Annotated in this window: 107 protein-coding genes and 2 pseudogenes (1 of these 109 cut by a window edge); 51 read left to right on the top strand and 58 right to left on the bottom strand. The window is 68.5% G+C overall.

Going from position 1 to position 113,957, the window contains the following annotated elements; translation table 11 throughout:
* The 3 genes in view from ACIPC1_RS34615 to ACIPC1_RS34605 are tightly spaced (at most 28 nt apart) and all read right to left on the bottom strand, a layout consistent with a single transcriptional unit that may run on beyond the window.
* A protein-coding gene (locus ACIPC1_RS34615; RefSeq protein ID WP_402524393.1) for a WbqC family protein crosses the window boundary here: on the bottom strand, positions 1-661 show its 5' portion. It extends 77 nt beyond the left edge of the window; only the first 661 of its 738 coding nucleotides appear in the window; the start codon lies at positions 659-661; the stop codon falls past the left edge of the window.
* A 28-nt stretch (positions 662-689) separates the two neighbouring features.
* On the bottom strand, positions 690-1,379 hold the full coding sequence (locus tag ACIPC1_RS34610) for a YdcF family protein (RefSeq protein ID WP_402524390.1): 690 nt from the start codon (positions 1,377-1,379) through the stop codon (positions 690-692).
* A complete protein-coding gene (locus tag ACIPC1_RS34605; protein ID WP_402524387.1) occupies positions 1,376-2,419 on the bottom strand; it encodes a helix-turn-helix domain-containing protein in 1,044 nt (347 codons plus the stop codon). Before ACIPC1_RS34605 ends, ACIPC1_RS34610 begins: the two co-directional genes overlap by 4 nt.
* A 119-nt stretch (positions 2,420-2,538) precedes the next feature.
* Between ACIPC1_RS34605 and ACIPC1_RS34600 the strand changes: the two genes are divergently transcribed.
* The 4 genes from ACIPC1_RS34600 (at position 2,539) to ACIPC1_RS34585 (ending at position 4,922) form a co-directional block, all read left to right on the top strand.
* Complete coding sequence (locus ACIPC1_RS34600; protein WP_402524384.1) at positions 2,539-2,955, top strand: hypothetical protein; 417 nt, start codon at positions 2,539-2,541, stop codon at positions 2,953-2,955.
* Entirely contained in the window at positions 2,952-3,383 is a 432-nt protein-coding gene (locus ACIPC1_RS34595; RefSeq protein ID WP_402524381.1) for a hypothetical protein, read from the top strand. Before ACIPC1_RS34600 ends, ACIPC1_RS34595 begins: the two co-directional genes overlap by 4 nt.
* 67 nt (positions 3,384-3,450) lie before the next feature.
* A complete protein-coding gene (locus tag ACIPC1_RS34590; protein WP_402524378.1) occupies positions 3,451-4,572 on the top strand; it encodes a hypothetical protein in 1,122 nt (373 codons plus the stop codon).
* Positions 4,569-4,922: an ASCH domain-containing protein gene (locus ACIPC1_RS34585; RefSeq protein ID WP_402524375.1), complete on the top strand. Its 354-nt coding sequence runs from the start codon at positions 4,569-4,571 to the stop codon at positions 4,920-4,922. The genes ACIPC1_RS34590 and ACIPC1_RS34585 overlap by 4 nt, the downstream gene beginning before the upstream one ends.
* Positions 4,923-5,498: 576 nt before the next feature.
* Here ACIPC1_RS34585 and ACIPC1_RS34580 read toward each other — a convergent pair.
* The 6 genes from ACIPC1_RS34580 to ACIPC1_RS34555 form a co-directional block, all read right to left on the bottom strand.
* Positions 5,499-7,388 carry an ATP-dependent nuclease gene (locus ACIPC1_RS34580; protein ID WP_402524372.1) on the bottom strand — a complete coding sequence of 630 codons (1,890 nt, stop codon included), beginning with the start codon at positions 7,386-7,388 and terminating at the stop codon, positions 5,499-5,501.
* 492 nt (positions 7,389-7,880) lie between these two features.
* Entirely contained in the window at positions 7,881-8,420 is a 540-nt protein-coding gene (locus ACIPC1_RS34575; protein WP_402524369.1) for a hypothetical protein, read from the bottom strand.
* A gap of 89 nt (positions 8,421-8,509) precedes the next feature.
* Complete coding sequence (locus tag ACIPC1_RS34570) at positions 8,510-10,486, bottom strand: hypothetical protein (protein ID WP_402524366.1); 1,977 nt, start codon at positions 10,484-10,486, stop codon at positions 8,510-8,512.
* Positions 10,483-11,646, bottom strand: coding sequence for a purine phosphorylase (locus tag ACIPC1_RS34565; RefSeq protein ID WP_402524364.1), 1,164 nt, complete (start codon positions 11,644-11,646; stop codon positions 10,483-10,485). The genes ACIPC1_RS34570 and ACIPC1_RS34565 overlap by 4 nt, the downstream gene beginning before the upstream one ends.
* Positions 11,647-12,390, bottom strand: coding sequence for an NrtR DNA-binding winged helix domain-containing protein (locus ACIPC1_RS34560; protein WP_402524361.1), 744 nt, complete (start codon positions 12,388-12,390; stop codon positions 11,647-11,649).
* Between the two features lie 557 nt (positions 12,391-12,947).
* Positions 12,948-13,853 carry a hypothetical protein gene (locus ACIPC1_RS34555; protein WP_402524359.1) on the bottom strand — a complete coding sequence of 302 codons (906 nt, stop codon included), beginning with the start codon at positions 13,851-13,853 and terminating at the stop codon, positions 12,948-12,950.
* Between the two features lie 251 nt (positions 13,854-14,104).
* Between ACIPC1_RS34555 and ACIPC1_RS34550 the strand changes: the two genes are divergently transcribed.
* From ACIPC1_RS34550 to ACIPC1_RS34530, 5 genes and pseudogenes are all read left to right on the top strand, one after another.
* Positions 14,105-14,581: a hypothetical protein gene (locus ACIPC1_RS34550; protein ID WP_402524356.1), complete on the top strand. Its 477-nt coding sequence runs from the start codon at positions 14,105-14,107 to the stop codon at positions 14,579-14,581.
* A 185-nt stretch (positions 14,582-14,766) separates the two neighbouring features.
* On the top strand, positions 14,767-15,285 hold the full coding sequence (locus tag ACIPC1_RS34545; RefSeq protein ID WP_402524354.1) for a TIR domain-containing protein: 519 nt from the start codon (positions 14,767-14,769) through the stop codon (positions 15,283-15,285).
* A 3-nt stretch (positions 15,286-15,288) separates the two neighbouring features.
* The gene (locus tag ACIPC1_RS34540; protein WP_402524352.1) at positions 15,289-16,161 is read left to right on the top strand and encodes a macro domain-containing protein; all 873 of its coding nucleotides are present in this window, start codon (positions 15,289-15,291) and stop codon (positions 16,159-16,161) included.
* Between the two features lie 75 nt (positions 16,162-16,236).
* Positions 16,237-16,449, top strand: coding sequence for a KTSC domain-containing protein (locus ACIPC1_RS34535; protein ID WP_402524350.1), 213 nt, complete (start codon positions 16,237-16,239; stop codon positions 16,447-16,449).
* A gap of 631 nt (positions 16,450-17,080) precedes the next feature.
* Positions 17,081-17,566 (top strand): annotated as a pseudogene (locus ACIPC1_RS34530) (aldo/keto reductase); the annotation flags it as partial.
* 374 nt (positions 17,567-17,940) lie between these two features.
* Here ACIPC1_RS34530 and ACIPC1_RS34525 read toward each other — a convergent pair.
* Positions 17,941-18,454: pseudogene (locus tag ACIPC1_RS34525) on the bottom strand (tyrosine-type recombinase/integrase); the annotation flags it as partial.
* Between ACIPC1_RS34525 and ACIPC1_RS34520 the strand changes: the two are divergent.
* Positions 18,431-18,769, top strand: a complete 339-nt coding sequence (locus ACIPC1_RS34520; protein WP_402524348.1) for an NUDIX domain-containing protein — start codon at positions 18,431-18,433, stop codon at positions 18,767-18,769. The pseudogene ACIPC1_RS34525 and the gene ACIPC1_RS34520 overlap by 24 nt on opposite strands.
* Positions 18,770-18,788: 19 nt before the next feature.
* On the opposite strand, the gene ACIPC1_RS34515 is transcribed toward ACIPC1_RS34520, so the two are convergent.
* Together ACIPC1_RS34515 and ACIPC1_RS34510 are read right to left on the bottom strand one after the other, a co-directional pair.
* A complete protein-coding gene (locus ACIPC1_RS34515) occupies positions 18,789-19,439 on the bottom strand; it encodes a peroxiredoxin-like family protein (protein ID WP_402524346.1) in 651 nt (216 codons plus the stop codon).
* A gap of 144 nt (positions 19,440-19,583) precedes the next feature.
* Positions 19,584-19,730: a hypothetical protein gene (locus ACIPC1_RS34510; protein ID WP_402524343.1), complete on the bottom strand. Its 147-nt coding sequence runs from the start codon at positions 19,728-19,730 to the stop codon at positions 19,584-19,586.
* Between the two features lie 165 nt (positions 19,731-19,895).
* Between ACIPC1_RS34510 and ACIPC1_RS34505 the strand changes: the two genes are divergently transcribed.
* Positions 19,896-20,495 carry a TetR/AcrR family transcriptional regulator gene (locus ACIPC1_RS34505; RefSeq protein ID WP_402524341.1) on the top strand — a complete coding sequence of 200 codons (600 nt, stop codon included), beginning with the start codon at positions 19,896-19,898 and terminating at the stop codon, positions 20,493-20,495.
* 19 nt (positions 20,496-20,514) lie between these two features.
* Here ACIPC1_RS34505 and mctP read toward each other — a convergent pair whose 3' ends face one another.
* The 5 genes from mctP to ACIPC1_RS34480 form a co-directional block, all read right to left on the bottom strand.
* Positions 20,515-22,131, bottom strand: a complete 1,617-nt coding sequence (gene mctP, locus ACIPC1_RS34500) for a monocarboxylate uptake permease MctP (protein ID WP_402524339.1) — start codon at positions 22,129-22,131, stop codon at positions 20,515-20,517.
* An 87-nt stretch (positions 22,132-22,218) separates the two neighbouring features.
* The gene (locus tag ACIPC1_RS34495; protein WP_402524337.1) at positions 22,219-23,589 is read right to left on the bottom strand and encodes a cation:proton antiporter; all 1,371 of its coding nucleotides are present in this window, start codon (positions 23,587-23,589) and stop codon (positions 22,219-22,221) included.
* Between the two features lie 17 nt (positions 23,590-23,606).
* Positions 23,607-25,250, bottom strand: a complete 1,644-nt coding sequence (locus ACIPC1_RS34490; protein ID WP_402524335.1) for a histidine phosphatase family protein — start codon at positions 25,248-25,250, stop codon at positions 23,607-23,609.
* A complete protein-coding gene (locus tag ACIPC1_RS34485; protein WP_402524716.1) occupies positions 25,250-27,241 on the bottom strand; it encodes an FAD/NAD(P)-binding protein in 1,992 nt (663 codons plus the stop codon). Before ACIPC1_RS34485 ends, ACIPC1_RS34490 begins: the two co-directional genes overlap by 1 nt.
* A gap of 35 nt (positions 27,242-27,276) precedes the next feature.
* Entirely contained in the window at positions 27,277-27,687 is a 411-nt protein-coding gene (locus tag ACIPC1_RS34480) for an OsmC family protein (protein WP_402524332.1), read from the bottom strand.
* Between the two features lie 294 nt (positions 27,688-27,981).
* Here ACIPC1_RS34480 and ACIPC1_RS34475 point away from each other — a divergent pair, with 294 nt between their 5' ends.
* From ACIPC1_RS34475 to ACIPC1_RS34440, 8 genes are all read left to right on the top strand, one after another.
* On the top strand, positions 27,982-29,439 hold the full coding sequence (locus ACIPC1_RS34475) for an NB-ARC domain-containing protein (protein WP_402524330.1): 1,458 nt from the start codon (positions 27,982-27,984) through the stop codon (positions 29,437-29,439).
* A gap of 71 nt (positions 29,440-29,510) precedes the next feature.
* Positions 29,511-30,197, top strand: a complete 687-nt coding sequence (locus ACIPC1_RS34470; protein ID WP_402524327.1) for a haloacid dehalogenase type II — start codon at positions 29,511-29,513, stop codon at positions 30,195-30,197.
* A gap of 79 nt (positions 30,198-30,276) precedes the next feature.
* On the top strand, positions 30,277-30,729 hold the full coding sequence (locus tag ACIPC1_RS34465; protein WP_402524325.1) for a hypothetical protein: 453 nt from the start codon (positions 30,277-30,279) through the stop codon (positions 30,727-30,729).
* A gap of 405 nt (positions 30,730-31,134) precedes the next feature.
* The gene (locus ACIPC1_RS34460) at positions 31,135-31,920 is read left to right on the top strand and encodes a hypothetical protein (RefSeq protein ID WP_402524323.1); all 786 of its coding nucleotides are present in this window, start codon (positions 31,135-31,137) and stop codon (positions 31,918-31,920) included.
* A 1,014-nt stretch (positions 31,921-32,934) separates the two neighbouring features.
* The gene (locus tag ACIPC1_RS34455) at positions 32,935-35,733 is read left to right on the top strand and encodes an RICIN domain-containing protein (RefSeq protein WP_402524321.1); all 2,799 of its coding nucleotides are present in this window, start codon (positions 32,935-32,937) and stop codon (positions 35,731-35,733) included.
* Between the two features lie 464 nt (positions 35,734-36,197).
* Positions 36,198-36,626, top strand: a complete 429-nt coding sequence (locus tag ACIPC1_RS34450; protein ID WP_402524319.1) for a hypothetical protein — start codon at positions 36,198-36,200, stop codon at positions 36,624-36,626.
* On the top strand, positions 36,613-37,026 hold the full coding sequence (locus ACIPC1_RS34445; RefSeq protein ID WP_402524317.1) for a hypothetical protein: 414 nt from the start codon (positions 36,613-36,615) through the stop codon (positions 37,024-37,026). The genes ACIPC1_RS34450 and ACIPC1_RS34445 overlap by 14 nt, the downstream gene beginning before the upstream one ends.
* Entirely contained in the window at positions 37,023-37,259 is a 237-nt protein-coding gene (locus ACIPC1_RS34440; RefSeq protein WP_402524315.1) for a hypothetical protein, read from the top strand. Before ACIPC1_RS34445 ends, ACIPC1_RS34440 begins: the two co-directional genes overlap by 4 nt.
* 358 nt (positions 37,260-37,617) lie before the next feature.
* Here the strand turns inward: ACIPC1_RS34440 and ACIPC1_RS34435 are convergent, their stop codons facing one another.
* The 8 genes from ACIPC1_RS34435 to ACIPC1_RS34400 all read right to left on the bottom strand — a co-directional run bounded on the left by ACIPC1_RS34435 (position 37,618) and on the right by ACIPC1_RS34400 (position 44,183).
* The gene (locus ACIPC1_RS34435; RefSeq protein WP_402524313.1) at positions 37,618-37,986 is read right to left on the bottom strand and encodes a hypothetical protein; all 369 of its coding nucleotides are present in this window, start codon (positions 37,984-37,986) and stop codon (positions 37,618-37,620) included.
* 115 nt (positions 37,987-38,101) lie between these two features.
* The gene (locus ACIPC1_RS34430) at positions 38,102-38,335 is read right to left on the bottom strand and encodes a hypothetical protein (protein WP_402524311.1); all 234 of its coding nucleotides are present in this window, start codon (positions 38,333-38,335) and stop codon (positions 38,102-38,104) included.
* 572 nt (positions 38,336-38,907) lie between these two features.
* Positions 38,908-39,801, bottom strand: a complete 894-nt coding sequence (locus ACIPC1_RS34425; RefSeq protein WP_402524308.1) for an ABC transporter ATP-binding protein — start codon at positions 39,799-39,801, stop codon at positions 38,908-38,910.
* 14 nt (positions 39,802-39,815) lie between these two features.
* Complete coding sequence (locus ACIPC1_RS34420) at positions 39,816-40,781, bottom strand: FecCD family ABC transporter permease (RefSeq protein WP_402524306.1); 966 nt, start codon at positions 40,779-40,781, stop codon at positions 39,816-39,818.
* A 56-nt stretch (positions 40,782-40,837) separates the two neighbouring features.
* Positions 40,838-41,875: an ABC transporter substrate-binding protein gene (locus ACIPC1_RS34415; RefSeq protein WP_402524304.1), complete on the bottom strand. Its 1,038-nt coding sequence runs from the start codon at positions 41,873-41,875 to the stop codon at positions 40,838-40,840.
* Between the two features lie 178 nt (positions 41,876-42,053).
* Entirely contained in the window at positions 42,054-43,115 is a 1,062-nt protein-coding gene (locus ACIPC1_RS34410) for a threonine aldolase family protein (RefSeq protein WP_402524302.1), read from the bottom strand.
* A gap of 55 nt (positions 43,116-43,170) precedes the next feature.
* The gene (locus tag ACIPC1_RS34405; RefSeq protein WP_402524299.1) at positions 43,171-43,746 is read right to left on the bottom strand and encodes a helix-turn-helix domain-containing protein; all 576 of its coding nucleotides are present in this window, start codon (positions 43,744-43,746) and stop codon (positions 43,171-43,173) included.
* Positions 43,746-44,183 carry a hypothetical protein gene (locus tag ACIPC1_RS34400; protein ID WP_402524296.1) on the bottom strand — a complete coding sequence of 146 codons (438 nt, stop codon included), beginning with the start codon at positions 44,181-44,183 and terminating at the stop codon, positions 43,746-43,748. Before ACIPC1_RS34400 ends, ACIPC1_RS34405 begins: the two co-directional genes overlap by 1 nt.
* Positions 44,184-44,710: 527 nt before the next feature.
* Here ACIPC1_RS34400 and ACIPC1_RS34395 point away from each other — a divergent pair.
* From ACIPC1_RS34395 to ACIPC1_RS34385, 3 genes are read left to right on the top strand one after another with little or no spacing between them, the layout of a single operon-like run.
* Complete coding sequence (locus ACIPC1_RS34395) at positions 44,711-45,952, top strand: permease (protein WP_402524294.1); 1,242 nt, start codon at positions 44,711-44,713, stop codon at positions 45,950-45,952.
* A 9-nt stretch (positions 45,953-45,961) separates the two neighbouring features.
* Positions 45,962-46,654 (top strand): maleylpyruvate isomerase family mycothiol-dependent enzyme, encoded by a 693-nt coding sequence (locus ACIPC1_RS34390; RefSeq protein WP_402524291.1) that lies wholly within the window; start codon positions 45,962-45,964, stop codon positions 46,652-46,654.
* A 50-nt stretch (positions 46,655-46,704) separates the two neighbouring features.
* A complete protein-coding gene (locus ACIPC1_RS34385; RefSeq protein ID WP_402524289.1) occupies positions 46,705-47,241 on the top strand; it encodes an NUDIX domain-containing protein in 537 nt (178 codons plus the stop codon).
* Here ACIPC1_RS34385 and ACIPC1_RS34380 read toward each other — a convergent pair.
* A complete protein-coding gene (locus ACIPC1_RS34380; protein WP_402524286.1) occupies positions 47,238-47,690 on the bottom strand; it encodes an ATP-binding protein in 453 nt (150 codons plus the stop codon). The genes ACIPC1_RS34385 and ACIPC1_RS34380 overlap by 4 nt on opposite strands.
* Before the next feature lie 183 nt (positions 47,691-47,873).
* On the opposite strand from ACIPC1_RS34380, the gene ACIPC1_RS34375 reads away from it, so the two are divergent.
* The 3 genes from ACIPC1_RS34375 (at position 47,874) to ACIPC1_RS34365 (ending at position 50,057) form a co-directional block, all read left to right on the top strand.
* Positions 47,874-48,788 (top strand): Scr1 family TA system antitoxin-like transcriptional regulator, encoded by a 915-nt coding sequence (locus tag ACIPC1_RS34375; RefSeq protein ID WP_402524714.1) that lies wholly within the window; start codon positions 47,874-47,876, stop codon positions 48,786-48,788.
* Positions 48,745-48,879: a DUF397 domain-containing protein gene (locus ACIPC1_RS34370; RefSeq protein WP_402524284.1), complete on the top strand. Its 135-nt coding sequence runs from the start codon at positions 48,745-48,747 to the stop codon at positions 48,877-48,879. Before ACIPC1_RS34375 ends, ACIPC1_RS34370 begins: the two co-directional genes overlap by 44 nt.
* Positions 48,880-49,166: 287 nt before the next feature.
* A complete protein-coding gene (locus ACIPC1_RS34365) occupies positions 49,167-50,057 on the top strand; it encodes a hypothetical protein (protein ID WP_402524281.1) in 891 nt (296 codons plus the stop codon).
* 332 nt (positions 50,058-50,389) lie between these two features.
* Here ACIPC1_RS34365 and ACIPC1_RS34360 read toward each other — a convergent pair whose 3' ends face one another.
* Positions 50,390-50,944, bottom strand: a complete 555-nt coding sequence (locus tag ACIPC1_RS34360; RefSeq protein WP_402524278.1) for an HPP family protein — start codon at positions 50,942-50,944, stop codon at positions 50,390-50,392.
* A gap of 405 nt (positions 50,945-51,349) precedes the next feature.
* Complete coding sequence (locus ACIPC1_RS34355; protein ID WP_402524276.1) at positions 51,350-52,750, bottom strand: acyltransferase; 1,401 nt, start codon at positions 52,748-52,750, stop codon at positions 51,350-51,352.
* 306 nt (positions 52,751-53,056) lie between these two features.
* On the opposite strand from ACIPC1_RS34355, the gene ACIPC1_RS34350 reads away from it, so the two are divergent.
* Complete coding sequence (locus tag ACIPC1_RS34350) at positions 53,057-53,473, top strand: SAV_915 family protein (protein WP_402524274.1); 417 nt, start codon at positions 53,057-53,059, stop codon at positions 53,471-53,473.
* Positions 53,474-53,532: 59 nt separating this feature from the next.
* Here the strand turns inward: ACIPC1_RS34350 and ACIPC1_RS34345 are convergent, their stop codons facing one another.
* The 6 genes from ACIPC1_RS34345 to ACIPC1_RS34320 all read right to left on the bottom strand — a co-directional run bounded on the left by ACIPC1_RS34345 (position 53,533) and on the right by ACIPC1_RS34320 (position 58,223).
* The gene (locus tag ACIPC1_RS34345) at positions 53,533-55,353 is read right to left on the bottom strand and encodes an APC family permease (protein WP_402524272.1); all 1,821 of its coding nucleotides are present in this window, start codon (positions 55,351-55,353) and stop codon (positions 53,533-53,535) included.
* A 35-nt stretch (positions 55,354-55,388) separates the two neighbouring features.
* On the bottom strand, positions 55,389-55,547 hold the full coding sequence (locus ACIPC1_RS34340) for a hypothetical protein (RefSeq protein WP_402524269.1): 159 nt from the start codon (positions 55,545-55,547) through the stop codon (positions 55,389-55,391).
* A 160-nt stretch (positions 55,548-55,707) separates the two neighbouring features.
* Positions 55,708-56,244, bottom strand: coding sequence for a DUF2231 domain-containing protein (locus tag ACIPC1_RS34335; protein ID WP_402524266.1), 537 nt, complete (start codon positions 56,242-56,244; stop codon positions 55,708-55,710).
* Between the two features lie 261 nt (positions 56,245-56,505).
* Complete coding sequence (locus ACIPC1_RS34330; RefSeq protein ID WP_402524264.1) at positions 56,506-57,222, bottom strand: cation transporter; 717 nt, start codon at positions 57,220-57,222, stop codon at positions 56,506-56,508.
* A complete protein-coding gene (locus ACIPC1_RS34325; protein WP_402524711.1) occupies positions 57,222-57,557 on the bottom strand; it encodes an ArsR/SmtB family transcription factor in 336 nt (111 codons plus the stop codon). The genes ACIPC1_RS34330 and ACIPC1_RS34325 overlap by 1 nt, the downstream gene beginning before the upstream one ends.
* 135 nt (positions 57,558-57,692) lie before the next feature.
* Entirely contained in the window at positions 57,693-58,223 is a 531-nt protein-coding gene (locus ACIPC1_RS34320; RefSeq protein WP_402524262.1) for a MarR family transcriptional regulator, read from the bottom strand.
* 108 nt (positions 58,224-58,331) lie between these two features.
* On the opposite strand from ACIPC1_RS34320, the gene ACIPC1_RS34315 reads away from it, so the two are divergent.
* The gene (locus ACIPC1_RS34315) at positions 58,332-58,721 is read left to right on the top strand and encodes an HGxxPAAW family protein (protein ID WP_402524709.1); all 390 of its coding nucleotides are present in this window, start codon (positions 58,332-58,334) and stop codon (positions 58,719-58,721) included.
* Here the strand turns inward: ACIPC1_RS34315 and ACIPC1_RS34310 are convergent.
* Positions 58,635-59,165, bottom strand: a complete 531-nt coding sequence (locus tag ACIPC1_RS34310) for a GNAT family N-acetyltransferase (RefSeq protein ID WP_402524259.1) — start codon at positions 59,163-59,165, stop codon at positions 58,635-58,637. The genes ACIPC1_RS34315 and ACIPC1_RS34310 overlap by 87 nt on opposite strands.
* A 332-nt stretch (positions 59,166-59,497) precedes the next feature.
* Between ACIPC1_RS34310 and ACIPC1_RS34305 the strand changes: the two genes are divergently transcribed.
* The 4 genes from ACIPC1_RS34305 (at position 59,498) to ACIPC1_RS34290 (ending at position 64,425) form a co-directional block, all read left to right on the top strand.
* Entirely contained in the window at positions 59,498-60,292 is a 795-nt protein-coding gene (locus ACIPC1_RS34305; protein WP_402524257.1) for a response regulator transcription factor, read from the top strand.
* Between the two features lie 8 nt (positions 60,293-60,300).
* Positions 60,301-61,857 (top strand): sensor histidine kinase, encoded by a 1,557-nt coding sequence (locus ACIPC1_RS34300; protein WP_402524254.1) that lies wholly within the window; start codon positions 60,301-60,303, stop codon positions 61,855-61,857.
* A 74-nt stretch (positions 61,858-61,931) separates the two neighbouring features.
* The gene (locus ACIPC1_RS34295) at positions 61,932-63,272 is read left to right on the top strand and encodes an acyltransferase family protein (RefSeq protein WP_402524251.1); all 1,341 of its coding nucleotides are present in this window, start codon (positions 61,932-61,934) and stop codon (positions 63,270-63,272) included.
* 52 nt (positions 63,273-63,324) lie between these two features.
* Positions 63,325-64,425 (top strand): protein kinase family protein, encoded by a 1,101-nt coding sequence (locus tag ACIPC1_RS34290; protein ID WP_402524248.1) that lies wholly within the window; start codon positions 63,325-63,327, stop codon positions 64,423-64,425.
* A 67-nt stretch (positions 64,426-64,492) separates the two neighbouring features.
* On the opposite strand, the gene ACIPC1_RS34285 is transcribed toward ACIPC1_RS34290, so the two are convergent.
* The 6 genes from ACIPC1_RS34285 to ACIPC1_RS34260 all read right to left on the bottom strand — a co-directional run bounded on the left by ACIPC1_RS34285 (position 64,493) and on the right by ACIPC1_RS34260 (position 70,648).
* Entirely contained in the window at positions 64,493-65,176 is a 684-nt protein-coding gene (locus tag ACIPC1_RS34285; protein WP_402524246.1) for a response regulator, read from the bottom strand.
* 118 nt (positions 65,177-65,294) lie between these two features.
* On the bottom strand, positions 65,295-66,005 hold the full coding sequence (locus ACIPC1_RS34280; protein ID WP_402524244.1) for a potassium-transporting ATPase subunit C: 711 nt from the start codon (positions 66,003-66,005) through the stop codon (positions 65,295-65,297).
* 7 nt (positions 66,006-66,012) lie between these two features.
* The gene (kdpB, locus tag ACIPC1_RS34275) at positions 66,013-68,109 is read right to left on the bottom strand and encodes a potassium-transporting ATPase subunit KdpB (protein WP_402524242.1); all 2,097 of its coding nucleotides are present in this window, start codon (positions 68,107-68,109) and stop codon (positions 66,013-66,015) included.
* 62 nt (positions 68,110-68,171) lie between these two features.
* On the bottom strand, positions 68,172-69,836 hold the full coding sequence (gene kdpA / locus ACIPC1_RS34270) for a potassium-transporting ATPase subunit KdpA (protein ID WP_402524240.1): 1,665 nt from the start codon (positions 69,834-69,836) through the stop codon (positions 68,172-68,174).
* Between the two features lie 8 nt (positions 69,837-69,844).
* Entirely contained in the window at positions 69,845-69,934 is a 90-nt protein-coding gene (gene kdpF / locus ACIPC1_RS34265) for a K(+)-transporting ATPase subunit F (protein ID WP_266456782.1), read from the bottom strand.
* A gap of 348 nt (positions 69,935-70,282) precedes the next feature.
* Positions 70,283-70,648: a hypothetical protein gene (locus ACIPC1_RS34260; RefSeq protein WP_402524237.1), complete on the bottom strand. Its 366-nt coding sequence runs from the start codon at positions 70,646-70,648 to the stop codon at positions 70,283-70,285.
* A gap of 409 nt (positions 70,649-71,057) precedes the next feature.
* Between ACIPC1_RS34260 and ACIPC1_RS34255 the strand changes: the two genes are divergently transcribed.
* Positions 71,058-71,549, top strand: coding sequence for a peptidylprolyl isomerase (locus ACIPC1_RS34255; RefSeq protein ID WP_402524707.1), 492 nt, complete (start codon positions 71,058-71,060; stop codon positions 71,547-71,549).
* A gap of 859 nt (positions 71,550-72,408) precedes the next feature.
* Positions 72,409-74,361 carry an amino acid transporter gene (locus ACIPC1_RS34250; RefSeq protein WP_402524234.1) on the top strand — a complete coding sequence of 651 codons (1,953 nt, stop codon included), beginning with the start codon at positions 72,409-72,411 and terminating at the stop codon, positions 74,359-74,361.
* Between the two features lie 17 nt (positions 74,362-74,378).
* On the opposite strand, the gene ACIPC1_RS34245 is transcribed toward ACIPC1_RS34250, so the two are convergent.
* The 4 genes from ACIPC1_RS34245 to ACIPC1_RS34230 all read right to left on the bottom strand — a co-directional run bounded on the left by ACIPC1_RS34245 (position 74,379) and on the right by ACIPC1_RS34230 (position 78,532).
* A complete protein-coding gene (locus ACIPC1_RS34245; RefSeq protein WP_402524232.1) occupies positions 74,379-75,893 on the bottom strand; it encodes an ATP-binding protein in 1,515 nt (504 codons plus the stop codon).
* 1 nt (position 75,894) lies between these two features.
* On the bottom strand, positions 75,895-76,635 hold the full coding sequence (locus ACIPC1_RS34240) for a response regulator transcription factor (protein ID WP_402524230.1): 741 nt from the start codon (positions 76,633-76,635) through the stop codon (positions 75,895-75,897).
* A gap of 173 nt (positions 76,636-76,808) precedes the next feature.
* The gene (locus ACIPC1_RS34235; protein ID WP_402524227.1) at positions 76,809-77,447 is read right to left on the bottom strand and encodes an FMN reductase; all 639 of its coding nucleotides are present in this window, start codon (positions 77,445-77,447) and stop codon (positions 76,809-76,811) included.
* Positions 77,444-78,532 carry an LLM class flavin-dependent oxidoreductase gene (locus tag ACIPC1_RS34230; RefSeq protein WP_402524224.1) on the bottom strand — a complete coding sequence of 363 codons (1,089 nt, stop codon included), beginning with the start codon at positions 78,530-78,532 and terminating at the stop codon, positions 77,444-77,446. The genes ACIPC1_RS34235 and ACIPC1_RS34230 overlap by 4 nt, the downstream gene beginning before the upstream one ends.
* A gap of 115 nt (positions 78,533-78,647) precedes the next feature.
* Between ACIPC1_RS34230 and ACIPC1_RS34225 the strand changes: the two genes are divergently transcribed.
* Positions 78,648-79,457 carry a DUF6597 domain-containing transcriptional factor gene (locus ACIPC1_RS34225; protein WP_402524221.1) on the top strand — a complete coding sequence of 270 codons (810 nt, stop codon included), beginning with the start codon at positions 78,648-78,650 and terminating at the stop codon, positions 79,455-79,457.
* Positions 79,458-79,479: 22 nt separating this feature from the next.
* On the opposite strand, the gene ACIPC1_RS34220 is transcribed toward ACIPC1_RS34225, so the two are convergent.
* Positions 79,480-80,370: a zinc-binding dehydrogenase gene (locus ACIPC1_RS34220; RefSeq protein ID WP_402524219.1), complete on the bottom strand. Its 891-nt coding sequence runs from the start codon at positions 80,368-80,370 to the stop codon at positions 79,480-79,482.
* Positions 80,371-80,507: 137 nt separating this feature from the next.
* Between ACIPC1_RS34220 and ACIPC1_RS34215 the strand changes: the two genes are divergently transcribed.
* Complete coding sequence (locus ACIPC1_RS34215; RefSeq protein WP_402524216.1) at positions 80,508-80,909, top strand: winged helix-turn-helix transcriptional regulator; 402 nt, start codon at positions 80,508-80,510, stop codon at positions 80,907-80,909.
* 283 nt (positions 80,910-81,192) lie between these two features.
* Here ACIPC1_RS34215 and ACIPC1_RS34210 read toward each other — a convergent pair whose 3' ends face one another.
* A complete protein-coding gene (locus ACIPC1_RS34210) occupies positions 81,193-81,672 on the bottom strand; it encodes a hypothetical protein (protein ID WP_402524705.1) in 480 nt (159 codons plus the stop codon).
* Positions 81,673-81,822: 150 nt separating this feature from the next.
* Here ACIPC1_RS34210 and ACIPC1_RS34205 point away from each other — a divergent pair, with 150 nt between their 5' ends.
* The 3 genes from ACIPC1_RS34205 (at position 81,823) to ACIPC1_RS34195 (ending at position 83,240) form a co-directional block, all read left to right on the top strand.
* On the top strand, positions 81,823-82,158 hold the full coding sequence (locus ACIPC1_RS34205; protein WP_402524213.1) for a YnfA family protein: 336 nt from the start codon (positions 81,823-81,825) through the stop codon (positions 82,156-82,158).
* 144 nt (positions 82,159-82,302) lie between these two features.
* Complete coding sequence (locus tag ACIPC1_RS34200) at positions 82,303-83,070, top strand: SDR family NAD(P)-dependent oxidoreductase (RefSeq protein WP_402524211.1); 768 nt, start codon at positions 82,303-82,305, stop codon at positions 83,068-83,070.
* Positions 83,067-83,240 (top strand): hypothetical protein, encoded by a 174-nt coding sequence (locus ACIPC1_RS34195; RefSeq protein ID WP_402524209.1) that lies wholly within the window; start codon positions 83,067-83,069, stop codon positions 83,238-83,240. The genes ACIPC1_RS34200 and ACIPC1_RS34195 overlap by 4 nt, the downstream gene beginning before the upstream one ends.
* A gap of 194 nt (positions 83,241-83,434) precedes the next feature.
* On the opposite strand, the gene ACIPC1_RS34190 is transcribed toward ACIPC1_RS34195, so the two are convergent.
* Positions 83,435-84,628, bottom strand: a complete 1,194-nt coding sequence (locus tag ACIPC1_RS34190; RefSeq protein WP_402524207.1) for an RtcB family protein — start codon at positions 84,626-84,628, stop codon at positions 83,435-83,437.
* Between the two features lie 202 nt (positions 84,629-84,830).
* Between ACIPC1_RS34190 and ACIPC1_RS34185 the strand changes: the two genes are divergently transcribed.
* From ACIPC1_RS34185 to ACIPC1_RS34175, 3 genes are all read left to right on the top strand, one after another.
* Entirely contained in the window at positions 84,831-85,676 is an 846-nt protein-coding gene (locus ACIPC1_RS34185) for a DUF3558 domain-containing protein (protein WP_402524205.1), read from the top strand.
* A 328-nt stretch (positions 85,677-86,004) separates the two neighbouring features.
* Positions 86,005-86,685 carry a DUF3558 domain-containing protein gene (locus ACIPC1_RS34180; protein ID WP_402524202.1) on the top strand — a complete coding sequence of 227 codons (681 nt, stop codon included), beginning with the start codon at positions 86,005-86,007 and terminating at the stop codon, positions 86,683-86,685.
* A 170-nt stretch (positions 86,686-86,855) separates the two neighbouring features.
* Positions 86,856-88,235 carry a DUF2637 domain-containing protein gene (locus ACIPC1_RS34175; RefSeq protein ID WP_402524200.1) on the top strand — a complete coding sequence of 460 codons (1,380 nt, stop codon included), beginning with the start codon at positions 86,856-86,858 and terminating at the stop codon, positions 88,233-88,235.
* 116 nt (positions 88,236-88,351) lie between these two features.
* On the opposite strand, the gene lysS is transcribed toward ACIPC1_RS34175, so the two are convergent.
* A complete protein-coding gene (gene lysS, locus ACIPC1_RS34170) occupies positions 88,352-90,091 on the bottom strand; it encodes a lysine--tRNA ligase (protein ID WP_402524198.1) in 1,740 nt (579 codons plus the stop codon).
* A 318-nt stretch (positions 90,092-90,409) separates the two neighbouring features.
* Between lysS and argS the strand changes: the two genes are divergently transcribed.
* Both argS and ACIPC1_RS34160 read left to right on the top strand, forming a co-directional pair.
* Positions 90,410-92,179, top strand: a complete 1,770-nt coding sequence (gene argS / locus ACIPC1_RS34165; RefSeq protein WP_402524196.1) for an arginine--tRNA ligase — start codon at positions 90,410-90,412, stop codon at positions 92,177-92,179.
* Positions 92,180-92,327: 148 nt separating this feature from the next.
* Positions 92,328-93,209, top strand: a complete 882-nt coding sequence (locus ACIPC1_RS34160; RefSeq protein WP_402524194.1) for a DUF4253 domain-containing protein — start codon at positions 92,328-92,330, stop codon at positions 93,207-93,209.
* 54 nt (positions 93,210-93,263) lie between these two features.
* On the opposite strand, the gene ACIPC1_RS34155 is transcribed toward ACIPC1_RS34160, so the two are convergent.
* Positions 93,264-94,658 carry a helix-turn-helix domain-containing protein gene (locus ACIPC1_RS34155; RefSeq protein WP_402524192.1) on the bottom strand — a complete coding sequence of 465 codons (1,395 nt, stop codon included), beginning with the start codon at positions 94,656-94,658 and terminating at the stop codon, positions 93,264-93,266.
* A 215-nt stretch (positions 94,659-94,873) separates the two neighbouring features.
* Here ACIPC1_RS34155 and ACIPC1_RS34150 point away from each other — a divergent pair, with 215 nt between their 5' ends.
* Positions 94,874-95,581 carry a DUF4232 domain-containing protein gene (locus tag ACIPC1_RS34150; protein WP_402524191.1) on the top strand — a complete coding sequence of 236 codons (708 nt, stop codon included), beginning with the start codon at positions 94,874-94,876 and terminating at the stop codon, positions 95,579-95,581.
* Between the two features lie 24 nt (positions 95,582-95,605).
* Here ACIPC1_RS34150 and ACIPC1_RS34145 read toward each other — a convergent pair whose 3' ends face one another.
* Entirely contained in the window at positions 95,606-96,820 is a 1,215-nt protein-coding gene (locus tag ACIPC1_RS34145; RefSeq protein ID WP_402524188.1) for a PLP-dependent aminotransferase family protein, read from the bottom strand.
* A 173-nt stretch (positions 96,821-96,993) separates the two neighbouring features.
* Complete coding sequence (locus ACIPC1_RS34140) at positions 96,994-97,437, bottom strand: ATP-binding protein (RefSeq protein ID WP_402524186.1); 444 nt, start codon at positions 97,435-97,437, stop codon at positions 96,994-96,996.
* 112 nt (positions 97,438-97,549) lie between these two features.
* Between ACIPC1_RS34140 and ACIPC1_RS34135 the strand changes: the two genes are divergently transcribed.
* From ACIPC1_RS34135 to ACIPC1_RS34125, 3 genes are all read left to right on the top strand, one after another.
* A complete protein-coding gene (locus ACIPC1_RS34135) occupies positions 97,550-98,377 on the top strand; it encodes a DUF5753 domain-containing protein (protein ID WP_402524183.1) in 828 nt (275 codons plus the stop codon).
* Positions 98,374-98,616, top strand: a complete 243-nt coding sequence (locus ACIPC1_RS34130; protein ID WP_402524181.1) for a DUF397 domain-containing protein — start codon at positions 98,374-98,376, stop codon at positions 98,614-98,616. The genes ACIPC1_RS34135 and ACIPC1_RS34130 overlap by 4 nt, the downstream gene beginning before the upstream one ends.
* Before the next feature lie 84 nt (positions 98,617-98,700).
* Entirely contained in the window at positions 98,701-100,593 is a 1,893-nt protein-coding gene (locus ACIPC1_RS34125; protein ID WP_402524178.1) for an acyl-CoA dehydrogenase, read from the top strand.
* 126 nt (positions 100,594-100,719) lie between these two features.
* Here ACIPC1_RS34125 and hemB read toward each other — a convergent pair whose 3' ends face one another.
* Positions 100,720-101,712: a porphobilinogen synthase gene (gene hemB / locus ACIPC1_RS34120; protein ID WP_402524175.1), complete on the bottom strand. Its 993-nt coding sequence runs from the start codon at positions 101,710-101,712 to the stop codon at positions 100,720-100,722.
* Positions 101,713-102,347: 635 nt separating this feature from the next.
* On the opposite strand from hemB, the gene ACIPC1_RS34115 reads away from it, so the two are divergent.
* Positions 102,348-103,757, top strand: a complete 1,410-nt coding sequence (locus ACIPC1_RS34115; RefSeq protein WP_402524173.1) for an FAD-binding oxidoreductase — start codon at positions 102,348-102,350, stop codon at positions 103,755-103,757.
* Between the two features lie 41 nt (positions 103,758-103,798).
* On the opposite strand, the gene ACIPC1_RS34110 is transcribed toward ACIPC1_RS34115, so the two are convergent.
* From ACIPC1_RS34110 to ACIPC1_RS34090, 5 genes are all read right to left on the bottom strand, one after another.
* Positions 103,799-105,541, bottom strand: a complete 1,743-nt coding sequence (locus ACIPC1_RS34110) for a uroporphyrinogen-III synthase (RefSeq protein WP_402524171.1) — start codon at positions 105,539-105,541, stop codon at positions 103,799-103,801.
* Positions 105,538-106,497 carry a hydroxymethylbilane synthase gene (gene hemC / locus ACIPC1_RS34105; protein ID WP_384374788.1) on the bottom strand — a complete coding sequence of 320 codons (960 nt, stop codon included), beginning with the start codon at positions 106,495-106,497 and terminating at the stop codon, positions 105,538-105,540. The genes ACIPC1_RS34110 and hemC overlap by 4 nt, the downstream gene beginning before the upstream one ends.
* The gene (locus tag ACIPC1_RS34100) at positions 106,494-108,359 is read right to left on the bottom strand and encodes a glutamyl-tRNA reductase (RefSeq protein ID WP_402524169.1); all 1,866 of its coding nucleotides are present in this window, start codon (positions 108,357-108,359) and stop codon (positions 106,494-106,496) included. The genes hemC and ACIPC1_RS34100 overlap by 4 nt, the downstream gene beginning before the upstream one ends.
* Complete coding sequence (locus ACIPC1_RS34095) at positions 108,356-109,114, bottom strand: redox-sensing transcriptional repressor Rex (protein ID WP_402524167.1); 759 nt, start codon at positions 109,112-109,114, stop codon at positions 108,356-108,358. Before ACIPC1_RS34095 ends, ACIPC1_RS34100 begins: the two co-directional genes overlap by 4 nt.
* Before the next feature lie 323 nt (positions 109,115-109,437).
* Entirely contained in the window at positions 109,438-109,767 is a 330-nt protein-coding gene (locus ACIPC1_RS34090) for a glutaredoxin family protein (protein WP_402524165.1), read from the bottom strand.
* A 124-nt stretch (positions 109,768-109,891) separates the two neighbouring features.
* Here ACIPC1_RS34090 and ACIPC1_RS34085 point away from each other — a divergent pair, with 124 nt between their 5' ends.
* The 3 genes from ACIPC1_RS34085 to ACIPC1_RS34075 all read left to right on the top strand — a co-directional run bounded on the left by ACIPC1_RS34085 (position 109,892) and on the right by ACIPC1_RS34075 (position 113,831).
* Positions 109,892-110,836: an HAD family hydrolase gene (locus ACIPC1_RS34085; protein WP_402524163.1), complete on the top strand. Its 945-nt coding sequence runs from the start codon at positions 109,892-109,894 to the stop codon at positions 110,834-110,836.
* Between the two features lie 727 nt (positions 110,837-111,563).
* Positions 111,564-112,334: an ECF subfamily RNA polymerase sigma factor, BldN family gene (locus ACIPC1_RS34080; RefSeq protein ID WP_384374803.1), complete on the top strand. Its 771-nt coding sequence runs from the start codon at positions 111,564-111,566 to the stop codon at positions 112,332-112,334.
* A gap of 264 nt (positions 112,335-112,598) precedes the next feature.
* Positions 112,599-113,831: a DUF5667 domain-containing protein gene (locus ACIPC1_RS34075; RefSeq protein WP_402524161.1), complete on the top strand. Its 1,233-nt coding sequence runs from the start codon at positions 112,599-112,601 to the stop codon at positions 113,829-113,831.
* Positions 113,832-113,957 lie beyond the last annotated feature (126 nt).

The raw sequence follows: 113,957 nt of genomic DNA, 5'->3' as shown, positions 1-113,957 counted from the left end.
GGCCGGTCGCGCTCAATGCCCAGAGGCTGCTGACCCGTCGGGCCCGCTGCCAGAGCCGATCGCCTGCATCCACAGGGGTGCGGAAAGGCACAACGGTGATGCCATGGGCGGCGAACGGCTGGTAGTCGAGGTAGCGCAGGCCGCCGGTGCCACACAGGTAGTAGTTGCTGCCGGTGGCCACGGCAAGGTCGGCCAGTCGCTCGGACCGGCTCTGGCGGGTCCGGATGGCACTGCTTTCCAGCACTTCACCATTCCAGCCGAGAGCGGTGAGCAGGGCGAGGGTCGATGTCCTCGCGAGGTCCGCCACACGGTCCGTGTTCTCGAACCGATCGAGGACCACGTCCAGGACCTCACTCACCGCAGGCCAGTAGCGGCTACGACCGTAGTACTGGCGAATGAGCAGGCTGACCGTTCGGCGAGACCGGCGCGGCTGGACGAGCAACGCCTGGTTGACGAGCGTCGGGCGTCCGTTGGGCAGGTGCGTGGGGAGCGTGAGCCACTGCTGCCTGCCCGGGTCGTCGAGAGCTGCGAGCCGGGTGCGCTGCTGGTAGTCCCGGCGCGCGAACTGAACATCGTCGAGGACGATCCACCGGTCGGCGGCGAACAGCTTGGCCAGCGTGGACAGCCGAGGAAACAGGTTCGGCTGGTGGATCGCGCACACCCCGCCGCTCGCCCCGAGTCGACGTGTGTCAGCTGTTGATGAGTCGGCTGTCGAAGCCGGCGCCCAGGAGGCGCTCGTAAGCGTCACGCACATCCCCCGGTACGTTCTGCTCGACGGCGAAGCCGAGCTTCGGGTACTCGATCACCCGTTGCAGGTCCCCGACGAGCATGTCGACGACGAGCTTTTCGTCGCCGATGGACTTGATGTAGTCGTCCAACTCCAGCGGCTCGGAGGCGCAGACCACCTCGGCCTCGGGCCACAGCTTGCGGCAGGTCGCGTACGAGCGGCGTTCCATGTACGGCTTGGAGATCAGCAGCAACGACTCCACCTCCACGCCCACCTCCGCCAGCAACTCCCGGGAGAAGGTGATGTTCTGGCCGGTGTTCGCCGCCTTCGACTCGACCATGATCGCCTCGTCCGGCACGCCCAGACTCAGCGCGTGCTCGCGGTAGTGGACGGCCTCGCCGCGCGGGAAGCGGGCGCGGGTGGTGGGGCTGTTTCCGCCGCTGAACACGACGACGGGGAAGAGGCCGGCGCGGTAGAGGTCGGCGGCTGTGGCGGCCACGCCCAGGTCGTGGCTGCCCAGGCCGATTGCCGCCGAGCAGGGCCGCTCCTCATGTCCCATCTGGTGGTAGTTCCAGATCAACGTCGCGTCGTGGAACTGCTCGTCGGTGATCTGACGCTGTTGGTGCTCCGGCACTGGCACTCCCTGACTCATCCCTGCTGGCCCTTTCGGATGCCCTCGATGCTGCGCAACTGGTGGCTCAGCCCAAACTGCTGGGCCACCTGTGCCGCCTGATCGAGGACGGACAGCCCATCATTCCGGGTCGCCGCATCCGACAGAAGGATGTGCCCGTACGCGGTGTCCAGCCGCACGCGCTGCATCGGGGAGTCGACCGTGCCGGTGGTGCGCGCGATGTCGATGTAGTGCAGGGCCTGCTTCAGGTCGCCGGCGCCGCGGTGGGCCAGGGCGAGCTTCTGGTGTGCCACGGACCAGTCCTCCGGCTCGCCGAGTTCCTCGAACTCGCGGGTGGCAGCAGCCATGACGTTGGTGGCGTACTCGTTGTTGCCCTCCTTGCTCAGAGCCGTGCCGATCCACAACCGGGCCCGGGCTCGGTCTCGTCGGCTGAGCCGCTGGTCGGCGGCGAGTTGCTCGTACCATCGGGCGGAGGCATCCAGCTGACCTGACATCTCCTGCACGACAGCGAGGGACAGCTCGATCTGGGCGACCCGGCGCGGGATGGCCAGCTCGGAGAACATGTCGCGCGCAGTCAGGTAGGACTGCCGGGCGGACAGCGGGCCGAGGATCGCGCCCTGGTCTCGTTGCACATCACCGAGCAGGACAAGCGAACGCCCATACAGATAAAGGCCCTTGTCATCCAGGCCGTGCGCGTCACGGCTCGCCAGCCAGCGGTTCAACAAGGTCGCGGCGAAGGGGAAGTCCTGGCGGCTGACGCAGACTACGGCGCGCTCGATGTCCTCGGTCCAGGTCTCGTAGTCCGCCGGCCTAGCGCTCTTCCGCTCGGGGAACAGCACCGCCTCGAACCGGGCATGGGCGGCAGCATCGGCACGAGCAAGCGCGGTGTCGAGGATCGCCTGGGTATCGGGCCGGGGCTGGGTTTCGACTCCCAGGCTCTCCCACTTGGCCACCGTACGCAGCGCGACACCCAGGTGCTCGGCGAAGGCCCGCATGCTCATTCGCAGAGCAACGCGCAGAGCGCTCGCTTCCCGGCCCGTCCACTGCTGCACGCTGACCACGGATTACCTCCCTCCGTCACGTATGGAAGCACTCTCGGTGACGACGTGGGGCGGGAAGTGCAACGGAAGTACAACAGCAGGTCATTTCAAGGCCCTTCACGCCGACCGACGCTGTGGACATGGACGATGAACTCATCACGGAACGCCGACGCGTCGCCTTCCCTCAGGTCTTCGGCTACCTGCGACACGTCACCGGCGGCCTGGTCCGCCATGCGGCGCTCGTCGACTGCCTCACCGATTACTGCCGTCGGCACGAACTGGCCCTCTGCGGCGTCTTCACCGACCGCGACGCCACGGTGGCCATCCGCTCCCCCGCCTTTGTCGGGCTGGTCGACACCCTCGAACTACCCGACACCTACGGCGCCGTGGTCCCCGCCCTCAGCCACCTCGGCCCCAGGAGCATCGGCAACGAACGGAAGCGACAGATAACAGCAACGGGCACCCGTCTGATCGTGGTCCGCTCCCTCAAGCCGATCACGGAGTCCGCACCTTCCCGCAGCACGAGCCCCAACCTCCAGCCGCAGGGGGACACATGATGTCCGTGCGCGACGCGCTGCGCAGCGCGCCCATGGTCAGCGACGTTCCCGGACTGCGTCTGCTGAAGGTCGGCAACGGCTGGGACCTCGTGCGCACCTCTGCCGAGACCGGCCTCCTGGCCCTGACCCACCTCCGCGGCACCGGTGCGTCGATCGGCCCGGTGCTCTACGACGGGCCCAACGAGCGCCTCTACTACGCCATCGCAACCGGCACCGCCGACTGCTGGGACGGCCTGCCGGTACGGCATCTCTCCACCAACTCCTGGCTCGTCGCGCCCGGCGTGGAGCGGCTCGACGACTGGTTCGGCGGCTGGTGCGAGCTACCGGACGACGACACCCTCACCGACTCAGAAGCCCTCCGCACCGCGCTCCAACACCCGTACGTCGCCTGTGCCCAAGAAGAAGCGCGCACTGACGCCGGTCTCTAGTGCCAGGGACGCCCCGTCAGACCCGGCAACACCTACTTCCCTCCGACCTGACCACAAGGGGACATCCATGACGCCCCACCTCGTCTCACCGAACACCGTCCTCGCCAACGCCCTTCTCCGCGCCGAGGACGTCCTGACGCCACGCATCCTGGCCGCTCCGCCCGAGCGGATCGTGCTCGTCGTCGGCACCCAGATCAACGGCGCCCCGCACATCGGCACCTCGCTCGTACAGTCGCTCGCCTTCGCCATGGCGGCCCGCCTGCGTGACCGCTTCGGCATCCCCACCGAGGTGCTCTTCAGCGCCCTCGACAACGCTCCGTACGAACTGGCTACAGACCCGGCCAGCGGCCACCGCTACCAACGCGCCTACGCCCAGGCCCTCGGCGACCAGGCTCTGACCGACCTCGTCGCCGCCCTGTACCAACCCCTGTTCACGGCTCTCTCCCGGCGGCTGGGCATCCCACACCGCGTCGAGACCTACACCCACCAGCAAGCCGGCGAACACTTCCGCCGCACCTGGCTGCGGCTACTGCCCCGGCTCGACGCCGCCCGCTGGTGGCTCGCCCCCTCCACCGGCACCCCACACGTGCGCATCCCCTGTCCGCACCCCGGCTGCGGCTGGTCCGAGAAACACGCGGAGCGCACGCGGGTACATCTCACCGACCGAGAAACGGCCACCGTCGCTGCCGTCTGCCTCCACCACGGCCCCTACCAGGTCACAATCACGCTCACCGCTGGCGCCTATCTCCACTTGGCCACCCTCTACCGCAACCTCGTCAAGGAACTCGCCCACACCAGCACGCGGGCGGGTGGAACCCTGCACGTCATGGTCAAGGGCGGCGACTGGGTCTTCGGCTCCCTCCTCGTCGACGAAGCCCTCCAAGCCGTCGGTCTGACCCGCGCCCAACTCCCCGCCCGCCTGTTCTGCCCGCAGATCGTCACCGACACCGGCGCGAAACTCTCCAAGTCCCTCATCCGCGAGGGCCACGTCCCCTTGCCCGAGGGCGCCGACGACTGGATGCTCGACACCCGACGATGGCCTGGCACCGGCTCCGAATATGCCGATCAACTGCTGGCTACCGCCGAAACGCTGCTGTCCGACCCCCGGCACTTCTTCCGCTCGTACTCCGCAGCCGAGATCGGCCGCCTGATCACCGCACCAGCCCCCAGGAGCCTTCCCTCCCCATGAGCAACACCATCCCGCGCGTCCGCGAACTCAACCTCTACCGCCAGTACTTCGACCTCGTCGCCGCCGGCACCAAGACCATCGAGGTACGGGTCAAATACCCACACCTCGCCGACCTGGCGGCCGGTGACGTCATCCGGTTCCGCATCAAGGGCACGGACGAGACCTGCGAGGTCGAGGTCAGGCGCGTGACTGAGTACCCCGACTTCGGCACCCTGCTCGACGGCGAAGGCCCCTCGAACGTCAACCCCACGGCCACCCGCGACGAGCAGCTCGCCAACATCCGGGCCATCTACCCACCGGATAAGGAAGCCCTCGGCGCCCTGGCCATCCAGATGGAGGTCCGCAGTTGACCCCACACCCGAGGTTCATGCAGTAAGGCCGCCGCTACTACGCGCACGCTGTTCGCTGCGGCAGGTGCCGTCCTCGGCTAGCCCACACTCGTCACCTCCATCGGCACCGAGTTCATCCCCGTGAGCCGGCCGCCCATGACAGAACCATTCGCATGGACCAGGACCACGCTGACGATGGTGCGCTTGTTCCCAGTCCTGTTGGTCGTCTGGCCACCGCGCTCCGCAACGGCTCACGTCATCAGGTAGAGAACTCACGAGTGGCTCGCGCGATTATTCCGTTTTAGCGTGAAATACATCGCTTCGATTGCAAGGGTGATGTCAGTGCCGTAGGGAAGAATCCCCTGTGGGGAGGGAAACTCATGACTGACGAGCACAACGCATCTGACCAGCACATACCTGCGCCGGGTGGCTGCCGTTGGTGCGGGCTTGAGGCACGGGAGCATGCCCAGCGATGGAAGCCGCCAGTGGGCTGGCACAAGTGGGAACCGCCGACGTCCGAGCAGCGCAAGGAGCGCATGCTGGCACGGCGGCGGCGCCGTCGTGGCACCGACGAGACCAGGCCGACGCTGCGCAGCGTTACCCTGCGGCCAGCTTTCTGAGCTCACCGAAGACCTCCCGCAGCTGCGCGGGTACTTGATCAGGGCTGGTGAGCGTGCTCACCAGCCCGAACATCATGTCGGGCTTGCCGCTGGGTCCGTTCGGACTGCAGGTCCGGAGCATGTTCAGCACTTCCTTGCTGAACTTCTTGCCGGGGCGTTGAACGGTGAAGTCGGTCGCGGTCCACGGTTCGCCCTTCGGCCAGAGGTCGTTGGCGACCGCAGCCCACAGGTCGTCCGGGAACAGCTCTTCCAGCTCGTTGAAGGAGTCCGGTTCGCCCACAAAGCGGACAACATCGTCGACGGCATTGCCGAAGAACTGCTGGAGGCGGGCCTCCTTGAAGAGCCCCTTGGGCAGGGTACGGCTGTCGGCGTCCACCATGAGCATCACGGTTCGGCCGTGCTCGACCAAGTAGTGGGCGAGGTGCAGCGCCCCCTCGTTGTTGAAGCACGCCCACAGTGCGATGCCGGCCGACTGCAGGGACTGCTCCTCGGACAGTCGGAACAGAGTGGGAATCACCCGCTGTTCGGTGTCGCCCTCGACAGCCAGGAAGCAACGCTCGTGCAGGAGCACGGAGTTACGCAGGCCCACCGCAGCAGCGATCCGCCCCAGGTGGCCGTCGATCTCGTTATGAGTGTCGGCGCCCAACCGCTCTACCAGTGTCCGGCCGTCCTCCAGCCGCAGATGCACGACGTCGGCGATGTCCACACCGTCGATCAGGTTCATGGAGTGGGTGGCGACGATGACGTTCACATGGGGCAGCGCACTCTGGTCACGGATGAGCTGCATGATCTTGCGCTGATGGCCGTAGTCGAGATGTGTGTCCGGCTCGTCGTAGATCACGATCGTCTGTACCGGCGGCGGGGCGTCTTCGACAACCTCGGGCTCGGCGGAAGGATCGACGTCGCCGAGCTCCTCGCGTGTGAGGAGCCGACTGTTCCACTCCCAGATGGCAAGGGAGATACGGCGCGCGCTGCCCAGTCCGGAACGTGACAGGCCGACAGCTTCACCCTTCGTACGGGCAATCCGAAGGGGTGCGCCCCGAAGGCCGTGGGAGAAGGAGACCTCGGGCTCGACGTACACCTCGGTGAGGTCGTCGCAGCGGCTCTGAATGTGCTCGCACAGAGACTGCGCGTCGTCCTGGAGCCGCTCCCTGATCCCGTCCTCGATCGACTGCAGGCGACCCTGAAGAGTGGGATCTGCCATATGAGCCTGATAGCGCCCCATCAGCGCCGTCCTGACGGCACCATCCGGGTCGGCCGACTTCCCGTCGAACGGCATCAGCCGGGGCAGGCGTCGCTCCATCTCCTTCGGAGCCGGCACCCAGTCCGACGTCGTCGAGGCGTGCGCCATACCGTACTTGCGCAGCTCAGGCTCGATATCGAGACGTTTGATGGAGGCCAGCTCTGGAAGCAATTCCTTGGCCAGGGCCCGGACCTCGGCGAGAGACAACCGGGAAGGATCGCGCAGTCGTTCATCATCGGCAAGCGGCGCCCAGCACTCCAGCACGGGAGTCTCGTCGGCTGCAGCGCGTCGGCGTACACGCAGCTTCTTCACGGGGAGCACGAACGTCTCCTGCTCCCAAGGGTCGAGCGTGAACAGTCCCTCCACCCAGGTGGTCGAGCACCGGGAGAAAGGTGTCGCCCCAATTTCCTCCGCGGACGAGCCGAGCTCGTACGTGCGGTCGTCCTCGGCCAACTGCTCCTTGCCCACGAGGAAAGTCAGCGCGGCAAGTACTGCGCTCTTACCGCCGTCGTTCTGGCCGGCGAGGATGGTCGGCGTACTGATCGGGATCGCGCGGACGTCCTTGAGGGACCGGAATCCACACACGGTGAAGCTGTGCAGGTGCACCGTTCTCTGCCGCTCCATTCCCTGGCGTCTGGGGACGGCCGCAATCTGACGCGGTGCCTCACCTCAGACATTGACCTGGGCACCAGACGACCCAGGCGCATCATCATATGTCCGTGGAGATGGCTTATTGATGCCGTGAACAGATCTGACCGAATCGAACCGATCTAGATGGATCCTGTTCGATTTTTTCCCAGCCGACCCTGTCCGCCGGACACGTTGTCGAGTGCCCGACCGCAAGCTGGATGGGGTCTGGTACACAATCGGGTGCCGCCTGACCCCTATCGAATTCGAGATCGTCATGACCACGCCGGCCCTCCAGGCCGCGTGACCGAACCTGTCACCCAAACCTGCAGTAGGCCCTACTCCGTTGGCTCACCCGAAGCGCAACAACGGGTCGGTGCGTAGCCCGGTCCGGGCTACACACCGTGCAGCCCAGCGCCGCGGAGGCGGTTACCCGGCCGTGCGGGTCGGGACGGCCAATTCAACGTGAAACGGAGCGCCAGAGCAGTACTACCGCTCCGCATAGCGCAGGAACTGCCAGCCCAGTACGGCCAAGGCAAGTGTCTGCGCGAGGGAGACGATCACGAGTAGAGGCTGGGCGGCGGAAGAGCACCAGAATGCGGTTACGCAGATCATCGGCAAGGCCAAGTAAGTGAACAGATCCACAGCAGCCTGTAGTCGCTTGCGCGTGGTGCGACTCTCATCGTCACGGTGATAGATCTCCCAGCCGAACACTGCGCCATGGGCGCCGCTGAGCTCGGCAAGCCGCGGCCCCAACTGGTCGCGGATATAGCAGCCGACGGCCGAGATTTTCTCGTCGTTAACCAGATAGGTCCAGCCCAGGACCAGGCAGATCACGGGGACGGCGAGCAGCAGCTGATCCTGCCTGCTCTGGACGGCGATCGCCAGGACTGCGGTGGACGCGGCGAGCGTGAAGTAGAGCAGGTTGTCACGGAATCCTATCCGGGTTTTCTGCTCCTCCTTTATGCGGTCGTATTCGGCCAACAGCAGTCTGCTCTCGGTGACGTCTTCTGTGGCAGTCACGGCCATTCCTAAGCTCGGATCCCGGCTGAGCTGATGAGTGGGCGGGCAGGGCTCCGGCGCTCCGGCCCCCTGCCCGTCCTGAAGGCCCGGAAGGCTCAGTCGGCAGCCCGGAAAGACGGCAGGTTGTTGGGATTGTTTCGTTCGATCCAAACTTTTCCGTCCGCCGCGATTCCTTCAAGGAGACGGAAGGTGTGGATGAAACCAGCCGAATTGAGGTTGATTTCCGCGATTTCTTGAGAATTTTCGTCCGGAGCCAGTTGATGGGTGTCGGCGTCTTTGACACGAATGTTCCTGGCCGGCCCGTTGGTGAGGACGAGCTCCAGGTCGTAGCCGATATGGGCACGTTCCGTGACCTGCACGGAGGACAACGCGTCGAACCGATAGTTGCTTCGCTGTTCGTTCCCACGTTTTGCGTCAGCAAAATCGAATTCCGTGCTGATTTCACGAACGCCCTCCTGTGTGACCAGGAAAAGACGGAAACTGTAGCGCGAGTATCGCCAAGGACCGCCCTTCACACGCCCTCGCTTGTAGGGACGTGCAGGTGTCATCAGGATGGTGTGGGTGATCAGATCGCGCCAGGTGAGCTGATAGTGGCGGAGTGCTTCGTCGACGAACAGCGTCTTGTCACAGGTGAGCCAGGTCTCCATTTCCAGCTCACTGGGCCGTGTGGCGTCCAGGAACGACTTCCAGTTCTGGTACGCGATTTGCCGCGCGGTCAGCCGCTCTTCATATTCCTGGGTTTTCTCGACCAGTCGGTGCTCTTCACTCCGGACCGCCAGCCACGAGGACGCAGCCGCGCGTCCGGACCAGACCGCACCGCCCAAGGCCAGGATGGCCAGCGGCAGCTGCGACCCGCTGGCACCTGAGGCCACTGTTCCGAGCAGGGCCAGAGTCGTGATGCCGAGAGGGATGAGGGCGACCACGCACAGCGCCTTCGCCAGCGCGTAGTTCTGGTGGCGCTGATCGAACAGTGTCCCTTTATTGTGGCGGTCTCGGGCATCCTCAGCGAGATAGCGGATCAGCCAGTTGACCCGGTCCACGCTGACTCGGCTCTCGCGGTAGAGGAGCGCGATCTCGGCGACGAGCCTGTTGCGAATGTGGACGGTATGACCGAGCCATTCGTGCGGGGCGAATCCGTGAGGCGCGCGGGTACTGAAGTAGTGGTCGAACGAATGACGGACGCGGTTGGTGAACCCGTCGCCGGTAGAGGCAGGATCGCCCGTGTGCGGGACGTGGGACTCATGGTTCTCGGCCTTCAGCTGATGTTCCTGGTACCACCATCGACGACCGAAGTGAGCTGCGGTCAGGCCCGCACCGAGCGCCACCAGTAACTCGATGACAGCCGCAGCCGGATCCGCGACGAGCGCCAAGATCCAGAGGAATGCGGTGACGACGACGAACAGGCCGACTCGGACTGGGAGAGCTGCCTGGGCAGCAGCAGCGGTGCTCGGACGGGGCAGCAGGGCCCGTGGCCCGATGGGGTCGGGTTCGAAATAAGCCCAGACCCGTTGGACCCGACCGTTGCCGAAGCGAGCCGTCTCGGCCCCCTCCCGGTTCTCGACCCACAGGCTGTCCTTCAGCCCTCCGGTGAGTACGAGGTCGAAGTGGCGGAGAATCGCGTCACGCTGGCGAGGTGACAGGGCTCGCAACCGCTCCAGTACGCGTCCTGTTTCGCCGTCCGCGGTGCTGAGCATCGCCAGCAGTTCGAAAGCGACGCGCAGAGCGTCTTTCCACTCTCCCTCGGCGTAGGTCCGTAGCCCGGAGGCATGGTGCAGCCGCTGAAGTTCTTCAGTGTTGAGGTCGTGGTAGGCGCGTGCACTGAGCATGGCAAGCACCCAATAGAAACGGACCTCCGCGTTGTCGTGTCCGTGGGCGATCGCGTCACTGATCATGTCGCGAGCACGACTGGGGACGCCATCCTCCAGGAACCGCACACCGACCTTGTACTTTTCCTGAGGCGATGCATCCGGATTGACGAAATAGACGTTGGAGTTGTGTACGGTCTCAGCCTGAATTCCGACTGTGGAGTCGTATGCGGCCGAATTGTGCGTGACACTACTGCCGTCGTTCATGACAAGTTACCCGCCGCAACAACCAGTGGTGCCAGCCTGGCCACCAACTCGGGAATCTCTGCGTTCAGACCGCGTAACCTCTTGAGTGCCATGGTCGCCCTCTTGAATGATTCGGGAGTTTCCTCCCTTGCCGCCCGGCGGGCAGAGCCCAGCTCGGCCAGTGCCTCTCGGTAGGTGTCGTCGTCGAGGGCGCCCTCGACGTGGTGACGCTTCAGGTGCTCACGGAAACCGTCCAGTTCCGCCACCAGGTCCGCCGGCCTGGTCACCTTCGGGTCCGCGTTCAAGTAGACGCTGCTCTCCTTGACTGAGCCGGCCATGATGCCAACGGTGCTGTTATGGGCGGTGTTGCTGACGTGCTCATTGAGTCCGTCGGCCGTATGGGCCCTGTCTGCCTGGGACATTGCGATCTGCTCCTGTTCTCCCACCAGCTCCACGGCCAGCCGTGTGGCGAATGCCGCCGCGTTCGCCGCAGCCCGTGGTTGCCAGTTACGGTCCTCCGCGCTGCTCTTCGTACCGTCCGCTCGGTCGCTGATTCCACGGATGATGGCCACCGGTGCCCCGTTGAGATGACCGGCCTGCGCCACACCGGCAGCCTCCATCTCGATCGCGAGCGCGTCGTTGTAGTGCTGCCGGATCCACCGCGCCTGGGCCGAGATCTTCGAGTTCTGTACGACCTCGCCAGCGGCGATCGCACCGAATCGCACCTGCGGCGCGCGCTCATGACCAGGCGTGTCGTCAGCCCAGTCGTTCACCCGAGCCAGATGCGAGCCGAGCTGGCTGATACCGTGCGGCGCCTCCCACACCCGGGGACGGGCCTTGAGTCCGTCGTCTTCGCTGGTCCCGCCGTGGTAGGCGTACACGTGTGTCGCCATCACCACGTCGCCCAGTCTGGCCGTGTCCCACAGGGCACCGGCGACGCCGACAAACAACACAGCCACCGGCGAGAACTCCTGTATCGCGCGCTCAGCGATCACCGCAGCGGAATGATTCCCCTTGCTCGTCAGACCGAGCGCGATACGACATGAAGCGCCCTGCACGGTTCCCACCTCGAACCGCGTCCCACGCTCATGACGGTGCACCTGTGGACCAGTCAGTTTCTGGCGCACGGCCTGGTACTCGAGATTGAGGGCGGTGAGGATCACCACCAGGTCTTTCGACATTTATTCCCCTTCCTCTCCCATGTCCTCTTCCGTCGTGGACGGCACAGGTCGAATCAGCGGTGGGAACAGCACTGTTTTCGGCCCGGCCCGGTACAGCCGCGCAGGCCGTCCTCCCGTGGTCCTACGCCCCGAGCCGTCGGCGATGATAAATCCCTTTACGGCCTGGATTTTCCGGTAGAAATTACGGGTGTCGAGTTCGGTGCCCCAAACCGCCTCGTACACCTGCTGCAACTCGGCTATGGTGAAAAGCTCTCCACAGAATGCTGTGGCCAGCGCCGAGAATTCGAGCTTGGTACGCGCGCGTTCGATTCCGTCCGTCACGATCCGGCGGTGATCGAAGGCCAGTTCCACCTCGCCGGACAGGACGGCTTCCGCGGGAACCCACGCAGCATCCATGGCATCCGTTCCCGCGACTGGCTCGGGGAGTCCCGGCGCGATCGCCAAGTGGGCCACGGAAACGACTCGGCCCCGTGGATCACGGCCTGCGTCCCCGTAGGTGGCCAACTGTTCAAGATGCACCCATCCGGCGAGCAAAGCGGTTTCCTCACTCAACTCACGGTGGGCGGCGTCCAGGATCTCCTCACCAGCGTGATTGAGGAATCCGCCAGGCAGAGCCAGCATGCCCCGAAAAGGATCTTCGCCCCGCTCCACGAGCAGGACACACAATCGCCCCTCACGCAGCGTCAGGATCACGAGATCGACCGTCAGCAGCACGGGCGGGGGTGACCACACATCAACTTGCATGCCGCTTACGGTACTTCGGTTCCTGTCACTTTAACAAGAAGGGTGCCGCGGAGGCCGCTGATGCTGTACGGCGGAGACGCTCCGAGCGGTCAACTCGTCGTCCGCTCCGCAGCCAGGCGTGGGCCGATCGCGGCCTGCTGGTTCGGTGTTGCCTCGAAGCGGCTCGGGAACGAGCACTCCCGTTCCAGGAAGGTGCGGAGGGCTACCTGGGCTGGCGGTCGGACGAACGGGGGGTGCGTCCACGTCGGCGAGGCAGACGAAGTCGATGTCCTGCCGCCAGGCGGAACAGGCGACGGCGCCTGTCTGGAGTGCCCAGTTGCACGTTGCGAAAGCAGCAGCCGGGCAGGGAGGGTGATAGTGGTGGCGGCGTGCTGTTGGGCGTTGTCCAGAAGGTCGACGAACAGCTCAGCGGTTGACCAGGTAGAGAATGACGGCTGCGCCGATTCCGAGGCCCCAGAAGAACGCGACGGCTCGCGCCCGGTGATCGGGAAGGATCCTCGGTGGAGGTGGGGTCACCGTGGCCTCGATCCGCTGAGCCACGCCACTCAGCGCGGTCCCTATCTCCTCGATCCGGCCAAGAGGCTTGCCCCGTTCTGCAATCTGTCTACGTCTCTGACCAGTTGGTCGAGGGAACTCAGGCTGCCTTCAAGTCGCACGACCAAACCGCTGAGGTCGTCGCGGCTTGGCGAGCTGACAGCGCCCTCAAGGCGACGGACGATCCTGTTGAACTCGTCGAGGTCAAGTTGCCTCGATGCCCTATCGAGCGTCTCTGCGGCATGGGACACCTGGCCTGCGACATCCTCGTTGATGCTGTAACTAGCACGCGTGAGCAACCCAGCGACATCCTCGTTGATGCGCTGGGAAGCCTGCCAGAGAGTGTGCGCGACGTCTTCGTTGATGCTGCGCGCCGCCAGCGCGAGCAAGCTCGCGACTTCAGGGGAGATCAGCCCATCGTCCAGAGCCTCTTCAAGCAACTGGACTAGGACAGGGGAGTCTTTTGAAATCTTCCTGAGCAGCGCTTTGGTCTTCGCGTCGACCGCCTCGATGCGAATCTCGCCGTGGTTGTCACCACCGACAAAGGCACCGTCTCCGTGGTTGTCGCCGCCGATGAAAGTGCCGCGCCCGTGGTTGTGCTGAGATCCGATGTGGACCGTCTTCGTACCGGAAGGCGCGGAAGAGCGAAGTTCCTCAATGTCCGCTCGGGCTTCGGGGTGCATGGTGAGGAAGGCGGTCAACATGCTGATCCATTGGGCAGTGACCTCGGCCTCGGTAGTCCGCCGCTGCGCCAGGGCCTCAGCGTGCTCTTCAAGCGCACGCAACGCATTCGATTCTTCCTGCGCGGTCCCGCGCTGGAAGATCGCAGAGATCCGGGTTCGTAGGGTGTCGATCCGACCTTGAAGCAGGTAGGCGAGAACGTTGCCGGCTGCGCCGGTGGAGATGGCTATGGCTGCTGCGTCAAGCACGTGGAAGACCCCCGAGATAGATGCCGAGCATGGTGCTACGCGCGTCCGTGACGGATAGATGGTCCCTCGTAAGAGACTTCAAGCGTCGATGGTCTCTAGTAACCCATCACTGTTTCCTGATAGTTGACTGGAAAGCACGACCTGAACGGCGGAATCCGTACGGATGGACCACGAGCCACGCCCCGCCGCAGCAACTCCCAATCCATGTTCGGGTCGTGTCTCCCGGGTCTGCTGCAAGTTCGGGTGACAGGTTGACCTGGTACTTCCAGCCGATCAACGAGCTTGACGCCGGATCACCTGAAGCCTTCGAGCTGGTGAGTGTCACCATAGATGGCAAGTCGCGCCCGATCCGCCGGAGTAGCCGGAAGGACGGCCAGCTCTTCAGCGTGAGCCTCGGTGACGAGGTGGAACGAGGCAAACAGGTGTCGCTGGCGTACACCTACCGCGCCTTGGTCCAGCAATGCGGACACGTACTGCACCTGGATCTCGCTCAACCGACCAGGGACTTCACGGCTGAACTTTGGTACGGCGATTGCGGTATCCGGCGTATGAACGTTCTGGACTACCTGCCTGGGCCTCGACAGCCGCGTGTGGCTGAACTGGCCGCAACCGACCCATCACCAAGCGTTCAGGTGGCATATCCGGGCTGGACGTTTCCCAAGGGAGGCGTGGTCTTCGTGTGGGTGTTGGAGCGGGAGATACGCACGGTCGCCGATCGACAGAAGTGATCACAGTCGGTCAAGAAGGAGGGTGGTCTACTCCTTTTGTCTGCCCACGGTTTGACGGAGCGTGAGGGATTGTCAGTCTGCGCGGCTACTGTGTGTAGAGCGACCGAAGGTGCAGACGTGCAGCGCCTGTTCCTTCGGGTAGCGACTTTCGTGCGTCGTTTGCCGAAGCCCTGAAAGGGGTTCACATGGCCTACCGCAACAAGACCTACGTCGCCTTCGCCAGCGAAGACATCCGTTCGTACTACCTGATGAAGGCGTGGCGCGAGAACGAGCACATCGAGTTCGATTTCTTCGACGCGCATGACATCAATACGGCGCTGGACACGAGCCAGCCGGAAACGATCCGTCGCCGCCTTGGTGAGCGGCTCTCAAATACGAAGCAGACGGTCGTGCTTTTGAGCAGCACCACCAAACCGAAGGCTGGCAGGTCGTCAAGCTTCCTCTACTACGAGATTGAGGCGATCAAGCGGCGCAATCTGTCGGTGGTCTTTGTGAATCTGAATCAGTCTCGGACGGTCGAATCTTCTATGATTCCGACTACGCTGAAAGACCACTACTCGATGAACGTATCTTTCCAGCCTGCAATTATTAAATACGCCCTAGATGACTACGTAGAAAGGTTCAACAAGAACTTGACTGCCGCCAATCCCCTTACGGGGCCTTACCAATACAAGACGCACGTCTACAAGGACCTTGGACTGTAAGTAGTGCGCCACAGCCTGAGGTTGCTGTTTGGCACCCAACGCGGGTATTTGCTCCTCTCTCGAAACGCGTTGGGTGCCTTCGGTCTGGCATCCGGTCTCCTTCAAGTGGCGCTGGCCCTGTGGGCAAGCATTAAGCTGACGAGCCATGACCGGTGGGTGCTGCTGCTTTCTTTGCTGGGATTCTCGATCCTGTTTGGGCTTATCCGTGCGTGGCCGCGACGTGTGGCAAGTCGGGATTTCGACAGCCCGGACATCAAAGTGCGGGTTATTGTCGGAGATCTCTTCGAACAGCAAACCCATCTGGTGATTGGATTCAATGACCTCTTCGACACCGACACGACAAACAACGTGGTGATCAATCAGGCAAGTGTTCAAGGCCAGTTCCAGGACAAAATCTACGGAAATGACCTGGTGCGACTTGATGCCGAGCTTACGACAGCTCTCGCGTCGCAGCTTGTCACGGAGGCAGAGGACATCTCGGCCAAATCTGTCGGTAAGCGCGATCGCTATCCAATTGGTACCGTTGCCGTACTCGGCAATCCTGCTCGGCATTTTTTCTGCGTTGCTTATTCAAAAATGGGGAACAACCTCATCGCTAGCTCGAACGTGGACTTCTTGTGGCAGAGTCTTGGTGCCGTGTGGGATTCGGTTTACGTGCGGGGGCAGCGGAAGGAGATTTCAATCCCCATAGTTGGATCCGAGTTGGCGCGAGTGGCCTGCCTGAACCGGGAGAGTCTGCTCAAGATGATTTTGCTGTCGTTTGTTGCTCGCTCGCGGCAAAGCGTGGTCTGCAAGCAACTCACTATCGTCATCCATCCCAAGGACTACTACCATATCAACATGCTAGAAGTGGAGGCGTTCCTTCGGACACTATAGTGTCCATTTTCCTACCAGTGTGAGCACCGCGGCGATGCGAGTGGCCTATCATTCGAGTCGGGAGTGTGGAAGATAATGCAACGAACCCCTGTTAGTTCATCCAATCTGGCGTCGGTGGGGTACGAGCCATCTACTGGCGTACTTGAAATCCAGTTCAGGAGTAGGTCGATTTACCAGTACTTCAATGTTCCTACTTCCGCGTATCAGGGTCTGATGGCGGCTCGGAGTAAGGGTAGTTATCATGCTCGCTTCATCTTGGGCAAATACCGATACAAGAGGCTGGCGTAAGACTGTTTGCCTAGGATTTAGGCTGAACCTTCCCTCGCTGGTCGCTCCGAGCACTACTTGTCGGGTTGGTGTTGCTGGATGCTCCCGCTCCTATTGCTTGCTGGCCCAAGATGCCCACACTGGCAGCCCGCCGCTCCTGGAGCCGTTTCTCTTGAGCGTCTAACTCGGCCATGGCTTTCTGTTGGGCGGCCCTCGTCGGTGAGTGTCTTTGCAGCCCAGTCGTTGAGTGCTTCCACGCCCACATAGTTCACACTGTGCCTGGTTATACCCCGTAGGCCCTCGATCTGCTCACGCAGTGTGGGGTCAATGCGTACGGCGAACACCACGACCTTGCGTTCTTTTTCTTGTGGGACCTACAGCTAAATATCTGATTGCTGTTCGCCCATTGCGAGCTCCTTCCGTTTAGTGGTTGGTAATTTCAGTTATACGGCACTTGCCGTAAGATTTGCGCTATGCCAGAAGAAAATGAATGCCCCACTCGCCGACCATGGGCGAGTGGGGCATTCGCGACGCGTGGTTTTTGGTCAGCCCCGCTTGTGTAGGTCGCGCATCTGCACACCGGCCCGCTTGAGCTTATTGCTAACCGTACTGGCGCAGACATCGAGTTCCTTACCGATCTGTCGTGCGCTCCAGCGTCACCCCCGTCTCGGTTCTCCAGACCGAGTACTCGCTCTTCGAGCGCGACGTGGAGGAGAAGATCCTGCCTGTGGTAGGGGAGCTGGGCATCGGCTTCGTGCCCTACTCACCCCTCGGCCGCGGCTTCCTCACCAGCGCGGTCAAGCCCGGCCACGAGTACGCCGAGGACGACATGCGCCGCTGGGACGAGCGGTGGCAGGGCGAAAACTACGACTACAACCTGCGCGCCACCGAGTAGTTGAAGAACCTTGCCGCCGCCAAGGGCATCACCGTCGCCCAACTGGCCCTCGCCTGGCTGCTGGCCCAGGGCGACGACATCGTCTCCATCCCCGGCGCCCGCCGCGCGGACCGGCTCGAGGAGAACGCCGGCGCCGCCGACGTGGAACTCACCGCGGCCGACCGCCAGCGCATCGTCGAGATCTTGCCCCACGGCTCCGCCGGCGGCCGCTACCCCGCCACATACGTGCCCACTGACTGGTGACATGCCGTGCCGGGCGCTCCGTATGCGGTGCGGCACAGGTGACGGGGGGCCTCCGCAAAGGGAACGGCGAACACCAGTTCAGCGGACCACAGCCTGAGTCTGCGAGGGCACATCCAGGGCACATGAGCCTGGGAAACGGCGTCGACCAGTGAGAACTACGGAGAGGAGTTTCCCCTGGTCGGCACACATCTCACCAAGAAACCCCAGGTCACCACCCCGCCGCTCCCATTCGCTGCACGAGTGGCAGGACTTCAGCCATCGGCTGCATGAGGCGGGGCATCAGCCGTACTGCTTGGTGTGGCCCTGACCTGGGGTTTCGTTGGTAGCGGGCGAGGTCTTCGGGCCTCGCCCTTTTGCGTGGCGGGGAGGGGCCGTCAGGCGGCCAGGGCACATTGAGGGCACATTGGTTTTGCTGGGGGCACTGATGTGCCCTGGATGCCGGGCCGGTCGCCCTCGTCTTCCGCCTCGGCTTCTTCCGTGATGGCGTCGTCGATCCCTTTGCGGGTGCGGGTCTCGCTGGACGGCAGCAGGTGCGTGTACGTCCGCAGCGTGAAGCCCGGGTCCGAGTGGCCGAGCTACTCGGAGAGCGCCTTGATGCTCTCCCCCGCGTCCAGGAGCACGGAGGCGTAGGCGTGCCGGAGGGCGTGCATGCCGTCTTCCGGGGCCGCCTGGAGATACCTCGCACCGCGCTCGCGGAGGGATCACGCCGGCGGCGGCCAGGGCGAGCTTCCAGGCGCCCATGGTGAAGACGCTGCGGTTGTAGGCCCGGCTCTTCTCATCGACGAAGAGGAGGCGGAAGGTCTTCGGTTCGCCGTCCGGCTTCGCCCAGGGCAGGGCGACGGCGACGGGCGGGAACTCCTTCATGTGGGCCTTGAGGGCGGCGGCCACGTCGAAGACTCCGACGCCACGCTGCTCGACGCCGCCCTGCGCGAGCCGGCCGAGGAGACCGGCATCGACCCCGGCCGCGTGTGGTTCGTCAGCGGCATCCCACTGGATATCGACGTACACCCCATTCCTGTCAACCCAGCCAAGGGCGAGGACGCGCACCAGCACTTCGACTTCCGGTTCCTTCTCCGGACCGACAGCACGGACATCGAGCTGCAGGAGGAGGAAGTCACCGACTACACATGGCAGTTCGCCGACACACTGACAGCCGAACCTCTGCGCAGCAGGGTGCTGGACGCCGTCGAGCAGGACATCTGAGGAGACGGCTGAAAGGCGATCAGTCCAGTGCGTCGAGAGCGGCGATGATGGCGGCCGGCTCCGCCCGGGTGGTGTAGTCGCTGTTGACGAAGGCCCAACGGATCACGCCGTCGCGGTCGATGACGTACGTGGCGGGCAGCGGGAGCGTGCGCGGGTGGCCGTCGTTGACGCGCTGGAGGTCGAAGCCGAGCTTGTCGTAGACGGCGGCGAGGTCGCCGGGAAGGTCGAAGGCGAGGCCGTACTGCTTGGCGGTGTCGGAGCCGATGTCGCTGAGGACGTCGAAGGCGAGGTCGTGCTTCTCGGCGAGGGAGAGGGACTCGTCGGGGATCTGCGGGGAGACGGCCACCAAGCGGGCGCCACGCGCGGCAATGGCGTCATGGTGCTGCTGGAGAGAGCGCAGGGCGATGTTGCAGTACGGACACCAGGCGCCACGGTAGAAGGTCAGCACGACCGGGCCGTCGGCGAGGAGGTCCTCCAGGGCCAGGCTCTGTCCCGTCGTGGAGGGGAGGCTGAAGCGCGGGGCCTGCGCGCCGACGGTCAGGACGCGGTCGGCCTGGCCGGAGTCGGCGAGTTCCTGACTGGCCCGCTGCATGATCTCCCGGATCTCGGCGGGGATCTGCTGCTGGCGGGCTTCGTAGAAGGTGCGCAGTTCGGCGTTGAGGGTGGTCATGGTGCTTCTTCCTCCTGGCTGACGGCTGGAGCGGGACCGGATGCGGCTCGGGGCCCTGGCGGCACCGATGGCAAATCTTGAAATGACCGTTCCAAGATAAGCCCATACGTGGCCCCGCGCCAGCCGTGCGGGGGTGCGAACGAATCAGAGGGTGGTGAACGGATGGTGGTCAGCCAGGGCGAGGGCCTTGATGAAGCCGCCGAGGCGGACCGCGCGACGGGCGAGGAAGCGGCGGAGTCGGGGCGTGTGGGACCCGTACGCGGCCGCCCACAGGGCTGGTATGCGATTCATGAGGGCATGGTCACGGCGCGCGGTGGCCTTCGGGCGGATCGTGGACGATGCTGGACGCCGCTGCGCAGGTGGGCAGCCCGCTCCGCTCTGTACCCGTCAGCGCCTTTGCGGCGCGGTGAACGGGGAGTATCTTGGAATCCCTATTTCAAGATGGCGGGGTGAAACATGCCGGACATCAAGCACTTCGATCCGGACGCCACCCTGGAGACCGTGGTGCGGCTGTTCTGGCGGCAGGGCGTAGCCTCGACCGGTATCCAGGACGTGGTGACCGCGACCGGGCTCAACCGCTCCAGCCTGTACGGCACGTTCGGCGGCAAGCAGGAGCTCTACCTCGCCGCGCTGCACCGCTACCTGGAGCAGCGGTCCCAGCCGATGTTCCGGCGTCTGGCGGAGGACGAGCGGGGGCTGCCGGCCGTCTCCGAGTTCTTCGGCGGGCTGATCGATGCTCGTTGCTCGGGTGAGTACGCCCGCTGGGGCTGCATGGTCTCCAACGCGCACGCCGGGGCCGAGAACAGCGAGCCGGACGTGCGCGCCGTGCTGGACCAGCACCACCAGGAGTTGCGCGACGCGCTGTACGCGGCGCTCGTCACCGCCGAGCACCAGGGCCAGCTCGCCCCCGGCGCCGAAGCCGGAGCTTCCGCCGATCTGCTGGCGCTGCTCGCCTACGGCGTCAACCTGCGCTCCCGTGCCGGTGCCGACGCCGCGACACTACAGAAGACAGTGACCGCCGCCCTGCGCTCGATCTCCGGCCGGGGGGCGGCGTAGACGTGCGTGGATCCGGCTCTCAACTGGGGTGGGGAGCAGGCGAAGTGCCCGGACGGAGGGTGGGAGCTGCTTTCGCTTCTGCCGCATCCGCCGTGTAGTCCTCGGGGGACGTGACGTCTATGCCCTCGGGGGCCTTGGCCGCCTTCAGGATGAAGGTCAGCAACACCGTGGCCACGACATTGATCACGAACGCCGTCAGGCCGATGTAGCCGATCTCGCCGATCCCCGGGATCTGCTTCGAAGAGCCGCCGAAGTGCTGCTGGGTCGGCGAGGCGACCCCGTACGCGGCGACCGTGCCGTAGACCATGCCGACCGCCCAGCCGGCGAGCAGCGCCCAGCGGTGGAACCAGCGGGTGAACAGGCCGCCGACCAGGGCCGGGAAGGTCTGGAGGATCCAGATGCCGCCCAGCAGCTGGAAGTTGATCGCCACCGACTTGTCCATGGTCAGCACGAAGACCAGCGCGCCCACCTTCACCAGCAGCGAGACCAGCTTGGAAACCTTGGCCTCCTGGGCCGGCGTCGCATCGGGCTTGATGAAGTCCTTGTAGATATTGCGGGTGAAGAGGTTGGCGGCCGCGATGGACATGATGGCCGCCGGCACCAGCGCGCCGATGCCGATCGCCGCGAAGGCCACGCCCGCGAACCAGTCCGGGAACATGTCCTCGAACAGCTGCGGGATCGCCAACTGCCCGTTGGCGATTTTGACTCCGGCCGCGACCGCCATGAAGCCCAGCAGCGCCAACAGGCCGAGCATCAGGGTGTAGAGGGGCATCACCGTCGTACTGCGTCGGATCACCTCGCGGCTGCGGGACGACAGCGTCGCCGTGATCGAGTGTGGGTACATGAACATGGCCATGGCGGAGCCCAACGCCAGCGTGGCGTACGTCCATTGACCCGCCGGAGCCGGGAACAGTCCGCCCGCGCCGGCTTCCGTGTACTTCTTGTCCGCCGCCGCGAAGATCTCGTCGAAGCCGCCCAGCTTCATCGGGATGTAGGTGATCGCCACCACGATGACGATGTAGATCAGCGTGTCCTTCACGAAGGCGATCATGGCGGGGGCGCGCAGGCCTGAGGAATAGGTATACGCGGCCAGCACCGCGAAGGCGATCAGCAGCGGCAAGTCCTTGACGAACCAGTTGGTGTTCTCGCCGCCGCCGACGCCCATCACGTCCAGGACCGCCTGGATGCCGACGAGTTGGAGGGCGATGTACGGCATCGTCGCCAGGATCCCGGTGAAGGCCACCGCCAGCGACAGGCCCTTCGAGCCGAAGCGCCCCCGCACGAAGTCCGCCGTGGTGACGTACCCGTGCCGATGGCACACGGACCACAGCCGGGGCAGGAAGGTAAAGATCAGCGGGTAGACCAGGATCGTGTACGGCACCGCGAAGAAACCGGCCGCGCCCGCCGCGTAGATCGCCGCTGGGACCGCCACGAACGTATAGGCCGTGTAGACGTCGCCGCCGAGCAGGAACCAGGTGATCCAGGTGCCGAACGACCGGCCACCCAGGCCCCATTCGTCGAGGCTGTGTTCGTTGTCGGGTCTGCGCCAGCGCGAGGCGAGAAAGCCCATGACCGTGACGGCCAGGAAGAAGATGATGAAGACGGCGAGGGCGACGCCGTTCACGCCGTTGGGCATGGTTGCTCCCGTGCGGGGACGAAGGACTTCGAGCAGGTGATCACGCAAGGGCCGGCCGGGCGCATACGCGTCCGGCCGGCCGGTGGGTCAGGCGTGAACGGGCTTTGCCTCGGGCGAGGTTGATCCGGGGGCGCCCTGGGGGCGGGCCGGGGTCGGTGGAGACATCCGCTGTTCGAGTCGCTCGGGCAGTGCCCAGCGGTACAGCGGCATGGCGCCGGCGGTGGTGATGACCGCGACGAGGACCAGCATGGAGAAGACGTCCTTGGTGATCATTCCCTGGGCGAGGCCGATGTTGATGAAGATGAGGATCATCAGGCCGCGGGCGTTCATCAGGCCGCCGACGGCCCAGGACTCCCGCCAGGAGAAGCCGACTGCGCGCATGGCGGTCGCGCAGCCCACGTACTTGCCGATGAAGCCCGCCGCCAGGATCAGCAGGAACGGTCCGATCATGGCCCATCCGGCGATGCCGCCGAGCTCCGTGTTGAGGCCGGAGAAGGCGAAGAAGATCGGCAGGAGCAGGACGCAGACGATGTCCATCATGCGGCTGTGCAGGGCCTCACGGAAGGCGGGGTTGCGTGGCATGGCGAGTCCGGCGATGAACCCGCCGAAGACGGAGTAGATGCCGATGTAGTCCGTGCACAGCCCGGACAGCAGGACGATGCCGACGACCAGGTACATCTGGTCGAAGCCGAAGTGGCCGGTGCGTTCGACCCGTACGCCCATGGGCCGCAGCAGACGGGCCACGACGGTGAGCATGACCAGGGCGAACAGCGCTGTGGAGCCGATCGTGCGCAGGACGTGCAGGGCACCGGCGCCGCTGTGCATGGCGGACAGCACTGCCAGAAAGCACCAGGCCGCAGCGTCGTCGATGGATGCGCCCAGCAGGGTCATGCGGCCGAGCGGCGAGTTCTGCAGGTGCCTCTCGTAGAGGATGCGGGCGAGCATCGGGAAGGCTGTGATCGACAGGGCTCCGCCGATGAAGAGGGCGAACTCGAAGGGGGTGACGTCGGGGCGCGAAAGCCGGTCGTAGAGGACGTAGGCGGATCCGGCGCCCAGCAGGAGGGACGGCAGGATGCCGGAGACTGCGAGGACGGCGGCGTTCTTGGTGTCCTTCTTGCCGTTGCCGCCGCCGTGGTCGAGGCCGGCGCCGACGAGGAACATGAAGACGGTCAGGCCGATGGTGCTCAAGACGTAGAGGACGGGCTTCACCTCGGCGGGGAAGACCGCCTTCTGCGCTGCGGGGAAGAGGGCGCCGAACAGGGTGGGGCCGAGGAGGACGCCGGCGACCATCTCTCCCAGCACCCGTGGCTGCTTGACCAGGAGGGCGAGGCGTCCGCACAGGGCCGAGGCGGCCAGGATGACCACGATCGCGGGCAGGACGTGGAGGACGAGTTCGAGATTCTTGTCGGTGGTGGCGGCCAGATAGGCCGTGGGGTGCGTGGCGTGCGTGGGGTGCACAACAACTCCCGTGGTCATCAGGAATGGGCGGGGACGGAAGGCTCGCGCGGATCCTCGGTGGCCGGACGGCCGCGCACGGGCAGGTGCGCGGGAAGTTTGAGGACGGTCGGCCAGCGCGCGTCGTCGGGTGCGACGACGAGGAAACGGGCGTACCAACTGTCGAAGAACGACAGGAGGAACATCGGCAGCAGCGTCCAGATGGCCACCTGTTCCAGCGGCCCGTTGCCGGTGAGCGCGGCGATGATGACCACCACGAACACGTTCGGGTAGGTCATGGCGGTGTAGTCGTCGAGCGTCTGGACGTGGCGGCGCCGCTTGAGCAGCGCGGCGACTAGCCGCAGGCCGACGGCGATGCCCACGGCGGTCGGCGCGTAGGTGGTGAAGCCGTCCAGGTCGAGCTTGAGGCAGACCAGCACGATGAACGCGGTGAGCAGCAGCACCGCCACGTATCCGTTGCGTTCGCCGTACTTCGCCGTACGGATGGGAGAGCGCTCCCGCAGGCGTTTGACCAGGACGTAGGCCGCGGTGACGATGCCGGTGGAGGTGGCGGCGCTGATGGCGATGGCCGGCGCGACGTCCTCGCGCAGGGTCAGGGCGAGGACGGCCGAGAACGATACGGTCGCGGCCAGCGAGGAGAGCAGGACCTGTGCGAACGTCGGCATGATCATTCCGCCGAGGCAGCGGCTGACGGTCATCGCGACCACCGAGCTCGGGGTCGCGAGGAACACCGCGGCGATGGCCGCCGTACTCGTGCTGCCCGCATCCGACCAGCGGACCAGGGCCGCGAAGGCGATCGGCAGGGCGAGGTAGCGCAGGGCGACGGAGCGGAGGGTGCCGCGGTCGGTCACGAACGCCCGGGCGTTCTCCAACTCGATGCGGCACATCGTGATGACGCTGGCCAGCACCAGCAGCAGGAGCAGCACGTACGGCGAGGTGGAGACCCGCAGTCCCGCCAGGTTGGCGAGGAGACCGGCGGCCAGACCCGCACAGAAGACCACGGGATGGTTGACGACCATCCAGTCGTAGACCATGTTCATGGTCTCGTTCTCGTTCTTCACATAGCCGTGGATCCGGTCGCCCTGCAGCATCTGGGAGTTGGGCAGGCGCAGGTCGTACGACTCGTCGGCGGGCCGGTCCAGGATGAACCGGCAGATCAGCTCGACGACGTACTTGTGCGAGACCACGCAGACCACTTCGCCGCGCCGCAGCGCGGGCAGCAACTCCTCCTCGTAGAAGGCGTGGACACGGTCCTTGAACTGGGCGAACGTCTCCCCGCCGTGCATGGTCGGGCTGTCGGCGTTCATGGCCCGCTCGTACTCGCCGATGCCGTGGCGGCGCTGGAGGATGGCCTTGCTCTCCAGGGTGTAGCTGCCGAAGTCGCGTTCCATCAGGCGCTCGTCGACCACGACCTGCTCGTCGAGGTTGTCGAGCCCGAAGATGATGTCGGCGGTCTCGTAGGCACGTGTCAGCGGGGATACGTAGACGCGGTCGAAGTGCTGATCACGGTGGCCCTTGGCGACCTTCTCGGCCTGGATCCTGCCGAGATAGGTCAGCGGGGCGTCGCGCTGCCCGGCGATGCGGTGCACGGAATTGCAGGTCGATTCGCCGTGCCGGACCATGAAGAGCTGGCTGAGCAGCTCCTGCTCGTTGTGGTCGGTCATCACGCGTCCTTCTTCGGGGCGTGCTTGACCTGATCGCCGTACTGGGAGTCCCAGCCCGCCAGCTTGGTGATGTCGCACAAGTTATGGACGGCGTGCTTGTCCACCAGCGTGGCCAGCAGGGAGACGGTGCGCCGGGCCTGTTGTGCGGTGAGGTCGAACTCGCGGGTCAGGGCGGCGCCGAAGTCCGCCAGGTCGTCGTCGAGGATGCCGCGGTACTTGCGGCGCTCGGTGCGGTCCTGCGCCTGGAGGTGGTTGACGGCGTTGGGGTAGGCGCTCTCGCGGGCGTGGCTCAGCAGTCGTTCCCGCAGGCGGGTGGCCTGCGGTTCCTCGGTGGCGAGGTCGGCGGCGATCCAGTCGCTGCTGCGGATCAGGCAGTGGTGGATGCCATCGGGGATGTCCATCTGCTCCTCGTCGCTCGCGGACCTCAGGCGGCGCAGCACCTCCATCGCCGTGTCGAAGCACTGGTTACGCAGGGTCCCGATGCTGAACACGAACGCGCCCAGTCGGCCACGGCGGGTGGTCTCGTCGCCCTGGCGCATCGGGCCGACGCCGAACAGGCCCGGTGTCACCTCGCCGTCGGCGGCGATGAGTTGTCCGTGCGTGCCGACCTCGATGCCCCGGTGCGTCTTGGTCTGCGGCTGCGCGTATCCGTGTCCGTTGACCAGGCCGTTCCACAGGGGGTGGTCGGGGCGCTCGTAATCCGTCTTGTTTCCCAGGCAGTTGACGACCCGGTCGACGACGATGTCCGGCTGGTCGGCGAAGACCACCCGGATCCTCGCGCCGTCCTCGACGAGGCGCATGTCCTGGATGCCGCCGGACAGGACCTCGACGGTCTTCGGCGCGCCGTTGAATCCGCGCATCCGGCTGCGTACGACTCCGCCGATCTCCCGCACGGTGCTGGTGCGGTTGGTGACGATCAGGCTCTTGTACCGGTCGAGCAGCATCCGCACGTCTCGGGCGTCCATGCGGGAGATCAGCTCGATGACGTACGGCTCCCACGCCTTCATGACGCGCTCGGGGAAGACGTCGTCGAGCGCGCTGCCGGGCTCGACACCGTGCTCGTCACGCAGGTGCGCGTACTCCGCCTTGATCCCCTCCACCACCGCCTCGGGGGTGAGCTGTTCGGTGTCAAGGAAGGGCGGGCGGCGGGCCTGCCAGATGTCGTGCTCGTGGTCGACGGGGTAGGTGCCGTGCATGTGGCCGCCGCGCGAGCAGATCAGGATCTGGCCGCGGTGGCCGGCGTGGACAAGCGAGATCACCGTGTCGAAGGCCGACAGCGCGGAGCCCGTGACGAGGACGGTCTCCTCGGCACCGACAGCCTGGAACCGCTCCTGGGCGCCAGGGGCGTAGGGGTCGGCGATGAAGCGCTCTGAGTCCTTGATGCGGTGGTAGAAGGGCGCCTGCATCGGCGAGAGGTGGCCGGTCGCGAGGATCACCTGGTCCGACCGCAGGTCGTGCACACCGCCCTGCGGTCCGGCGTCGGCGTACTTGACGACGTAACCCTCGCCCTCTCCGCGTACATCGATGACCTCACCGGTCAACTCCCGCAGCGTCACGTCGGCATGAGCGTCGGCGGCCGCGCCGCGCAGCCGCTCGGCCAGGTACTGCCGGAACATCCGCCGCGGCACGACGCAGACCACGCCGAAGGAGTGGTACTGCCACTTCTGCGGCCACTCGGAACGGTCCGCCTCCTCGTTGGCCCACTCCAGGAAGTCCTCCGGGCGCTCACGGCGCAGGGTGATGCGGCCGGCCTGGATATTGAGCATGTGCTCCCAGTTGGTGGACGCCCAGCCGAAGGCGATACCGCCGTAGCGGTAGCCCTCCTCCCGCTCTATCAGGCATATCTCCAGGGGCGTATCAGCGAAGTGGAGCAGCCGGATGGCGGTGAGCGTGCCGGAGAACCCGGCACCGACGATCGTGACGCGCCGCGTGCCGGGGGCTGCGTCGGCCGCACTGTCCATGGCGCTGTCCTGCATCATGCTCTGCTGCATTTCCACGGTCTTGTCTCCTTCGGTGGGGGGAAGCCTCAGCGCCACTCGTGGGTGAAGCGGACCGTCACGGCGTCGCGGATCGAGTTGTGGACGATGCAGCCCCGCTCGGCCTTGAGCAGGGGCTTGGAGATCAGGTCCTGGAGGGCGGCGGGCGCTGACACCAGCACGGTGATCTCGGAGAAGCGGGTCGGCGCGCTCACGAGCGTTCCGTCGACCTGGAAGCGGATGTCGGAGGCGTCGGCCTCCGGGTCCTCGGCTCTGAGGGCAGCCAGAAAGGTGCTGCCGTAGCACCCGCCGAGAGCCAGGAGCAGCAGCTCCCCGCCCATGGGGCCGGCGTCGGTCCCCTCCTTCTCCTTGGGCCGGTCGATGGTGACCGTGTGGTCTCTGGCCTGGCCCACGACGACACTGCCGCCGACGGGGCGAAGGGACACTGCGATTTCAGGCATGGCGGTACACGGACTCCTGTCCTGGAACGGGGAACGCGGGATCGGGCCGGGATCTCCGGGAAGCCGACGAGCGGGATCGGGCCCCAGCATCAGGACGGAACTTGAGCTTCCGTACAGATCGTGGATGATCCTGGATGCTCTCCGTGTCCGGTGGCCAACGGACGGAAACCGCTTGACAGTCACGGCCCCGCATCGTCTAACTTGAAACGAGCGTTCCATGTTGTTCGTGGCTCACGTGTCCGATGGGGGAGGATGTTCGTGCCGCAGGTGCTAGATCCCGACAAAGCCCGCACAATGGACGAATTCATCGCAGAAATCAGACTGTTGAAGGCATGGGCGGGCAACCCGTCGATCACCGAGATCACGCGGCGCATCCACCGGGACTGGCAGCGGGCCGGACGCCCGCGCGGTGAATGGCCCGCCCGTTCGACGGTGGGCAACTGCTTCCAGCTCGGCCGCCGCCGCCCCAACTCCGACCTGCTGCTGGCCGTGGTGCAGGCGCTTGTCGGCGCCGACGAAGCCATCGTCTCCGTCTGGCGGCAGTCGCTTCGTGCGGTGCTCGGCGAGGCCGAGGCCGCCGCACGGGTTAGCGCCTACGACCGGCTGCCCGCGTGGCTTCCCGCGTTCGTCGGCAGGGCCGACCTGGCGGCTCGGGCGGAGGCGGTGCTGAGCTCCGGCAGGAACGTACGAGCGTTGGCCCTTGAGGGCATGGCAGGCGTGGGCAAGACGTCACTGGCCCTGCACGTCGCCCACCGGCTGCTCGCCGAGAACCACACCGACACACCCGTCCTGTTCGCGAACCTGCGAGGCTCCGTCCCACAGGGCCCGCCCGCCGACCCCGCCGCCGTACTGGAGACCTTTCTCCGACTGCTCGGTGCCACCGGCGACCGCATTCCCTACGACCTCGACGCACGAGCAGCTCTCTACCGCCAGCTACTGGCGAGAACAGATGCGCTGATCGTCCTGGACGACGCGGCAGACTCGGAACAACTGCAGCCCCTCCTGCCCGGGGCCCCTGGATCCCGCACCCTGATCACCAGCCGACGTGCCCTGACGGGCCTCGGCGACACCACCCGCCTCCCGGTGCCGTTGCTCGACCCGGACGACTCCCTAGACCTGCTGCGGGCAACAGCGGGAGCCGAACGCCTCGCTGTCGACATCCCGGCCGTGCGGCAGATCGCGGACCTGCTGGGCCACCACCCGCTGGCACTGTCGGTCATAGGCCGCCATATGCGGGACCATCCCGCCTGGGCGCTCGGCGACTACTACCGCGAGCCCCTGCTCGCTCTGGCTCTGGAGGACGGCGCGCGAGCCGCGCTGTCCGCCTCCGACACACGGCTGCCGAAGTGCGCGCGACGGCTGCTGCGCCTGTTGGCTCTCTACCCACCACAGGAGGTGGACGCCGCCACGGCAGCCGCGCTCCTGGGGGAGCCGTCCGCCATTGCCGAGCGTCACCTCGCCACCCTGACGGCAGCGCACCTGATCCAGCGAACCGACCCCGGCCGTTTCCGGCTTCACCCGCTCACCCACGCCTATGCGGAGGAACGTATCTGCATAGACGAGCCGGCGACCCGCATCCAGCAGGCCCTGGGGCGCTTGCTGGAACACGGCCGCAGCCGCGACGCCACCGTGCGGTTCGAGGCCCGGACCGTCCGTGGACTCCGTCTGCCCACGCCCCGGCAGCCCGCTGAAGGAGACGGAGGGAGCCGGGTGCCGCAGCAGTCGCACGCGGGGCGGGTACTCGCGGCCTGAAGGGTCTCGCATCCGGCATCGGAGTGCGGCCGCCCCTCTCCGCCGCGCCCGTGAGTGAAGTGGAGCAGAGCATGCCCGCGAACCAGCACCAGGTCCTCGTCTTCGACGTCAACGAGACCCTCAGCGACCTCACCTCTCTGGGCGGCCGCTTCGAGGACATAGGCATCCCCGGGTACCTGCTGCCGGTTTGGTTCGCCAGCTTGCTGCGGGACGGATTCGCGCTGACAGCTGCCGGCGCATACGCGGACTTCGCGTCCATCGCCCGCGACGGGGTACGGGCGCTGCTCTCCGGCCAGGAAAACTGGGCGGGAGATGAGGAAGCCGCGGCCTTGCACGTTCTGGACGGCTTCGCTCACCTGGACGTACACCCCGATGTGCCGGACGGCGTACGGAAGTTGAGCGATGCGGGGTACCGGCTGACGACGATGACCAACGGCAGTGCCGCCCTGACCGAGCGACTGCTGGACAAGGCCGGAGTGCTGGACTGCTTCGAGGCCCTGTCGGACGTGCGCGGCCCACGCTGCTGGAAACCGGCCCCGGCCGCCTACCGCTATGCCGTCGAGCGGGTCGGCGCACGACCTGATCAGGCTCTGCTGGTCGCCGTACACCCCTGGGACGTTGACGGAGCGCAGCGAGCCGGGCTGGGCGGCGTGTGGCTTCGGCGCGGAGCCTCCGTGTACCCGCAGACGATGACCCCGCCCAGGTACAGCGCGCAGGACCTGCGGGAGCTTGCCGACGTGCTGGCCGCCGACCAGTAACAAATTGGGGGAGATGTCAGTGGTCTGGCTGTAGATGTGCTCGGAACGCGGTTGAGCACGAGGACAACAAAGCCAATCGGTGTTGTCAGTGGGGCAGCGCAGACTGGACGCCGTGACGACACCCGACGTCCGAGGGCTGGAGCAACTTGAGTGCACCGTCCTGGACGACACCGCCTCCCTCGCCACTGCCCTCCGGCAGTGCCTCATGCTGGCTGGCTACGCCCATCACGCGGACCTGCGTGCCTGGGCGCTGAAGGAGTTGGAAGGGTACGCGGCAGCGGATGAGCTGCCCTCGTGCCGAAAGGTGCCCGCAGCACTCGAAGTCGCGGTGGATCTCAACCTCCCGGGCCAGATCATTCAGGGCAACACCCGACGGATCAGTCCCCACCAGCTTCCCCAGCATGCTCGTGACCTCGGTATCGGAGAAAGCGCGCCGATTCGGCAAGGTGTCCGAGAACTCGACGTCGTAGTCGCCCGTGGTGACAGGGTGGTGCGCCTCAGCCCACCCGGCTCCGCTGAGTACGTCCTGTAGATGACACAGGAGCAGCATCGTCTCGGAAACGAAACCGCCGACATCACGTCTCTGCACTGGGACGTCTCCATAGCCGGCATCGAAGGCGTCCTCGACCACATCAGAACACGTCTGACCCGGTTCGTCGCGGAAGTGAGAGCAGCCATGCCCCCCGGCCAGCAGAACCCCGACCCCAACCAGATCGACTCGGCCGCACAGCAGGCCCTCAACATCACCGGAGGCGACGGTTCACCTTCAACATCGTCGCGCCGAACGCGAAAGCGGACCACGGCGGCACCGCGAACGCCAACGTAAATGAACCCGCGCCCGCGCCTTCACAGCCCTGGTGGCACCGCACCTCGGTTATCTGGGGGCCATCGCGGCGGTAGGGACGGTCGTCGGCGTCATTGCTACCGTGGTCGTGAAGTGAGACTCCGTCGAAGCCGCCTCGACCGGCTGGAGGACGATGTCCTTGACGAGAGATGTCCGCTCGCCCCGATCCTGCTCCAGGTGATCGCGCCGGGTGGGCACGCCCACTCCGAACCGCTGAGAGCCTGGGCGCTACGTGAACTCCAGGGTTACGAGGGCACGGACGTGCCGATCCCCGACTACAGGCGAATCACGGCACCTCTGGTCATGGACGGCCTTGCCGGGATGTACAAGTTCCGGGAGCAGCCGGTCAGCATGTTCGACCTCCCGGACTTCGCCCGTGACTGTCTGGGCGACGAACTCCGACTCGGGAAGGGCGTCGGCCAGATCGAGTCGCTTATCACCAGGAACACCAGCCAGACCGTACAGCTCGGGCCGGCCATGGCTGCCGACATCGCCGTGTTCATGAGCCAGAACTCCCCTCGGCAGGTGCTCAGGCTGTACTGGGCTGTCCATCCGTCGGCATTGGAGGGTGTTCTCGACCAGGTTCGTATCCGGCTCGTGCAGCTGGTCGGCGAGTTGCGGGCCGCAATGTCGCACGGCCAGCAGGACCCGACGCCTGCCCAGGTTGCCCAGGCCCTCCAGAACATCAACATCGTGACCGGCAACAACTCCTCCGTGACCGTCACTGCACCCGTCGCCGTCGCACACCATCGCGGATCAGCACGAGCCGAGATTGTCGGCGGCCCGCAGCAGACCTTTCCACGAGCAGCGGTCGTATGGACGGTCTCGATCACGCTCCTGGCAGTGGCTGCCGTCGCCGCTTGGGGCGTCTGGGTCTGATCCAGGCCGACCTACGAGGGCACATCCAGGGCACATGAGCCTGGGAAACGGCGTTGACCCATGAGAACTACGGAGAGGAGTTTTCCCAGGTCAACGCACATTCGCCTGCGAAACCCCAGGTCGGCGCCCTCCCGCCACCATTCGCCGCACGAGTGGCAGGACTTCAGCCATCGGCTGCATGGGGCGGGGCATCAGCCTTATTGTCTTGTTTGGCCGTTAGTTGGGGATTTGGCGGTAGCGGGCGGGGTCTTCGGGCCTCGCCTTCTTCGTGTGCCTGGAGGGGCTGTCAGGCGGCCAGGGCACATTGAGGGGCACATTGATTTCGCTGGGGGCCCCTTCCTGCCCGGGCGCTCGACGGGGTCCCGCCGGCGCCACACTCGACAGCCGGGATTTCGATGTCCCCCGTACCGAACCGGCGAGTACGAGGGCATGATCGGCGGCGAGCAGAACGCGGGTCCTGAGCCGTGGGGGCGTCGTGGTCGGTCTGGCGGCGGTGACGCACAGCCGCACCTGAATATCGCCTCGGGCCGCCCCCGAGCTGGGCCGGCCGGGCGTACTTCTCCGGCACCGACCCCAGCCTGCTCCGGGCCCGGACCACCACTGAGTGGAGTGGCCGAGCTGCCGGGATGAGGCACGAACAGGCGCGGTCACACCTCGCACCGAAGTGAATCAAGTCACATCAAATAAGTGATAGATCGGCGCTCGGTGAAAGGACCTCAGGTCACAGCCTCCCCAGCCACGCTCCTTTTCTCGGCCGCTATTTGTTATCCGCGCTTTCCCGTCGCGCCGCCGGTTGAGAATTTGTGCCCGCGTCCGGGCGCTCTATAGGTTCGGGAAACGTCCGGGCACCGGGCGACTCCCATGTTCTGGGCGCTCATTCGGATTTCGGCGGATCGCTGCGCCCGTCCTCCCCCCACTTTCGAGGAGTTTCTTGTGCATGAGGCCCCGGCACGTCCAAAACGCTTCGGAAGGTCGAAGGGTCTACGCCGTCTGTCGCGCTCCAGGCGCCACGTGATGACGGTGGCCACTGCCGCCGCCGTCGCTGTAGGCGGCCTGGCATGGATGACCTTCGGCCCGTCAAGTGCCGCCCCCGAAGCCGGCGCGGCGACCACCACGGCCACCGCGGCCGGCGCCACCACCGCCTTCACCAGCTACGAGGCTGAAGACGGCACCCTGGCCGGCGGTGCGACAAAGGTGGCGGTCACCTCCGCACCCACCAGCAAGTACTCCAGTGCCGCCCTTGAGGCATCCGGGCTCGCCTACGCGCACCTCGCCGCGACCAATCAGTCAGTGCAGTGGACGAACAACACCGGCAAGCCGGTCAGTTACCTCAACGTCCGCGCCAGCATCCCGGACTCCTCCGACGGCACCGGAACCACCGCGACCCTCGATCTGTACGTCAACGGCACCTTCCGGCAGTCGCTGGACCTCAACTCCAAGCAAACCTGGATATACGAAGGCAGCACGTACAACAGCAGCACCGACGAGAATCCCGCCAACGGCGACCCCCGGGTCTTCTGGGACGAGTCGCGCACATTCGTCACCGGTAATCCCATCGCGGCCGGCAGCACCATCCAGCTCAAGAAGAGCTCGACGAACACCGCGTCCTACTACGACATCGACGTGATCGACGTAGAGAACCCGCCCGCGCCCATCGCGCAGCCGGACAACTCCCTCTCCATCACCAGTTGCGGCGCGGTCGTCAGCAATGTCCCGACCAACGGCTCGGCCGCCAGCGGGTCGGTGGACAGCCGCGCCGCGATCCAGACCTGCATCAACCAGGCGCAGACAGAGAAGAAGATCCTCTGGATCCCCCAGGGCACCTTCTACGTCAAGGGCACCAGCGGGCTGACCGCCAAGGGGATCACGATCGCCGGCGCCGGGCAGTGGTACAGCAACATCTACCGCGACGTGCCCCTGCCCTACACCGGTGGCCTGAGCGCGCTGTTCTCGGTGACATCGTGCACGGTGCAGAACTTCCACATCGACTCCAACTCCACCAGCCGCCACAACGGTGACGGCGGCGCGATGGACACCACCGGCACCGACTGGTCCGCCAGCGGCCTGTGGTCGCAGCACACCATGTCCGGCTTCTGGGCCTCAGGCACCGGCGGCACGATACAGAACAACCGCCTGACCTCCATCTGGGCTGACGGCATCAACGTGAACAACCAGGCGCTCAACACGTTCACCGGGTCCAACCTGACGGTGACCAACAACTACATCCGCGGCACCGGTGACGACGAGCTGGCGATCAACTCCGTCGCCTTCAAGGCCAGCGACCCGTCGCAGACCTACCCGCCGATGTCGAACGTCACCATGACCCACAACACCGCGATCGCCCCCTGGGGCGCTCACGGCATCGGGATCTACGGCGGTGGCGGCCACGTCATCAGCGACAACTACCTCGCCGACTCCGGGCGGATGATGGCCCTCAACGCCGGCGTGTTCAGCGACAACGGCAGCGACCTGACCTCCGCGACGATCACGGACAACGTCATTGTCCGGTCCGGTGGCAATTCCTGGGGCCAGGGAACGCCCGCGGTGATCATCGGCGACGGCGCCGCCGGCCAGAACAACGGAGCCATCAGCAACGTCACCATGACCGGCAACACCATCTCCGATTCCCTCTTCGACGCGATCGGCTTCACCAACTCGACCAACTCGAAGCTGCAGAACAACACGATCACCAACCCCGGACGCAACGGCATCGTGATCGCACCGCCGTTCTTCCCCGCGCCCGTCGGATCGGCGACGATCACCAGCAACACCGTCAGCGGCCTCAAGTCCGGTATGACGGCGTACCAGAAGAACTCCAGCACCTTCACCGCCACGGTGACCAACAACAGCTGGCAGGGGGGCAGCGGCGCCACCGCCACCACTGAGGCGCCCTTCGGTGGGACCGCCGCCGCGCTGCCCGGCACCGTACAGGCCGAGAACTACGACACCGGAGGTCAGGGCATCGGCTACAGCGTCTCCTCCGTCAACGGCAACGGCACCGCCTACCGCTCCGACGGCGTCGACATCCAGACCACCACCGACACCGGCGGCGGCTACAACCTCGGTTTCGCCGCGAGCTCCCAGTGGTTCCGCTACACCGTCAAGCCCCTCGCCGCCGGCACGTACACCCTGAGCCTGCGGGTCGCGGCACCCTCCGCCGTGACCGGCGCGCTGCACCTGTCCAACGCGTCGGGTACGAATCTCAGCGGCGCGGTCAACATCCCCGCCACCGGCGGCTACCAGACCTTCACAGACGTCACCGCCACCGTGGCCCTCCCCGCCGGACAGCAGGTCCTGACCCTCAACGAGGACAAGGCCGGCTGGAACATCGACTCCCTCTCCTTCGCCGACAAGACCGCGTCCGCCGTCAACTCCTCGACCTGGTACGAGGTCGTCAACCAGAGCAGCGGCAAGTGCGTGGACGCCACCGGCGCCGGCACCGCCAACGGCACCGTCGTCCAGCAGTACACCTGCGTCGCCGCCGTCGCGAACCAGGAATGGCAGTTCGCCTCCGCCGGCTCCGGCTACTCCGAGGTGCTGAACCGCAACGCCGCGGCCCAGACCCAGGCATGGGACGTCATCGGCGGCGCCGCGGCCACTTCCGGAGCCAAGCTCCAGACCTGGTCCTACCACGCGGAAACCAACCAGCAGTGGCAGGCCGTCGCCAAGACCGGCGGCACCTTCACGCTCGTCGCCCGCAACAACGGCCTGTGCCTGACCACCCCCAGTACCGCCAACGGCGCCCAGCTCCAGGTCAGCACCTGTAACGGCAGCACCGCGCAGTCCTTCTTCCTGTCCCCGCAAGCGTCCTGATCCCAGCACGGCAACGCGATGCCCGAACCCCGCTGTGGGTTCGGGCATCGCTTGCTCAGGAGTCAGAGGACGTCCGCATTACTTTTGCGGCTGTTTAGGAGGGTCCAATACCAGTCTGGATTGGCCTGATACAGGCAGAACGGTCAGTATGTCGCGCCAGTCGAGGCGGGCATGGCCTTACGTTTTGGCCCGATTATCACCGAGAGATCCTGTCCGGATCGAATACGTGCGTGAACGCCGCTTTCGCCTCGCCCAATCGAGCGATATGCCCAGTTGGACGCCTCGTGCGTCAGCAGCGCGCAGAGCGCTGGCTTCCCGGCCCGTCCACCGCTGAACGCTGACCACGGATTGCCTCCCTCCGTCACGTAGGGAAGCACTCTCGGTGACGACCTGGGGCGGGAAGTGCAACGGAAGTGCAACAGCAGGTCATTTCAAGGCCGTTCACGCCAGCCGACGCTGTGGACATGGACGACGAACTCATCACGGGACGCCGACGCGTCGCCGTCCCGCAGGTCTTCGGCTACCTCCGACACGTCACGGGCGGCCTGGTCCGCCATGCCGCGCTCGTCGACTGCCTCACCGATTACTGCCGCCGACACGAGCCGGCCCTCTGCGGCGTCTTCACCGACCGCTACGCCACGGTGGCCATCCGCTGCCCCGCCTTTGTCGGCCTCCTGGACGCACTCGAACTACCCGACACCTACGGCACGGTGGTACCCGCCCTCAGCCACCTCGGCCCAAGGCGCGTTGCCGCAGCCCGGAAGCAACAGATAGGAGCGACGAGCACACGCCTCATCGTGGTCCGCTCCATCAAGCCGACAACCGACTACGGCCACCCCGCGGTGCGCACCTCAGCCTCCGAAGCCAAGGCGACACGTGGTGTCCATTCGTAAGGCGCTCCGCAGCGCACCCGTGATCGCGGACGTGCCGGGACTCCGACTGCTCCAGGTCGGTCACGGCTGGGACCTCGTACGGATCCACGCGGATCTCGGCTTCCTGGTGCTGGTCCACCTGCGGGCCATCGGTGCCACGATCGGCCCGGTGCTGTACGACGGGCCCCACCAACGCCTCTACTACGCCATCGGAACGGGACCCAGCGGCAGCTGGGCCGACCTGCCGGTGCGGCATCTGTCCACCGACTCATGGCTCGTCGCGCCCGGGACGGAACGGATCGAGGACTGGTTCGGCGGCTGGTGCGAGCTGCCCGACGACGACACCCTCACCGACGCGCACGCCCTCCGTGCCGCACTCCAGCACCCGTACGTCGCCATGGCTCCGGAGGCGGTTCGATGACCAGCCGCGCGATCATGTGCCACAAGGAGTGGACCCTCCAGCCCGACCGGGAACCCGACGCCGAGCCCACCACTTACGCGATGCAGTGCGCGGTCTGTGGCAAGACCTCACCGCCCGGCACCGACCTCGCCGAACCGCAGAGCTGGGTGTTCGCGCACGGCGGCCGCAATCCCTCGCACCATACGTACCGGGAGATCATCACCCGCCCGTGGAGGGCCTGGTGGAAGCCGTGAACGGTTGTGTCGCCGCCCAGGTCGCCCGGGCCTCCCGCTACACCGGACTCTGCGGAAACGCCGGAATCCAGGCTCCGTGCGCACGGCAGCGGTACGCAATCTTGGTCCGGTGGGCGAGTTCGGCGCTCACCCAGGGTCATGAATGTCATCCACCGACGAACGCGTGCAGGCTCGTGTTCGAAGCGGACAACGGCACGCACCTGTTCGTGTCCCCGTAAACCGTGGAGCCCAGGCGGCTTGAAAGCTGCTCGGGCTGATGCGAGACCCGTTGCGTGTGGCGAAGTGGTGGGGGCTGGACGCGGGCGTCAGCGGAACTTGGGACCTTCTCTTGGCTGAGGACGTGGCCGCAAGGCAATGGTCACATCGGCAGTGAACCGTACAGTGCCGCGCCCACGGCGGCGAAGGCCGCGCTGACCCACTGGGGCCAGACGCGGGTGCGCCGTCCTGCTGCGTAGGCGAGGGCCGATGCGGCCATGGCGGGCCACAGAACGCTGAAGGCGGCGCTGCCGGCAGACAAGTGGCCTGCGATGACTGCGGCGAGTGCGTATCCGACGATCGCCGCTATCGCGGCGATCGGGAAGCCCGTGTCGAACGGGTTCCAGGCAGCGGCCGCAGTCGCCTGGCGCTTGGCCCGGATGGAAACCGCGATCGATGTGACCACCGAGGCGCCGGCGGCTGCGGTCCACAGCAGCGCCGGGACGACCAGGAGGGGGGTGGGGGAGCTCATCAGGACCCTTCTCGTCAGCCTGCTCCGGCCGGGGATGATCCCGGCCGGAGCAGGCTGTGGTAATAGATGAATCGGGCGGGGCGCCGTTGGCGTCAGTGCCGACAGCGCCAGGTGTCTACAGCTTGGTCTTGATGCACTTGTCGTAGACGGTGTCGATGCCCAGGATCGCGGAACCTGCGGTGATCATCATGGTTGCCAGGCGATTCATGCGCAGGTACCGGGTACGCGCGCTCATCACGCGGCTGACGGCGGCACGGATGCCGCCCCATCTCCGGATGACCTGCCAGATCCTGCGGATCTTGGTTGCAGCGAAGTAGGCGGAGCCGAGGACCCACAGGATGGCTCCCACGCACACCGTGATCCGCCAAGCGCGGCCCCAGATGACGCAAGGTCGCCGAGGCGGAACCCCGTTGATCGTCCTCACGGAATTTGTGCCTGATCCGGCTCACGACAGCAGTTGTTCACGACTGCGGGAGGCACTCTGCCCGGGCCGTCGTCGATGTTCACGAGAACGGGAGCACCTTTTGAACTCTCGCGCGGGGCGATGGAGCAGTCGTCGGCTGGGCCGCGCGCCGACGTCAACAGGCCCCTTTGGATGGTCTGATGGAGCAGACAACAGTGGCCGGGTGCACCGCAGCATTCATGTGGCGCGCCCGGTCCCCGTCGCCCTCCGGGGTGAGCGGACGAACCACTACCAGCCCGGTGTCGACGGCGCACGCCTGCGCGGGTCATGGGCGTCAGGTATGCCCCCCGCTTCTCGGATCTTCCGGAACGCGCGCGGAAGGTCGGGCGAACGAGCTGACCCGACCGGTCCAGCAGTTCAGTGCAGCGACAGCATTCACACCGTACGCAGGAAACTCGCACGGGTGCCACCCCGCCTTCTCTTGCGGGTTCCGGGGCCAGACCGGGGGTGCCGCCGGATCAGCGGTCGGCGGTCTCGGCGGTCGGCCGAGGGTCGTCCGGCGCGGTGTTGGTGTCCGGCGCGGTGTCCGTGCCGGTGAACGGCGCCGCATCCGTGGCCGCCGGCGGCGCGGCATCCGTACCCGCCAGCGGCTGCGCCGCGTAGGTGATGCGAATGACGCCGTCGGGGTGGCGCTCGGTGGTCGCTCGGACGCCGAAGACCTCGCCGAGGACCTGCGGGGTCAGCACTTCCAGGACCGGTCCCGCGGCGACCACCGCTCCCTCGTGCAGGACGACCAGATGGTCGCAGAGCCGGGCGGCGAGGTCGAGGTCGTGCAGGACGGCAAGCGTGGTGACGCCGGTGGCGCGGATGAGGTCCAGGAGTTCGAACCGGGCGCGGATGTCGAGGTGATTGGTGAGTTCGTCCAGGACCAGGAGCCGAGGGCCCTGGGCCAACGCCCGTGCGAGCAGGACACGTTGGCGTTCTCCTCCGGAGAGCGAGGTGTAGTCGCGGTCCGCGAAGGGCCGTACGCCGCAGCGGTCGATGGCGTCCGACACGGCCCGGTGGTCCTCGGCGCCGTCGCGCCCCAGCAGACCGTGGTGAGGCGCCCGTCCGAGGGCGACGATCTCGGTCACGCTCAGGCCGGTGGTGTTGCCGCCGGCGTCCTGGAGGACGGCGGCGGTACGGCGTGCCGCGGCCCGCGGGGACAGGGCCCATACGTCGTCCTCGCCGACCCTGACGACCCCTTCCGCCGGGCGCAGTGAGCGGTAGACGGCACGCAGCAGGGTCGACTTGCCGCTGCCGTTGGGGCCGACGAGTCCGACGATGTCGCCCTTGCCCGCGTCGAGGCTCACGTCGTGCAGGATCGAGGTGCGGTCCAGGGTGATGTGGAGCTGGTCCACGGTGAGTTTCATGCTTCGGTCCTGCTTCAGTCCAGGCCCTTGTTGCGGCGCAGCAGCCACAGGAAGAAGGGGGCGCCGAGGAGGGCGGTGAGGATGCCCAGCGGCAGTTCGTTGGGGCGGTTGAGGGTGCGGGAGAGCAGGTCGACGAGGACCAGGTAGACGGCTCCCAGCAGCGCGGTCAGGGGCAGGAGCCTGCGGTGGTCGGCGCCGATGGTCAGGCGTACCAGGTGCGGGATCATCAGGCCGACGAAGCCGATGCCGCCGGCGACGGCGACGACCGTGCCGGTCAGCAGCGCGCTGAGGACCAGCAGGACCGCGCGCAGCCGGTTGACGTCGACACCGAGCGCGGTGGCGGACTCGTCGCCGGCCAGCAGGACGTTGAGAGGCCGGCCGAAGAGAGTCAGGAGCACGGTGCTGACCAGCACCACCACGGTCACTGTGGGGATTTGGTCCCACTGAGCTCCCGCGACGCTGCCCAGCATCCAGAACATGACCGTCCGCAACTCCGTCGGCGTCGCCCGGAGTTGCACGTAGCTGGTCGCCGCGAGGAAGACGTAGCCCACGGCCACGCCCGCCAGCACCAGCCGGGTCGGCGCCAGCCGGCCCCGCCGCTGACCGAGCGCGAAGACCAGCGCGCCGGCCGCGACCGCCCCGAGGAAGGCCGCCGCGGACACCCCGAGCCCGGCGAGTGCCGCGCCCCCGCCCAGGGTGATGACGAGGACCGCGCCCAGTGTCGCGCCGTAGGAGAAGCCGAGCACGGTGGGATCGGCGAGCGCGTTGGCGACCACCGTCTGGAGCACCGCCCCGGACACGGCGAGCCCCGCGCCGACCAGGGCCGCCAGCAGCACTCGCGGAGTGCGGAAGTTCCAGACGATCTGGTCGAGCGCGGGGTCGGAGGGCGCCGTGCCCGCGCCGGTGACGTGCTGGAGGACGATCCCCCACACGTCACCGAGCGGGACGTTGACGGCGCCGATACTGATCGCCACGATCATGGTGGCGAGCAGCGTGACCGGCAGGAGCGTGAAGGCCAGCGGGACCCTGATCCGGCTCAGAACGCGTTCGGGTCCAGGGCCTTGGCGATCTTTTCCACGGCCAGGTCGTTGCTGGGGCCGAGGTACATCGAGTCGGACACCGTCACGTACGTGTTGTTCCTGGCGGCCGGCCACTGGGGGAACTCCTTCAGCAGTTTCCTGGCGTAGGCCGCCGGGTCGGGGTCGTTGTAGGCGATGACGACGAGAGCGTCGATGTCGGTGGCGGCCACCGTCTCCTTGCTCAGGTCGGCGAAGGTGGTCTCGGCCGCGTTTTCGAAGGCGTTGAAGGCGCCGGCTTTGGCGAGGATGTCGTTGATGATGCCGTTGGCGACAACCGAGCTGAAGTCGTTGCTGCCCATCGACATGTTGGAGAAGAGCACCATGACCTGCGGGCGCTTCTCTCCCTCGACCTTTTCGGAGACCGCCGCGATGTTCTTCTCGGACTCGGCGATCAGCGTCGCGGCCTTGTCACTGACGTTGAAGATCTTTCCCATGTCGCGCAGCAGTTGGTAGCTGTCGGCGACGGTCATCTGTGAAGGGTCGTCGTCGCAGCCCTGCGGGGAGACGTAGCTGTTGGCTCCTGCCTGCTTCAGCTGCTCGCGGGTGGCGAAGCCGTTCTTCTGGTCGAAGCCGTACGTGGTGACGGACAGGACGAGGTCGGGGCGCAGGCCGAGCATGGTCTCACGGGGGATGTCGTAGGCCTCGTTGAGTTCGACGTCACCGGTGGGCAGCTTCTTGATGGCCTCGGCTCGGCTCGGCACCTCGGACATGCCGTACGTCTGCTGGTTGGCGACGATCCTGTCCTGGAGGCCGAGGGAGAGAAGGGTGGAGACCTCGGCGACGGAGGCCCCGTTCATCACCACGACCCGGCCGGGGGCCTTCTCGAACGTCTGCTTCTCACCGCAGTTGTCCAAGGTCACCGGGTAGCCGGAGCTCGATGCAGCGGCCTCGGTGGTGCTGTCGCTCGACGCGACGTCGGACGAGGAGCCGCACGCCGCCGTGACCAGACAGAGAGCCGCGGCCAGCGCGGTGGCGGCCGGCCGGTACATCGACATGCGGGCTCCTTGCACACGGACTGAGCTGACGGCTTCTGGTACAGCAGTCGGCATGCGGTGGCCCTGAGTTCCCGGCGATCGCCGGTTTTTGGTGCGGCCCGGCACGTCGCGGTCAGGGCGTGTGCGCGGACCGGCACGTCGCGCTCAGCACGTGTGGCGGCGTACCGGCACATCGAGATCAGCGCGTGTGGCGGCGTACCGCGTCGAGGAGTTGGTCGATGTCGTCGGTGCTGTGGGAGAAGGCGGTGACGAACCGGACGATTCCTGGTTCCCAGCGGTCGTGGTAGAAGGCGTAGCCCTCGGCGAGGAGTCCTTCGGTGGTCTGCTGGGGCAGGCGGCAGAAGAGGATATTGGCCTGCGGGGTGGCCAGCAGGCCGGTGCCGGGGATGGCCTTGAGGCCGTCGCCGAGCCGGGTGGCCATGGCGTTGGCCCGGCGGGCGTTGTGCAGCCACAGGTTGTCGGTGAGGTACGCGTCGATCTGCGCCGTGTGGAAGCGCATCTTGGAGGCGAGCTGGCCGGCACGCTTGGCGCGGAAGGCGAGCTCGGTGGCGAGTGCGGGGTCGAAGGAGACGATGGCGTCGGCGGTCATCGCGCCGTTCTTGGTGGCGCCGAAGGACAGGACGTCGATGCCCGCCTTCCAGGTCATCTCGGCCGGGGTGACGCCGAGATGGACCAGGGCGTTGGCGAAGCGCGCGCCGTCCATGTGGACGCGCAACCCCGCCTCCTTGGCTATGGCGGACAGGCGACGGATCTCGTCCAGCGTGTAGACGCTGCCGCTCTCGGTGGCCTGGCTGATGCTCACCACGGACGGCTGCACGCTGTGCACGTCACCGGCCCGGCGTCGCACCGCCGCCCGCAGCGCTTCGGGGTCCATCTTGCTGTCGGGGCCCGGGACACCGACGAGTTTGGCGCCGCCTGTGAAGAACTCCGGAGCGCCGCATTCGTCGGTGTTGACGTGGCTGCCGGGGTGCGAGAGCACGCTGCCCCACGGTGGGGTGAGGGCGGCCAGGCTCAGGCCGTTGGCGGCGGACCCGGTGGAGACCGGGAAGAGATCGACGTCCCGCTCGAAGATCTCGCCGAGCCTGCGGCGGGCGCTGTCGGTGAAGGGGTCGTTGCCGTAGGGCAGGACCTGCCCGGCGACCGCGTCGGCGACTGCCTGGGCTATCTGCGGGGAGGCTCCGGCCATGTTGTCGCTGATGAAGGCGCGGCTGGAGGGGGTGGTGGTGATGGTGGGGCTCATGAGGGACTTCCTTGGTCGTGGGTGCCGATGCGGACCTCAGGCAGTGGGTCGAGGTCTAGGTACTGATGGGCGAAGCGAAGACGACGGTGACGTCCACTTCCTCGGCGCCGGTGCGATAGAAGTGCGGGGCGTCTCCGGCGAAGGCGAGCATGTCGCCGGGGCCCAGCTCCTGCGGGGCGTCGACGGGGCCGGCGGTGAAGTGCCCGGTGGCGACGATCAGGTGCTCGATCGTGCCGGTGGCGTGCGGGACGCCGGGCAGCTCCGTCTCGGGCGGGATGCGCAGCCGCCAGATCTCCAGGCTGTTGCCGCTGCTGATACGGCGCAGCAGTTCGCGGGAGACCTCGCCGGGCTCGGCGTCCGTGCCCGGCCGGAAGACCGGCCCGGTGTCGGCGTCACGCGCTAGCAGGTCGGCGATCGGGATGCGCAGGGCGATCGCGATCGCGTCCAGGGTGTCGATCGTCGGATTGCCGTTGCCGGCCTCCAGTTGCGACAGCGTGGCCTTGCTCAGCCCGGCGCGCCGGGCCATCTCCGCGGCGCTCATACCGCGCTGCTGACGGCGCAGCCGGATCTTCGCGCCGACCGCGGCCGCGGTACTGCTCACCGGCTGACGGCCGGACGGCGAGGGCGTCATCAACGGCTCCTGTGCATCGCGGTATCCGACACGTGGACTGCATTGCCCGACGCGTGGATTGCATTGCCCGACAAGTGAGTTGCGGCGTACGACACCTGACTCACGGCGTACGACGCGTGACTCGCGGCATACGACACGCGGATACGGCCCTTCTTGACCTTCAGCGTCGGCAGCACCACGTCGGCCAGGTCGCCGAGGCTGCGTACGTGCGTGCCCCCGCACGGCGCGGCGTGCAGCGCGCCCAGGTGCACCACGCGTCGCGCGTCGGCGAGGCTCCGCGCGAAGACCGGCAGATCGTCGGCGACCGCGGCCGCCACACCGGCGCGCAGCGCGGCAGTCACCTCTTCCCGCCCTTCCGGGTCGGCCAGTCGCGCGTCGGCCAGGGGCGCCTGGAACTCGATGCGTGCCTGACCGGGGAAATGGTTGTTGCCGACCATCTCCCACCCCTGCGCCCGCCCGACCGCCTCGACGAGGTGTCCTGCCGTGTGCAGCGCGGCGTGAGCTGTCCTCGTCGGGAGATCGATCCGGGCTCGCACCTGCTGCCCCTCAGTGAGCGAAAGAAGGCCCTCGGGTGCCATCGCCACGACCAGCCCCGACTCACGGTCCGGACCGGGACGACCTCCGTGTCATCCAGCCACCCCCGGTCGGCGGGTTGCCCCCCACCCTGCGGATGGAACAGACAGTGCTCGACGGCCGCCCATGGCGCCCCGTCCCTCTCGCCGACCGCGATCACCCGCGTATCGACCTGCTCCAGGTAGGTGTCATCGAGGTAGGCGCTGACCTGTCCGCCCACCCGAGAAGCCTCGATTGAATGAACCATGCGTTCACTATACCGAACCATCACCTCAATGAACATCGCGTTCGTTTTACTGAACGCCACCGACCTGAGTCGCGAGTGCCAGACATACCCCCTAGGGGGATACTCGCCCGGAGGCAACCGTCATCTCCGGAAGGGTGAATCACCGTGGACGCCATCGGGCACGCCTTGTCCATCGCCGGGTCGATGACCTGGGAGGTCACCTGGGCGCTGATCCTCGGCTTCACGCTGTCCGCCGTCGTGCAGGCGGTGGTGCGCCGATCCACGGTCGTACGGCTCCTCGGCGACGACCGGCCGCGCACCCTCGCCGTGGCCGCCGGGCTCGGCGCGGCCTCGTCCTCCTGCTCGTACGCCGCTGTGGCCCTCGCCCGCTCGCTCTTCCGCAAGGGCGCGAACTTCACCGCGGCGATGGCCTTCGAGATCGCCTCCACCAACCTGGTGATCGAACTCGGCGTGATCCTGGCCCTGTTGATGGGCTGGCAGTTCACGGCGGCCGAGTTCGTCGGCGGCCCGATCATGATCGTCGTACTCGCCGTGCTGTTCCGGGTCTTCCTGCGCGAGCGGCTCCTGCGCCAGGCCCGGGAGCAGGCCGAGCGCGGGCTGGCCGGGTCCATGGAGGGCCACGCGGCGATGGACATGTCCGTGGGAGGTGAGGGCGGCTTCGCGCGCCGGCTGTTCTCGCGGGACGGTTTTACGTCCGTGTCGCACATCTTCGTCATGGAGTGGGCGGCCATCCTGCGCGACCTGGTGGCCGGGCTGCTGATCGCCGGGGCGATCGCCGCCTGGGTGCCGGACGACTTCTGGCAGGCGTTCTTCCTGGCGGACCATCCGCTCGCCGCCAAACTGATCGGGCCGCTCATCGGGCCGCTGGTGGCGATCGCGACGTTCGTCTGCTCCATCGGCAACGTGCCGCTCGCGGTCGTGCTGTGGAAGGGCGGGATCAGCTTCGGCGGGGTGATCGCCTTCATCTACGCCGACCTGCTGATCCTCCCGATCCTGAACATCTACCGGAAGTACTACGGCGCCCGCATGGCCGCCTTCCTGCTGGTCACGTTCTTCACGGCGATGGCCGTCGCCGGGTATGTCGTCGAGTTCGCCTTCGGCGGCCTGGGACTGATTCCGGACCAGGCCGACGCCACGATCCCGGAGGAAGGGATCACCTGGAACTACACGACCTGGCTCAACATCGTCTTCCTGCTGCTGGCGGCATCCCTGCTCGTACGGTTCTGGCGCACCGGCGGCCCGGCGATGATGCGGATGATGGGCGGCGCACCCGACCAGCCCGATCAGCCCGACCAGCCCGATCAGCCCGACCAGCCGGATCAGCCCGACCAGCCGGACCAGCCGGACCAGCCGGACCACTCTCACCACCCCGATCGATCGGGATAGGTTCGCCCTATGGATTCCGCTTCTCTACTCCTCCATCTGCGCCGCGAGTTGGACGGTTTCCGGGCCTGTCTGGACGGCGATTCGGCCGCGCGGGTCGAGCACTGCGGGGACTGGACGCTGTACGACCTGGCGGACCATCTGGGCAGGGGGAACCTCTGGGCGGCCGCCGGTGTCACCGAGGGGCACGGCGACCTCAGAGCGGCGGCGGCGCCCCGGGAGCCGGCGGCGCTCGGGCGGTGGTTCGACGACACGTCCGAGACCCTGCTCGCGGCGCTGGACACCGATCCGTCCACCGCCGCCTGGACGTTCTTTCCGCCGCACACGGTCGGGTTCTGGCAACGACGGCGTTGCATGGAAACGCTCGTGCACCGGTGGGACGCCGAGAACGCCCTCGGAGCACCCGGGCCGCTCAACACCGAACTGGTGGAGGACGGGGTGTCCGAGGTCTTCGACACCATGGCCCTGCGGATGATCGCGCGCGGCCGGGCGGACCCGCCCACGGTCGCGCTCCAACTCCACGCCACGGACACCGGGTCGACCTGGACGTACGGTCCGGGAGACCCGGTCGCCGTGCTCTCCGGCACGGCGGAAAATCTGCTGCTGACGCTGTGGGGGCGGCTGCCGCGTACCGAAGACGCACTGACGTGGGAGGGCGATCGGCAGGCAGGGCAGCGGGTGTTGGACGGTCCGCTGGTCCCCTGACGCACCGCCCACGCCGTACGACGGGACAGCCCCGACCGCACCTGACCGCGATGTCGCCCACCCCGCCCGCCGAAGGGATCACCGTGGCTCAGCCGACGGCCGACGACCAGCCCCAACTCCTCAAGCCCGCCCTCGCGTCCATGACCGTGCTGGTCGCCGCGGTCATCGTCCACGACCGGGCCACCAACCGCGTCGTTCTCCTCCAACGCGGTGAGAACGCCAAGTTCGGCCGGGGGATGTGGGACCTCCCCCTCGGTAAGAGCGAACCCGGCGAGCCGATCACCGGGACCGCCGTGCGCGAGCTGTATGAGGAGACGGGCCTCACGGTGAGAGCGGAGGCGTTGAAGGTCTCCCACCTCGTCCACGGCGCGTGGAGTGTCGAAGCCCCCAACGGCTACCTCACCGTCGTCTTCGCCGCCCACGAATGGAGCGGCGAACCGGAGAACCGCGAGCCGCTCAAGCACACCCAGGTGCGCTGGACCGACATCGGCGCCATCCCCGATCCCTTCGTGAAATCCAGCGCCGTGGCCCTCCGCCGATACCTCGACGCCGGCACTCCCGAAGTCTCGCTGCACGGCTGGACCTAAGGCCTGTCCGGCGGGTCCCCCACGACCTCCGCCCACACCGACTTCCCGACGGGCGTACGAGGCGCCGTCCCCCAGCGCGCGGCGAGCACCGCCACGAGGAGCAGGCCGCGACCGGACTCATCCTCCGGCCCCGCGACGGTTTCCGAACCGAACCGGGGTTGGCGCGTGGAGGCGTCCCCAACCTCGATACGGATCAGGTGAGTTCGTACGTCCATGGTGAGCCGGAGGTGGAAGTCCCGTCCGGGCACCCGGCCGTGCTGTACGGCGTTGGTGGCCAGTTCTGCGACGAGTAGCGAGACCGTCGCGGACGTGTCCGACGTCGCCGGATAGCCCCACTCGGCCATGCGGCACACCGTCAGATGCCGGGCGAGCCGGGCGCCTCGGGGTGACGACGCGAACTGCATGGCGAACAGGGGACCCTCGGTCGCCTCCGCGGGTTCCTTCGACACAGTGCCGTCCATCGCATCCCTTTCGTAACCGCGCGGCGACCCGCACTGCGTGTGCGAGTCGTGACGTTCCGTACACAAGGGTCGTCATGCGGGCCTACGCTCAAAAGGTGATCGGGCCTTACCGTTCGGACCGTAAGGAATGGAAGTGGCGCCTTGGCCAAGGAAATCGACCCGGGATCATCGATGGCGGCGCTCTTCGGATCACGCGTTCGCAGACTCCGTACGGCGGCGGGGCTGACCCAGGCGGAACTGGGCGAGAAGGCGCACGTGGTCGCCACGCGGATCACCCAGGTCGAGCGGGCGTCGGGGGCGAAGCCGACGCTGGAGCTGGCCCGAGCCCTTGATGAAATCCTGGGAGCAGACGGGCTGTTGGTCGACCTGTGGCCCTACGTCTACCGCGAGGCGTTTCCGGACTGGTCGCGGGCGTTCATGGCGCACTCGGAGAGGGCGATCGCCATCCGAGAGTACGGGGCACACCTCGTGCCCGGCCTTTTACAGACGGAGGATTACGCGCGGGCCGTACTCAGCGTCGGGCTTTCACTCCAGGGCGAAGAACATCTGGAGGAGCGCGTGTCGGCCCGGCTCGGTCGGCAGAGTCGGTTGACCGCACCCGACCGCCCCGAGCTGTGGGTCGTACTGGACGAGGCTGTGCTTCGGCGGCCGGTCGGTGGGTGGGCAGTCATGCGGGCTCAGTTGACGCGCATGCTGGACGCTGCCTCCGAGCGTCACATCACGGTGCAGGTGCTGCCGTTCGACCAGGGCGAGCACGACCTGATGGGCGGGTCGCTGACCATCTTGGAACTGCCGGACGGCAGCGAGGTCGCCTACCCGGAAGGCGCCCACTACGGCCAACTCATCGAGGATCCGGCCGAGGTCAGGCGCTTCAGTCTGTTTTACGATCGGCTCCGGGCGGCAGCCCTGCCCCCGCTCATGTCCCTCGACATGATCCGATCTGCGATGGAGGGCATCCACCGTGGCGCGAACATCCCATCTCGAACTGAACGGCGCCGCCTGGCGCAGGAGCAGCTACAGCAATCAGGAGGGCGGCAACTGCGTGGAGGTGGCGGACGGAATCCCCGGCACCGTCCCCGTCCGTGACAGCAAGTCACCCGACGGCCCGGCTCTCGCCTTCGCCGCAGCCTCCTGGGCCCTGTTCATAGGCGAGCTGAAAACCCGTAACCGCACCTGAGCCGACCGAATCCGAGCCGACCAGGTACCGGACCCGGACGGCGTTCCAGCTCCACCGGGCTCTCGTTCGCGGTGGCCCGGTGGGCCACGGCCCTCCCCCAAGGACTTCAAGGAAAGAACCAACTACCCACCTCCTCCCACCCGTTCACCCTCAGGAGTGACCCGGTTGCGGAAAGTGGCGACAGGGAGTTACGTTCGCCGCGACATCGCACACAACAGAAGACGGCCCCCGCCAGGACGGCAATCCTGGACGAGGGCCTGACCTACCAGGAAGTCGAACCCTTCCCAATGGCTGAGCTGCATCCTAACGCGCCCTCGCGCGCCGACACCGGCGCTCCGACCTCCGGCGTGATCCACGTCCGCACCCGCCTCACCGCCGACTTCACCGTGATCGCCAACGCCCTTGCGCAGCGGCGCGGAAGCGCGGTCACCGTCGGGGTCGCGACCTACATCCTCTCGCTGCCAGACGGCGCCATCGTCAGCATCGCCGCGCTGTGCGCGCACTTCACCGAGGGCGAGATCCTGATCTCCCGGGCGCTACGGGAGTTGGAGGCGGCCGGATACCTGGAACGCCGACGCGAACGCGGCCCGGACGGCCAGGTCCGCACGAGGACCTTCTTCTACGACGTACCGCGCGGCCAGGGTCAGCCCATCCCGCCGCCCACCCGGCCCAACCGGCGGCCTGTCCAGCCACGGAAGCCCACCGAAGTGCCCACTCCACCCCCGTCACCCGCTGCCCCAGCGCCCCCGCCACCCGGAACAGTCACCGCGCCCGAGCCCACGCCCCCGTCACCGCAAGCCTCGCCCTCAGTCGATGCCGCCGACCCCCAGGCCGTCGTCATCCTCGCCTCCCTGCGGATCGCCGACCGCAGGCTGGTCCTGTCCCGCCGCGAGGTCGCCGAACTGGCCCCGGACGTCTCCGAGTGGCTCGCACGAGGTCTCCGGCCCGAAGAGATCACCGGCCTGCTCACCGCCGGACTCCCCCCACACTTCCGCTCCCGCCCGGCACGCCTCCTCGCACACCGACTCGCCGAACTCCCCCTCCCGGCGCCACCACCAGCCCCGTACACACCCCCAACTCAGCAGCCCGTCCTGCCCTGGCAAACCTGCGACGGCTGCGAACGCGCCTTCCGCGCCCCGGAACCATCCGCCTGCCGAGACTGCCGGGAGGCGGCCTGATGCCTCGGAAGGATTGCACCCAAGCGCGGCTACCTCCGCCACCTGTCAGTCGCCAGCCCTGGGCGTGCTGGTCAGGCCCTCACCGAGCGCGGTCGACGAAGCCCTCAGTTCGACGAGCAGTCCAACGGCGCGGACCTCGTCAACGGACTGCACCCGCGATGGGGCATCGGATACGCACTGCCCGACCGGCGCACACTGCGCTGGATCCCGGACGGCCGCATCGCATTCTGGGGCGGCTGGGGCGGCTCAATGGCGATCATGGATCGGCACGTCCGATGTGGCTCAGGCCGTCGCTCGGCGAGGCCGAGCGCCCCTCAGACACAAACGGCCGCTCACCACCAGGACGTGGGATACATCTGCCGCTGAAGGCGGGCGGAGACCATCTGTACCCCGATGAGCAGTGCCGCGCCGATGGCGAGGAGGGGTACGAAGGGGATGACCGGGGGGCGGGTGAGCATGATCATGACGGCGGTGGCCATGGCCGGTGGGTGGGCCGCCTTGAGGAGGAGTACGAGGCCACAGGCGACGCCGGCCGCCACGGCGGCGGCCCAAGGACCGTGCCAGCCGAGGGCGAGCACCGCGAAGGCGACCAGGCAGGACAGCATGTGGCCGCCGATGACGTGGCGGGGCTGTGCGAGAGGTGATTGGGGGGTCGCGGTGACGATGGCCATCGATGCGGCGAGCGGCGGTACGAGCGCCGTCTGGTGGGTGAGCGCGCCCACGGCCGCCAGCACGGCCAGCCCGACCGACGTCGTGACGGCCGCCGACGCGACGGTCCGCTGGGGCGGCCGGGGCTCGTCGGGCTTCCACCAGTGGTTCGCGGGTCGCTTCGCCGGGTGGGCCGCCACCTTCACGGTTGCCGATTCCTCAGGCGCGTCATGCGCCATGAATGCGAGATTCAGCTCGGGAGGTGAGGTGGAAAACGGCAGAGCGGCCCAGCTCGGGCAGGTCATACACCTTCGGGGCGCACGGAAGCAGCACGGGAACTCCTCGGGGAACCCCGGCTTCCGGCCCACGGCGGCTCGTCGTCCGTGAAGACGGGGATCATCCCCGGCATCGTGACCTCGCCGGGCGACGCCCGTCCAAGACCGCCTCCCTATCGCCCGATCGAGGGCCTCTATCGAAACCCACCTCCCCCCAGGCCCTGTCGTCACATTCCCGTCTCCCGTGGGGGAAGGACGTCGCCGTCTGCCGTCAGCAGGTACCCGGGGCCTCCGGCCGTGGACGCCGCGGCGCTGCTCTGTCTCCTTCCGCGGGCAACGGACCGGACACGTGCACCGGTCCGGCAGAGCCTAGGAGGGCTTGGTCAGGTCCCGGGCCCGGCTCGCGCGCATCCCGAACAGGAAACGGGTCAACCTCGTGCGGCGTACGAGGAGTTCGTAGGCGCTCAAGGTGAGGAACAGCGAAGCGGCCACGATCAGGACGTACTTGACCGGGACCGGGGCGTCCAGGCCGACCACCAGGTACGCGACCGCCACGACGATCGGCTGGTGCAGGACGTACAACGGCAGTGCGCCGACGGCCAGATAGCCGAAAAGGCGACGGCGACCACCGACCGATGCCGCGGTCGGAGGCCGGTCGCGGCGATCCAGCAGCCCCACGATGCCCACGATCCAGCACCAGCCCGCCGCGCCGAACAGCGCGCGCGTGACCGTCGCGAGGGCGGTCGGGTCCGTGAAGGCGTCGTCCGCCGTCATGAAGCCGGGCGCGGAGGCGGCGAAGAGAAGGGGGCCGAGGACGGCTCCCCACACCGCGTCCCGGCGCATCGCCGCGCGGAGGCGGTCGTCGGTGGCCACGACGAAGCCGTAGAGGAAGAAGAGGAGGTACGCCCACCGGCCCCAGCCTCCGTAGTCCTCCTCCAGGCCGATCAGCGCGCTCATCACGGCGAGCGGCAGGGCGGGGAGCAGCACCACACCACGCCGTTCGCACGCCCCGGCGAGAGCGTCGCGGAGGCGCTGGACGTGCGCCGCGGGAAACCACCGGGCCAGCGGCACCAGGAACAGCGAGAACGTGAGCAGCAGCACGACGAACCACAGGTGGCCCGTCTCGAAGTACTCGCCCTGTACGACGAACGGGAACGCGGAGAGGTCCAGGTGGACGTCGAAGAAGCGGGGCAGGAAGCGGAGGTAGGACTCGTCGTAGCCGGGGTCGGCGGCCCGCTCGCGCAGCCACTGTGGCAGCGGCAGCAGGGCGGCCGTCGCGAAGAGCAGCGGTACGCCGAGCCGCAGCAGCCGTTCCGTGGCGAAGCCGCCGGGGCCGCGGCGGCGCAGCGAGTGCCAGGAGCCGAGGCCCGCGACGAAGAACAGCATCGGCATCGCCCACACCACGCCGAACCCCGCGATGACCAGGATCGCGTCGGTGGTGTCCCGGTTCTTGACGTAGAAGTCGGTGTCCGTGGCGAAGACCAGCGCCGAGTGGAAGAAGACCAGCCCGATGACGACGAGGGTGCGGATCGCGTCCAGTTCGGTGCGCCGGCCGGACGCGGCGCTTGCAGGCTCCGCGCGCACTCCCGACTCGACGCCCGCGGCGCCCGCGACGCCTACGTCGCCTGCGACGCCTGCGACGCCTGCGACGCCTGTGACTTCCGCACGCTGCCCCGGCACGCTCACGGCGGGCTCCGCCCTCTCGCCCGGCACCCGTCCCGCGGGCTCCGCCCGCTCCCCCGGTCCCGACGTACCCCCCGGCTCCGTCATGCCGCCTCCCCCGTGGCGTATGGCATGTCGCACATGGCGGCACCAGTGTCCGGCCTCCGGGGCGGCGACGCCAGGCGTGTGCCCGGCGGAACCCCGCTCGGCAGCATCCCCGTAAGCATCGCGTTACGGCTGCCGCCCCAGCCGTCAAGCATGCGTCAGCGGACCGCTCGGTACCCCCTCACCCGGGCATAGCGTCACGGAGGCGTCCGGCCGATACGGGGCAGGGCACCAGCACACCACCATCCGCATCCCGCATCCCGCATCGGCAGAGCGGCGCGCACGTCACCTTCGTCAAGGAGCTGCACGATGTCTCCACTGGACCGTCCCGAGGACCCGGACCCCGAGCCTTCTGAACGCATCCCGACCGGACTCCTCCACGTACCTGTCCGGTCGGGGCCAGCGGGCTGTACGGCCCGGTTCTTCCGCACTCCGCTGGGCGGCCGTACGGCCGTCGGATTCACCTCGGCGGCGAGACTCACCGCCACCCTCGGCCCGGAACAGGCCTGCATCAAGCTCTCCGAACCCGCGCTGCGCGCGCTCGCCGCGCCCCTGGGTGTCACCGCCCTCACCGTCGACCCACAGCTCTCCGCTCCGGCCACCACCGAGACCCATGACCGCGAGCGCGAGCGCACCTGGCACGACTGGCACCCGCAGCACATCGGTGCCCTGCGGGTGACCGGCGCCGCCGCCGTCCTCGCGTACCTGAACCTGCTGATCGGTTGATCGGCAGATCGGCTGAGGAGAAGTCATGTCCGTAACCGTTCTCCAGGAACCCCGTACGGCTAAATGTGCAGCCGGTACGGCACCACGCACACCACGACATCGGTACGAGCTCTCAGCGCGGCCGCGAGCAGCAGCCCGCGCTGGTTCTGGAGGATCTGGTAGCGGCGGTGGAGGGGCTCCACCTCGGGGATGAGGACGACGATCTGCCGTCCTCCCTCCGCCGCCCGCTGGACGTACTCGACGATGGGTTCGACCAGGGAGCGCTTCGGACTGTCGACGATGTCGAGCCGTACGCCGGGATCCCAGCGCTCCCAACTCTCCTTCAGGGCCAGGGCCCTCTCCTGGTTTCCGTGTACGGCGACGGCGACGACCTCCGCCGAACCGAGGGCGCGGGCGGCCGTCAGCGCGTGCTGGGCGAGTCTGCTGACCTCGCCGACCGGCACGATGACGAGGGAGTCGGCGATGGCGCGCACCGGCGGCGGGATCTCGCCGAGGCCCAACTCCCGGCCCACTTCGGCGTAGTAGCGCTGGATGCGGGCGAAGAGCAGCATCAGCAGCGGAATCGCGACGACGACCACCCAGGCGCCCTCGACGAACTTGCTGGCCAGCAGCACCGCGCAGGCCACGCTCGTCAGCACGGCGCCGAACCCGTTGAGCACCGCGCGCCGTAGCCAGCCGCGCGGCCGCTCCTTCGCCCAGTGCCGTACGAGTCCGGTCTGGCTGATGGTGAACCCGACGAAGACACCGATCGCGAACAGCGGGAGCAGGCGGTGGGTGTCGGCGCCCACGGCCGCCAGCAGCAGCGCGGCGAGCAGAGCGAGGGCCACAACTCCCCAGCGGTACACGGGGCGTTCGGTGCGCAGTGCGAACAGGTGCGCCAGCCGGTGGTCCTTGGCGAGCAGACTCATCAGCACCGGCAGGCCGCCGAAACTGGTGTTGGCGGCGAAGAGGAGGACCGTCGTGACGATGAGGTTGGTCGCGTAGTACGCCCACCCCGTGCCGTACGAGCCCGCCGTCAGCTGCGCGAGCACGGTGACGCCGTTGCGCGGGACCACATCGTCGCGCTGGATCAGTACGGCAAGACCGATCAGCATCAGCCCGAGCAGTCCGCCGAGCATCAACTCGGTGCGCTGGGCGCGTTTTACACGCGGCTCACGGAACGCGGGGACTCCGTTGGCGATGGCCTCCACGCCGGTCAGGGCGGAGCAGCCGGAGGAGAACGCCTTCAGGAGCAGCACCACTCCCAACGCCTCGGTGACGTGGACGGGTTCGGTGGTCCCGACGACCGCGGCCGGGTGGCCGCGCAGCAGCCCGACCACGATGATGCCGAAGATGCTGACGATGAACAGCAGGGTGGGCAGCATCAGCACCCGCGCGCTCTCCGCGACGCCCCGCAGGTTCACGGCGGTGAGCAGGGCAAGGCCGACGAGGCAGATCTCCAGCAGATGCGAGCCGAGGGAGGGGAACGCGGACGCGAGACTGGCCGCGCCCGCCGCCAGACCGACCGCCACGGTCAGTACGTAGTCCACGACGAGACTGGCCGCCGCGAGCAGACTGATCCGGGGCCCGAGATCCTTCTTGGCCACGGCGTACGCGCCACCGCCGTCCGGATGTACAGCGATGACCTGCCCGTACGACACCACGAGCACCGCCAGCAGCGCGGCGATGACCAGCGTCACCGGGAGCGTCGCGGTGAGCGCCCCGGTGCCGGCGGCGATCAGCACCAGCACGATCGCCTCGGGGCCGTACGCCACCGAGCTCAACGCGTCCAGCGACAGCGCGGCGAGCCCTTCGAGGCTGGTCAGATGCCGTTTGTCGCCCTCCCCGTGACGCAACGGAACTCTCGGCTTCAGTTCGCGGCGGGCCAGTCCGTACGCCATGGGGGACCTTCGCGGGGCAGGGGGCGGGGGCGAGGTCAGTGTGACCGGCGTGGGGTGCCGGGAGGGGTATTCAACTGCTGCTGTTTTCTGTGCGTCTGGCTGAACATCCGGATCCGCACGAACGACGTCCGGCCCACCGGCACGCCCTGCACCGCGTCCAGCTTTTCCTGATCAGCGTCGCCGTTGAAGGTCATGGCCTCAGACAGCACGTCCCCGTCGATCCCGAGCCGTAGCCGTCCAGACGGGGCGCATCCGAGAAGCGGGGCGGTCGACGGGGCGCATCCGAGAAGCGGGCCGGTCGGCGGGGCCATCCCCGCGCCGACGCGCGCCTCCGATGCCGGCATGCGTACCGGGTCAGCGGCCCTTGCCGCTGACCGGCGTGGTGGAAAACCCGCCTTCCCAGCTCGACTTCGCACCCGAGTCACCGATCCGGTAGACCTGCACCACAGAACCCGCGGCGACGACCACGGCCAGGACAATCGCGGCCACGCGCACCGGCATGGTCAGAGGCACGGCCCCGCTCAGACCCGCACGCGTGTGCGTGTTTACCGAGGAGCGCGCCATGGCTCTGCGGCCGAACCACCACACCGCCACGGCGACGACGAACAGCGCCACCACCCAGGGCAGCAGGGTGTCCCCGAGGTCCGTGTGCTTGCGGACCAGAGAGTCGCTGGGGATGCGTTTCTCCAGCCACTCACCGGCATTGGTCGTGATCGGCACGCTGATCAGGGTGACCAGAGCGAGGAGAGGCAGCACCACGCCCAGCCTGCGGATCCACGTGGTCCACACCGTGGCGGCCACCAGCGCCAGCGCGGTGAGCGGCACGAGCACGACCACGAAGTGCACGAGCAGCACATGGGCTGGAAGCCCGTTGATGAGAGTGGGGCCCACTGAAGACTCCTTCAAGAACAGACGTCGAGGAGCGGCAACCGCCTACAGGCTGTAGACGAATGCCGACTACAAGCTGTAGACGAAAGCATGAAGCGCATCTGCTTCTCTGGTCACTTGTACCCCGACGGCGCCCTGGCAGGTCGGACCGGCGCGTTCGGCGCGCAGGGGTCTCGTTCGGGAAGGTGCGCCCTTCACGCGTCTCCTCGACACCGCTCCCCAGTCTTGAGCAGTGCTCGCGTCCTTCTGGCAAGAGGTGCTGAGTCAGGTGCAGCAGTCGCAACCGGCCGAGCAGCCGCAGGCGTCCGCCTTGGCTGCGGCGGGCCTCGGCGACACGGCGGCCGGGCCCGGAGCACAGCACCCCTCCCCCCGCCAGGCGTCGCGCCCCTCCTTGACGGCGACGGCTGCGATCACCAGGGCGGCGACCGGGTCGGCCCACGACCAGCCGAACGTGGCGTTGGCGACGAGGCCGACCAGCAGGATGGCCGACAGGTAGGTACACAGCAGAGTCTGCTTGGAGTCGGCCACCGCCGAAGCGGACCGCAGCTCGCGCCCGGCACGGCGCTGGGCGGCCGACAGGAACGGCATCACCGCAAGCGACAGCGCTGCCAGCACGATCCCTGGAACCGAGCTCTCCGCTTCCCCACCCCCCACCAGACCGCGTACGGCTTCGACAGCGACGTACGCCGCAAGAACGAAGAAGGACCCGGCGATGATCCGCAGCGTGGTCCTCTCCCTGGCCTCCCGCACCGCGTGCTCCTGCGCCGAGAACTGCCAGGCGACGGCCGCGCCGGATGACACCTCGATCACCGAATCGAGCCCGAACCCGACCAGCGCGGTCGAGGAGGCGAGCGTTCCCGCGGTGATCGCCACAACCGCCTCGACGACGTTGTACGCGATCGTCGAGGCGACCAGCAGCCGTACTCGCCGGGCCAGCAGGTCCCGCCGCGCCGGCGACGGTCCGAGGGATATCGAGACCATCAGCAGCAGCCGTTCTCGTCGGCGTCCGGGCAGTTGCGGTCCGTTTCAACGGCCACCACGGCCGCGCGCAGGTCGTCGAGCGCGTGCCCGAGCCGCGGGTCCGCCAGCTCGTACCGCGTACGGCGCCCGACCGGCACCGCGACCACGAGACCACAGTCGCGCAAGCAGGCCAGGTGGTTCGACAGCCGCGTCCGGGAGATCCCCAACCGGTCGGCCAGGTCGGCCGGGTGGGCCGGAGCCTCGCGCAGCTCGAGCAGCAGGGTGCAGCGGATGGGGTCGGCGAGGGCACGGCCGAAGCGGGTGAGGGCGTCGAGGTCTGTGGCGAGCTTCAGCATGACCATGACCCTGACAGTACAGGTTTACCTGAATTCATAAAAGCATGAACCAGAAGGCGAACGAAGACCGTTCTGGCGTTACGAGATGGCGTTACGAGATGGCGTTACGAGATCCAGCGGAGCCACCACCCGGGCTCACGAGGTCCCACCGGTGCGCGAGTGGTGAGGCGAGGCCTGGACTTGCGCGCCCCCGTCGCGGATCTCCTCCAGCGAGTCCTGCATCGCGGCCGTCGCGCGGGCGAACCAGTCCGCCAGCACGGCGATCTCGTCCGGGGTGTAGTCCGCGAACAGAGCGCAGACTCGCTCGTAGAACGGGCCGTAGACCTCGAGGATGCGCGCCTGGGCGGACTCCCCCATCACCACCCGCACCCGGCGACGGTCCCCGGGGTCGGCCTGCCGATGTGCGTAGCCGGCCTTCTCCAGCCGGTTGAGTACGCCGGTCACCGCACCGGTGGTGAGGCGAGCCCGGTCGGCGAGGTCACCCGCGGCGAGCGGCTCACCGGCCAGGGCGGCCTCGATGACAAAGCCGAGGCAGGTGAGGTCGGTGGCGTTGAGTCCGAGCCGGCCCGCGATGTCCTGCTGCCCGAAATGGGCGAGCGCGATCATCCGGTCCATCGCGTACAGCGCCTGATCGGCCGTCGCCTCGGGGCGCACCTTGCCTTCCACCCGAAAATCCCCTTAGGATCTAAGTTACTTAGCTCGTAAGATACTCGAGCCGCATTGCCGTGCAATACACCTCTGCCGATGAACCATCGCACCCCCGAGGGGGCCACCATGAGTGCACATGGCGACCATGACATGGGCCACACCGTCGCCGGCTGGACCGGCACCGCCCTGGCCACCGTGGGAAGCACGATCCTGGGCGTGGCCCTGGCCGCCGGATCACCGGCCGGACTGTGGTCGGGCGGAGCCGTCCTCATTCTCGCCGCGCTCACCACCTGGCTGCTGCACCTCGCGGGCTGGGGCAAGGCCGGCGGACCACGTCCGATCGGCCACGGCCGACGCACCCGCGACACCGCCGCCCGGCAGGGCCACCCCGGCTGCCTCGGCTGCCGACTGGCCGGCCGCGGGGCGGGCTCAGGCGCCGAGGGCGATCCAGAAGCGGTCCTCGCCGCGCACCTGGCCGTCGGGGGCACCGCCGTTGGCCTGGATGACCCGGCGTGACGGAGCGTTGTCGACGCCGCAGGTCAGCAGGACGCGGCTGAGGCCGAGACCTCGGCACTCAGCAAGCCCCGCAGCGAGCATCCGCGTGGCGTGGCCCTGTCGGCGCCAGGGTCGGACGACGTGGTAGCCGATATGGCCGCCGACTTCCGCCAGTTCGGGGGTCAGGCTGTGCCGGACGACGAGCGACCCGAGGTAGTACTCCCCGGAGACGTACCAGAAGAGGGTGGAAGGGACCCCCCAACGGGCCTGCACACCGCGGCGCTGCGCGGCGAAGGCGTCGAAGTCGTCGCCCGCCGGGCCGAGCCACTCCGGGCTGCGGCCTTCCGCCACGCAGTCGGCGCGCTCACCGGCCAGATAGGAGTCCCGCACCGTCGCGGTCGGCGGGACGAGGCTCGGCGGTTCCTTGAGAGTCCTCGGATCAGCGGTGGGATCAGCAGTGGTCATGCGGTTCAGTCTTCACGCAACGCCGCCGACGGGCGAAGAGTTTTCCTCGTACGCCGCCCAGGGTCCTGTCCACACGGACCTCTCAGCAGTCGTCCCGGGGTCTCCCACATGGCTTGCCTAACGTACGAGGCACCAAGTGGAGTCACGTCTCTTTCGGAGCGGGGTCTCAGTCAGACACGAGGTGGCCTCGGACTCCCTCAGTGGAGGAGTCCGGGGTCTTTCACCGTGGGCCGGTCTTTCACCATGGGTGGCTCCTTCTCCATGGGTGGCTCTCAGCCAACCCCCAGCTTTCGCCAAGCCCACGCCCATAAAGAGCGGGGAGAGTCGACACCATGTCCGAGCACCCCGAGCCCCACGCCCCCCACAGGCTCCTCGTCGTCGAGGACGAGCCGAGCATCCGCGCCCTGCTGGAGTCCACGCTGCGGCTCAGCGGCTACGCGGTGAGCAGTGCGGAGTCCGGTGGTGCCGCGCTGCTTGAGATCGAGAGGTTCGGCCCCGATCTGGTGCTGCTCGACGTGATGCTGCCGGACCTGGACGGTTTCGAGGTGACCCGCGCGATGCGGGCGGGCGGCAAGAAGACCCCCGTACTCTTCCTGACCGCGCGCACCGACCTGTCCGACCGCATCGACGGACTGCGGGCCGGCGGCGACGACTACGTCACCAAGCCCTTCAGCCTCGAAGAGGTGCTGCTGCGGATCCAGGCGATCCTGCGCCGCACCGGCGGCGAGGAAGCACCCTCCGACGAGGCGGCCGAGGACGACGAGAGCATCCTGCTCTTCGCCGACCTGCGGCTCGACGAGCGGGCGTACGAGGTGCACCGCGCGGAGCGCTACGTGCCGCTGTCGCCCACCGAGTTCCATCTGCTCCGCTACCTGATGGAGAACGCCAACCGGGTACTGACCAGGGCGCAGATCGTACAGCGCGTGTGGGGGTACGACTTCGCCGGTGACGTGCGCATCGTCGAGACGTACGTGAAGTACCTGCGCAAGAAGATCGACTGCGTCGAGCCGCCGCTGATCCACACGGTGCGCGGGATCGGCTACTCGCTGCGGCTGCCGCGCGACCACGAGCGAGACCAGGCCGCCGCCCCGCCGGCCGGCGAGCGCGCCGAGGCCGCCGAACGGTGAAACGGCCCGTGTCCCTGCGAGGCCGGCTCGTCCTCGGTCTCGCCGTCGTCGCCACCACCGCGGTACTGGCCGCGGAGGTCGCCGGCTTCGTCGTACTGCGGGCCTGGCTGATGGACGGACTCGACGATCAGCTCGCGCACTTCAGCATGCCCAGGAAGGCGTACCAGGACGCGGTGAGCGAGGAGGGGTTCCCAAGCAGGTTCACCACCGCCCCCGGGGTACTGCCCTCCGACTTCCGCGTCTACTTCTACGGCTCCGACGGCCACCTCCTGAGCGCCTCGCTCGGCGACAGCGACCAGGCCACCAGGCCCGAACTGGCGTCCACCGTCGACGACCTCGGCCTGACCGTGGGCCGTCCCGCGACGGTGTCCGCCACCTCGGGCGGCACCCGCTGGCGGATCGTCCTGCGCAAGGGCACCGACGGCGTGCAGGCAGTCGTCGCGCTTCCCCTCGCCACCATCGACGGCGCCACCTCCAAGATCCTCTACCTGGACGGCACGGTGCTCGCCCTCACGGTCACCGGCGTCGTGCTCTTCGGCCGCTGGGTCGTACGCCTCGGGCTGCTCCCCCTCACCCGCATGGAACGCACCGCCCAGGGCATCACCGACGGCGACCTCGACCTGCGGCTGCCGGACACCGAAGCGCGCACCGAGACCGGGCGGCTCGGGCGGGTCCTCAACACCATGCTCGAACGGCTCCAGGGCGCCCTGCGCGAGCGCGAGACCTCCGAGGCCCGGCTGCGCCGCTTCGTCGCCGACGCCGGCCACGAACTGCGTACGCCGCTCACCGCGATCCAGGGCTTCGCCGAACTGGCGCTGCGCCACGAGCAGCAGTCCACCGCGGGCCGCCGTGAGGCGAACCGGCTCATCGCCCAGAACGCCGAACGCATGGGCCTCCTCGTCGACGACCTCCAGCTCCTCGCGAAACTCGACCACGAGCCGTCGTACGGCTGTGAACCCGTCGACCTGCTGTCCCTGGCCGCCGACGCGGTGAGCGCGGCCGCGCTGGGCGACTCCGGCCGCCGGATCGACCTGGAACCGCTGCGTACGCCGAAAGAGGCGGAGCACTCCGAGGCAGCGGCGGACGCGGAGGAACTGGAGGGCTCGGAGGAACTGGAGCTGGTGGAGGCCATCGGCGACCCGCACCGGCTGCGGCAGGTCGTCGAGAACCTGCTGTCCAACGCGCGCACCCACACTCCGCCGGGCACCCCCATCCACGTACGCGTCGGCACCGCCCTGGTCGCCCCGGACACCGGCGGCGCGGACCGTCCCGGTCGCACCAGCGCCTCCCCGGCCCTCGCCCACGGCACCGCGGTCGGCGTCCTGGAGATCGCCGACACCGGTCCGGGCCTGGCCCCCGAAGAAGCCCAGCGCGTCTTCGAACGCTTCTACCGCGTGGACCGCTCCCGGTCCCGCTCCCACGCCCATGACCAGGGCGGAAGCGGCCTCGGACTCGCCATCGCCGCGGCCATCGCGCAGGGGCACGGGGGCCGTCTGGAGCTGGACACCGCGCCCGGTGAGGGCTGCACGTTCCGGCTGGTGCTGCCGGGGTCGGGACGCGCTTGAGGGTTTTCCATCGTGATTGCAGGGCAGACGCAGCTATTCCAAGACCGGGCGGCAGGTGAAGAGCGATCCTTTTCATGACGAGTACCACGACGAGTGCAGCGAGTACCACGAGTTCAACGGGTACGGCGAGTGCGGCGAATCCTGCGGGCGCGGCGAATCCTGCGGGCGCCGGGACCACCGCGGGCCGGGGCTTCCCCTCCGCGGTGCAGCGGGCCGGCCGGGTGAACGGTCTTGACGGGCTGCGCACCCTCGCCGTGGCGATGGTGCTCGTCTATCACGTGCGACCCGACATACTGCCGGGCGGCTCGGTCGGGGTCGACGTCTTCTTCACCATCAGCGGCTTCGTGATCACCCGCCTGCTGCTCGCCGAGTACGCCCGTACCGGGACCGTCGGCATGTCCGCGTTCTACCGGCGGCGCTGGCGGCGGCTGGTGCCGGCACTGTTCGCCCTGTGCGCGGTGTGTGCGGTGCTGGCGCTCACCACGTCGTTGCGGGGCTTCGACGGCTCGCTCCTGTCCATCGGACTGGCGGCGACGTTCGTGGTGAACATCGTGCGGGCGGTGCAGCCCGGTGTGTACTCCGACATAACCGGGCCCCTGGCGCACACCTGGTCGCTGGGGGTGGAGGAGCAGTTCTACCTGGTCTGGCCGCCCGTGATGATCCTGCTGCTGAAGCGGCTGCGGGCCCGCACGGTGCTGATCGTCACGGCGGTGCTCTGCACCCTGCCGGTGGTGTGGCGGCTCTCCCTGTGGGCCCCGGACGCGGCGCACCGCATCTACAACGGCACGGACACCCGCGCCGACCAGCTGCTCGCCGGAGCCCTGGTGGCCGTGGTGCTGGCCCGGCTGCCCGCGGGCGACCCCCGGCTGGAGCGGCTGCGCGTCTGGGCGGGACGGCTGGCCTGGCCCGCCCTGGCGGCGTTGGCCCTGACCGCCTGGCAGGTGCCGATCACCGGCGGCGCGGGCTGGTGGACGCCGGCCTGGTACACCGTCGGTTTCCTGGCGGTGGCGGTGGCGTCGGCCATCCTGGTCGCGGGACTCGAACTGCGCCCCCACGGAACGCTGTCCAGACTCCTGTCCCTGACCCCACTCGCCTGGACGGGCCGCAACCTCAGCTACGGCATGTACCTCTGGCACTACCCCATCGCCCGCCTCCTGGGCCTCCTCGGCGTGGGCACCTGGCAACTCCCCGCCACCGCCGTCCTGACCATCCTGATGGCACTGCTGTCGTACTACGCCGTCGAGCGCCCCTTCCTGCGCCGCGGCCAGAAGAAGGCGGCTGCCGCTACCTCCGCCGCCGCCGAGCCGACCGCTGCGGCTTCTCCGACCGCCGCGGCTTCTCTCACCGCTGCGACCGCTGCGGCTTCTCCGACCGCCGCGGCTTCTCCGGCTTCTCCGGCTTCTCCGGCCGGGTAACTCCTGACATGATCAACGGCAGTTCGTCCTGACGACAGGCTGGAGCCGCTTGATGCATGCGACCGAGTCGGGGCATGCCCGGCGAGTGGCCGCCTACGCGGCAGTGGGGACACGGCTGTCCCTGCTCAGCGACCGTCGGCTCGGGGACGCGGTGGCCGCCGCGCAGAGTCTCGGTTCCGGTATCGGTGGCAGGTCGGCCGAGATGGAAGTCGAAGGAACACGCGTCTTCGTCAAGCGGGTGCCGCTGACGGACCTCGAGTTGCAGCCGGAGCACGTGCGGTCGACGGCGAACCTTTTCGGGCTTCCCCTCTTCTACCAGTACGGGGTGGGGTCGGCCGGGTTCGGTGCCTGGCGTGAGCTGGCCGCACACATCATGACCACGGGCTGGGTACTCAAGGACGAGTACGCCGGTTTCCCGCTCCTCTACCACTGGCGGGTTCTGCCGGACAGTCCCCCTGCCGGCTTCGCCGACTTCTTGGGGGGCGTAGAGGGGGCCGTCGCGCACTGGGACGGTTCGCCGGCCGTGCGCCGCCGGCTGGAGGCCATCGGAAAGTCCTCCTTCAGCCTGGTTCTCTTCCTCCAGCATGTGCCTCAGACGCTCGCCGCGTGGCTGGGCGACACCCGCGATGCCGCCTACCGGGGGCCGGGAGACGAATCGCCCTACCTGTGGGTCGAGGACGCGCTGCTGCGGGGGACGGAGTTCATGAGCACACGCGGACTGGTCCACTTCGACGCGCACTTCGCCAACCTGCTCACCGACGGCCGGCAGGTGTACTTCGCGGACTTCGGGCTCGCGTCGAGCCGCGACTTCGAACTCTCGGCGGAGGAGAGCGCCTTCCTTGCCGACCATCTCGTGTATGACCGCAGCTACGCACCGACCCACCTGCTCCGCCATCACCTGCCCGACGGCGTGCTCGGCACCACCGAACTCCAGACCTTCCTGCGCCAGTGGATCGAGGGCCACCGACCCGACGGCGTCCCGCCCGACATCGGCGCGATCCTCGACCGCCACGCCCCACACGCAATCGTGCTCGACGACTTCCACCACCGCCTCCTCACCCGGAGCAAGAGCACGCCATTCCCCGCAGCCGAGGTGCGGCGGGCCCTGGAGGGCACATCGGGCGCATCGGGCGCATCGACGTCCCGGGAGTGAGAGCCCGTCGCTGCGCTCCGGTCGGCCGATCGACGACGGCCACGCAGAGCCGCGGGTCGGCGCCCTCTCAGCCCTCGAAGCGGTAGCCCATCCCGGGCTCGGTGATCAGGTAGCGCGGGTGTGACGGGTCCGGTTCCAGTTTGCGGCGCAGTTGGGCCATGTAGACCCGCAGGTAGTTGGTCTTGTTGTGGTGTGAGGTGCCCCAGACCTCCTGGAGGAGTTGGCGCTGTGTGACGAGTCGGCCCGGGTTGGAGACCAGGATCTCCAGCAGGTGCCACTCGGTCGGGGTGAGGCGGACGTCGTGGCCCGCGCGGCCGGCCTTCTTGGCGACCAGGTCCACGGTGAACTCGTCCGTGGTGACGAGGGCCGTCTCGGGGACGAGCGGCACGGAGTCGGTACGGCGGACGGCGGCGCGCAGCCGGGCCAGGAGTTCGTTCATGCTGAACGGTTTGGTGATGTAGTCGTCGGCGCCCGCGTCCAGCGCCGCGACCTTCTCGTCGGAGGCGCGGCGCGCGGACAGCACCAGGATCGGTACGCGGGTCCAGCCGCGCAGGGCCTTGATGACGTCCGTGCCGTCCATGTCGGGCAGCCCCAGGTCCAGTACGACCACGTCGGGCCGGCGCGCGGCGGCGAGCCGGAGCGTCGTCGCACCGTCCGGGGCCGCGTCGACCCCGTACCCGCGTGCCCGCATGTTGATCACGAGCGCCCGTACGAGCTGTGGGTCGTCCTCCACCACCAGCACGCGGGTCATCGGTGTGCACCTCTCAAGTCGTACGTCGGGGCAGGAGTGCCGGATGTGGTGCGGGAGTCGACGGATCCGGAGGGTTTCTCCGGGTGCCAGCTCCCGCACTGTGCGTCGGTCAAGCCCATCAGCTCTTGGCCACAAGTTCCTTGAGCGCGATGTTCAGTTCGAGGACGTTGACGGTGGGCTCGCCGATGAAGCCGAGCGTGCGACCGTCGGTGTGCTCGTCGACGAGCTTCTGCACCTCGGCGACGGGGAGGTTGTTCTTCTCCGCGACGCGGTGCACCTGGATGTCGGCGTAGTCGGGGGAGATCGCCGGGTCCAGTCCTGAGCCGGAGGACGTCACCGCGTCGGCGGGTACGTCGGAGGCCTTGACCGTGTAGCCGGGCACCGAGTTGTCCTTGATGACCGCGGCCTTGGCCGACTCGACCCAGTAGCAGAGGGTGCTCTCCTCCACCTTGCCGAGCGGCGGGCAGACGCCGTCGACCGCGCCGTTGTCACCGGACCGGTTGGTGGCGCCGGACAGGATCAGGCTGTACTGGGTGTTGACGCTGTTGGTGCCGAGGCCGTTCTGCGGACGGCCCTGGAACCACTTGAGGTCGGGCTCCGGGGTCTCGTCACCCTTCACGGGCAGGTTGTAGGCCTGGCCGATCAGCGAGGAGCCGACGACCTGGCCGTTCGCCTTGATCTCCGAGCCGTTCGCCTTGTCGTTGAACAGACCCTGGGCGACGCCGGTGATGGCGAGCGGGTAGATGACGCCCGTCACCAGCGTGAGGACGAGCAGGGCTCGCAGGCCGGCCCAGAGCAACCGCGCAGTGTTCGTAACCGAGTTGTTCATGGCGCGCTCAACCGATTCCGGGGATGAGGGAGATGATCAGGTCGATGATCTTGATGCCGATGAAGGGCGCGACGAGCCCGCCGAGTCCGTAGATCCCGAGGTTGCGGCGGAGCAACTTGTCGGCGCTCACCGGCCGGTACTGCACGCCTCGCAGGGCGAGCGGCACCAGCGCGATGATGATCAGCGCGTTGAAGATGACCGCGGACAGGATCGCGGAGTCGGGCGAGTGCAGGTGCATGATGTTGAGCTTGTCCAGGCCCGGGTAGACCGCCGCGAACAGCGCCGGGATGATCGCGAAGTACTTGGCGACGTCGTTGGCGATGGAGAAAGTCGTCAACGCGCCCCGGGTGATCAGGAGTTGCTTGCCGATCTCGACGATCTCGATGAGCTTGGTGGGGTTGGAGTCCAGGTCCACCATGTTCCCGGCCTCCTTGGCGGCCGAGGTACCGGTGTTCATGGCCACGCCCACGTCGGCCTGCGCCAGCGCCGGAGCGTCGTTCGTACCGTCACCGGTCATCGCGACGAGCTTGCCGCCCGCCTGCTCCCGCTTGATGAGCGCCATCTTGTCCTCGGGAGTCGCCTCCGCGAGGAAGTCGTCGACGCCCGCCTCATCGGCGATGGCCTTGGCCGTCAGCGGGTTGTCGCCCGTGATCATGACGGTCTTGATGCCCATGCGGCGCAGCTCGTCGAACCGCTCGCGCATGCCTTCCTTGACGACGTCCTTGAGGTGGATGACACCCAGGACGCGGGCGCCCCGGCCGTCCTCGACCGCGACGAGCAGCGGGGTGCCGCCCGCCTCGGAGATCCGGTCGGCCAGCGTGCCGGCGTCCGCGGAGATCTCGCCGCCCCGCTCCCGCACCCAGGCGATGACCGACCCGGCCGCGCCCTTGCGGATCCTGCGCCCGTCGACGTCCACACCCGACATCCGGGTCTGGGCGGTGAAGGCGATCCACTCGGCCCCGGCCAGCTCACCCTGGTGACGCTCGCGCAGTCCGTACTTCTCCTTCGCCAGTACGACGATGGAGCGGCCCTCGGGCGTCTCGTCGGCCAGCGAGGAGAGCTGGGCGGCGTCGGCGACCTCGGCGTCGGTGGTGCCGGTCACCGGCACGAACTCGGAGGCCTGGCGGTTGCCGAGGGTGATGGTGCCGGTCTTGTCGAGGAGCAGGGTGGAGACGTCACCGGCGGCCTCAACCGCCCTGCCGGACATGGCCAGTACGTTCCGCTGGACCAGGCGGTCCATGCCCGCGATGCCGATCGCGGAGAGCAGCGCGCCGATGGTGGTCGGGATCAGACAGACGAGCAGCGCCACCAGCACGACCATCGTCAGATGCGTACCCGCGTAGTCCGCGAACGGCGGGAGGGTGGCAACGGCGAGCAGGAAGACGATCGTCAGCGAGGCGAGCAGGATGTTCAGCGCGATCTCGTTGGGCGTCTTCTGCCGTGCGGCGCCCTCGACCAGGGCGATCATGCGGTCGATGAAGGTCTCGCCCGGCTTCGTCGTGATCTTGATGACGATGCGGTCGGAGAGCACCTTCGTACCGCCGGTGACGGCGCTGCGGTCGCCGCCGGACTCGCGGATGACGGGGGCCGACTCACCGGTGATGGCCGACTCGTCCACCGAGGCGACCCCCTCGACGACGTCACCGTCGCCGGGGATGATGTCGCCCGCCTCACAGACCACCAGGTCGCCGACGCGCAGCTCGGTGCCGGGCACCTGCTCCTCCACCGAGCCGTCGAGGCGCCGGGCGACCGTGTCGGTCTTGGCCTTGCGCAGCGTGTCGGCCTGCGCCTTGCCGCGGCCCTCGGCCACCGCCTCCGCCAGGTTGGCGAAGATCACCGTCAGCCACAACCAGGCGCTGATCGCCCAGCCGAACCAGTCGCTCGGGTCCGTGAAGGAGAAGACGGTCGTCAGCACCGAGCCGACGAGGACCACGAACATGACGGGCGACTTGATCATCACCCGCGGGTCGAGCTTGCGGCAGGCGTCGGGCAGTGACCTGAGCAGCTGCTTCGGATCGAACACCCCCGCGCCGACGCGTCCTTCGTCCTTGTGACCGGTCGGCACATCGCTGTGCGGCGCCCGCGTCGGAGTGGCTGCGGACATCGAGTCCTCTTCTTTACGCGATTCCTTGCGCGATTCCTTGCGCGATTTCGCTGCCCGGGTGCTCATGACGCCAGCCCCTCGGCCAGCGGGCCCAGCGCCAGGGCCGGGAAGTAGGTCAGACCGGTGATGATCAGGATCGCGCCCACCAGCAGACCGGTGAACAGCGGCTTCTCGGTGCGCAGTGTGCCCGCGGTCGCGGGCACCGGCTTCTGCTCGGCGAGCGAACCGGCCAGGGCCAGCACGAACACCATCGGCAGGAAGCGGCCCAGGAGCATGCAGAGTCCGAGGGTGCTGTTGAACCACTGCGTGTCCGCGTTCAGACCGGCGAAGGCCGAGCCGTTGTTGTTGGCCGCGGAGGTGTAGGCGTACAGGATCTCGGAGAAGCCGTGCGCCCCGCTGTTGGTCATCGAGTGGGCCGGAGTGGGCAGGGCCATCGCCGCGGCGGCGAAGACGAGCACCAGCGCCGGGGTGATGAGGATGTAGCAGGCGGCGAGCTTGATCTCGCGGGTGCCGATCTTCTTGCCCAGGTACTCGGGCGTTCGGCCGACCATCAGACCTGCGATGAACACCGCGATGATCGCCATGATCAGCATGCCGTAGAGGCCGGAGCCGGTACCGCCGGGTGCGATCTCGCCGAGCTGCATGCCCAGCATGGTGATGCCGCCGCCGAGGCCGGTGAACGAGGAGTGGAAGGAGTTGACCGCACCCGTCGAGGTCAGCGTGGTCGCCACCGCGAAGATCGAGGAACCGGCGACACCGAAACGGGTCTCCTTGCCCTCCATCGCACCGCCCGCGATCTGGAACGCCGGGCCGTGGTGGGCGAACTCGGTCCAGAACATGAGGGCCGTGAAGCCGACCCAGATGGTGACCATCGTGGCGAGGATCGCGTAGCCCTGCCGCAGCGAGCCGACCATCCGGCCGAAGGTCCGGGTGAGCGCGAACGGGATCAGCAGGAGCAGGAAGATCTCGAAGAGGTCGGAGAACGGGGAGGGGTTCTCGAAGGGGTGGGCCGAGTTGGCGTTGAAGTAACCGCCGCCGTTGGTGCCCAGCTCCTTGATGGCCTCCTGCGAGGCGACCGCGCCGCCGTTCCACTGCTGCGAGCCGCCCATGAACTGGCCGACCTCGTGGATACCGGCGAAGTTCTGGATGGCGCCGCACGCGACCAGGACGATCGCGGCGATCACCGCGATGGGCAGCAGGATGCGGATGACGCCACGCACCATGTCGGCCCAGAAGTTGCCGAGTTCGCCGGTGCGAGAGCGCGCGAAGCCCCGTACGAGCGCCACCGCGACGGCGATGCCGACCGCGGCGGAGACGAAGTTCTGCACCGCCAGGCCGCCGGTTTGCAGGACGTGGCCCATGGCCTGCTCGCCGTAGTACGACTGCCAGTTGGTGTTCGACACGAAGGACGCGGCGGTGTTGAACGCCTGGTCCGGGTCGATGGAGGAGAAGCCGAGCGAGCCGGGCAGGATGCCCTGGATCCGCTGCAGCAGATAGAGGAAGAGGACGCCGACGACCGAGAAGGCGAGGACGCTGCGCAGGTACGCGGGCCAGCGCATCTCGGTGTTCGGGTTGGCGCCGATGCCCTTGTAGATCCACTTCTCGACGCGCCAGTGCTTGTCGGAGGAGTAGACCTTGGCCATGTAGTCGCCGAGGGGACGGTAGGCGAGTGCCAGGGCCGCTATGAGCGCGACCATCTGAAGCACACCGGCGAGGACGGGTCCCATAACAGTGCTCAGAACCTCTCCGGGAAGACGAGGGCGAGAATCAGATAGCCCAGCAGGGCGACGGCCACGATCAGGCCGACGATGTTCTCGGCGGTCACAGCGACACCTCCTGGGACCCGGAGGCGAGGGTGAGATGGCCCAGCAGGGCGGCGGACACCACGAAGCCGACGCCACCGATGAATGCGGCCTCGACGGTCACAGCTTCGTCACCCCCTTGGCGACGAGGGCCACCAGCGCGAACACCGCGATCGTGATGACGACGAAGACCACGTCGGCCATCGAGAGCTCCTAGATGAGGTTGGGATTGAACGGACTAGTAGAGGAAAGCGCCTCTCTGACCGGATTCCGCCACCGTTGACGGGTCCCTTACGTGGCGCGCTACGGCTTTGACGCATCCCTTACGGGGGTGTTTCGAGTGGGGTTCGGGAGACATGTCGGGGCAGCCCTCAGGTGATGCGGAACCGCAGTCGGCAGATCACCGCGTCCCTCTCCTTCCGCACAGCGTGGGCGACGACAGCGTCCCGCTGGCTCTGCAGCAGCCGCTGCCACAGCTGGTCGGGCTCGACCTCCGCGATCAGCACGGTGCCCCTGATGCCGGGCTCGTCGGCGGCGATACGGGACACGTACGACGCTATGGGGCAGCCCAGGGCCCTGCGCTCGGAGGCGAGCCGAACGAGTGGGACCCCTGGGTTCCACTCCTCCCAGGCGCGCTCCAGGGCCGCGATCCGGGCACGGTCCTCGGCGTCGGGGTGGCAGACGGTGACGGCGCGCACCTCGTCGCCACGGGCCGCGCTCTGGGCCACGCTCGGCATGCTGCTGCTCCTCGTCCTCTGCCCGACCCGGGTCGCGGCCGGCGAGGACTGGCTCTCCGCCCGCGGACTGCTGGGCACCCGGCGGGTGCGCACCGACCACCTGGTATCGGTGCGCTGCCTGGACGGCGTCAGCCGGCGGCTCGTCCTGCGGGACACCTCCGGCGCGCGCGTCGAGATCGACCCCCGCGTCCTGGCCACCGATCCCCCGCTCCAGCACCGCCTCGATGAGGACGCCCGCGTCTCCGCGCTACGCGGCTCCCTCACCTGCGAGGCGACGGCGCTGCGCCGCGTGTCGGAGCGGATCGACCGGGAGACCGCGATGACGGTGTTCAAGGTGTCGGGGCTGGACTGGAGGACTATCCAGGGGCCGTCGGTCATCAGCACACATGAGAAATGCCAGACTGAAGGCATGACTACCAAGGTTTACTTCGACATCCGTATCGGCAACGAGTCCGCGGGGCGGATCGTCTTCGATCTGTACGACGACGTGGTGCCCAAGACCGCGGAGAACTTCCGCGCGCTGGCGACCGGCGAAAAGGGCTTCGGTTACGCCGGTTCCAAGTTCCACCGGATCATCCCCCAGTTCATGCTCCAGGGCGGTGACTTCACCCGGGGTGACGGCACCGGCGGCAAGAGCATCTACGGCGAGAAGTTCGCCGACGAGAACTTCCAGCTCAAGCACACCAAGCCCGGCCTGCTGTCGATGGCCAACGCGGGACCGAACACCAACGGCTCCCAGTTCTTCATCACCACGATCGTGACGGACTGGCTGGATGGCAAGCACGTGGTCTTCGGCGAGGTCACCGAGGGTCTCGACCTCGTCAAGAAGATCGAGGGACTCGGCAGCCGCAGCGGCACGCCGAGCACCACCGTCGTGATCGAGAGCAGCGGGGTTCTCTAACCCCTCCCGTTCCGGCCGCCACTCTGCCGTCATCGTGATCCGATTCCGGCAGGCGGAGGAAACGCCGAGGCCCCGCCTTCTCGCAGGCTTGGAAGGCGGGGCACACCTGACCAGTACGGGCCAGGGGACTGCCGGTAAGGCCCGTTCCACCACTGGCCGGGCGGCCGAGAGGGTCCCCGCAGCCCGAACCGGTCCGGGCATTCGTACCCGCCTTCCTGGTCGACCGCGTCTTCCACGCGGAGGAGCAACAGGCCGAACTCGGGGACCGTCGGCCGTGTTGCGGTACGGGCCCGCGTACGTGTAGCCGAGCCGGTCGTACAGGCCCCGGCCACCGGTGTTGTCCGGGCGGACCAGCAGCGAGGACCATTCCGGGTCGATCGCCTTCAGCAGTGCCCAGGCCGTCGAGAATGCACCGTCCTTGAGCAAGACACCAAAACCGGTTGTCGCGCCGACGACACCGCCGACACAGCTCAACCATTCCCCCGCCACACAGCTGTCGTAAGTCGGAATCGCACCTCCGATAGCGGTGGCGATGTCGAGGGCGGCGAGAGTTCCGGTGCCGCAGAGTGGTGTGACCGTGCCAAGGCTCTCCCTGTCTCACAGGTTGCCAACCAACACCCCCAGCGATGGTGCCCCAGGTGGCGACGACCTCCCCTGCTGTTTTGTTCAGGCCGCCCTCGTCCTCCTCCTTCGTCTCTTCGGCCGCCGTGGCCTTCGCCTCGGGCGGTGACAGTCGGGGAGACGTTCCTCTCAACATGCGGAAGCCCCTGGGCCTGTGGATCACTGGTTGCATACGCTGGCCCGGCCGTCCGTGTCATGGCCGGAAACCCCCGCTCGGCAGCCCGTCAGGAGCGCACCGATGGCCACCGCAGACAAGGACGCCCCCACGAGCCGTCTGCGGACGTGGATGCTCCAGGGCCTCTCCGACATGGCGAAGACCCCGCAGGGCCCGCACGCCCCGCCGCCCCCCTCGCACGAGGGTCAGCGCTGGTGGCGGGTGATGTGCCTGACCGGTGTCGACTACTTCTCCACGCTGGGCTACCAGCCGGGCATCGCGGCGCTGGCCGCCGGTCTGCTCTCCCCCGTGGCGACCATCGTGCTCGTGATCGTCACCCTGGCGGGTGCACTCCCCGTCTATCGCCGAGTGGCCGAGGAGAGCCCCCACGGCCAGGGTTCGATCGCGATGCTGGAGCGGCTGCTGACGTTCTGGAAGGGCAAGCTGTTCGTCCTCACCCTGCTCGGCTTCGCCGCGACCGACTTCCTGATCACCATCACCCTGTCGGCGGCGGACGCCTCCACCCACCTGGTGGAGAACCCGCACCTCACCGCGACCCTGCACGACAAGCAGATGATCATCACCCTCGTCCTGGTCGCCCTCCTCGGCGCGGTGTTCCTCAAGGGCTTCCTGGAGGCGATCGGCGTCGCGGTCGTCCTGGTGGGCATCTATCTGGCGCTGAACGTCGTGGTCACGATCGTGGGCCTCTGGCATGTGATCACCAAGGGCCATGTCATCACCGACTGGTCCACCGCCCTGACCGCCGAACACGGCAACGTCTTCGCGATGATCGGCGTGGCCCTGCTGGTCTTCCCGAAGCTGGCCCTCGGCCTCTCCGGCTTCGAGACGGGCGTGGCGGTCATGCCGCACGTGGAAGGCGAGCCGGGCGACACCGAGGAGGAGCCGGCCGGCCGGATACGGGGCACGAAGAAGCTGCTCACGGTCGCCGCCGTGATCATGAGCGTGTTCCTGATCGCGACCAGCTTCATCACCACACTGCTCATCCCGGAGAAGGATTTCGAACCGGGCGGCGACGCCAACGGCCGCGCGCTCGCCTTCCTGGCGCACGAGTACCTGGGCAGCACCTTCGGCACGATCTACGACGCCTCGACCATCGCGATCCTCTGGTTCGCCGGCGCCTCCGCCATGGCCGGCCTGCTCAACCTGATGCCCCGCTACCTCCCCCGCTACGGCATGGCCCCGCACTGGGCCCGCGCCGTCCGCCCCATGGTGATCGTCTTCATCCTGGTCGCGTTCCTGGTGACCTGGATCTTCGACGCCAACGTCGACGCCCAGGGCGGCGCGTACGCCACCGGTGTCCTCGTCCTCATCAGTTCCGCCGCCGTCGCGGTCACCATCGCCGCGCGCAAGGCGGGCCAGCGCAACTGGACCATCGCCTTCGCCGTCATCTCGGCGGTCTTCCTCTACACGACCGTCGTGAACGTCATCGAGCGGCCCGACGGCGTCAAGATCGGCGCCTGCTTCATCGCCGCGATCATCCTCGTCTCGCTCCTGTCCCGGCTCGCCCGCGCCTTCGAGCTGCGCGTCACCAGCCTGACCATGGACCCCCTGGCGGAGCGGTTCGTACGGGACATCGCGAGCCGTCGGGCCCGCTTCATCGCCAACGAGCCCGACCACCGCGACATCACCGAGTACCGCGAGAAGATCGAGCAGATCCGCGCCGACAACGACGTCCCCGTCCAGGAGGACTTCGTCTTCGTCGAGGTCACCGTCCTGGACGCCTCGGAGTTCGAGGCGGGTGTGACCGTACGCGGCGAGGTCATGCACGGCCGCTACCGCGTCCTGACCCTGGAGTCCTCCTCCATCCCCAACGCCCTCGCGGCCCTCCTCCTGTACGTCCGCGACACCACCAACCAGACCCCCCACATCTACTTCGAGTGGACCGAGGGCAACCCCTTCACCAACTTCCTCCGCTTCTTCCTCTTCGGCCAGGGCGAGGTGGCCCCGGTGACCCGCGAGGTCCTCCGCGAGGCAGAACCGGACCGCGCACGCCGCCCCCGGGTGCACGTCGGCTAGAACGTGGCGACGACGGCCTAACGCCCGCCCTCCGCCACCGCCCCCTCCTCGTCCCCCACCGTGAACCCGATCACCACGCCGCCCCCGTCCCGCCGGTAGGCGAACGGCGCACCCCCGTGCCCCACGGCCACCTCCCGCACGATGGACAGGCCGAGCCCCGACCCGGGCAGACTGCGCGCGTCGGCGGCCCGGTAGAAACGGTCGAAGGCCCGCTCCAGATCGCCGTCGGCGATCCCGGGCCCCCGGTCGAGCACCTCGACGCGCACACTCCCGGGCCGGCCACCCGGCGCGGCCCCGGTCACGACGACCTCGATCAGTGCCTCCCCGCCCTGGTCGAACTTGACCGCGTTCTCCACCAGATTGGACACCGCCCGTTGCAGCGCGGTGGGCCGCCCGTCGACCTCCGTGTCGCCACTCACCCGCACGACGATGTCCCGCCCGCTGCGCCGCCGGGCCACGATGGCGACATCCTCCGCAAGCTCCCCCAGATCGACGCGCCGCACCGGCTCGGTATCGGACCGCCCCGCCGCGAGCGCCACCAACTCATTGACGAGGTCAGTCAGTTCGCGGGACTCCAGCGCCAGATCGGCGACGAGTTCCTCGCGCACGGCAGGCGGCAGTTCGTCGATGCGCCGGAGCATGGAGATGTTCGTACGCAGCGAGGTCAGCGGCGTGCGGAGCTCGTGCCCCGCGTCCTGGACGAGCCGCCGCTGGTCCTCCTCGGACTGCGCGAGGCGCCCGAGCATCCGGTCGAAGGACCGCCCGAGCCTGGCCACCTCGTCGTACCCCGCGACCGGCACCTGGATCCCGAGCCGCCCGGTCCGCGCGACGTCCTCCGCGGCCCCCGCGAGGCGTACCAGCCGCCGGGTGATCCGCCGGGCCAGCCACCAGCCGAACAGCCCCGAGGCGATGACGACGGCTCCGACGAGGAGCACGGTCCGCTGCTGGAGCTCGTTCAGCAGGTCCTCCGTGTCGCTGAACTCCTGCGCGACCTGCACCGCCCCCCGCCCGCCACCGAGCGCGACGGTCGCCACCCGGAACCGGCTGTCGCCGACCTCGACCTCCTTGTGCTCCGCCAGCCTGCCCGCCGCCGAGGCGCCCGCGGCCTGCCGGTCCGCGGCGACGACGGGCAGCGGAGGATGCCCGGGGCCGACGACCACGCCATCGGGCCCGAGTACCTGTACGTCCGTAGAACTGGGCCGCACGATCTTGTCGAGCGCCCCGCCATGGTCGGTGTCGGACGAGGTGAAGTCCGCCGGACCCAGCTGCTGCTGCCGCACCTCGGCCCGCAGATCCTCCACCACCCCGGCGAAGACGGTCTGCTGGTCCACGCGTACCAGCCGGGCGGCGGCGTCGTAGCTCAGAAACCCGACGAGAACGGTGACCACGGCGGCCACGGCCGCGAAGGACACCGTGAAGGTGGCCCGCAGCGAGGAAACCCGCCGAAGCCGAACCCGGGACAGCCGTTTCAGGAATCGCCCGGGGAATCGGGACAGCCCGTCGGGGAATCGCCCGGGGAATCTCGGAGGCACCTCAGTCCTCCCTCAGGACGTACCCCACACCCCGCACCGTATGGATCAGCCCCGACGCCCCCGGCTCGTCGAGCTTGCGCCGCAGATACCCCACGTACACGGCGAGATTCTTCGACCCGGGGCCGAAGTCGTACCCCCAGATCCGGTCGTAGATCGTGGAGTGGTCAAGGACGATGCCCGCGTGACGAACGAGCAGTTCGAGCAGCTCGAACTCGGTCCGCGTCAGCTCCACCTCGCGCTTCCCACGCCAGACCCGCCGAGCCTGGGTGTCCATCCGCACCCCGGCCGCGGCGACCTGCCCCGCAGGAACAGGCAGCTCGCGGGACGCCTTCACCTCGACCGCGTCGACCACGTCATCGGGGGCACCGTCTCCGCCACCCGTGCGACGCAGCAGCGCCCGCAGCCGGGCGAAGACCTCCTCCACGTCGAACGGCTTGACCACGTAGTCGTCGGCCCCCGCGTCCAGCCCCGCGATCCGGTCGGCGGTCTCCACCAGCGCGGTGAGCATCAGAATCGGCGTCCGGTTCCCCTCCGCCCGCAGCACCCGGCACACCTGAAGGCCGTCGATGCCGGGCATCATCACATCAAGAACCAGCACGTCGGGCGGCGTCCGATGGGCCTGGGCCAGCGCCGCCACCCCGTCGGCGACGGCCGTCACCTCATAGCCCTCCAGCGCCAGCGCCCTCTCCAGCGCATGACGAATGGCACGGTCGTCCTCGGCAAGCAGCACATTCTGGGGCACCCCACCAGTCTGCCTGGCCGCGGCCACCTACCACCTGATGAACGAGGGTCCGCCGACCCTTCTTACCCCTCTCTCACCGCGAACCGTGCCAGGCCCCCGCCCCTCACCGACCAGGTGTGGACGAGCACCCGGCTCCGCCCTCATCCACCGCAAGGTGAGCTGACGCCACTCACCTACGCGCGCAGCGCGGCCAGTTGCTGCTCGAAGGGAACCACTTCCAGGCCACCACCGGAGGGCCGGACACCCTCGGCCGGAACAGCCCCGGACTCCCCCCGCTGCGCATACGCCCCGAACCCGGCCATCAACCCCGCCAGCTCCCCCGCGGCCCTGTCGATGCGCGAGGCGAGCCCCTCCGCTCCCCAGTCCTCCGAGGCCGCGTACACGCCGGTCGGTACGACCACGGCCCGCAGATGGGCGAAGAGCGGACGAAGCGCGTGCTCCAGTACGAGCGAGTGCCGCGCCGAACCCCCCGTCGCCGCGATCAGCACCGGCTTTCCGGCGAGCGCGTCCTTGTCGCTGACGCTCAGCACGTCGAAGAAGGACTTGAACAGCCCGCTGTAGGAGGCGGAGAAGACGGGCGTGACGACGATCAGCCCGTCCGCCGCCGACACCGCGTCGAACGCGGAGGCCAGCGCCCGCCCGGGGAACCCGTTCGTGAAGTTGTGGGCGATCTCCACGGCCAGGTCGCGCAGCTCGACCACCTGAACGTCGGCGGACGAAGTCTCCCGGACCGTGGCGGCAGCCAGCCGGTCCGCGAGCAACCGCGTGGACGACGGAACACTCAGCCCGGCCGAAATGACGACGAGCTTCATACGGCGGTCACCTCCTGGGCGGCGGCCACCTGGGCCGCGTGAGTGGGCGCGTCCGGCACGTCGGCCGGCCGGCCCTTCGCGAACTCCTCGCGCAGCACCGGCACGACCTCCTCGCCCAGCATGTCGAGCTGCTCCAGCACGGACTTCAGCGGCAGCCCCGCGTGGTCCACCAGGAACAACTGCCGCTGGTAGTCACCGGCGTACTCCCGGAAGGCCAGCGTCTTCTCGATCACCTGCTGCGGCGACCCGACGGTCAACGGCGTCTGGTCGGTGAAGTCCTCGAGGGACGGCCCGTGCCCGTACACCGGCGCGTTGTCGAAGTACGGCCGGAACTCCCGTACGGCGTCCTGCGAGTTGGGCCGCATGAACACCTGGCCGCCGAGCCCGACGATCGCCTGCTCGGCACTCCCGTGCCCGTAGTGCGCGTACCGCTCCCGGTACAGCTCGACCATCTTCTTGGTGTGGTCGGCCGGCCAGAAGATGTTGTTGTGGAAGAAGCCGTCGCCGTAGTACGCGGCCTGCTCGGCGATCTCCGGCGAGCGGATGGAGCCGTGCCAGACGAACGGCGGTACGCCGTCCAGCGGCCGCGGCGTCGAGGTGAACGACTGCAAGGGCGTACGGAACTTGCCCTCCCAGGTCACCACGTCCTCACGCCAGAGCCGGTGCAGCAGCGCGTAGTTCTCGATGGCGAGGTTGACGCCCTGGCGGATGTCCTGCCCGAACCAGGGGTAGACCGGGCCGGTGTTGCCGCGCCCCATCATCAGGTCGACGCGGCCGTCCGCGAGGTGCTGGAGCATCGCGAAGTCCTCGGCGATCTTCACCGGGTCGTTGGTGGTGATCAGGGTGGTGGAGGTGGAGAGGATCAGCTTCTCGGTCCTCGCCGCGACATAGCCGAGCATCGTGGTCGGGGACGACGGCACGAACGGCGGGTTGTGGTGCTCACCGGTGGCGAAGACGTCCAGGCCGACCTCCTCGGCCTTCTGCGCGATGGCGACCATGGCCTTGATGCGCTCGTGCTCGCTCGGCGCCCGTCCGGTCGTCGGGTCCGGTGTCACATCGCCGACGCTGAAGATCCCGAACTGCATGGTCGCTCACCCTCCGCAGGTTGTTTACGATTCAACTATACCGGCAAACGAGACCACCCACGTCCCTATTCCCCCACCACCTGCGCCTGCCGGTCCCCGGCCTTACGATCCCGGCATGGCCGCCCCACGCCGTGACACCCGAGGCATCGTCGACGCCACGGAACTCTTCACCCGGGTCCACTTCCGACGCCGCGAACCCGCCCCACCCCTGCGCCCCTACCTGGAGCACTACTGGCTGATCGACTGGGACCTGCCCCAGCCGTACGCCTCCCACGTGGTCCCGCACCCCTGCGTGAACATCGTCTTCCAGCAGTACGAGGGACAGGCCCCCTTCGCCGAGGTCGCCGGCATCGGACTCGGCCTCTTCACCCAGAAGCTGACCGGCAGCGGACGGGTCTGCGGCATCCAGTTCCGCCCCGGCGGCTTCCGCCCCTTCGCCCCGGCCCACCCGGTGACCGACTGGACCGGCCACCGAGTCCCGCTCCCCGAAGTCTTCTTCGCTGCGACCGACGCCCCCACGACGATCCTCGCCCCTGACGACGAGGACACCCGCGTCACCGCCCTGGACACCTTCCTCCTGAACCTGAACCCCCGGCCGGACCCCCAGTCCGACCTCGCCATGACCCTCGTCGACCACATCCGTACCGACCGCACGATCCGCCACGTGGGCGACTTCGCCCACGCCCAGGGCATGACCGTACGCAGCCTGCAACGCCTCTTCGCCGCGTACGTCGGCGTGGGCCCGAAGTGGATCATCCTGCGCTACCGCATCCACGAAGCCCTGGAGCACGCGGAAGCCTCCCACCCCCCGGACTGGGCAGCCCTGGCCGCCGACCTCGGCTACGCCGACCAGGCCCACCTGGTCCGGGACTTCACGACGACAGTCGGCGTACCACCGACGGCATACGCGCGGGCAGTCCACTAGGCCCTGCCGTCACATTCCCGTCCTAGGGCACAAGCACCAGCCGCCCCCGCACCCCACCCTCCGCCAGCCGCACATGCGCCTTCACCACATCAGCCAGCGCATACGTCTGGGCCACCCGAGCGGTCAGCACCCCCTCATCCACCAGAGCCACCAACTCCGCGAGCCGAGCCCCGTCGGCACTCACCTCGACGGCGGCGGTCCGCACACCCCGCACGGGCGCCGGCTCCGTATGCGGGATGACAGCCACGAACGCACCCCCGTCCCGGACCCACTCCAGTGCCGACTCACCGACGATCGCCGCATCCAGGACCGCGTCCACACTCCGGGACGCGACCTCGCCCGACACGAAACGACCCGCCCCCAACGACCGTACGAGCTCCTCATCGGCCTCCCGGGCCAACCCGACGACCGACAGCCCCTGACGAACGGCGAGCTGGACGGCGTACCCACCGACCGCCCCCGCCGCCCCGGTGACCAGCAGGCTCTGCCCCGCCTCCAGCGCCAGCAGATCGAGCGCCTGCGCGGCGGTCAGGGCGTTCAACGGCACGGTCGCCGCATGCGCAGCGTCGACGGAGACGGGCGCGACGGCCACCGAGTCCGCGTCGACGACGACGTAATCGGCATAAGTACCAAGGGACTTGCCCATCCCATACACCAGCGCCACCACCTGCTCACCCACCGCCCACCCCGCCGCGGCACCCACCGCGTCGACGGTCCCGGCCACATCCCAGCCGAGCCCGAGCCGCTCCCCCGCACCCCCGAAAACGCCCACACGCACCCCGACATCGACAGGATTCACCGCGGCGGCCGCCACCTTGATCCGTATCTGCCGGCTCCCCGGCTCAGGCACCCCAACCTCCACGACCTCCACAACCTCGGGCCCACCGAACTCCGTAACAACCGCTGCACGCACAACAACTCTCCCCACAGTCAGAAACCGATTCGCCCGAGAAGACCCAGATATCTTCCCGGCAGCAACAACCCTAGGAAGAGTTACTCTCTTTCGGTAAGTAGGCACTTGAAGGTGCGTACGTCACCCGGAGGTGAGCCATGGCGACCACGACCGCGGCCCAGCGGCGCGAACAAGCACGCATCGAGTACGACGCCTTCATCAAGGGCTGCCCCACCAACCAGCTCCTCGACCGCATCAGCGACAAATGGGTCAGCCTCGTCGTCTGCGCCCTCACCACCGGCTCGATGCGCTACAGCGACCTCACCCGCAAGATCGCAGGCGTCAGCCCCAAAATGCTGACCCAGACACTCCGCTCACTCGAACGCGACGGCATCGTCTCCCGCACGGTCACCCCATCCGTACCGGTCCGCGTCGACTACGAACTAACCCCCCTGGGCACCAACCTCAGCTGCCTGCTCGCAGCAGTAAAAGACTGGGCAGAGCTACACATCGAGCAGGTCAACAAGGCGAGGGCCCACTACGACACCCTCCCGTCCTGACCACTCGGTCCGCCCTCCCGCAGCCGCCCACCGGCGGAAGGGGCCGGGGGCCGGTACATCAAATGCCCGTCGCCAACGTGGTCACACCGCCCCCAAGCCCTACAAGACACAAAAGTGCCCGTCGGCGACGGGCGGATGTACCGGCCCCCGGCCCCGACCCCCCACCGCCCCGCTCGGAACCACCGAACCGCTGGGAACCACCGAACCTCTCGGAACCACCGGCCCGGGGGGCCGCCGGGACCGGGGAGCCCACCGCACCCCAGGCCCCGCAAAAAGCGCCCCGCTAGAACACGTACGAGTCCCCCGTATCCAGCACCAACACCCGCTGCCGATCATTCGCCCGGTTCCCATCCACCGCCCCACCACCCCACACCGTCTCGAACTCCAGCATCACCTCAGCCGGCGCCCCCCGCAGCCGTACCGCCAGCGTGATCTCCTCCCCCAGCCCGTCCGCCGCCAGTGCCCCCGTCCGGCACACCACCGCCCGCACGTCCGCCCGCGCGCACCCGCCCGGCAGACTCTGCCGGTCCGCCAGGGGAACCGACCAACGCAGCCGGACGGTCGCGTCCGCGACGGCGCTCGGACCGTGGTTCCGCGGAGTCAGCCGTACGTCGACACGGCCGTCGGCCATGGACACGTACCCGTGATAGGCCAGATCGGCCTCGGGAGCGAGCGAGACGCCGGCGCCGGCAGGCGACCCCGCCCCCACCACCAACCCCGCACCGGCAACCACCGCACACCACACCCGCATCAGCGTCCGCATCCCCATGAGGTCATTCCCTTCGCTAGACCGGCAGGTCATCGTCACGGGATGTATCCCACCCCTGGCCCCGGCCAGGCGCCGTCCATCAGGTGACAGCCGACCGCACACGACAGGCGACAACGGACGCACCCCCCATGCGAGGGTGACCGCATGCTGATCGCCCGCTCCGCCGCCCTCTTCGTCCTGGCCGCCCTCTTCGAGATCGGCGGCGCCTGGCTGGTCTGGCAGGGCGTACGGGAGCACCGCGGCTGGCTGTGGATCGGCGCGGGCGTGATGGCCCTCGGCGTGTACGGCTTCGTGGCCACGCTCCAGCCGGACGCCGAGTTCGGCCGCATCCTCGCCGCGTACGGCGGCGTCTTCGTCGCGGGCTCCCTCGTCTGGGGAATGGTCGCGGACGGCTACCGCCCGGACCGCTGGGACATCACGGGCGCGCTGATCTGCCTCGCGGGCATGGCAGTGATCATGTACGCACCACGGGGCAACTGAGGGAAACACCCACCTCACGGGCAGCGACAGCGTCCCCCTCCCCCGGACCAAGCCGGCAACCCCTCACACACCCACCCCGCCTATCCTGGCGTGAACAGCCCGATCACTCCCCACCGCACCACCCCCACCCCGAGGAGAAGTCGCATGAGCCCCGCCGCCGCGTCCCGTATCGCCGTCGTCACCGGCGCCAGCAGCGGCATCGGCGCCGCGACGGCCCGGCAGCTGGCGGCAGCGGGCTACCGCGTCGTCCTGACCGCCCGCCGCAAGGACCGCATCGAGGCACTCGCGGAGGAGCTGAACGCGACGGGCCACCAGGCGACGGCGTACGCCCTGGACGTCACCGACCGCGCGGCGGTGGACGAGTTCGCCGGTGCCTTCAAGACGATCGGCGTGCTGGTCAACAACGCCGGTGGCGCACTGGGCGCCGACTCCGTCGCGACGGGCGACCCGGCCGACTGGCGCCAGATGTACGAGACGAACGTCATCGGCACCCTGAACGTCACCCAGGCCCTGCTCCCCGCCCTGACCGCGAGCGGCGACGGAACGGTGGTCGTGCTCTCCTCGACGGCCGCGTTCAGCACGTACGAGGGCGGCGGCGGCTATGTCGCCGCCAAGCACGGCGAACACGTCCTCGCGGAGACCCTCCGCCTGGAGATCGTCGGCACCCCGGTCCGTGTCATCGAGGTCGCGCCCGGCATGGTCAAGACGGACGAGTTCGCACTGACCCGCTTCGGCGGCGACGAGGAGAAGGCCGCCAAGGTGTACGCGGGCGTCGCCGAGCCCCTCACCGCCGAGGACGTGGCCGACACGATCACCTGGGCGATCACCCGCCCCAGCCACGTCAACATCGACCTCCTCGTGGTCCGCCCCCGCGCCCAGGCATCGAACGCGAAGGTCCACCGGGAGCTGTGACACCGGAAGAGCACTCCCCGGAGCGGCAGCAGAACCAAGAACAGGAGCAACGCCGCCTGGCCCAGGAGACAAAGGACGAACGCTACGTGTGGTGGTACCTCGCGTACTTCCTCTTCGGTATCCACATCGTGGCGTTCGTCATGATCTACGCGGTCATGCACGCCAAGTAACGAACTCCCGCCCGACGCCGACGAGTTGCGAAGAAACACACACCCTCCGCAACCGGGGCCGCAGCCGCGGCCGGCAGGACCTCACCGTCTTCTATAAGCAAGTCCACTAACCGGAGGCAGAACAGCTCGGCGGGCGCCGGACAAGGTGTCGTGTCAGGCGCCCGCACTGTTTGCACTGTTTCCGCAGCCGCGCCTCAACCCTTGACGCAGACAACCTGCTTCAGCTTCGCCACGACCTCCACAAGGTCGCTCTGCTGCTCCATGACCTGCTCGATCGGCTTGTAAGCACCTGGAATCTCGTCCACGACGCCCGAGTCCTTGCGGCACTCGACACCCCGCGTCTGGTCCTCCAGGTCCTTCGTCGAGAAGCGACGCTTGGCCGCGGTGCGGCTCATGCGCCGACCCGCGCCGTGCGAAGCCGAGTTGAATGCCTTCTCGTTTCCGAGGCCCTTCACGATGTACGAACCCGTGCCCATCGAACCCGGAATAATTCCGTATTCTCCGGCGCCCGCACGAATGGCGCCCTTGCGGGTCACCAGCAGGTCCATCCCGTCGTATCGCTCCTCGGAAACGTAGTTGTGGTGAGCACTGATCTCCGGCTCGAAGGTCGGCTTCGCCTTCTTGAACTCCTTTCGGACCACGTCCTTCAGGAGCGCCATCATCAGCGTGCGGTTGTACTTCGCGTATTCCTGCGCCCAGAAGAGGTCATTCCTGTACGCGGCCATCTGCGAGGTGTCCGCGACGAAGACCGCGAGGTCGCGGTCGACCAGCCCCTGATTGTGGGGGAGTTTCTGGGCAACACCGATGTGGTGTTCGGCGAGTTCCTTACCGATATTCCTGGATCCGGAGTGGAGCATGAGCCACACCGAATCGGACATATCTAGGCATACCTCAACAAAGTGATTCCCTCCGCCGAGCGTCCCCATCTGCAAAGCAGCCCGCCCCTGCCGGAACTTCACCGCCTCAGCAACCCCATCAAACCGCCCCCAGAACTCATCCCACCCCCCAGTGGCCAGCCCATGAAACCTTCCAGGCTCCACCGCCGACTCATGCATCCCCCGCCCCACCGGAATAGCCTGCTCGACCTTCGACCGAAGGCCGGACAGATCTCCCGGCAGATCATTGGCGGTCAGCGAAGTCTTGACGGCGGACATCCCGCACCCGATGTCCACCCCCACCGCCGCAGGACACACCGCGTCCCGCATGGCGATGACGGAACCGACCGTCGCACCCTTCCCGTAGTGGACGTCGGGCATCACGGCCAGCCCCTTGATCCACGGAAGGGTCGCCACGTTCTGGAGCTGTCTCAGCGCCACGTCCTCGACGGACGCCGGGTCGGCCCACATGCGGATGGGAACCCTGGCGCCCGGCACCTCTACGTACGACATATCGTTCTCTTTCCCCCGGAAACGAACAGAAGACTCGAAACGCAAAACCGGTGCCAAGGTCGACGTATGGGACAACGGACCGGCGTTCACGGCTGTGCGTGCGATAGACATTGTCTCCAGGGGCCGCCCCCACGCGGCAACCGAATAACCACAGGACATCCCGGGCCTCAGGCCATCGGGAAGGGCCGAAAGGAGCCTGAACGTGCAGCGGAAGGCGTATGTACCCGGTGTCGCCGTGCTCCTCGCGGCGCTACTGGCCGGCTGCACGGGCGGTTCGGGCGGCGAGGACACGCAGGACGACGCGAAGCCGGGCGACCCCGGTACGACGGCACCCGCGGCGCAGCCCGGTAGGTACCGCACGCTCCCCGAGGCCTGCGCCGCCGTCGACCACGGCAGCCTCGACTCGCTGCTGCCCGGCATCAAGCAGATCGCCGACGAGGAGCAGCGCAGCACGGCGTACGAGGGCACACCCTCGCCCACGTTCGACACCGACCGGCGGGTCGGCTGCCGTTGGAAGGTGGAGTCCGCGGCCGCCACGGACCACCTGTCCGTCGATTTCGAGCGTGTGGTCTCGTACGAGAACGCGGTGAGCGACGACAGCAAGGCCTCGGACCTCTACGCGGGCAAGGAGACGGCGGCGGACCTGCCCGAGCCGACCAGTTCCAGTTCCAGTTCCACCACTCCCAGCAGCTCCGCGGGTTCGGAGAGCCCGGGCGCCGACAGCTCCGCGTCCCCGTCGGACTCCTCCTCCGACGCCGCCTCGGCCTCCTCGTCCACCTCCCCTTCCGCCGATGCGACCCCCACCTCCCTCCAGCCCCGCACTCTCGACGGTCTGGGCGATGAGGCGTATCTGAACGACACCCTCAGTTCGGCCGGCTCGACGGCACAGCAGCGGACGGTGACTGTGGTGTTCCGCACGTCGAATGTGATCGTGACGATCGAGTACGACGAGCAGCCGGCGGTCACGGGCGAGGTGCCGGACAGTAAGGAAATGCAGGACAGGGCCCGCAATCTGGCCGCGAAGCTGGCTGACACGCTCAACGGTTAGGGGGCCCGGAGGGGGCTCGGCGCCCTGGTGCAAAGCCCCCGAAGCGGGACGCTCTCCTTTCTCACCGCGTACCGTGGCCCCTCGGACCCGACCGGTCGTACGTTCCATGTGCGGCCGTCCCACGAGCGCCACGAGTGAAGGAACCATGCACCGACCAGTACAGCGAGTAGGCCGAGTACCGCGACTCACCCGCATCCTTGTCAGCGCAGCCGCCGTCCCGGTGATGCTTGTCGCCGCAGGCTGTTCCTCGGACTCGGGTTCCGATTCCGGTTCCGCGTCCGGTGACGCGAACAACAGCTCCGGTGCGAGCCCGGGCGCGGAGGTGTCCGTGAGTGCTTCGGCGAACGCCGTGCAGGCGGCCGCGTATGCGACGTTGCCCGAGTCCTGCTCGGTGTTGACGGACAAGACGCTGGGCGAGCTGGTCCCGAAGGCGGGCAAGTCCGGCAAGAAGGGCGCGACGGACGAGGTGTCGGCGCGCGGCAACTGCTACTGGACGAGCCTGGACAGCAACGGTGTGAAGGGTTCGCAGTACCGCTGGCTGAATGTGGCCCTGTTGCGTTTCGACTCGGACGCGCGTGGCCCGGGCGACGAGCAGGCGCACGCGTACTTCGAGAAGCAGGTCTCGGGTGCGAAGGCGGTGACGGGCGCGAAGAACACGAAGTCGGCGTCGGTGTCCGGTACGGGCGACGAGGCGACGGCCGTGAGTTACGACCTGAAGAAGAAGGAAGGCGCCTTCAAGCAGCAGACGGTCGTGGCGCGCGTCGAGAACGTCGTCGTCACGCTCGACTACAACGGTGCCGGTCTGGCGGGCGAGAAGACCCCGTCCGCCGCGACTCTGCTGAAGGCGGCGGAGAAGGCCGCGAAGGAGGCGGTGACGGCGGTGACCGCGGCGAACAAGGAAGGCGGCGCCAAGTCGAGCGCCTCCCCCTCCCCGTCGGCCTCGAAGGAGGCCTCGAAGAGCGCGTCGCCGTCCGCGTCCCCGTCCAAGTCGGCGGCCAAGAAAAGCTGACCCGGACAAGTGACAGAGCTGCTTCCGCGGCGTAACTCGTAGTCCCACCAGGCCATTTGCAGGAGCCCGGCCCCTACAGGGACCGGGCTCGTGCCGTACCGTGCGCCCGGGCGCCGCACACATGTGCCACCCTGTTGCGCGCAACGACAAGTAAGGGGAGGGGAGTACGGGTGTCCGCGCCCATTCAGCTCACACGCACACACCGCATTCTCATCGGCGTGGTCGTCACCGGTGCGGTTGTCATCGCGGGCATCGGCTTCGCCGGCTCGTACGCGGCCGTCCGCGAGCTCGCGATCGAGAAGGGTTTCGGGAACTTCAGCTATGTGTTCCCGATAGGCATCGACGCGGGCATCTGCGTCCTGCTCGCCCTTGACCTGCTCCTCACCTGGATCAGGATCCCCTTCCCGCTGCTGCGCCAGACGGCGTGGCTGCTGACCATGGCGACGATCGCGTTCAACGGCGCGGCGGCCTGGCCGGACCCGCTGGGTGTCGGCATGCACGCCGTGATCCCGGTCCTCTTCGTGGTCTCGGTCGAGGCGGCCCGCCATGCGATCGGCCGGATCGCCGACATCACGGCCGACAAGCACATGGAGGGCGTCCGCATCACGCGGTGGCTGCTCTCCCCGATCCCCACGTTCCTCCTCTGGCGCCGGATGAAGCTGTGGGAGCTGCGCTCCTACGAGCAGGTCATCAAGCTGGAGCAGGACCGCCTCGTCTACCAGGCGCGGCTCCAGTCCCGCTTCGGGCGCGCGTGGCGCCGTAAGGCCCCGGTGGAGTCCCTGATGCCGCTGCGGCTCGCCAAGTACGGTGTTCCGCTGGCCCAGACGGCCCCCTCGGGTCTCGCGGCGGCGGGCATCGAGCCCGTACTGCTGCCTCCCGCGCCGCAGTTGGAGCCGGCCCGCGAGCCGGAGCCGACGGCACCCGTCCTACAGGGCGACGCGGCACCTGCCAGGGACCAGCTTCCCGCTGCCGGGGCGAACGAGCCCCCCGAGCAGCCGGAGGACCACGCCGAGCCGCAGAGCCCGTGGCTTCAGTCGCGGGACCCCCAGGCCGTCGCGTATCAGGGGGGCTACGACCCGACGTACACCCCGGCATACGACGAGGACGCCGCGTACGGGCAGTGGTTCGCGGAGCAGCAGCAGGCCGAGCAGTTCGATGAACAGCAGCGGTTCCAGGCGCGGCAGCAGTTCGAGGAACAGCAACAGTTCCAGACCCCACAGCAGTTCGAGCAGCAGCAGGCGTTCCCGCAGCAGTACGAGGAGCCGCCTGTCCCGGAGCCCTCTTCGGAGGACACCGGTACCTTCCCGATACCGGCCGGTCCGGGCCGTACCCGTGAGATGGGTGCGGGCGGCGGATCGGAGCCGACCGAGGACGACTACTACCTGGTCTTCAAGAAGTCGATAGACGGCAGCTACCCGACCTCGGGCCAGTTCAGGGGCGACGTGGAGGCCACGTACGGCATCACGCTCCCGCACCGCGAGGCCGACCGTTTGGTCAACCGCTTCACCAACCGCCACACGGCGGACCTTCAGGAAGACCACATCGCATAAGCGGTTCCCGTCGGATGTCCTCGGATGCCCTCGGATGCCCTCGGTTCTTCTTCTACGACGACGGGGGCGCCCGGTGCCATTGAGCACCGGGCGCCCCCGTCGTCGTATCGCGGGACCTACTCCCCGAGGAGGCGGCGCACCCTTTCCTGCCCCACGGCCAGCAGCAGGGTCGGCAGGCGCGGGCCGGTGTCACGGCCCACCAGCAGGTGGTAGAGCCGTGCGAAGAAGGTGCGCTGGGCGACCTTGATCTCGGACGGGAGTTCCTTGGGCGTGGCGTCGGCGGGGAAGCCGGCCTGGACCTTGGGGACGCCGTAGACGAGGTGGGTCAGGCCGTCGAGGGACCAGTTGGCGTCGAGCCCGTCGAGCAGCAGGCGCAGGGACTCGCGCCCCTGGTCGTCGAGGGACTTCAGAAGGTCCGTGTCGGGCTCGTCGCGGACGACCGTGCGCTCCTGAGCCGGGACCTGCGTGTTGATCCAGGTCTCGGCCTTGTCGAGCCGCGGCCGGACCTCGTCGAGCGAGGTGAGCGGGTTCTGCGGGTCGAGCTCGCTGAGGATCCGCAGGGTCTGGTCCTCGGCGCCGGCGGTGATGTCGGCGATGGAGGCGAGGGTGCGGTACGGCATCGGGCGGGGCGTCCGGGGAAGCTCACCGGCCGCCGTGCCCACCGCCCGCGCGTACGCGGCGGCGTCCGCCGGAAGCACGGACCCCTCGGCCGCCTTGCCCGCGAGCTTGTCCCACTCGTCGTAGAGCCGCTGGATCTCCTGGTCGAAGGCGATCTTGAAGGACTGGTTGGGGCGGCGGCGGGCGTAGAGCCAGCGCAGCAGCTGCGGTTCCATGATCTGGAGGGCGTCGGCCGGGGTGGGGACCCCGCCCTTGCTGCTGGACATCTTGGCCATGCCGCTGATGCCGACGAAGGCGTACATCGGCCCGATCGGCTGCTTGCCGCCGAAGATCCCGACGATCTGCCCGCCGACCTGGAAGCTGGAGCCGGGCGACGAGTGATCGACCCCGCTCGGCTCGAAGACCACACCCTCGTAGGCCCAGCGCATGGGCCAGTCGACCTTCCAGACCAGCTTGCCGCGGTTGAACTCGTTCAGCAGGACGGTCTCGGAGAATCCGCAGGCCGAGCAGGTGTACGTCAGCTCGGTGCTGTCGTCGTCGTAGGCCGTGACGGTGGTGAGGTCCTTCTCGCAGCGCCCGCAGTAGGGCTTGTACGGGAAGTACCCGGCGTCCGAGCTGCCGTCGTCCTCGGCGGCGGCGCCGGAGCCCTCCGCGGCCTCCAGCTCGGCCTCGTCGGCGGGCTTCTGTCCCTGCTTCTTCGCCGGGCTCTTCTTGGTCCGGTACTGCTCGAGGACCGCGTCGATGTCACCGCGGTGCTTCATCGCGAAGAGAACCTGCTCGCGATAGGTGCCCGACGTGTACTGCTCGGTCTGGCTGATGCCGTCGTACTCCACGCCCAGCTCGGCGAGCGACGTGGTCATCGCGGACTTGAAGTGCTCGGCCCAGTTGGGGTGTTCGGAGCCCTTGGGGGCCGGCACGGAGGTCAGGGGCTTGCCGATGTGCTGGGACCAGGACTCGTCGACGCCGGGGACGCCGGCCGGGACCTTGCGGTAGCGGTCGTAGTCGTCCCAGGAGATGAGGTGGCGTACGACGAGACCGCGCCGCCGGATCTCGTCGGCGACGAGGTGCGGCGTCATGACCTCCCGAAGGTTCCCGAGGTGGATCGGGCCGGAGGGCGAGAGCCCGGACGCGACGACGACCGGTTTACCGGGGGCCCGACGCTCCGACTCCTCGATGACCTCATCCGCGAAACGGGAGACCCAGTCGGTGGTCTCGGTGCTCTGAGCCACGATCGGCACGTCCTCTTTCTGGAGTTCCTTCGAATCCAGCCGGCAGGGTCACACGGCTGACGGCCCCTATTCTCCCACCCCGGCCGGGGTGGGAGTTTTCAGCCCGTCCGGCGTTTGAGGACGAGCGCGTTCAGCGCGACAGCGGGGGTCTGGGGGCGGCAGCCCCCAGGAGCAAGGGACGGGTAGGGGCGGAGGGGGCGAATCAACCCCACCTCCACCCCCACGGTGGGCCCCCTCACACCCCCCTCACCCGAGAAATCCGCTTGTCCCCCCATGGAATACTGGATGGGTCTATCTGATTCCTCGAGGAGAACGGCACCCACTCACATGGCCTCGGTCACGTCCCTCACCGCTTCCGTCCATCAGCGCCTCGCGAACGCCCTCTCGGCAGCCCTGCCGGAGGCCGGTTCCGCGGACCCGCTGCTGCGCCGAAGCGAGCGGGCGGACTTCCAGGCCAACGGAATCCTGGCGCTCGCGAAGAAGGCGAAGGCGAACCCGCGGGAGCTGGCGACGCAGGTCGTGGAGCGGATCACGACGGGTGACGTGATCAAGGACATCGAGGTCTCCGGACCCGGCTTCCTGAACATCACGATCACCGACAGGGCGATCACCGAGAACCTCGCGGAGCGGTACGCGGACGGCGAGCGCCTCGGCGTGCCGTTCATCGAGCACCCGGGCACGACGGTGATCGACTACGCGCAGCCGAACGTGGCGAAGGAGATGCACGTAGGCCACCTGCGCTCCGCGGTGATCGGTGACGCGGTGGTGCAGATCCTGGAGTTCGTCGGCGAAACCGTCGTACGCAGGCACCACATCGGCGACTGGGGCACCCAGTTCGGCATGCTCATCCAGTATCTGGACGAGCACCCGCACGAGTTGGACCACAAGGACGCCGAAGTCACCGGCGAAGAAGCCATGTCGAACCTCGACCGGCTCTACAAGACGGCCCGCAAGCTCTTCGACTCCGACGAGGAGTTCAAGACGCGGGCGCGGCTCCGGGTGGTGGACCTCCAGGCGGGCGAACCCAAAACGCTCGCGACCTGGCAGAAGTTCGTGGACGAGTCGAAGATCTACTTCTACTCGGTCTTCGACAAGCTGGACATGGAGATCCGCGACGCGGACGTGATCGGCGAGTCCGGCTACAACGACATGCTGGACGAGACGTGCCGCCTCCTGGAGGAGTCGGGCGTGGCGGTCCGCTCGGACGGCGCACTCTGTGTGTTCTTCGACGACGTCAAGGGCCCGGACGGCAACCCGACCCCGCTGATCGTGAAGAAGTCGGACGGCGGGTACGGCTACGCGGCGACGGACCTGTCCGCGATCAGGGACCGTGTCTTCAACCTGAAGGCCTCGGCGCTGCTGTACGTGGTGGACGCCCGGCAGTCCCTGCACTTCAAGATGGTCTTCGAGACCGCGCGCAGGGCAGGCTGGCTGAGCGACGACGTCAAGGCGCATCAGCTCGCCTTCGGCACGGTCCTCGGCAAGGACGGCAAGCCGTTCAAGACCCGTGAGGGCGAGACGATCCGGCTGGTCGACCTGCTGGACGAGGCGATCGACCGCGCCACGACCGTCGTACGCGAGAAGGCCGAGAAGGTGGGCCTGAGCGAGCAGGAGATCGAGGAGAACGGCCGGTACGTCGGTATCGGCGCCGTGAAGTACGCGGACCTCTCCACCTCCGCCGTCCGGGACTACAAGTTCGACCTGGACCAGATGGTGTCACTGAACGGCGACACGTCGGTGTACCTCCAGTACGCGTACGCCCGTATCCAGTCGATCCTGCGCAAGGCGGGCGAGGCCCGCCCGGTCGCGCATCCGGAGCTGGAACTGGTGTCGGCGGAGCGGGAGTTGGGTCTGCATCTCGATCGGTTCGGTGAGACGCTCGCCGAGGTGGCCGCGGGCTATGAGCCGCACAAGCTGGCGTCGTACCTCTACCAACTGGCCTCGCTGCTGACCACGTTCTACGACAAGTGCCAGGTCCTGAGCGACGACAACCCGTCGGAGCTCGTCGAGAACCGCCTGTTCCTCGTGGACCTCACGGCCCGCACGCTCCAGCAGGGCATGGCGCTTCTCGGGATCAGGACCCCCGAGCGGCTCTGACCCGCTCCGAGCGCCCAAGGGCGTTCGCCGGTGCGGCCCCCGGTTGTTCAGGTGCCGGGGGCCGCCCGGCTTTCCTCCGCCGTCCCGGTCGCCCAAGTCACCTGGGCCGCCAGGTCCGTTGTCGGTGGCTGCCCCTAAAGTCGGGGCCATGGCGACACTTCCCAATCCGCTGCCGACTCTGGCGGCCGACCCGAGCGGGCGCGCGCTCGGGCTTGAACTCCCGTCCGGGCGACTGATCGACGCGACTGATGAGGGTCCGTGGCACGAGCCGCTGCTCTGGCACGCCGAGGGGCCGGCGGCTCCCGGAGCCTGGTCGGCGCTGGAGCCCGCCCGGCGGACGTCCGGCCTGCTTCCCCTCCTCATAGACGTCGGCGGCGACCAAGGGGAGCTGGAGGACTGGGAGTTGGCGCCGGACGAGGTGTCGTACCCCGGGGACCACGACGCCGAGGAGGTGCTGGCGGAGTTCTGGGAGGAGTACGCGTCGGACGCGCCCGACCCGGACGAGGACCACCCGGGCAAGGAAGTCGTCGTCGAGGCCTTCGGCGAGCCCCACACGTACGACGAGACGGTCGCGCCCTATGGCTCTCAGTGGCCGGGCCTCGCCCCCGCCACCGCGCCGGACGCCGACCCGGACGCGCGTGCCGCCGAGATCGCCGACTCCCTTGCGGACAGCGGCTCGTGGCTGAAGGACCCACGCCTCGCTCTGGTCCCGGCCCGGCGCAGCGCGGACATCCCGGCCGCGATCGGCTGGTCGGGACCCGTGAACTACGAGGGCGACGTGGCCCGCCTGTGCGCCGTGCTCCGCTCCTGGGAGGACCGCTTCGGCATCCGCGTGGTCGCCCTCACCTTCGACCAGCTCGTCCTGTCGGTGGCGGCCCCGCCCACCACGACGGCCGAGGCGGAGGCGGTCGCCGCCGAGCACTTCGCGTTCTGCCCGGACAACGTCACCCAGGGCCACCACGAGACGCTGCGGGAGTACGCCGCACACGAAGTCCTCGGACAGAAGGTGTGGTCGTTCTGGTGGGACTGACGCCGGCCGGCGCCCGCAGCCTCGGTCGGCCGCGTACACGTTGACGTCGGTGGGTCAGCCCTTGATGTTGGGCTCGTACTCGTTCCTCCACCACTCGGAGTCGCCCAGCGGATACGCGTACGCGGGCCGCCCCACGTTCCCGCTCGTCCGGAACGGGTTGCCGTTGTCGTCGACGCGGACCGTGCCCTTGTCGGTCCCGCTGGACCAGTTCAGTTCCAGGTACCAACTCACGTCGTGGGCCTTGGAGTTCGCGAAGATGTAGAAGACCTCGGGGTCGGACTCACTGACCTTGTAGGGGAAGTCGCGCTGCCCCGCCTTGGTCTCGACGGTGGGGCTTCCGGCGTCCAGGTCCACGACGAACGACTTCGTGTCCACGCCGCCGCCGCAGCCGAAGCCCATCTGGAAGTCGTTCCAGGCGAGCGGCGCGTTCTTCGTCACCACGCGGACATGCAGCGCTTCCAGTACGACGGTGGCCTTTCCGGTGCCCTGCACGGTCAGCGCGAGCATCTGCTGTCCGGCGGCGACCCCGCCGAGCGCGGTGACCCACCCACGCGCCTCCGGCTCGTTCGGCGGCGGTGGCACCTGCTCGGCCTTCTGGTTCACCAGGTAGTGCTGGCTGCACTGGTCTTCCCACTTGTACGGGTTGGTGGCGACCGTGGGCGCGGAGGCGCCGTCCTCGTCCACGGCGTCCGGAGCCGCCTCGGCCCCACTGCCCGGCGGCACGGAAGTGGACGTGGAAGCCGTGGGGGTGCCGTCCGCCGAGACGGACGGCGGGGCAGGCTTCCCCTTCGAGCCCTGCGACGCACCGGAATCACCGGAACCGGCGGCGACGGACTCCGTGGCGGCGACCCCCACGGACTGGTTCCGCCCCTGATCGTCATCACCCCTGCCGGACACAAGGTTCACCACAAGCGCGGCCGACACGACGGCGGCGGCCACGGCGGCACCGGCAAGGACGACAGTACGGCGACGCCGCGCCACAGATGCCACAGGCACCTCCGACCCGAGCGAGCGCTCGACCTCCGGAACGGCCCCGTCCTCCGGCCCAGCTCCCGCTCCGGACACGGACACGGACTCGGACCCTGCCTCAACTCCCGCTCCGGCCCCGGCCCCGGCCCCGGCAACCCGCTCGCCCTCCGGCTCAGCAACCGCGGACGCCCCGGCCTCCGCCTTCGCCTCCACGGACCCCACACCCACGGCCCCCTTCACCCCCCGCCGCGCATCGGCCAGCACCCAGCGCCGATGCAGCTCCACCAGTTCGTCGGGGGTGGCCTTGCACACCCGGGCCAACCGTTCCACGGGTGCGTAATCCGTCGGTACGGCGTCCCCGTTGGCATACCGGTGAAGCGTCGACGCACTCATGTGGAGCCGCTTCCCCAGCACCCCGTAACTGAGCCCGGATCGCTGCTTCAACTGCCCCAGCAGCTCCGAGAACTCGTCCCCCGCCACCGTTCCTCACTTCCCCGCGTCCCAGATCCGCGTTCCAGGGGAACATCGTTCCCCCAGGTCAGAGCCCCTGTGAGCGTTCCAGCGTCCCGGATACCCCGGCAGCTGTGGCGGCTGGGACGGATCGCCGCACAAGCTGTGGTCATCCAAGCACGCCGCTCCCGGCACCCGGTCGACCGGCCTGCATCCACACCCGTTCCACATCAGGGGGATCAACCATGTCCGCACGCAACTCCCGTGCCCGTATGCTCGCCGCCGCCGCGATCACGGTCGTCACGCTGACGCTGGCCGCATGCAACAACGGAGAGGGTGTCAAGGACGAGGGCGCCTCGGCGATCTCCTCGGCCACGCAGTCACCCCTCGCGACCGCCAAGCCGTCGCCCCCGCCGGCCAAGGCGACCGAGGGAACGTCCACGGGAGCCGACCAGGCCGCCGACGACACGACGGACTCCACAAAGGCCCCGGACTCCACGGCCTCAAAGGACTCCACGGGCTCGAAGGACTCGGTCCCCACTTCCACCCGCTGCACCAGCACCACCACCCGTACGACCGCCACCGAGGTCTCCCGCCCCCTGAACCACATGCTCCTCACCGTCACCAACACCGGGGCGGGCAACTGCAACCTCATCGGCTACCCGGCCGTCCGCTTCAGCGAGGCCCAGTCGGTCCCGCCGGCCTTCGAGGACTCCAAGCCGCAGGCCGTGGTCACCCTGGCCCCCGGCGAGTCGGGCTATGCGAGCGTGCTCCTGTCGAGCGGCGACGGCAGCGGCTCCAACGGCTACACGGCCAAGACCCTCGCCGTCCTCCTGAACAACAGCACGGGCGACGCGGCCAACCCGTCGCTCCCCGCGAAGGGCGTGTGGATCGACGACACGATCACCGTCACGTACTGGCAGTCGACCATGGCCGACGCCCTCACCTGGTGACTCCGGGCCGCAGGGGGCCGGCGCTCACCGCCCGGAGGCCAGCCCCGCCCCCAGCCGCCGCAGCCCCTCCCCGATCTCCTCCGGCGTCTGCGTCACGAAGCACAGCCGCAGCGTCGAGGGGTCGGGCTCGGCGGCGTAGAACGGCGCACCGGGGACGTACGCCACCTCCTGCCGCACCACCGCCGGGAGCAACTCCGTGGTGTCGTACGTCGCCGGAAGCTTGGCCCAGAGGAACATGCCGCCCTCGGGCCGGTCCCAGACCGAGCCTGCGGGGAGGGCGTCGGCGAGTCCTGCGAGCATCGCGTCCCGGCGTTCGCGGTAGACCGCCGCGACCCGCGTGACGTGCCCGTCCAGGTCGCTGTCCGCCAGATACCGGGCCGCGGCGAGCTGGTTGAGGGTCGGGGTGTGCAGGTCGGCGGCCTGTTTGGCCACGGCGCAGGCGCGGCGCAGTTCCGCCGGGGCGCGCAGCCAGCCGATCCGCAGGCCTGGGGCCATGACCTTGGAGAGGGAGCCGAGCAGGACCGTACGGTCCTCCGCTCCCGCCTGCGCCGCGATCCACGGCACGCGCGCGCCCTCGAAGCGCAGTTCGCCGTACGGGTCGTCCTCGACGATCCACAGCCCGTGCCGCCCGGCGACCTCGGCGACGGCGGCCCGCCGCTCGGCCGGCAGTGTGCGGCCGGTCGGGTTCTGGAAGGTGGGCACGGTGTAGAGCAGCTTGGGGCGTTCGCGCACCACCAGCTCCTCCAGCGCCGCGGGATCGACACCGTGCCGGTCCCCCGGCACAGCCACCACCCGCGCCCCCGCGAAGCCGAAGACCTGAAGTGCCGCCAGATAGCAGGGGTTCTCGACCAGGACCGTGTCCCCGGGTTCGAGCAGCGCGGTGGCGAGCAGCGAAAGGGCCTGCTGGGAGCCCGTGGTGACGAGCAGGTCGTCGGGGCCGGTGGCCAGACCGCGTGCCGAGGTACGCGCGGCGAGCGCGGCCCGCAGCCCCGGCTCGCCCTCCGTCGTGGAGTACTGCAGCGCCTGTGCGGGCACTTCGGCGAGGACCGCCCGGTAGGCGGCGGAGATCCCCTCGACGTCGAAGAGTTCCGGCGCCGGGAGCCCGCCCGCGAAGTTGATCACCTCGGGCCGTGCGGTGACGGCGAGGATGTCCCGTACCGGCGAACCGCCGATCGAGCGGGCCCGCGCGGCGAGCGGCGGCACAGGGGCGCGGGTGGGCGCGGGCTCGGCGACGGTCATGGCTCGGCTCCTTCGGCTGCGCGGACGACTCGTGCCGCAGCCTAGGGATGTACGTGCCGCCTACAAACAGGTTTCCGGGATCCGGACACGCCGCCGGGCCGGGTCGGGGGGCCAGGCCGGGTCAGGGGGGCGGGCCGGGTCAGGGGCCAAGCCGGGTCAGGGGCCAAGCCGGGTCAGGGGCCAGGCCTGGAGCCTGTCCGGCCGTCCTCGCCGGTGGGTGCCGTTTCCCACTCGCACCACACCACCTTCCCGGGTTCCCGCTCCGCCACCCCCCACTTGTCACTGAGCGCGGCGACGAGCAGCAGCCCCCGCCCGCCCTCGTCGGCGTCGTCCGCGATCCGCGGGGCACCGGGCCCGCTGTCGTGCACCTCCACCCGCAGTACGTCCCCCTCGTACCGCAGAGACAACCGGAACCCCCGCCCCGGCGGCACCCCGTGCACCAACGCGTTGGTGGCGAGCTCACTCACGCACAGCAACACGTCGTCGCGGCGCTCGGCCTGGGCCAGCCCCCAGTCGACCAGCGCCTCCCAGGTGAACCGCCTGGCGGCGGGGACGGATCGGCGGTCGCGGCGGTAGAAGCGCTCGCGCTGACAAGGCAGTTGGGTTGTCTCATTCACGGGACAAATGTCGCGCAAAGTCACTAGCGTGGATCAGTGAGTAAACCCGTACTCAGAATTTGTACGGGTTCACACGGGTAGGTACGGGTGCCTGCGGGGGAGTTGGTCCGGCATGAACGCCAAGAAGCTGCCACGGAAGAAGAACTTCTCGGCCATGCGGATGCTGGGAGCGCAGGTGCAGGCAGCCCGTAAGGCGGCGGGGTACACACAGCGCGCCCTCGCCGAGGCGGCCCTCGCCGACGAGGAGTCGATCGCGTCGATCGAGCAGGGCAGAAGGCCCCTTCTGCCGGACCTCGCCGAGACCCTGGACCAACTCCTCGACACGAAGGGGCTGTTGCTGGCCGGGGTCACGAACATGCCGGAGATCGACCAGTTCCCGCTGTTCGCCGAGCAGTACATGCTGCACGAACGCGAGGCCATCGCGCTGTCCTGGTTCGACAACGCGGTCGTACCCGGCCTGCTCCAGACCGAGGCATACGCCCGTGCCGTCCTGCGCGAGCGCATTCCGGCGTTCGACGAGGACGAGATCGAGACCAAGACGGCGGCCCGCGTGGACCGCCAGGAGATCCTGCACCGCAAGTGTCCGCCGACGATGAGCTTCATCGTCTGGGAGCCGGTGCTCCACATCGGCGTCGGCGGCCCGAAGGCCCGCCGCGACCAGCTCCGCCACCTGCGCGACCGCGCCGAACTCCCGGGCCTCGCGCTCCAGTTCCTGCCGACGAACACGCCCTCGCACGCGGGCCTGGCAGGCCCCTTCATCCTCCTGGAAACACCCGACCACCAGCACCTCGCCTACACCGAGAGCCAACGCGGCAGCCAGTGGGTTTCCGACCCCGACGAGGTGTCCATCCTGGCGCGCAAATATGCGATGCTGCGGTCACAGGCCCTGTCTCCACAGGAGTCCAAGAGCCTGCTCGACCGTCTGCTAGGAGACAAATGAGCACCGCACTTGAGTGGTTCAAGTCGAGCTACAGCAGCGACGAAGGCGGCGCCTGCCTCGAAGTCGCCTACACCTGGCGCAAGTCCAGCTACAGCAGCGACGAGGGCGGCCAGTGCGTAGAGGTCGCCGCCTGCCCCCACGCCATCCACATCCGCGACTCCAAGAACCCGGAGGACGGCCCCACTTTCACCGCCTCGCCGGAAGCCTGGTCGGCCTTCACCGGCCATGTCTCCCGCTGAGATGCCTGTCGTCACAGTGGTTTAACGCAACGGCAACCGGAAGATCGTTTCCGTGCGCGTCCCTTGATCGTTGGACGGGCCGTGATGATCAACAGCGACACTGCCGCCGCACTCGGCAGCAGCACAGCACCACTGACCGACATGCTTACCGAGGCCCTCTTCGAGGACGGCCCCGACGGTGCGAAAGTCCACGCACACTGGCGCGAGGCCGTCTCCGCCGAGCTGTTCCGCTACCGCCCCGCGGCCTACGTCGAGGAGCGGTGGCAGCTCGCGTACGACCGGCTGCGCGCGCTCAACGACGAACTCCCCCTTCCCGCCGAACAGTTGGCGGACGACCCGCGCAGGCTGGCCGCACTGCACGAGTGGGCGGCGGTGGTGGACGGCGCCACGGCGACGGTGGCCGGCATCCACTACAACCTCTTCCTCGGCAGCCTGCTCGACGACGACGTGTCAGCGCCGCGCGACCTGACCGAGTTCGCTTCACTGGCCCGCACCGGCACCTTCCTGTGCACGGAGCGGGGGCACGGCAACGACGCGGCGGCGCTGGAGACAGTGGCCCGTTACGACCGTGAGCGCGACGAGTTCGTGCTGCACACCCCGCACGAGGGCGCGGCGAAGTACATGCCGAACACCAGCCCGGCGGGCGGCCCCAAGACCGCGGTGGTCGCGGCCCGACTGCTGATCGACAACCAAACCAAAGCTGCGGACAGGGACGAAGGAGTCCTCCAGGACCAGGGAGCCGCCCACCCCCAAGCAACCCCCCAGGACCACGGCGTCTTCCTGTTCCTCACCCCGCTGACCGACCGCCGGGGCACCCTGCCCGGTGTCACCGTGAACATGCTGCCGGAACGTATCGGCAGCCCGGTGGACCACTGCGTCACCAGCTTCGACCAGGTACGCCTGCCCCGCACCGCACTGATCCAGGGCGCCCACGGGCAGTTGCTGCCGGACGGCACCTTCACCAGCAGCGTCGGCAGCCCGCGCAAACGATTCCTCTACGCCATCAGCCGCGTCACGGTCGGGAAGCTCTGCATGAGCGCGAGCACGCTCGGAGGCTGCCGGGCGGCACTGACGACCGCCGTCCGCTACGCACACCTGCGGCGGATCTCCGGCGCCGTCGCCGGGCAGCGCGTCCCGCTGGCCGCACACCGCAGCCACCACGCCCGCCTGCTCGAACGCGTGGCGACCGCCTACGCCATGACCTTCCTGCACCGCACGGTCACGGACCGCTGGATCACCCACCCGCCCGAGGAACGCGCGGCCACCGAACGGCTGGTGGCCGTGACCAAGGGCTGGATCACCTGGCAGGCCCGGGACATCACCATCGAGAGCCGCGAACGCTGCGGCGCCCGCGCACTGTTCCCGGTCAACGGGCTGGCGGAGTACCCGGCGAACGTGGAGGGGGCGATCACCGCCGAAGGCGACAACCTCGCCATCTGGTGCAAGGCCGGCGCCGAGATGATCTTCGGCCACGAACTTGCCGCCGAGCCCGCCGCGGCCACCGGCCAGGAGAGCCTGACGGACCCCGCCTTCCTCCGCCGAGCCGTCACCGCCGCCGAACGCCAATCGCACCAGGCCGCCCGCCGCGACCTCCGCCGCAGCGACGGCGGCGACGCACTCGGCCGCTGGAACAACGCCTCCGCCGCCGCCCTGGACCTGGTGGAGACGTACGCGATCGGACAGGCCGCCGACGCCTTCCTCGGGGCCATCACCCGGGTGACCGACCCGCCCACCCGCGCCGTACTGGACGACCTGTGCGCACTGTTCCTGCTGGGACACGTGAAGCGGCTCAGCGGGCCGCTCCTGATCGAGCGGGCACTCACCCCCGACCAGATCCGCTCAGTACCCCGGACCCTCCACGAACTGACCGCCCGGCTCGCCCCGCACCTGCCGGCCCTGGCCGAGGCCTTCGACGTCCCGGAGAAACACCTGGACTCCCTGCCGATGCTCACGGCCATTCCGGCACCACGTTCCTGAGGCGCCGAAGCGTTCCTGAGGCACCGAATGCGACGGCGAGCGCGGCGAGGGCCCGCCTCGCCGTCAACCGGTGAAGATCTGACCGCCTACCCACCTCCCACCTACCCACCTGCCCACCTGCCCGCGTCAGCGCAGCCGCTGCGCGACCTCGGTGGCCCAGTACGTCAGGATGTTCTGGGCGCCCGCCCGCTTGATCCCCGTCAGCGACTCGAGGATGGCCTTGTCCCGGTCGATCCAGCCCCTCTCGGCAGCGGCCTCGATCATCGAGTACTCGCCGGAGATCTGGTAGGCGGCCACGGGCAGGTCCACGGCGTCCGCGACCCGCGCGAGGATGTCCAGGTAGGGACCCGCCGGCTTCACCATCACCATGTCGGCGCCCTCTTCGAGGTCGAGCGCCAGCTCCCGCAGGGCTTCCCGGGCGTTCGCCGGATCCTGCTGGTACGTCTTGCGGTCGCCCTTGAGCGAGGAGCCCACGGCCTCCCGGAAGGGGCCGTAGAAGGCGGAGGAGTACTTGACGGTGTAGGCGAGGATCGCGACGTCCTCCCGGCCGATCTGGTCGAGGGCGTCACGCACGACGCCGATCTGGCCGTCCATCATCCCGCTGGGGCCCACGACATGGGCCCCCGCGTCGGCCTGCACCTGCGCCATCTCGGCGTACCGCTCAAGGGTGGCGTCGTTGTCGACCCGGCCCTCGGCGTCGAGCACCCCGCAGTGACCGTGGTCGGTGGTCTCGTCCAGACACAGGTCGGACATCACGATCAGTTCGTCACCGACCTCGGCGCGCACATCACGGAGCGCGACCTGGAGGATCCCGTCCGGATCGGTCCCCGGCGTACCGACCGCGTCCTTCTTCGACTCCTCGGGCACCCCGAAGAGCATGATCCCGGAGATCCCCGCGGCCACCGCGTCCGCGGCCGCCTTCTTCAGGCTGTCCCGGGTGTGCTGGACGACGCCGGGCATCGCCTCGATCGGCACGGGCTCGCCGATGCCCTCGCGCACGAAGGCCGGGAGGATGAAGTCGGCGGGGTGCAGCCGGGTCTCGGCGACCATGCGCCGCATGACCGGAGTGGTCCGCAGACGCCGCGGCCGCGTACCGGGAAAGGATCCGTACGTCGTCATACACCTACGCTACGCCCGCCCCCGCACCCCCTTTGCCGACGCGACGTCGGCGCCGACAGCCACCCACTCTCACCGCTCCCGGGAGCAGGGAGCACCACGGCGACCCCCCGGAGCTGCTGACCAGCCAGGCCTTCCTTCGCCCCCTCCGCCCCCTCCGCCCCTACCCATCCCGCCCCTGAGGGCCCCGCCCCCAGACCCCCAAACGCCCGATGGGCTGGAAGCGCATCCCCGGCCGGAGTGATGCGGAAAGCCGCCCACCGGCGGAAGGGGCCGGGGGCCGGTACATCACATGCCCGTCGCGTACGTTCGCGTCACCGGAGCCGTCTCCACTCAACCGACGTCTGATCCGGCGGCGACGGGCGGATGTACCGGCCCCCGGCCCCGACCCGAGCTCGGCCCCGAGTCCGCCCCGCCGGCCCCCGCATGCGACCCATCCAGCACAGGTCCATGCTGGAAAGAGGGCCCGAGAACGGGCCCCGAACAACACCCCACGACAACAACCCGCCCTGAGGACCCCGACGGCCCCGCTCTCCCGCCGCACGCCGATACAGACGCCGACGCCCGAACAGAACCGCCGCCGTCCCTCCCCCGCGCCGCCCGAACGCCCCACCCGGCCCGCGCTCAAGGAGGACGCGATGACCGCCCCTGCCCCCCACCACCCTCACCCCACCCCCGATCTCTTCGCCCTCTCCGACATCCGCGGCCCGGTGCTGCGCCCTGTCGACCCGGACTACGCCGACGAGGTCATCGGCTTCAACCTGGCCGCCCGCCACACCCCCGACCTGGTCGTCGGCGCGACCGGTACCGACGACATCGTGGCCGCGCTGCGCTGGGCGGCCGCCACCGGCACCCCCGTCGCCGTACAGGCCACCGGCCACGGCGCGAACTTCCCCGTCGAGAACGGCCTGTTGATCAACACCGCCCGTATGACGGACGTACGCGTCGACGCGACCGCGCGCACCGCGACGGTCGCCGCCGGAACGAAGTGGCGCCACGTCCTGGAGGCAGCGGCACCGCACGGACTCGCCGCCCTGAACGGCTCGTCCACGGACGTCGGCGTCGTCGGCTACACGCTGGGCGGGGGCCTTCCGGTGCTCGGCCGGGCGTACGGCTACGCGGCCGACCACGTCCGCTCCTTCCAGGTCGTCACGCCCGACGGAACGCTTCACGAGACGGACGCCGACCACGAAGGCGAGCTCTTCTGGGCCCTGCGCGGCGGCAAGGGCAACGTCGGCGTGGTGACGGAACTGGTCTGCGACCTGCTCCCGCTCTCCCACGTACTCGGCGGCGGAATCTACTGCCCCGGCGAACACGCCGAGACCCTGCTGAACGCCTACGCGGCCTGGACCCCCACCCTGCCCCCGCAGATGTGCACGGCGTTCTCGCTGCTGCGCCTGCCCCCGCTGCCGGAGATCCCCGAACCCCTGCGCGGCGGCTTCTGGGCCCGGGTCGCGGCGATCTGGACCGGCGACCCGGCGGAGGGCGAACGCCTGCTGGCTCCGATCCGCGCGGCGGCGCCGGTGGTGGTCGACACGGTGGCGGAGATGGACTACACGGCCGTGGACCAGGTCTACGCGGAGCCCAAGGAGCCGCTCCCCGCGAGGGAGTCGTGCGCCCTGCTGCGCGACCTGACCCCCGAGGCCGTACGGACCTTCCTGGACCAGGCTGGCCCGGCAGCCCCCGCCGACTACCCGCTCCTGCTCGTCGAGTTGCGTCACATGGGCGGCGAACTGGCCCGCCCCGCCGCCGTCGAGGACGCGATCTGCGCCCGCGACGCGGGGTACCTGCTGGAGACGATCGGTGTGCCGGCGGGACCTCAGGTGGCCGCGGCGGTCGAGACGGCCACGATCGCGCTGAACGCCGCGATGGCGCCGTATGGCACGGGCAGGACCATGGTCAACATCCACGGCACCCCGGGCGACGAGACCGACCGCGCCCGCGCCTGGACCCCCGAGGTCTACGCCCGCCTCCGCGCCGCCAAGGCCACCTACGACCCGGCGAACCTGCTGCGCTTCGGCCACGTGGTGACGCCCGCAGCGGCATGAGCAGCTACGGGCGTCACCACCTACACAAAATACGCAAACACCTACGTCGTACGTCGCCGCCGTGACCCCGGCCGCCGCTCGCTCGGCCGGGTGACGGGATCCCCCGCCTCCGTGGCCGCCGCGCGACGCCGCAGTCCGAAGTCCGCGAGCGCCTCGGCCAGTTTGAGGGCGGACGGCTCCGGGGCCATCACGTCGACCCTCAGGCCGTGCTCCTCGGCCGTCTTCGCGGTGGCGGGCCCGATACAGGCGATCACCGTCACGTTGTGCGGCTTGCCCGCGATACCGACCAGGTTCCGGACGGTGGAGGACGAGGTGAAGAGCACGGCGTCGAAGCCGCCGCCCTTGATCGCCTCGCGTGTCTCGACCGGCGGCGGTGACGCCCGCACGGTCCGGTAGGCCGTGACGTCGTCGACCTCCCAGCCCAGCTCGATCAGGCCGGCCACCAGCGTCTCGGTGGCGATGTCGGCCCGCGGCAGGAACACCCGGTCGATCGGGTCGAACACCGGGTCGTACGGCGGCCAGTCCTCCAGCAACCCGGCGGCGGACTGCTCACCGCTCGGCACCAGATCCGGCTTCACACCGAAGGAGACCAGCGCCTTGGCCGTCTGCTCGCCCACCGCCGCCACCTTGATGCCGGCGAAGGCGCGCGCGTCGAGCCCGTACTCCTCGAACTTCTCCCGCACCGCCTTCACCGCGTTCACCGAGGTGAAGGCGATCCACTCGTAGCGGCCGGTGACCAGACCCTTGACCGCCCGCTCCATCTGCTGGGGCGTCCGCGGAGGTTCGACGGCGATCGTCGGCACCTCGTGCGGCACGGCGCCGTAGGACCGCAACTGGTCGGAGAGCGAGACCGCCTGCTCCTTCGTGCGCGGCACGAGGACCTTCCAGCCGAACAGCGGCTTGGACTCGAACCACGACAACTGGTCGCGCTGGGCGGCGGCGGAACGCTCACCGACCACGGCTATCACCGGGCGGTGGCCCTCCGGAGAGGGCAGCACCTTCGCCTGCTTCAGCGTCAGCGCGATGGTGCCGAGGGTGGCGGCCCAGGTCCGCTGACGGGTCGTCGTACCGGCGATCGTGACGGTCATCGGCGTATCGGGCTTGCGGCCCGCGGCCACCAGTTCGCCCGCCGCCGCACCGATCGAGTCGAGCGTCGAGGAGACGACGACCGTCCCGTCGGACGCCCCGACCTCGGTCCAGCACCGGTCGGAAGCCGTCCGCGCGTCGACGAACCGCACATCCGCACCCTGCGCGTCCCGCAGCGGCACACCCGCGTAAGCGGGCACACCGACGGCGGCCGCGATACCGGGCACGACCTCGAACGGAATACCCGCGGCGACGCAGGCGAGCATTTCCTCCGCGGCGTACGTATCTAGTCCGGGGTCTCCGGACACCGCACGCACGACCCGCTTGCCGCCCCGTGCGGCCGTCATGACAAGATTGGCAGCGTCCCTCAACAGGGGGTCACCAACGGTTGTTGACGAACCGTCAACAACCGTTAGCTGAGGCGTGCCTGTACCCGCGTACGCACTCACGGAAGAAGGCGTGGCCACGGGCGACGCATGGGTACCTGTACCAGTTTCGGTATCCGTATTCAGTACGGCGACGCCCGGTCTGGCGTGTGCGCGGACGACGTCGAGCACCTCGTGCTCGGCGACAAGAACATCCGCGTTCGCCAGCGCCTCGACGGCGCGCAGTGTCAGTAGTCCCGGATCCCCGGGCCCGGCACCAAGGAAGGTGACGTGCCCGTGTTCCGGACCGGCGGGAAGGTTGGTGGGGCTCACTGTGCTCGCTCCCCCATCAGACCGGCCGCGCCCTTGGCAAGCATCTCGGCAGCGAGTTCACGGCCGAGCGCCATTGCTTGGTCGTACGTCTCGGGCACGGGACCGGTGGTGGACAACTGCACCAGCGTCGAGCCGTCGGTCGTGCCGACGACGCCGCGCAGGCGCATTTCCTTGACAATCTGCCCGTCGGCCAACAGGTCGGCGAACGCACCCACAGGTGCGCTGCAGCCGGCCTCCAGGGCGGCGAGCAGGGACCGCTCGGCGGTCACGGCGGCCCGGCTGAGCGGGTCGTCGAGTTCGCCGAGCGCTGCGACGAGGTCCGCGTTGTCCGCGGCACACTCGATCGCCAGGGCCCCCTGGCCGGGGGCGGGCAAAACCGTGTCGACGGACAGGAAGTCCGTCACTTCCTCGATCCGGCCGAGGCGACTGAGTCCGGCGGCGGCGAGCACGACAGCGTCCAGCTCACCCTTGCGCACATATCCGATCCGGGTGTCGACGTTCCCCCGGATCGCGACCGTCTCGATCGTCATCCCGTGACTACGCGCGTACGCGTTCAACTGGGCCATCCGGCGCGACGAACCGGTGCCGATCCGCGCCCCGTCCCCCAGCTGCGCGAAGGTGAGCCCGTCGCGGGCGACGAGCACGTCACGCGGGTCCTCACGCAGCGGTACGGCGGCCAGCGCCAGGTCGTCGGGCTGTCCGGTCGGCAGATCCTTGAGGGAGTGCACGGCGAAGTCGACGTCTTTGGCGAGCAGCGCGTCGCGCAGCGCGGTCACGAACACCCCCGTGCCGCCGATCTGCGCGAGGTTCTCGCGGGAGGTGTCGCCGTACGTCGTGATCTCCACGAGCTCGACCGGCCGTCCGGTCACCTGACTCACGGCGTCCGCCACCTGCCCGGACTGAGCCAGGGCGAGTTTGCTCCGCCTGGTCCCCAGCCTCAAAGCCTGCTTATTCATGCTCGCCCTCGGTTCTCGGCGTTCTCTGTGTTCTCTACGTGCTGGGCGTTTTCGCTGCTGTCGCTCTCCTCGGCCCGCGAGACGGAGGCGACCGTCTCGGGGTCCAGGTCGAACAGGGTCCGCAACGCGTCCGCGTACCCGGCACCGCCGGGCTCCGCGGCCAGTTGCTTGACCCGTACGGTCGGCGCGTGCAGCAGCTTGTCCACCACGCGCCGTACGGTCTGGGTGATCTCCCCGCGCTGCTTCTCGTCGAGGCCGGGCAGCCGCCCGTCCAGTCGCGCGATCTCGCCTGCGACGACATCGGCGGCCATGGTCCGCAGCGCCACGACGGTGGGAGTGATGTGCGCGGCCCGCAGGGCGGCACCGAAGGCGGCCACCTCGTCGGAGACGATCCGTTTCACCTGGTCCACGTCGGCGGCCATCGGAGCGTCGACGGACGCGTCGGCGAGGGACTCGATGTCGACGAGCCGCACCCCGAGCAGCCGGTGCACGGCCGCGTCGATGTCACGGGGCATCGCCAGGTCGAGGAGCGAGAGGACGGGAGCGGGCCGGGGGATCTCGGCGACGGGCTCGGGCCTGCGGCGCTCCGGCACCCGGCCGACGGTGGCGGATGCCGCGGCCAGCGCGGCGATGGCGTCGGCGTCACCCTCCGGGTCGAACACGGCGGCGAACCCGGCGACGCTGTCCTGCGCGGCACCGGAGCCGGTGACCACCGTGCGCTGCGCCCGGCCCGCCACGTCGCCCTTGTCCACCCAGGCCGCGTGCTGTTCCAGCTCCGCCGCGCCCATCCCGGCGACGGCAGCCTCTCCCAGCACGGAGAACCCGGCGGTGGTCTGCACGGCGGACAGGTCGAGCGGGCAGCCTTCGTCGGTGCCGACACTCGTGGGCGGAAGGGCATCCCGCACGGCGCCCGAGGCGGTCGTACGACCGGAGTCGGCACCCGATACGGACGGACGACCGGAGTCGCCCGGCACCGAACGGCGCGGGCCGGGATCCGCACCGGGGACCACGGGCTCCGTCGTACGCCCCTCGATCGCGGCGGCGACGGACTCAGCCGACAGGACGAGCCCCGTCGCCCCCGTACAGGAAACGGCGATATCGGCGCGTGTCAGCTCGAACGGCACCGAGTTCATCGGTACCGCGCGGGCCAGTACGTCCGTTTCGTCGTTGTCGGTCAAGATCTGGGCGAGGCGCTCGGCGCGGTCCGGCGTGCGGTTGGCGACGACGACCTCGGCGACCCCGGCACGCGCCAGCGTCGCGGCGGCCAGCGAGGACATGGAACCGGCACCGAGGACCAGCGCCCGCTTGCCCCTGAGCCAGGCGCCGACCGGGACGCCGGACGCCAGCTGCTCCAGGCCGAAGGTGACCAGGGACTGGCCCGCGCGGTCGATGCCGGTCTCGGAGTGGGCGCGCTTGCCGACCCGCAGGGCCTGCTGGAACAGGTCGTTCAGCAGCCGGCCCGCGGTGTGCAGTTCCTGCCCGGTGGCGAGAGCGTCCTTGATCTGGCCGAGGATCTGGCCCTCGCCCACGACCATCGAGTCGAGGCCGCAGGCCACCGAGAACAGATGGTGGGCGGCCCGGTCCTCGTAGTGCACGTACAAGTAAGGAGTGAGCTCGTCCAGGCCGACCCCGCTGTGCTGGGCAAGGAGCGTGGACAGCTCGGCGACGCCCGCGTGGAACTTGTCCACGTCGGCGTACAGCTCGATCCGGTTGCAGGTCGCGAGCACCGCGGCCTCGGTGGCCGGCTCGGCGGCGATGGTGTCCTGCAACAGCTTGATCTGCGCGTCCGCGGACAGCGTGGCCCGCTCCAGGACGCTGACCGGAGCACTGCGGTGGCTCAGCCCCACGACGAGGAGACTCATGCCGGCATCACGGCGGGGACATCCCCGTCAGGCCCTTTGCCGGAGTTCTCCGGGGCGGCCGGGTGCAGGGCGGCGGCCTGCGCCTCGGCCTCCTCGCCCGCCTTGCGCTGCTCGTGGAAGGCGAGGATCTGAAGCTCGATGGAGAGATCGACCTTGCGTACGTCGACACCGTCCGGGACGGCCAGGACGGTCGGCGCGAAGTTGAGGATGGAGGTGACCCCGGCCGCGACGAGCCGGTCGCAGACCGCCTGGGCGACGCCCGGCGGGGTGGTGATGACCCCGATGGAGACGCCGCTCTCGTCGATGATCTTCTCCAGGCCGTCGCTGTGCTGCACGGCGATCCCGGCGACCTGCTTGCCCGACATCTCGGGATCGGCGTCGATCAGCGCGGCGACCCGGAACCCACGGGAGGCGAATCCACCGTAGTTGGCCAGCGCGGCGCCGAGGTTACCGATACCGACGATCACGACCGGCCAGTCCTGGGTCAGGCCCAGCTCACGGGAGATCTGGTACACGAGATATTCAACGTCGTATCCCACACCACGCGTCCCGTAGGAGCCGAGGTAGGAGAAGTCTTTACGCAGCTTTGCGGAGTTGACCCCGGCGGCGGCGGCGAGTTCCTCGGAGGAGACCGTGGGTACCGAGCGCTCCGACAGTGCGGTGAGGGCTCGGAGATACAGCGGAAGCCGGGCGACAGTGGCCTCGGGAATCCCTCGGCTGCGGGTCGCCGGTCGGTGAGTTCGGCCAGTTGCCACGGTGCTCCTGCGGGTAGCGCGGGGCTGCAGGCGGTCACACGTACCTAGACCGCCCCGTCGAATGCAGGCTATGTCTTTGTGAACGCGTGCACAAAGATGGTGTCCGATTTGCCCGGCCAACGTGACCGGGGTCACGCACGCCCGGCACACAGGTATGAAACCCGCGCGCAGGCACTTTCGATCCTCGCCTGAAGGGGGCAAAACCGCACACTCTCCTCAACGCATCCTGCCCCCGAGGCCAATCGCCGTCGATCCTAGGCGACTTTCCGGACCAGTTGGACTACCCAGTCAGGCCACGATGCGGTCACACCTGCCCTCGTCCACTATGTGAGGGCTTTGCGAAGGCGCTCCTCGTTCACCCGCCAGAACGTGTGCTGCGCGCCGTCGACCAGCACAACCGGGATCTGCTCCCAGTACGCGCGGTACAACTCCTCGTCCGTACTGATGTCCTTCTGCTCCCAGACCACCCCGAGCTCACCGCAGACCCTCGCGACCACTTCCTGTGCGTCATCACACAGATGACACCCGGGCTTCCGGATCAGAGTGACCACCCGCCCTTGCCCACCAGTGCCGGTCGCCACCGCCTCCGCCCCCCTCTCCCTCTTCGTCTGCGTCTTCGTACGACGCCCACCGCGCCGGAACATGGAACTCATACGGCCATTCTCCCGCGCCGACACACCGCCGGGATCGTTTCTTTAACGGCTCGGTCGCGGAGAGTTCACAGCCTCGAATCCTGGCGACTCCGGAACCACCGAACAAACTGGCTATGCTCACGACATGGCCGCTCTCGGATGGCTCACTCCCCGTAGGCGCTCCGCCACCGCGCGGAGCGTGTTGGCAGGCGAGGCCTCGGCTGAGGCAGCGCGCAAAACCTCCCAGGCACTGGAGGAGTTCGCGCACGAAGCCGCGCCGGACCTCCCCGCCGACGAACCGGCGTTCCCGGTGCTCGGCGACGACAAGGCAGCCGCGTTCTTCGACCTCGACAACACCGTGATGCAGGGCGCCGCGCTCTTCCACTTCGGCCGCGGGCTGCACAAGCGGAAGTTCTTCGAGACGCGCGACCTGGCCCGGTTCGCCTGGAAGCAGGCGTGGTTCCGGCTGGCCGGCGTCGAGGACCCGGAGCACATGCAGGAGGCCCGCGACTCGGCGCTGTCGATCGTCAAGGGCCACCGCGTCGCCGAGCTGATGTCCATCGGCGAGGAGATCTACGACGAGTACATGGCCGAGCGGATCTGGCCGGGTACGCGCGCGCTGGCCGAGGCACACCTCGACGCCGGCCAGAAGGTGTGGCTGGTCACGGCCGCCCCCGTCGAGATCGCCACGGTGATCGCCCGCCGTCTCGGCCTGACCGGCGCGCTGGGCACGGTCGCCGAGTCGGTGGACGGTATCTACACGGGCAAGCTGGTCGGCGAACCGCTGCACGGCCCCGCGAAGGCGGAGGCGGTACGCGCCCTGGCCGCCGCGGAGGGCCTGGACCTCTCCCGCTGCGCCGCCTACAGCGACTCCCACAACGACATCCCCATGCTCTCCCTGGTCGGCCACCCCTACGCCATCAACCCCGACACCAAGCTCCGCAAGCACGCCCGCAAACTGGAATGGCGCCTCCGCGACTACCGAACAGCCCGCAAGGCCGCCAAGGTAGGCATCCCCGCCGCAGCAGGAGTAGGCGCAGTAGCAGGCGGCACAGCAGCAGCAATCGCCCTACACCGCCGCCGCCGCTAATCGCCCCCTCGCAGGACGAGGCGCGCTACCCGAACCCCCGCCCACCCGCGGGGGCGGCACCCTTCAGCCCCGCAGGGGAGATCCTCCAGCCCGCCCGACGCTCGAGGACGAGGCCGTTCAAGCCGATCCCCCCACCCACCCGCGAGGGCGACACCCTCCAGCACGGGCCAGCCATCTCCAGCCCGTCCGGCGTTTGAGGACGAGGGACACCATCCCGACCCCCACCAACCCCCGAGGGCGACACCCTCCAGGACGGGCCGGCCACCTCCAGCCCGTCCGGCGTTTGAGGACGAGGCCGTCCAGGCCGAAGCGGGGGTCTGGGGGCGGCAGCCCCCAGGAACAAGGGACGGGCAGGGGCGGAGGGGGCGAAACACCCCACGCCCCAGCCCACCCACTTCCGGATGCTCATGACACACCCGAAACCCGGCAATCCCGCACTCCTACCCCCACAACGCCCCCGCCAGTCCCGTTAACGACAGTCGACCACAACACGCCCCCCACTCAAACGGAACACGGACCAAAACGATCAACAAACGGTCACTGTCCGGCACTTGAATCGGTGTCAACAAGCAACAGAAGCGACGCAACCGGTGATTTGTGCAACTCGGTGTAGCGCCGCCTGTACGAAGCGTTATTCTCCTCAGACGCAAACCGCCACCCCTCTTTCGCTACGACGGGTGAAAGGTTCCGCACTGAACGTGATGGAAGCTCTGCCTCTGGGAGTCCCGTGTACTCACACGTCGGGGTTGACGCCTCGGGCCTGGCTACGCTGCGCGCAACGGTCCTGGACCGCTTGCGCGGCTTCGTCCCCACCGCGTACGCCGTCCCCGCCTTCGCCGGCCCCGCGCCCGTCGGCCCTTGTTACGCCCTGGCCGACGGAAGCGCGGCGGTCGGCAGACGGGGCCGCTCGAGCTCGGCCACCACCGCACGCCGCCCGGCCGCAGACAGTGACAGCGCCCGGATGATGGAACTCGTAGAGCGCGCCCAAGCGGGCGAGGCCGATGCGTTCGGCCGTCTCTACGACCAGTACAGCGACACCGTGTACCGCTACATCTACTACCGCGTCGGCGGAAAGGCGACAGCGGAAGACCTCACCAGCGAGACGTTCCTGCGCGCCCTGCGCCGCATCGGAACCTTCACCTGGCAGGGCCGCGACTTCGGCGCCTGGCTGGTGACCATCGCCCGCAACCTGGTCGCCGACCACTTCAAGTCCAGCCGATTCCGGCTGGAAGTGACCACCGGCGAGATGCTCGACGCGAACGAGGTCGAGCGCAGCCCCGAGGACGCCGTCCTGGAGTCGTTGTCGAACACGGCACTGCTCGAAGCCGTACGGCGGCTCAATCCCCAGCAGCAGGAGTGCGTCACCCTGCGCTTCCTCCAGGGGCTCTCGGTCGCCGAGACAGCCCGCGTGATGGGCAAGAACGAGGGTGCGATCAAGACCCTCCAGTACCGGGCGGTGCGCACCCTGGCCCGGCTCCTTCCGGACGACGCCCGCTGAGCCCCGTACACCCGTACAAACGCCATAGTGGTCCCACACGCTCAGCGACGCTCAACTCACCTTCCGTAAAAGTCTGTTGACTTAGCGGTCCGATCATCCGTCGTCCGTAACCCAAGTGCCGCGACGCTCGTTGTGCGGGATACAGGCTCCCTGTGGTCACTCCCCGGCCACCACCGATCACTCGATCGTGTGGATGTGGTCAGGGAGTGCAACCCTCAGGACCCCCTGGGGAGTCGACCGTCATGATGAGAGGAGGTGCCGCCAGTGATCGCGAACGTATCGGCACACCGGCGGGCGAACGCCTTCGCCCTGGCCCTGGAGGACCAGTCCGACCAGGGCACGGCGGCCGAGCAGCCGGATGGATCGGCACCGTCCCCGGCTGCTGCGGATCAGACCGATCAGGGCCTGCTGTTGGCCCTGACCACCGGTCTCGGCGAGCTGCCCAAACCGGAGCTCGACCCCGAGGTCAAAGTCGTGCAGCGAGCCCAGCTCGTCGCCGCGATGGAGGCCATGCTGCTGGAGGGCACCGCCGCGGGAGGCCAGGGCTCGGGCCCTTCGGTGCCCGAGCAACGGTCCCACCGGAGCCGGGGCGCGCACCGGGCGACCGGGCTCGGGAAGTTGCGGCCGCGTTCCCGGCTGTCGAAGGGGCTCGCCGCGGGCGGGCTCACCGTGGGTGTGGCCGCGGGAGCCTTCGGCGGCGTGGCCGCTGCCAGCTCCGACGCCCTCCCCGGTGACTCGCTCTACGGGCTGAAGCGCGGCATGGAGGACGTCAAGCTGGGCCTGGCCCACGGAGAGAGTGACCGGGGCGAGCTCTACCTCGACCAGGCCTCGATCCGGCTCAGCGAGGCCCGTCGGCTGATGGAGCGCGGCCGCTCCGGGCAACTCGACCACGAGTCCCTGGGCGAGATCCGCCGCGCCCTGTCGGGCATGCAGCACGACGCGGCCGAAGGCCACCGACTGCTGCATGAAGCGTATGAGCGGGACGGCTCACTCGGCCCCATCCAGGCCCTGTCCGCCTTCTCGCAGTCCCACCGCGAGGCCTGGGGCGCGCTGCGCGACCGGCTGCCCGTGCAGCTCGGCGATGTCAGTGACCGGGTCTCGTCGGTGTTCGACGCCATAGACGATGAGGTCGAACCGCTGCGCTCGCTGCTTCCACAGCCGCCCGCACCGGAGGGCACGGGCCGCCACCGCGGCGCCGGCTCCGACTCCACCGCCTCATCCGGTACGGGCCGACCGGCACCCAGCGCCACCAGCGGAAGCGGCTCGTCCAGCAGCGGTCAGAGCAGCGGCAAACCCAAGCCGTCCACCTCGGGCAGCCAGGACGACGGCCTCCTCGGCGGCAACACGGGCGGTCTCCTCGACCCGCCCGCGGACGCCACCGGCACCGCCTCCCCGTCCTCGGGCACCCCGCCCACAGGCGAACCGGACGTCACTCTGCCCCCGCTCCTCCCGGGCCTGCTCCCGGGCCTGGGCATCGACAGCGAGGACGCCGACTAAAAGATCGTGTGGTTGTACGACGGGGGGGGGGGGGGGGGGGGGGAGGGGGGCCCCCCCCCCCGAAAACACACCCCAACAAAACAAACAAAAAAAAAAAACATAAGAAATAAGAAACCCCCCCCCGCC

Source organism: Streptomyces sp. NPDC087263, from assembly GCF_044744645.1.
Classification (GTDB): domain Bacteria; phylum Actinomycetota; class Actinomycetes; order Streptomycetales; family Streptomycetaceae; genus Streptomyces.
Note: the sequence above shows the minus strand (reverse complement) of the source record. Positions and strands in the feature narration are given on the sequence as shown.

Coding starts and splice junctions, on each gene's coding strand:
- ACIPC1_RS34610 (WP_402524390.1), bottom strand. CDS start 1,379: ATGAGTCAGGGAGTGCCAGTGCCGGAGCACCAACAGCGTCAGATCACC.
- ACIPC1_RS34600 (WP_402524384.1), top strand. CDS start 2,539: ATGGACGATGAACTCATCACGGAACGCCGACGCGTCGCCTTCCCTCAG.
- ACIPC1_RS34595 (WP_402524381.1), top strand. CDS start 2,952: ATGATGTCCGTGCGCGACGCGCTGCGCAGCGCGCCCATGGTCAGCGAC.
- ACIPC1_RS34590 (WP_402524378.1), top strand. CDS start 3,451: ATGACGCCCCACCTCGTCTCACCGAACACCGTCCTCGCCAACGCCCTT.
- ACIPC1_RS34585 (WP_402524375.1), top strand. CDS start 4,569: ATGAGCAACACCATCCCGCGCGTCCGCGAACTCAACCTCTACCGCCAG.
- ACIPC1_RS34580 (WP_402524372.1), bottom strand. CDS start 7,388: ATGGAGCGGCAGAGAACGGTGCACCTGCACAGCTTCACCGTGTGTGGA.
- ACIPC1_RS34575 (WP_402524369.1), bottom strand. CDS start 8,420: ATGGCCGTGACTGCCACAGAAGACGTCACCGAGAGCAGACTGCTGTTG.
- ACIPC1_RS34570 (WP_402524366.1), bottom strand. CDS start 10,486: ATGAACGACGGCAGTAGTGTCACGCACAATTCGGCCGCATACGACTCC.
- ACIPC1_RS34565 (WP_402524364.1), bottom strand. CDS start 11,646: ATGTCGAAAGACCTGGTGGTGATCCTCACCGCCCTCAATCTCGAGTAC.
- ACIPC1_RS34560 (WP_402524361.1), bottom strand. CDS start 12,390: ATGCAAGTTGATGTGTGGTCACCCCCGCCCGTGCTGCTGACGGTCGAT.
- ACIPC1_RS34545 (WP_402524354.1), top strand. CDS start 14,767: ATGGCCTACCGCAACAAGACCTACGTCGCCTTCGCCAGCGAAGACATC.
- ACIPC1_RS34535 (WP_402524350.1), top strand. CDS start 16,237: ATGCAACGAACCCCTGTTAGTTCATCCAATCTGGCGTCGGTGGGGTAC.
- ACIPC1_RS34515 (WP_402524346.1), bottom strand. CDS start 19,439: ATGACCACCCTCAACGCCGAACTGCGCACCTTCTACGAAGCCCGCCAG.
- ACIPC1_RS34510 (WP_402524343.1), bottom strand. CDS start 19,730: ATGAATCGCATACCAGCCCTGTGGGCGGCCGCGTACGGGTCCCACACG.
- ACIPC1_RS34505 (WP_402524341.1), top strand. CDS start 19,896: ATGCCGGACATCAAGCACTTCGATCCGGACGCCACCCTGGAGACCGTG.
- mctP (WP_402524339.1), bottom strand. CDS start 22,131: ATGCCCAACGGCGTGAACGGCGTCGCCCTCGCCGTCTTCATCATCTTC.
- ACIPC1_RS34490 (WP_402524335.1), bottom strand. CDS start 25,250: ATGACCGACCACAACGAGCAGGAGCTGCTCAGCCAGCTCTTCATGGTC.
- ACIPC1_RS34485 (WP_402524716.1), bottom strand. CDS start 27,241: ATGCAGCAGAGCATGATGCAGGACAGCGCCATGGACAGTGCGGCCGAC.
- ACIPC1_RS34480 (WP_402524332.1), bottom strand. CDS start 27,687: ATGCCTGAAATCGCAGTGTCCCTTCGCCCCGTCGGCGGCAGTGTCGTC.
- ACIPC1_RS34475 (WP_402524330.1), top strand. CDS start 27,982: ATGGACGAATTCATCGCAGAAATCAGACTGTTGAAGGCATGGGCGGGC.
- ACIPC1_RS34470 (WP_402524327.1), top strand. CDS start 29,511: ATGCCCGCGAACCAGCACCAGGTCCTCGTCTTCGACGTCAACGAGACC.
- ACIPC1_RS34455 (WP_402524321.1), top strand. CDS start 32,935: ATGACGGTGGCCACTGCCGCCGCCGTCGCTGTAGGCGGCCTGGCATGG.
- ACIPC1_RS34450 (WP_402524319.1), top strand. CDS start 36,198: ATGGACGACGAACTCATCACGGGACGCCGACGCGTCGCCGTCCCGCAG.
- ACIPC1_RS34440 (WP_402524315.1), top strand. CDS start 37,023: ATGACCAGCCGCGCGATCATGTGCCACAAGGAGTGGACCCTCCAGCCC.
- ACIPC1_RS34435 (WP_402524313.1), bottom strand. CDS start 37,986: ATGAGCTCCCCCACCCCCCTCCTGGTCGTCCCGGCGCTGCTGTGGACC.
- ACIPC1_RS34425 (WP_402524308.1), bottom strand. CDS start 39,801: ATGAAACTCACCGTGGACCAGCTCCACATCACCCTGGACCGCACCTCG.
- ACIPC1_RS34420 (WP_402524306.1), bottom strand. CDS start 40,781: ATGATCGTGGCGATCAGTATCGGCGCCGTCAACGTCCCGCTCGGTGAC.
- ACIPC1_RS34415 (WP_402524304.1), bottom strand. CDS start 41,875: ATGTCGATGTACCGGCCGGCCGCCACCGCGCTGGCCGCGGCTCTCTGT.
- ACIPC1_RS34410 (WP_402524302.1), bottom strand. CDS start 43,115: ATGAGCCCCACCATCACCACCACCCCCTCCAGCCGCGCCTTCATCAGC.
- ACIPC1_RS34405 (WP_402524299.1), bottom strand. CDS start 43,746: ATGACGCCCTCGCCGTCCGGCCGTCAGCCGGTGAGCAGTACCGCGGCC.
- ACIPC1_RS34400 (WP_402524296.1), bottom strand. CDS start 44,183: ATGGTCGGCAACAACCATTTCCCCGGTCAGGCACGCATCGAGTTCCAG.
- ACIPC1_RS34390 (WP_402524291.1), top strand. CDS start 45,962: ATGGATTCCGCTTCTCTACTCCTCCATCTGCGCCGCGAGTTGGACGGT.
- ACIPC1_RS34385 (WP_402524289.1), top strand. CDS start 46,705: ATGTCGCCCACCCCGCCCGCCGAAGGGATCACCGTGGCTCAGCCGACG.
- ACIPC1_RS34375 (WP_402524714.1), top strand. CDS start 47,874: ATGGCGGCGCTCTTCGGATCACGCGTTCGCAGACTCCGTACGGCGGCG.
- ACIPC1_RS34365 (WP_402524281.1), top strand. CDS start 49,167: ATGGCTGAGCTGCATCCTAACGCGCCCTCGCGCGCCGACACCGGCGCT.
- ACIPC1_RS34360 (WP_402524278.1), bottom strand. CDS start 50,944: ATGGCGCATGACGCGCCTGAGGAATCGGCAACCGTGAAGGTGGCGGCC.
- ACIPC1_RS34355 (WP_402524276.1), bottom strand. CDS start 52,750: ATGACGGAGCCGGGGGGTACGTCGGGACCGGGGGAGCGGGCGGAGCCC.
- ACIPC1_RS34350 (WP_402524274.1), top strand. CDS start 53,057: ATGTCTCCACTGGACCGTCCCGAGGACCCGGACCCCGAGCCTTCTGAA.
- ACIPC1_RS34345 (WP_402524272.1), bottom strand. CDS start 55,353: ATGGCGTACGGACTGGCCCGCCGCGAACTGAAGCCGAGAGTTCCGTTG.
- ACIPC1_RS34340 (WP_402524269.1), bottom strand. CDS start 55,547: ATGACCTTCAACGGCGACGCTGATCAGGAAAAGCTGGACGCGGTGCAG.
- ACIPC1_RS34330 (WP_402524264.1), bottom strand. CDS start 57,222: ATGGTCTCGATATCCCTCGGACCGTCGCCGGCGCGGCGGGACCTGCTG.
- ACIPC1_RS34325 (WP_402524711.1), bottom strand. CDS start 57,557: ATGCTGAAGCTCGCCACAGACCTCGACGCCCTCACCCGCTTCGGCCGT.
- ACIPC1_RS34315 (WP_402524709.1), top strand. CDS start 58,332: ATGAGTGCACATGGCGACCATGACATGGGCCACACCGTCGCCGGCTGG.
- ACIPC1_RS34310 (WP_402524259.1), bottom strand. CDS start 59,165: ATGACCACTGCTGATCCCACCGCTGATCCGAGGACTCTCAAGGAACCG.
- ACIPC1_RS34305 (WP_402524257.1), top strand. CDS start 59,498: ATGTCCGAGCACCCCGAGCCCCACGCCCCCCACAGGCTCCTCGTCGTC.
- ACIPC1_RS34295 (WP_402524251.1), top strand. CDS start 61,932: ATGACGAGTACCACGACGAGTGCAGCGAGTACCACGAGTTCAACGGGT.
- ACIPC1_RS34290 (WP_402524248.1), top strand. CDS start 63,325: ATGCATGCGACCGAGTCGGGGCATGCCCGGCGAGTGGCCGCCTACGCG.
- ACIPC1_RS34285 (WP_402524246.1), bottom strand. CDS start 65,176: ATGACCCGCGTGCTGGTGGTGGAGGACGACCCACAGCTCGTACGGGCG.
- ACIPC1_RS34280 (WP_402524244.1), bottom strand. CDS start 66,005: ATGAACAACTCGGTTACGAACACTGCGCGGTTGCTCTGGGCCGGCCTG.
- kdpB (WP_402524242.1), bottom strand. CDS start 68,109: ATGTCCGCAGCCACTCCGACGCGGGCGCCGCACAGCGATGTGCCGACC.
- kdpA (WP_402524240.1), bottom strand. CDS start 69,836: ATGGGACCCGTCCTCGCCGGTGTGCTTCAGATGGTCGCGCTCATAGCG.
- ACIPC1_RS34260 (WP_402524237.1), bottom strand. CDS start 70,648: ATGCCGAGCGTGGCCCAGAGCGCGGCCCGTGGCGACGAGGTGCGCGCC.
- ACIPC1_RS34255 (WP_402524707.1), top strand. CDS start 71,058: ATGACTACCAAGGTTTACTTCGACATCCGTATCGGCAACGAGTCCGCG.
- ACIPC1_RS34250 (WP_402524234.1), top strand. CDS start 72,409: ATGGCCACCGCAGACAAGGACGCCCCCACGAGCCGTCTGCGGACGTGG.
- ACIPC1_RS34235 (WP_402524227.1), bottom strand. CDS start 77,447: ATGAAGCTCGTCGTCATTTCGGCCGGGCTGAGTGTTCCGTCGTCCACG.
- ACIPC1_RS34230 (WP_402524224.1), bottom strand. CDS start 78,532: ATGCAGTTCGGGATCTTCAGCGTCGGCGATGTGACACCGGACCCGACG.
- ACIPC1_RS34225 (WP_402524221.1), top strand. CDS start 78,648: ATGGCCGCCCCACGCCGTGACACCCGAGGCATCGTCGACGCCACGGAA.
- ACIPC1_RS34215 (WP_402524216.1), top strand. CDS start 80,508: ATGGCGACCACGACCGCGGCCCAGCGGCGCGAACAAGCACGCATCGAG.
- ACIPC1_RS34210 (WP_402524705.1), bottom strand. CDS start 81,672: ATGCGGACGCTGATGCGGGTGTGGTGTGCGGTGGTTGCCGGTGCGGGG.
- ACIPC1_RS34205 (WP_402524213.1), top strand. CDS start 81,823: ATGCTGATCGCCCGCTCCGCCGCCCTCTTCGTCCTGGCCGCCCTCTTC.
- ACIPC1_RS34200 (WP_402524211.1), top strand. CDS start 82,303: ATGAGCCCCGCCGCCGCGTCCCGTATCGCCGTCGTCACCGGCGCCAGC.
- ACIPC1_RS34190 (WP_402524207.1), bottom strand. CDS start 84,628: ATGTCGTACGTAGAGGTGCCGGGCGCCAGGGTTCCCATCCGCATGTGG.
- argS (WP_402524196.1), top strand. CDS start 90,410: ATGGCCTCGGTCACGTCCCTCACCGCTTCCGTCCATCAGCGCCTCGCG.
- ACIPC1_RS34160 (WP_402524194.1), top strand. CDS start 92,328: ATGGCGACACTTCCCAATCCGCTGCCGACTCTGGCGGCCGACCCGAGC.
- ACIPC1_RS34150 (WP_402524191.1), top strand. CDS start 94,874: ATGTCCGCACGCAACTCCCGTGCCCGTATGCTCGCCGCCGCCGCGATC.
- ACIPC1_RS34145 (WP_402524188.1), bottom strand. CDS start 96,820: ATGACCGTCGCCGAGCCCGCGCCCACCCGCGCCCCTGTGCCGCCGCTC.
- ACIPC1_RS34135 (WP_402524183.1), top strand. CDS start 97,550: ATGAACGCCAAGAAGCTGCCACGGAAGAAGAACTTCTCGGCCATGCGG.
- ACIPC1_RS34130 (WP_402524181.1), top strand. CDS start 98,374: ATGAGCACCGCACTTGAGTGGTTCAAGTCGAGCTACAGCAGCGACGAA.
- ACIPC1_RS34125 (WP_402524178.1), top strand. CDS start 98,701: ATGATCAACAGCGACACTGCCGCCGCACTCGGCAGCAGCACAGCACCA.
- hemB (WP_402524175.1), bottom strand. CDS start 101,712: ATGACGACGTACGGATCCTTTCCCGGTACGCGGCCGCGGCGTCTGCGG.
- ACIPC1_RS34115 (WP_402524173.1), top strand. CDS start 102,348: ATGACCGCCCCTGCCCCCCACCACCCTCACCCCACCCCCGATCTCTTC.
- hemC (WP_384374788.1), bottom strand. CDS start 106,497: ATGAATAAGCAGGCTTTGAGGCTGGGGACCAGGCGGAGCAAACTCGCC.
- ACIPC1_RS34100 (WP_402524169.1), bottom strand. CDS start 108,359: ATGAGTCTCCTCGTCGTGGGGCTGAGCCACCGCAGTGCTCCGGTCAGC.
- ACIPC1_RS34090 (WP_402524165.1), bottom strand. CDS start 109,767: ATGAGTTCCATGTTCCGGCGCGGTGGGCGTCGTACGAAGACGCAGACG.
- ACIPC1_RS34085 (WP_402524163.1), top strand. CDS start 109,892: ATGGCCGCTCTCGGATGGCTCACTCCCCGTAGGCGCTCCGCCACCGCG.